The sequence below is a fragment of the Bradyrhizobium sp. SZCCHNS2022 genome (assembly GCF_032377575.1).
Classification (GTDB): domain Bacteria; phylum Pseudomonadota; class Alphaproteobacteria; order Rhizobiales; family Xanthobacteraceae; genus Bradyrhizobium; species Bradyrhizobium aeschynomenes.
On the sequence record NZ_JAUHHZ010000001.1, the window covers coordinates 3,221,351 to 3,335,144 of the forward strand.

A 113,794-nucleotide genomic window follows, 5' to 3' on the forward strand; every position below is an offset into this window, starting at 1 on the left:
GCGCGCTGCGCGGCAAGCGCCTCAGGATCGTCGGCGAAGCGGCCGGCCACCACCGCCGGGCCATCGACCACCGCGACGACGCCATCCACCGTGACGCGGGTTGCGATCTCCGGCCAGTTGAAGGCCTGCACCAGCGGCTTCGGCAGCGCGAGACCCGACGTCTCGATCACGATGTGCTCGGGCGGGTCCTTCTGGTCGAGCAGGCTCTTGAGCGCCGGCACGAAATCATCGGCGACGGTGCAGCATAGACAGCCATTCGACAGCTCGACGATGCGATCCTCCGGACAGTCCGGCACGCCGCAACCTTTCAGGATGTCGCCATCGATGCCGACATCGCCGAACTCGTTGACGATGATGGCGAGCCGGCGGCCGTTCGCCGTCTCGATCAGATTGCGCACCAGCGTGGTCTTCCCGGCCCCGAGAAAGCCGGTGACGATGGTGCAAGGCGTCTTGGCGAACGACTTCGTCATGGTGATACGATCTCTCGTCTTCAGCGCGGCTCTGCCAGAGCAGGCACGCGCGCAACGGTGTTCTTGCGGATGTATTCGGGACGCTCGCGCCACGCCGGCAGACCGGCTTCGTGGCGCTGATGCAGTTGCGCGAAGCTCAGCACGTCCTGCGCATGAACATCGGGATCGAGAGCCCCGAGCACATAGGTCCATTTGCCCGGCGCCGTCACGGCAACCGTGCAGGCCCGGTTGCAGTTGGACAGGCACTCGACGCCGACCACGGCAATGCCGGCACGTTGCTCGGCCGGCACGGTCTCGATCGCCGCGAGCAGGCGGGCCCCGGCCCGCGGCTGGTCAGGCGGCGCAGCTTCAGCCGCCTGCGTGCGACAGGTGACGCAGACGAACAGCGTCGTTGCGCCGATTTCAGATGTGGTCATCAATCAGCCGATCATTCCGGCTGCCGTGGCCGCGGCGACACCGCCGGCCAGCACGATCGCAGCGCCGGCCAGGCGCAGCGCCAGCGGCGCAATGGCATTGGCCTTGGCCGACAGCAGCCTGGTGCCGAGGAACGCACACGCCGCGATCACGGTCTGGATCACGAGAAGACCGGCGAGATAGGCGCCGAGCGGCGCAGTCTCCGCACCGACGATCGACTCGCCCAGCGCATAACCGTGCACGAGGCCCGTCAGAGCAAACAGACCGGCGACCGGTAGCACGCCGAAACGGCCGCGCATCACCACCACGAGGCCGACCACAACGGTCGTGAGGCCGACCAGCAGCTCAGCCGCCGGGATGTTGGCCTTCGCCACGTGAAGGCCGACACCGGCGATCATCGCCGTCGTGAACGCCAGCACCGGGGCGAAGCCGCGGCCGAGCAACGCCGCAACGATGCCGGCCCCCACGATGGCCGCCAGATGATCGATGCCGATGATGGGATGGGCAAGCCCGGACAGCATGCCCTGCGCGAAGGTCTGCGGCAGCTTGCCATCCATCATGTGATGCGCGAAAGCGGGCTGGGCGGCGAGCAGAAGCAGGCTCGCAATCGTGAAAGTCGTCGTGCGTGTGAACTTCATGGCCGTCTCCGTCGCTTGCCGGCTCCCCCAGAGGACCGGACGATGCGCTGCATCCGACGGCATCCCGCCCATCCCGGCGGGATCAGAACCAGCATCGCGACTCCCCGCGCGACGGGTCGGCCAACAGCAATGTCGACGGCAGGTCTCCTGGCTCTCGGGTCGCTGCGTGAAACCACCTTCCCGGTTTCCCAGTGGTGCTTTGGCCTCACACTCGCCGATTACAGTTGCGGGGGCAGCCACGGCCTTGGGTGTGATCCCGCACCGTGTTCCCTAAATCTCTCCTTTCGGAGAACCGTCATCTGTTAGATACGGGTCGCGCCAAAGCCCGTCAATCGGAATCGTCCCCATGGTCCCTGCCCCGCCGCCTCCCGCCCTGCCGCGCCTGACCCTGGTGCTCGGCGGAGCGCGCTCGGGCAAGAGCCGCCACGCGGAGGCGCTGGTCACGGCGAGCGCACCGCCCTGGACGTATGTTGCGACCGCGCAGGCGTTCGACGAGGAAATGACCGAACGAATCGCACAGCACAAGGCGCGGCGCGCAGACGGATGGCAGACGCGCGAGACCACGCACGACCTCGCCGCGCTCGTCCGCACGCACGATGCGTCGCCCACGCCGATGCTGATCGACTGCCTGACGCTCTGGCTCAGCAACGTGATGCTGGCCGACAGAGACGTTGCGGCCGCATGTGCCGATCTGATCGAGGCGCTCGCAGCCGCGCGCGGACCCATCGTTGCGGTTTCGAACGAGGTTGGACTGGGCATCGTGCCTGACAACGCGCTCGCGCGCGCCTTTCGCGATGCGCAAGGACGACTGAACCAAGACGTTGCGGCCCTTGCGGACCGTGTGATCCTGATGGCAGCCGGCCTGCCGCTGACGTTGAAATGACGAAGAGGATATGCCGATGACCGAGAACGCCGACGATTCGCGCCACAAGGCGAAGATGGAGAACCGCAAGGCCATTCAGGATGCCGAGGTCGCTTCGAAGACCGTCGAGAAGGGCCTGCTGATCGTCCACACCGGCAAGGGCAAGGGCAAATCGACGGCAGCGTGGGGCCTGATGCTGCGTGCGATCGGCCGCGGCTTTCGCATCGGCGTCGTGCAGTTCGGCAAGGGCGCATGGGAGACGGGCGAGCGCAAGGCGATCGCCGCGTTCGGTGATCAGGTCTCGTGGCACACGCTCGGCGAAGGCTTTACCTGGGAAACGCAGGATCGTGCGCGCGACGTGGCCGCGGCCGAGCGCGCCTGGGCCAAGGCCAAGGAACTGATGGCGGATCCCGCGATCCGGCTGCTGGTGCTCGACGAGCTCAACATCGCGCTACGCTATGATCACCTGCCGATCGGCGACGTCGTGGCGGCGCTCGCGGCGCGCCGTCCCGATCTCCACGTCGTGGTGACCGGCCGCAACGCGAAGCCGGAGCTGATCGAGGCGGCCGATCTCGTCACCGAGATGAACCTCGTCAAGCACCACTTCGCAGCCGGCGTGAAGGCGCAGGAAGGCATCGAGTACTAGGCTCATGAGCGCGCGCGCCATCATGTTCCAGGGCACCGGCTCCGACGTCGGCAAGTCCCTGATCGTCGCGGGCCTCGCGCGCGCGCTGACATTGCGCGGCCTGAAGGTGGCGCCGTTCAAGCCGCAGAACATGTCGAACAACGCCGCCGTCACCGCGGATGGCGGCGAGATCGGCCGGGCCCAGGCGCTGCAGGCGCGCGCAGCGCGGCGGCCGGTGACGGTGCACATGAATCCGGTGCTGCTCAAGCCGCAGAGCGAGATCGGCTCGCAGGTGGTGGTGCAGGGCCGCGTCGTCGGCAATGCCAAGGCATCCGCCTATCAGGCGATGAAGCCGCAATTGATGCATGCCGTGCTCGACAGCTTTCATCTCCTGGCGGTCGATACCGATATTGTGCTGGTGGAGGGCGCGGGCTCGGCGTCCGAGATCAACCTGCGCGCCGGTGACATTGCCAACATGGGCTTTGCGCAAGCGGCGCAGATTCCCGTGGTGCTGATCGGCGACATCGACCGCGGCGGCGTCATTGCAAGCCTGGTCGGCACCAAGGCCGTGATCGCGCCTGACGATGCGGCGCGCATCACGGGATTCCTGGTCAATCGATTTCGCGGCGATCCCGCCTTGTTCGCCTCGGGCATGAACGAGATCGCGACGCGAACCGGCTGGGCGGCGCTCGGGCTGGTTCCGCATTTTGCGGATGCACACCGTCTGCCGGCGGAGGATGCGCTCGGCCTTCCTGCTCTTGGAGATGCAGATGGACGAAAGCCGAAGGTCGTCGTGCTCGCCTACCCACGGCTCTCGAATTTCGACGAGTTCGATCCATTGCGGCTGGAGGATGGAATCGATCTGCAATTCCTGCAGCCGGGCACACCCGTTCCTGGCGACGCTTCGATGGTGATCCTGCCAGGCTCGAAGGCCACCATCGCCGATCTCGCCGCCCTGCGCGACGCCGGCTGGGACATCGACCTCGCCGCGCATCTGCGTCGCGGCGGGCGCGTGCTCGGCATCTGCGGCGGCTATCAGATGTTGGGGCGCATCATCAGCGATCCCGATGGACACGAAGGAGCACCGGGTTCCGTCGCAGGACTTGGCCTGCTCGAGGTTGAAACCACGCTGACCGATGACAAGGCGTTGCGGGAGGTCCATGGCAAGCTGATGGATGATCAGCGGCCCTTCCGCGGTTACGAGATGCACATTGGCCGCACCGACGGGCCGGCAACGCAGACCCCATTCCTCACCTTCTCCGACGGTCGCCGCGATGGCGCTGTCGCAGCCGACGGCCGGATCGCCGGCTGCTACGTGCACGGCCTGTTCGCAGATGACGGTCTGCGCAGTCATTGGCTGCGCGGCCTCGGCGCAACCGCAAGTGGGCTCGCTTACGAGAGCGACGTCGAGACAACCCTGGATGCGCTTGCAGCACATCTGGAGCGTCACGTCGACGTGGATCGTATCCTTGCGATGGCGACCGAGCCTTCGCGCGCAGCGGCTAGACCATCCTGACGACCACGAGTCCCGCAACGGCAAGAGCCTGAACCAGACAGGCCAACCGATAAAGCCGCAGCGCACGGCGAATATCCGAGGCGTCGAGATCAGTACGCCCGTCGCCCATCCAGGCATCGGTGACGAGATGGCCGTGATAGACGCGCGGCCCGGCCAGGCGTAGTCCCAACGCCCCCGCCATGGCGGCCTCCGGCCAGCCGGCATTCGGCGACCGATGCCTCGCGGCATCGCGTGCAACAGTTCGAAGGGCCGCTGACGCGGATTCTGCGGGGACGAAGCAGGCAGCGGCCGCAAGCCACAGCGCCGAGAGCCGCGAAGCAGGCAGGTTGACGAGATCGTCGAGCCGAGCTGCCGCCCAGCCAAACGCGCGGTGACGTTCCGAGAGATGGCCGATCATGCTGTCGGACGTGTTGAGAGCCTTGTAGATCAGGATGCCCGGCAGACCGCCCATCACGAGCCAGAACAGGGGCGCGACCACACCGTCGGAGAAGTTCTCGGCCAGACTTTCGATCGCTGCGCGCGACACGCCGGATTCATCGAGTCGCTCGGGATCGCGCCCGACGATCATCGCCACCGCCCGACGGCCGCCGTCGAGCCCCTCGTTCTCCAAGCCGTCCGCGACGGCAGCGACATGCGCGTCGAGACTCCGCTGAGCGAGCAGGCTGCTGGCGAACAGTCCTAGGATGATCGTTGCGGCCCACTCACCGACAACGGCTTGCACGACCCAGGTGAGCGCCAGACCGACGGTCATCATGCCCGCGACGAGCAGCACGACGAGGCCGACGCCGCGCGCCCGTCGCGCGGCGAAGCTGTCGCCGGCCCCGTTCCAGTAGCGGTCAGCCCATGCTATCAGCGCGCCGATCCACATCACGGGATGACCGATCCGCTGCACCAGCATCTGGGGATAACCGACCGCAGCTTCGATGAGGAGCGCTACGAGCGCGAGAGAGACGAACATCGATCTCCGCTGAAGGACAGGCATGAACGACGACAGAGCGACTAGCACGCGATCGGAAGCGCCGGAAGCCATCGTTCACGGCGGCGATCTCCACGCGGTCAGCCGTCGTTACCCGGATGCGCCGCAGCCGTGGATCGATCTGTCCACCGGCATCAATGCAGTGCCCTACCCGGTCCCGGAAATCCCGCCCTCCGCCTGGCAGCGATTGCCGGCCAAGTCCGAGGAACGCGCCCTGCTCACCGCGGCGGCGGCGCGCTATCGCGTGGCCTCGCAGGAAACGATCGTCGCCGCACCAGGCACGCAGGCGCTGCTGCAGGGTCTGCCGCGGCTGCGACCGCGATCGACCGTCGCGGTGCTCGCGCCGACCTATGAGGAGCACGCGCTGTGCTGGCGGCGCTGCGGCCATCAAGTGCGTCTGGTCGACGATGCCGACGCGCTCGCCGACGCCGACATCGCCGTCGTGGTGAACCCGAACAATCCGACCGGCCGCCTGCTGCCGCGCGACGTCCTGGTCCGGCTGGCCGCAGCCCAGCGCCGGCGCGACGGTCTGTTGATCGTCGATGAAGCGTTCGTCGATCTGTATCCCGCCCATGCGAGCCTTGCGGCCGATCTGCCGCCGGCGACGATCGTGCTGCGCTCATTCGGCAAGGTCTATGGGCTCGCCGGCGTGCGGCTGGGATTTGCGATCAGCTCCGAGGACATTGCAATGCGCCTCCGTGAGGAACTCGGACCGTGGGCCGTATCGGGGCCGGCGCTCGCGCTGGGAGCGGCCGCGTTGGCCGATGACGCCTGGCTCGCGCAGACGGGCGCGCGCCTCGCCCGGGATGGCCAGCGCATCGGGGCGCTGCTGGAGAACGCCGGCTGCGCCGTCATCGGCAGCACGCCACTGTTCCGCCTGATCACATCGCCGATCGCGGCCGAGATCGCCGACCGGCTCGCCCGCCACGGCATTCACGTCCGGCGCTTTCCGGCTCAGCCGACCTGGCTACGCTTCGGCCTGCCAGGCCGTGAGGACGACTGGGAGCGGCTGGCGCAGGCGCTCGGCAGTTGGTCCTAGCCCAGCACGCAGGCCGCAAGCAGCAGCGCCTCCGTGACCTCGATGCTGGCGCCATGACAATCGCCGGTGATGCCGCCGAGCCGCCATTGCCAATAGAAGGCGACCGCCGGAATGAGGATGATGGCGATCAGCGTCGGAGGCGCGCCGGCCAGTGCGCCGAGCGCGAGCACGCCGCCCCAGCCGACGATCACGTTCCAGCCGACACTGTTGGAGATGCTCGCGCCCAGACCCGGCTTCAGCGACAGCAGCGTCTTGTTGCAGACCAAGGTCCCCAGACGCGCCCAGGCCGGGATCAGCACGAGCGCCCAGGCGGTCGGTCCGGTCGCCAGCTCGGCGATCAGCACCAGCTTGGCTGCGATCTGCAGGGCGATGGCGACGACGGCGAAGCTGCCGGCATGGGGATCGCCGAGCACGGCAATGAAGCGCTCGGGCTTGCCATGCGCGGCACCGAAGGCATCGGCGACGTCGCCGAGACCATCGAGGTGAAGCGCGCCGGTGATCCAGATCCAGGCGACCAGAACGGCGAGCGCGACGATCCAAGGGTCGGCGCCGTGCAGAAGCCGGGCCACGACCGCCAGACATACGCCGATGACCAGTCCCGCGGCCGGGAACCAGACCGAGGCTCGCGCGAGATCATCCGCGCGCGCCTCCGCGACGCGCGGCGTCGGCAGCCGCGTCAGGAATTGCAGCGCGATCCAGAATTCACGTGTGCTCATGGCTGGATGATCTCGATGATTTCGCCCCAGGACGTGCCACTCTCCGCCCGTCCGGCTTCGACCGCGATGCGCGTCCCCGGACGAATGCGCAGGCTCCACAGCTGGCGCAGCGGCCAGCCGAGCAGATGCGACAGCGCGGCGCGAATGGCACCGCCATGGCTGACGACCAGAGCCGGCGCGGCCTCCGGGCTGGAGAGAATGCGATCCAATGCTCGCGCAATCCGGGCCTGAAGGTCGGCCCAGCTCTCGCCGTCGGGCGCCGCAACCGCAGCATCGGAGTAGAAGGCATCCAGCAAGGCAGCTCCGCCGGCCTCCGCTGCGATGTCGGCGCGCGTGCGTCCATCCCATCGGCCGAAGTCGAGTTCGCTCCAGTCGGGATCGATGACCAGCGCACAGCCGGTTTGCCGCGCGAACTCCGCCGCCGCCGCATGCGCGCGGATCAATGGCGAGCTCACGACGCGCCGCCAGATGCGGCTTTGCGTCTGACGCCGGAATTGATCCCAGCCGAGGTCGCTGAGCGGCGGATCGGTGCGGCCGTCGAGATGACCGTCGCGACCGGTCGTGCCGTGCCGCAGGAGATCGATCCGCATCAGGACCCGCGGCCGGAGACGGCAGCCTCCGCAAAGGTCGCCATGCCGTTGTGAAGCGCGCAGGCCAGCCGGATGATGGGGAGCGCCGTGGCGGCCCCCGAAGCTTCGCCCAGCCGCAGGTCCAGATCGATCAGAGGCCGCGCGCCGAGCGCTTCGAGCACCAGGGCATGGCCGCGCTCGGCCGAGCGGTGCGAGAACAGCAGCCAGGGACGGCAGGAGGGATTGAGCCTGACGGCCACGAGCGCCGCGACCGAGACGATGAAGCCGTCGACCAGCACCGGCCAGCGGCGCTGCGCGGCGGCGATGATCGCGGCGGCGATCGCGACAATCTCGAGACCACCGACCGCGGCGAGGATGTCGGCAACGGCCGCGCCTGATGCCAGTCCATGCCGCGTCAGGGCTGCGGCGATGATCGCGGCCTTTCGGGCCCGCCCGTCGGCATCGAGACCCGTGCCGCTGCCGACGATCTCGGCGGGCGCGCAGCGCAACAGCGCAGCGGCGATCGCGGCCGCAGATGTCGTATTGCCGATCCCCATTTCGCCGAAGATCACGAGCTGCGGCGCATGGTCCGCCTGCCGCGCCACGGCGCGCCGTCCAGCCTCGAGCGCGAACGCGACCTCCGCAGGTGCCAGGGCCGCCTCGACGCTGAAATCACGCGTGCCGCGGCGCGGTTTGTCGACCAGGACGCCAGGCACCGGCGCGCTCGCCAGCGTGCCGACATCGACCACCTCGAGCGGACAGCCGAGGCCGCGTGCCAGCACCGAAATCGCCGCGCCGCCGGCCGCGAAATTATGCAGCATCTGGACGGTGACTTCGGACGGATAGGCCGAGACACCCTGCGCCGCTATGCCGTGATCGCCTGCGAACAGCACCACCGGGACCCGGTCGGCCGAAGGCCGCTCAGAGGCCTGGAGCGCCGCGATCTCGACCGCCACCTGCTCCAGCCGGCCGAGGGCCCCGAGCGGCTTGGTCAACTGCGCCTGACGTTCGAGAGCCGCCTGCCGATGAGTCTCGGACGGGGGCGCACAATCGAGGCTGGTCCATTCAGGAAGCACGCAAGATCTTTCGTGAGGGGAACGACGGGCGCCACGATTGCCATCGCACCATGCCGATGACAAGCGCTGCCGGCGTGCTGCATCAGGACGGGAAGTCGGCCGCCTTGACCTGCATCCGGTCGGCATGCAGCGACCAGTCGCGCAGGTTCTGCGTCTTGCAGAATTCCTGCTTGGCGATCTCTGCCGCTTCGCCTTCGCTCTCGGCCTCAACCTCCAGCGTACTCTGGCAGATCTCGCACTGGCGGCCGTTCTCGCCCAGCACGTCCTTCATGAAATGGATGACATAGCGCGACATACGACCTCCCGCTCTCAAGCAGTGCTCAAGGGAGATGTTACCGCGCTTGCGGTCGGGCTGTTGACCGATATCAAGCGGCCGACGCAAATATTTGATGCAGCAGTGGAACCGTCGCTCAGGCGCCGACGGAGGGCAGGCTCGCGGCAGCGATCGCCACGAAGGTCGAGACGGCGCGTCGCACCCGACGAGGGGTCGACTTCAAGATCGCGTGCAAGTGGCGCATTGGATCCATTTCCCTTCAGCGCCGAGCGAAAGACCGAGCTCAAGCTCATGGCGCATCTCGGAAAATGATGGGGCACCGTCGGGCTGTCGAGACCGGCGGGAAAATAGCAATGTCTGCGTCGTCGAAGCCGCCCGGGAGAGAAGATTTGTTGCTGCATTGCAGCTTGCGACGCATGAAATCTTCCCCTCGCATGCGGCCCTCGCCCCCTCAGCCCGGGCTCACCCCGAACGCCTCGCGGAACCGGGCGCTGTAGCGCGGCCAAGCCTCCGGGTTGATCAGCCGCGGCGGCCGGCTGCCGTCGAGCGCAGCGAGCAGCTGCTCGGCGGCGATGCGGCCCATGTTCTGCCGCGCCTCCCGGGTCACGCCGGCCGTATGGGGGCTCGCCAGGACGTTGTCGAGCAGCAGCAGCGGATGCTCCGGCGGCGGCGGCTCCTTGGCCCAGACGTCGAGCCCGGCCCCGGCGATCCGCCTCTCGGTGAGCGCCGCGAGCAGCGCCTCCTCGTCATGGATGAAGCCGCGCGCGGTGGTGACGAAATAGGCATTCGGCTGCATCAGCGCGAACTCGGCCGCACCGATCATGCCCCGGCTGTCCCGCGTCAGCGGACAATTGACCGAGACGAAGTCGGAGCGCCGCATCAGATCGTGCAGCTCCACCTTCTCCGCGCCGCGTGCCGCGATCTCCTCGGCCGAGAGGTAGGGATCGTAGGCCAGCACCGTCATGCCGAGAATGCCCCGGCATAGCTCGGCGACGCGACGGCCGACATTGCCGAGCCCGACGATGCCGACCGCGCGGCCCTGCACCTCGTTGCCGATCAGGTCGTTGCGGTTGACGTCACGCTCCCGGCGCAGCCTTCGGTCGGACTGGATGATGCGCTTCGACAGCGTCAGCATCATGCCCAGCGTGTGCTCGGCGACCGAATGGGCGTTGCCGCCGGACTGGTTCACGACCAGAACGCCGGCCTGGGTGCAGGCTTCGACGTCGACGGGATCGTAGCCCGCGCCGTTGCTGGAGACGATCAGGAGATGTGGCGCGCGGCGCAGCAGGTCGGCATCGACATGGAAGCGCGGGGCAAGCTCGTCGCGGGCCGCACCGATCTGATAGGCGTGGGCAGCCGCGAGGATCGGCGCGGTCTCGGCCTCGGCGCCCTCGTTTTCCAGCCGGTCGAGCCGGACGTCGGGGCGGGCCGCGAGCAGCTCGCTGAAGATGGGGTGCGCGAGATATTTGACGTAGAAGACGCGCTTCGAGTTTGCGGCCATGAGCGGGCGACCTCCTGGTTCTCGTTTCTTGATTCGGACGCGCAAGGCGGATGCCTGACCGGCCGGGGCGGCATGTTGACAATCGTCCGGACCACGTCAAGCTCAACGCAATGCCTCGGGATGGAGGCGCGGGAGGACGAACAATGGCCGCCGATGCCGATGCGGCGCGATCACCGGGCATATCACCGGGCATATCACCGGACTTGGCGCACTGGCACGAAATCGTGCAGGCCACGCTCAAGCGCAACGAGGTGGACCTCGTCCCCTACGTTCCAGACCGCGTCCTGACCCCGCTGATCGCAGGCCTGCATGCCGACCCGTTCTTCACGACCTTCGCCACGGCGCGCGAGGAGGAAGCGGTCGGCATTCTCGCCGGCGCCTGGATGGGTGGCCGGCGCGGCGCGCTGCTGATGCAGACCTCGGGCTTCGCGACGTTGGCGAACGTGCTGGCCTCGCTGGTCGTGCCCAGCCAGATTCCGCTGATCATGTTCGTGTCGGAACGCGGCACGCTCGGCGAATTCAATGTCGGCCAGACACTGGTGTGCCGGACGATGCGGCCGGTGCTCGATGCGCTGGCGATGGAGCATCACACCATGACGCGCCTCGACGAGCTCGAATTCATCGTCGACCGCTCGATCAAGCAGGCGGTTGCGACGCAGGCGCCGGTGGCGCTGATCCTGTCGCCCTTGCTCACCGGCGGGAAGGTGTTCGCATGAGCGCGCCGCTGCGCAATACCAAGGTCATGAACCGCACCGATCTCACCCGCCGGCTGGTCGGCAGGCTGACGCATGGGGAAGCCGTCATCGGCGGCATCGGCAACACCAATTTCGACCTGTGGGCGGCGGGCCAGCGGCCGCAGAATTTCTACATGCTCGGCAGCATGGGCCTGGCCTGCCCGATCGCGCTCGGCGTCGCGCTGGCGCAGCCGCAACGCCGGGTGTTCGCGATCGAAGGCGACGGTTCGCTGCTGATGCAGCTCGGCTGCCTGACCACGATTGCGACGCTGGCGCCATCAAATTTGGCCATCATCGTCATGGACAACGGCATCTACCAGATCACCGGATGTCAGCCGACGCCGGCCCGGCAGGCCGACATCGTCGCGATCGCCGCCGGCTGCGGCATTGCGGCCAGCCATTGGGCCGTGGACGAGGAGGATTTCGAACGCCTGGTCGACGTGGCGCTCGCGACGCCAGGGCCGATGCTGATTGCGGCGCGGATCGACGACAGACCGGGCGCCGGGGCCACCAGACGCGATCCGGCGCAGATCCGCGAGCGGTTCATGCAGGGCCTCGGCGTGCGGCAGCCGATCTGACGGGCGGTCGAAGCCCGCGGTACAATCGGACGGCGCCGGCTTCCGCGCCATTAACTACACCAGCGGCTCGAGCAGCCGTGAGCCCGGCTTCTGGCCCGGATCATGCTAAGCAGGATGCATGAAACTCGTATTCCGACTCTCTGCCTGGCTGCTCGCCGCGGCCGTTGCCTTTGCCACGCTTGGCCCGCCGAACTACCGGCCGCACTCCCATCTCGGACAGGATGGCGAGCATGCGCTCGCTTTTGTCCTGATCGGCCTTGCTTTCGGCCTCGCCTATCGCAGCCACCGCTTGCTGACGACGGCGATCGCGGTGGCCCTGATCGGCGCGCTCGAGCTGGCGCAGTTCGTGGCGCCCGGGCGCCACGCACGGCTGGAGGATTTCATCGTCGACGCCGCTGCGGCCTGCGCCGGCTTCGGCCTGGCCGCCGCACTGGATTGGCTGGCGCGCCAGATCCGTCCGCAGACCACTTGATGCACGAAGGGCCCCGCTGATGCAGCGGGGCCCTCCGCGTTCCGGTGACGTCGGATCACTCGATGATCTTGATCACGCGACGGGTGCGCGGATCGACGATCACGCGGCGGTCGTTGACCACCGCATAGCGATACTCGGTGTAGCGCGGCACGGGGCGCAGCTCGACGGTGTCGGGCAGCGGCTCGCCGACCACGACGCGCTCACGCACCACCACGGACGGCGCACGCTCGGCATCGATCGAGGTGATCACGGCATTCGGGATCTCCACGGCGGCGCCGACGGCCGCACCGACCGTGCCGCCGACCATGGCACCGACCGGACCGGCGACCGCGCCGCCAGCCGCCGCGCCATTGGCGGCGCCTTCGACGGTGGTGGACTGGGCGAACGCGGCGGTCGAGGCCAGCAGCGAGGTGGCGATCAGCGAAACGGCAAGACGGGTCCTCATCATTCTCTCCTCCAGTGTGTTCAAGGTGCCCGCTCAACACCGAGAGAACGCCCGCGGTTCCGGTTCCAAATGGCCGAAACTTCATCATTCCCCCGGGAACGGAAACCGAAGCTCCGCACCTGGACATGACAAGGATCGCTCGAGGTCTATCCACGTTTCAAACAGCGGCGCAGGTTCGCGATCTCGCGGCGGATCACGCCCGAGTCCTGCGATCGATCGCCCTTCGATGACATCGAGAGGGCGCAGGGAATGCCGGGTGAAGGCCTCACCCATGGCCCGCCTGCTGAAAAAAATGCAGGCGGCAGGTACCACAGGCAAAGCCGATCAACCGGCATTCCCTGCGCGGCGGTCTTAACGCTTCCTTCGCGCTCTCCTCGGGGACCGGCTGATTGACCCCGTCGCTCGCACGAGAGCACAAGCTCTCGTCGCGCGCTTGACCTCGGCACCGGGAGGCCAGGACCACACGACTTCGCGTCCGTGATGTGTCGTTCGTCCGCATGCGCTGAGCACATGCTGCGACATCTCACGGCCACCGCATCCCTGCCCCACGTGTCGTGACGATCGCGCGCAACGTCCCTCTCATCGAGGCAGGATGCGCACATCATGCATGATTTCTGAAAAATGGAAAGCGATTTCTCGGCTGCGCGGCGATGTGCGCGAGATCGGCTTGATTTCGTGGACGAATTCGATTCGTCCGCTGCGGCGTGTCTTAGTCACGGCGGCGCGCATTTCAACCATTTGCGCGCAAAGTGCCCGGACTGATTTGCCCGACGAGCGCAGCCCTTGTCCTTCTGATCGCTTCTGCCCCGTCACGCGCCTTCCCGCTCGATGCCGGCGATATCCGCGCTGAAGGCCGCATCGAAGCAAATCGTGGAATGGTCGGCAGACAGCTCTTGACCAAAGCGGAACCGACAGCCGTTATGGTGCAAGGCGATGGAGTTCGGTCGATCGGATGATGGACAGATGAAGCTGGTGAAGGTGACGCTGGTCGCGGCGTTCATGCTTGGGAGCATGCAACCGAGTGATGCTGCCGTGCGCATCGTTTTTGATCCGGGCGGACGGATCGGAAACTATGTCGACAGGTTCAAACTTTTGCGCGACTTCGGCGCGTCCGTCATCATCGACGGCGTCTGCGCCGGCGCCTGCACGCTCGTGCTGGCGTACATTCCCCACGACAGCATCTGCGTGACCCCGAGAGCCGTCTTCGGCTTCAGGGTCGCCGACAATCCTGGGCCCGATGGGAAGGCTATCCCCAACCCTGAAGCCACGCAGATGCTCTATGATCGTTACCCACCCGCGGTCAGGCAATGGATTACGCGGCACGGCGGCATGACCGCGCGCTCGATCTACCTTCGCGGCCGGCAACTCCAGGCGCTATATCGGCCCTGCTCCACCGATGTCGAAGGTGGACGCGGCCAGCCACGGTAGCCAAGGCCAACGGATGGTGTTGCGCCGGGGTCGCCTTGACGAGGCGATCCCGCAGTGGCCGGGCTCGGGGCCACTCAAGTGTTGTTTGGTTCAAATACAGTCTCTGAAGCCGAGCCGCTCCTGAATTGCTAGAGCGCTGTAAACACGCAGGTGATCTTGACGGCTTTACGCCTCAACGGCAGCTTCCGCTTTATCGGCGATATTTCGGGCTCACCTCCTGAAGCTGCCGTATCTGCGTCGGACCCTAAGCGGACTTGCTCACCCGTGCTGGCGATTGCAGCCATCTGTCCAAGAAGAACAATGGCACCATTCCCAGACAGTGAATGGCTATTCCAACCAAAAGAGGAATGGTGCCATAGATCAAACCCAGCACAAACGTAATAGGAGCGAAGATTACGGTGATAAGGGAAACAATGATGAGAAGCGCGAAGTAGATGCAAACGGGAGCGCCAATAAAATAACGTACTAGCATGCCTACGTCGATGGCATTCCGCTTTCTTATCGCGCTCATTGCTTCGCCAAATGCGACTGGGGCGACGATGAACGGAGCAAATCCCGGAAGCGCATTCATCAGGTCGCGCTCGATGCGCACCACGGACGTAAAAAGCTCGGGATAGAGAGGCCGGATCATAAGAATGGCCAGCGAGGCCACAGCGGCGCTCCAGATCGTTAGATAAGTAACGATGACCGCCTGCGCTCGGACTTTCACGCTAGGAGCTCCACTCATATGCTCATCACCATAGCATGCGCTAGTTTCCCGTATTGCCCGCTTGCTCAGAACAGGTTTGCAGACCATTAACGAGTTCGTCTACCTGCACCTTCCGCTTCTGGCCCGGAACGCAAGTGCTGGGCCGCACGGGGCACTTCCGGAGCTGGGGGAAGTCCGGCTGTGCCGTCCGACTGCAGCTAACAGCCGCCCTTGACCCGTAGCGGATATCAGCGAACGAGCTACTGGGATGCACCTTCCACCAAAAGAAAGAAGAGATTCCATCCGCGTTGATATACGATCTCAAGTCCAGATGATGCTGCTATCTTCGTTTACGTTCGACACGTCGCTGAAGCTTTTTCTCTCCGAGCGGCACAGTTGCGGAGAAAGGCGGCGGTTGCGGGTCCGGAACGAGATTGTTGAAGTCGGCGAGGCAAGTAGCTTGCTGTGTCTTTGTGCCTGCGCGCATGAGCTTGCCATCAGCAGCGTAAACCAATCTGCCTCGCTGATCTCGGCCGGTCCACTCGGCTCCCGAAATTTCTTGGGTCGATCGATGTAAAGGTGCAAGATCGGTTTTTCTGGCAAAACTCGTGTCAGACGCAATAAAGCTGACATTGATCCCGACACCCGGATGATTTGGATGTGCTGCTACCGGGTAAAATCTGAGGACAACGCTTCGATTTTCTGTAAATCGTCCTCCACCGCCATACGTTGTTCCCTGTGGCCACAGGCCAAGAGCATGAAGCCACGGACTCCTGCTGATCGAGCTCCATGCATCGGTGTAGTCCGTTCTCAGGCCACGACCTTTGTGGATGAACGACAGCAGCAATTCGCCGTCAGGCGAAAGATCACATTTTTCTGGATAGATGCGGCCTTTCAGCCAGGCGCCCGGATAGAACTTATCGTTCTTGGTGTCCCAGCGAACGATATGAAACCAGTCCGACGGAAGATGACGGCTTCATGTGCTTCACGCGCAAATACCACAAAAAGACGAGGGGCGACTTTCTTCTGAACCACATTTGCACCCGCAGGCAGAGAACGAAGTCAAATCCCTATGGAGTTGCTCAATGCCGCGAGGAGTATCAAAGTGGCACTATCTTGTGAATACGCCCAATCGGCGCTGGTCCCCACGGGCTTAAGAGACTGTGAATGTCTGCTTGTGGCCCATAGACGAAGTGGCGAGCCGCCACTTTGATTGTCTGCTCTGGGGCGGTCAGCCGACTGGAATTGCGCAGGTCGAGTGTTTCGCATTTTGACCCGAAGCGGCACCGTGGCAAATTTCGTCTGAGCCGTGCTGGCTCTGGGCGGTCGGGTTTATTACGGTCAAGAATAAAGGGGGCGCTGGCCAAGCGCTAATGTCGTGGCTAGGATTGGCGTAACCTATGAACTCGGGCTGGATGATGCGCATCTCTTACTATGACATAGAAAGCAAGATAGCGGAGCTGCCGGCATGGTTTCATGATGGAGTTCCTCGCTATCTGCCTTTTGGGCCTCGCAAACTTTCAATCTATAACGATGTGTCCGTGCTCGCTCGCGTCGCCTGCCAAGCGTGCAACAGACCCTTTCTCGTCGGTATTATTCCCAAGTCTCAAGACGTCCAAGAGTTAGCGACCGACTTGGGCGTACTGAACAATCTCTCCGATGATCCGCCATTTCACGATCACCAGACCGGGCAGTGCGACGGTTTGGCTATGACGTGGATCCTGCAGGAGTTGGTGGAAGTGTGGGCGCGCAGTCCGGGAGGAGATTTCGTGCGTCGACACGAGTTCGAACGCATCCTACCTCCAGACTTTTTCGATAATTGATCCTGTCTGACGCTACGCCCCTTTCTTGTGAGCGAGTTGTGACCATTCTTGCGCATGTCGCCACATGTCAGCTTCTGACCCGAAGCAGACCAACCTAAAGCCTAAAGAATTGAAAAATGGCACCTGTAATCGCAAACAAGACAAAGTTGCCGATTAAGGCCCAACGCCCGGCACGCCATACATAGTTTGCGATGATAGTCGCTTCGGGTTCGTCGTACCCGAGCCGTTCCATCCAAAGAAGCCGCGCCCTTCCTAGGTCGCCCCCGAGTCCGTTCGAACGAACGAACCAGTAGGTCGAGCCTCTTCGCCAAACAGATACCCGCGTCTTCGCCGCCTCCATGCTTAGGTAGAACGCCGCGAAGGTGATGGCGCATACCAAGATCACGACCACCGAACCCGCCAAACTGCGCAACATAGGAAAGTCTTTCGTGATTTCGCACGCGGCAACCTACGCGACCGCAGGAAAGCCAACCGGCATATTATGCGATCCGATCGTAAACTCGAAGGCTACGCTATCTCCGCAGGTGGCCCCCACCGGACGTCGGCGATCAGAGAACCGACAAGCTGCTTATGACCCGAAGCGGCCATGGCGCGGAAAGCAGGACGTCCAGGCCCAACATCCCAGCCCTGTCTAAGGACAGGACCGATAAGGTACCTTTGACAGGGGGCCGGCTATGCATCGAGGCGATCACTGCATTGCGTCGCGCTGCCGAAAGAAAGTACCCACTCAGCGTCCTTCAGCGTTGAGATCAATCGTGTCGCGTGTGCCATTCTCAAGAGTCACAGTTGCGACGTCGCCTAAGACACTGTCGACCGCGACGATAGGCCCAACGGATGACGCCCGGCGGATTTGTACAGCCTTGCCGCCGCGGAAACTCACCGCGGCTAGCTCGCGACGATCAAGCGACGGCAGCACGACATCCGGCGTCCCATCCCGATCAACGTCATGGAGTCGCGCAAGATCGAGATTGCGGCTGCCAAGGATATGGTTGGTAAAGCCATCAATACGCGCGATCTCGACCAGACTGCCGGATTCGAGCCGGTAGAGCCGCATCGATCCGTCAAGATGCGGTGTCAACACCGCAGCGATGTTCATCTCGCCGGTCCCCGTGAAATTCCCGACGCCGACCAGATTGAGCCAACGGTGGCCATTGCCGATCGCCGGGCTTTCCGCCAAGGGCTCTATCCCGTTGCGAAGTGTAAAGACCGCAATGGCCGCACCGCGGCGCACGTATGATTTCACTAAGATTGCTTCGGGAACACCGTCGCCGTCGAGGTCGGCGAGCCGCACGCGTCGATCTTCGAACACGGCATCTTTCGGTAGGCGATAGGTAAGCCGCCGGCCATTGCGTTCGACCACAAAGCCGCCTGCCTCGATGGCGTCTCCGAGCACGCCGTGGTCGTAACGAGTCGTGGGATCGATAAGATAGGCGGTGAATTCGCCAACACGCGTCACCTCGGTATCAGGGAGGCGTTGCGCACCGGTTGCGCACGCCAGCGGAAGCCCCGCGAACATCAAGAAAGCCGGTATTGTACGACGCACAAGCATCAGCGTTTCCTCAAAATCCAGCCAGAATGTCGAGGCCCTCTCGCTCGGAACGTCGCGGATGTTGTCTCGCAAGACGACACAGCAAGATCGACGACTCTAAAGTGCAGTCGTGAGTTGGTGAGCCAGTATCGAGCGACGGGTTGGCATGATCTTCTCCCAAACTGACTCCAAAAATACGTCTGACTGAGTGCAGATGTTACGGGCCTGTTCGCATTCTTTCGCAACAAATTGAGAAAATACCGGTAGCTACCCGATCGCACGGCGGCCGAACCAACCGTCAATGGCTTGCGATTGGTCATTCGCCGACTGCCACTCAAGCGAGCGTTCACGACGTCAGCTATTGATCCAAAGTGACCCGGCCAAGGCTTGCCTTCATCAACTCTCGCCAGAAGCGGCGGAACATTCCGGGTTGACACCGGTTCGCCCAAGTTCCAGTGCGCTTGGAGCCAACACGCGCTTTCTCAGAGGGTCCGCTGATGTCGTCGTCCGATGTGGTCAGGAGTGCTCACGATCGCCGCCAACGTCGGCTGCTCATCGTGTTGGTCCTGGGATTCATCGCCTTTGGCGCCGCCGCGGCGGGCCTGGTCTACATCCTGCAGCCCGAGACGCTTCGGATCGCCGTCGGACCGGCGGGGAGTGACGACCAGAAGGTGGTCCAGGCGATGGCCGACGCGTTCAGCGAGGAAAGCAGGACCGTCCGACTCGCCCCGATCACGACCGCGGGAGCGGCTGAATCCCTCTCCCTGCTCGCCGCCGACAAGACCGATCTGGCGGTCGGCCGCGGCGACCTCGGCATGCCGCCGGACGCGCAAACGCTCGCGGTCCTGCGCAAGAACTATGTCGTGCTGTGGTCGCCCTCCGGACGACGCGGCAGCGAATCCAAGCCGAAGGGCAGCGGCAAGATCGCCGATATCGCCCATCTGGCGGGTCGCAAGGTCGGCATCATCGGGCGGACCGGAGCAAACGTCGCGGTGCTCCAGGCCATTCTGGAGGGGGCCGGCGTGCCACCCGATAAGGTTGCCACGGCTCAATTCGGCACAGACGAGATCGAGAAGCTTGCGCAAGACCCCACCCTCGATGCGTATCTCGCCGTCGGTCCGCTCGACAGCAAGATCACGGTGGACGCGATCGCCGCGACCTCCCGGGCCCGCGGAGCTCCGACGTTTCTTCCGATCGACGCATCGGAGGCCATCGCCCTGAAGCATCCGCGCTACGAGGCCGAGGAGATTCCAGCCAGCGTCTTCAACGCGAAGCCGGCCTGGCCGGAGGACAAGGTCGACACGATCAGCGTCAATCACCTGATCCTTGCCAAGAAGGGGCTTTCCGAAGCCAAGGCGGCGGCCTTCTACCGGCAGCTTTTCGCGGTCCGCGACACGATCACGCAAGGCCTCGCCGGCGCGTCGCACATCATGAAGCCCGACACCGAGAAGGAGACCGAGCCGTCCGTGCATCGCGGCGCCGCGGCGGTGATCAACGGCACCGAGCGAACCTTCCTGGACAAGTACAGCGACTACTTCTGGTTCGCGTTGCTCGTCCTGTCCGGCATCGGTTCGGCCGCGGAATGGCTGCGCCGCTATCTGAACCGGGATGAACCGGAGGACGACACCAGCGGCCGCAACCGCGTTCTGGCCGCGGTGTCGGAGGTGCGCAATGCCGGCTCGGAACAGGATCTGCTGACCTGGCAGCGCGAGGTCGACGGGATCATCGCCGAGACCCTCAAGGACTATGACGATGGCGCCATCGAACAGGAGGACCTGGCGGCATTCGGCCTGGTCCTCGAACTCTTCAACCATGCCGTCGCCGAACGGCGAGCGACGCTGGCGAGCGGCGCCCCCGATCAATCGTGGACGACGGGTCCGACCATCGCCTCTCGGCGATAGGCTCGGCTCATGAGGAGGAGAATTCGTGCGTCGACGCGCGTTCGAACGCCACTTGCCACCAGACTTTTTCGATGTTCTGGACGGCGGACGCCGGCGTGGCGAGCGCGTCGCAGCGTCCGCAATCAGCCATCGGGCGCAACGGTCGACGCCATTGCGATGCCGCCGCGCCGTTCAGTCGATGATGCCCGGCCCTTCGGTCATCGCGCGCGCAACGCCCTCCTTCATCTGCCTCACCACCTCCGGCGCGTGCGCCTGCCACAGGACGACCTCGGCAATGACGCGCAGCGGCGCGCGGGATCGATGAGACCGCGTCGGATTTCCCGGGAACTTCTTGTCCGTCAGGTTCGGGTCGTCGACGAACGGACCGGTGGGCTCGACGACGTAGATCCGTCCCCGTCCGTCACCGGCAGCCAACTCGGCGCCCCAGATTGCCGCGTCCAGCGTGGCCGTGAAGTAGACCCAGGACAGCGGCTCCGCGTCGGTGAAATTGGACGAATATCCAACGGCGATCAGATCGCCCGGCCGCAGGTCGGCGCGCGTGCCGTGGAAGAAGGATTGGGCAAACACGGTCGCGGCAGATGACATCGGGGACCTAGCGTGGCTTCCAGTGCTCTTCATCTGTCCGGGAACGGTGCCGAATGCAAATGACTGTTTCGTCAACCGAAAGTGCTCCCCCGCCATCATTCCGGGGCGCGCGCCAGCGCGAGCCCGGAATCCATAGCCACGCCTGTCTGCGATGACGCGCGCTGCGTGTGGCCTCAGCTCGTCCTGCATCTGCCGTTCGTGGCTATGGATTCCGGGCTCAGCCGCTGCGCGGCTGCCCCGGAATGACGAGGGAGCGCGGTTCGGGGGCGGCGCAATCGCCTGACGTGGTGTTGCGCGATCATCCGGCCGCATGGCCCCTTGTTCAGCTCAGCTCGCCGGGGCGAGCGTGCCGTCCATCAGCCAGCCCAGCCCATCCGCCGTCGCTGCCCGCGGCTTGTACTCGCAGCCGATCCAGCCGGCATAGCCGATGGCGTCGAGATGGCGGAACAGGAAGGCGTAGTTGATCTCGCCCGTGCCGGGCTCGTGGCGGCCGGGATTGTCGGCGAGCTGGATGTGGGCGATGCGGGCGAGGTGCTTCTGCATGGTGCGGGCGAGATCGCCCTCCATGATCTGCATGTGGTAGATGTCGTATTGCACGAACAGATTGTCGGACTCGACCTCGGAGATCAGCTGCAGCGCCTGGGCGGTGCGGCTCAAGAAGAAGCCGGGGATGTCGAGCGTGTTGATCGGCTCGATCAGCAGCTTGATCCCCTGCGCTTTCAGCGCGGTCGCAGCGAAGCGCAGATTGCGCACCAGAACCTGGTTGAGCTCGCGCGGATCGGCATCGTCGGGCGCGATGCCGACGAGGCAGTTGAGCTGGCGGCAGTCGAGCGCTCTCGCATACTCGATGGCGCGGCGGACGCCGTCGCGGAAGTCGTCGACACGGTCGGGCAGGATGGCGATGCCGCGCTCGCCGGCGGCCCAGTTGCCGGCGGGCAGATTGTGCAGCACCTGGGTCAGGCCGTGGCGTGCGAGCTGCTCGCGCAGCTCCGCCTTGTCGAAGCCGTAGGGAAACAGATACTCGACGCCGCTGAAGCCGGCCGCCTTGGCGGCGGCGAAGCGGTCGATGAACGGCAGCTCGTTGAAAAGCATCGTGAGGTTGGCGGCAAAGCGCGGCATGTCGTGGTCCTCGATGATCGGGGTGCGCTGAGATCAAGCCGGCAGCAATGTGCGTTGCGGCTCGGCCGGGGTCTCGTCCACCGGCAGATCGAGCACCTCCTCGAACTCCACGACGTTGTCGATCTCGGTCCCCATCGCGATGTTGGTGACGCGTTCGAGCACGAACTCGACCACGACCGGCACCTGATACTCCGCCATCCATTCGCGCGCGGTCGCGAACGCCGCCTGCGCGTCGCGCGGATCGGTGACGCGGATCGCCTTGCAGCCGAGGCCTTGCGCCACCGCGACGTGGTCGACGCCGTAGCCGCCGACCTCCGGCGCATTGATGTTCTCGAACGACAGCTGGACCTGATAGTCCATCGAGAAGCCGCGCTGCGCCTGACGGATGAGCCCGAGATAGGCGTTGTTCACGACGACATGGATGTAAGGCAGGTTGAACTGGGCGCCGACCGCGAGCTCCTCGATCAGGAACTGGAAGTCGTAGTCGCCGGAGAGCGCGACGATCTCGCGCCTGGGATCGGCGGCGCGGACGCCGAGCGCGGCCGGCAGGGTCCAGCCGAGCGGGCCGGCCTGCCCCGCATTGATCCAGTGGCGCGGATGGTTGACGCTGAGGAACTGGGCACCGCCGATCTGCGACAGGCCGATGACGCTGACATAGCAGGTGTCGCGGCCGAACGCCTTGTTCATCTCGTGATAGACGCGCTGCGGCTTGATCGGCACCTGGTCGAAATCGCTGCGCCGGAGCATCGTGCGCTTGCGGTCCTGGCAGGCCGCCGGCCACGCCTGCCGCTCGCGCAGTTTTCCGGCCTTGCGCCACTCGCGCGCCACCGTGATGAACAGCTCCAGCGCGGACTTGGCATCGGAGACGATGCCGAGATCTGGATTGAAGACGCGGCCGATCTGGGTCGGCTCGATGTCGACATGCACGAAGCTGCGGCCCTTGGTGTAGGTCTCGAGCGAACCCGTGTGGCGGTTGGCCCAGCGGTTGCCGATGCCGAGCACGAAATCGGACTCCAGGAAATTGGCGTTGCCGTAGCGGTGGCTGGTCTGCAGGCCGACCATGCCGGCCATCAGCACGTGATCATCGGGAATGGCGCCCCACCCCATCAGCGTCGGCACGACCGGCACGTTGACGAGCTCGGCGAAGCTGACGAGCAGATCGCTGGCATCGGCGTTGATGATGCCGCCGCCGGCGACGATCAGCGGACGCTCGGATGCGTTGAGCATCTCCAGCGCCTTCTCGACCTGCTTGCGGCTCGCGGCAGGCTTGTAGACCGGCAGCGGCGCGTAGGTCTCGTCGTCGAACTCGATCTCGGCGAGCTGCACGTCGAGCGGCAGGTCGATCAGCACCGGGCCCGGACGTCCCGAGCGCATGATGTGGAAGGCCTGGCTGAACACGCGCGGCACCAGGCCCGGCTCGCGCACCGTCACCGCCCATTTGGTCACGGGCTTGGCGATCTGCTCGATGTCGACGGCCTGGAAATCCTCCTTGTACAGGCGGGCGCGCGGCGCCTGGCCGGTGATGCAGAGAATCGGAATGGAATCCGCGATCGCCGAATAGAGCCCGGTGATCATGTCGGTGCCGGCCGGGCCCGAGGTGCCGATGCACACGCCGATATTGCCGGCCTTGGCGCGGGTGTAGCCCTCGGCCATGTGCGAGGCGCCCTCGACATGGCGGGCGAGAATGTGGCGGATCGAGCCGCGCCGTTGCAGCGCGGAATAGAGCGGGTTGATGGCCGCACCGGGAACGCCGAAGGCGCAGGTGACGCCCTCCTTCTCCAAGATCCGCACCGCAGCATCGATCGCCCGCATCTTCGCCATCTCGCGTCTCCCGCTTGTTTGATGCGCGAGGATCGCTGCTGATGGCGATGATCTCAATTCAGTCGTCGATTTTTCCCACGATGCGGTACGCTCGGCAAAACAGCGGATGGCTCAGTTAGTTAGGGCGACAAACAGCTGACATGTCCTAACAGCTTCGCAGCGCGATCCTCCTATTCGAACAGCGGGGCCAACTCCATCTGCGGCACCAGCACGAGGCCCTTGTCGGTGATACGAATTTCCGGAATGACCGATAGGGGAATCAGATTGAAGCCCATGTAGGGGATGGTGCAGCCCGCCTCGGCCCATTCGGTCTTGAGCAGCTTCACCTCCTCGGCGACCGCGGTGACGCGCTTGTCCGACAGCAGGCCGGCGATCGGCAAGGGAACCATCGCCCGCACCTGGCCGTCGGCCACGACGCAGACGCCGCCCTGCTGCGCGCCGATCGCGGCGACCGCTGTCTGCATGTCCGCCTCGTTGGTGCCGGCGACGATGATGTTGTGGCTGTCATGACCGACGCTGGAGGCGACGGCGCCGCGCTTCAGACCGAAATCCTTCAACAGGCCATGCGCGACGTTGCCGGCCGACTTGCCGTGACGCTCGATGACGGCGACGAAGCAGAGACCGTGGCGCGCGAACAGCGTGTCCCAGTCGTTGGCCGGCTCGATCGCGACCTTCTCATGGATCAGCGTGATGCCCGGCAGCGCGGTCTTGATCGCATTGACGGTGCAGGCCTTGGTCGGAAGCTCCGGCGTCAGCGTCATCCGCTTGGGCAGCTTCACCGTGGCATAGGCCGCCTTCGGATACTGATAGCGCTGCGACAGCGCCTGATCGAGAAGCGGCGTGATCCTGCCCTTGTCGACGACGAGCTCGCCGCCATACCAGGTCGATTGCGGCTTGAGGCCATCGTCGAGCAGCACCAGATCGGCGCGGCGGCCGCCGCCGAGGCCGCCGATCTCGCCGTCCATCGCAAAGCGCGTCGCGCCGTGCAGCGAGCCCATCGACCACGCCTGCTCCGGCGACATCCCGGCCTTCACCGCCTCGCGCACCACCCAGTCCAAGCCGAACAGCATCAGATCGTCGGCGTCGCGATCGTCGGTGCAGACGGCGGTGCGCTTGTGGGAGGCGCCGAGCTCGGTGATGGTGCGGATCGCCTGCGGCAGGCTGTGCCACGGCGTCGTCGGCGGCCCACCGCGCAGGAAGATCCAGACGCCGGCATCGAGCAGGTCGTCGGCGATGTCGCGGTCGATAGCCTCATGCGTGTCGGTGACGCCGCTAGCGGCATAGGCCGCGACGAACTCGCGGCCATAGACATGGCCCGATACCGGCCGGCCGCGCTGCAGGGCCGCGGCGAGAATCGCGTGGCTGCGCTCGTCGCCCATGCACACCGGCACGAAATCCATCTTCTCGCCGAGCGCCACCGCCTCCGGCCAGCGGTCGAACAGGCCGGCGATCTTGTCCGGCGTGAGATCGCCGCCGGCGGTCTCCAGCGCCGCCGACGTGGCCGGCACCGTCGACGGCACGGTCAGGAAGATCGACAGCGGCGCCTGCCGCGCATCCTCCAGCATCGCCTCGACGCCGGCGACATCCATCACGTTGCCGATCTCGTGGCTGTCGCAGAAGATCGTCGTGGTGCCGTTGAGCAGCGCGGCCTCCGCATAGGCGCAGGCGGTGACCATCGAGGATTCGATGTGGATGTGCGGATCGATGAGGCCGGGCGCGATGATGCCGCCTGCGGCGTCGTAGGTGGCAAAGCCGCTCGCAAGCGCCTTATGCGCGCCCGCCGGCTTTACCGCCGCAACGCGTCCGCCGGTGATCCACAGCTCGCGATTAGGAAGTATGCGCTCGGAATAGGTCGAGAGCACCCGCGCCCCGGTGATCACGAGATCCGGCGCGACGCGGCCCGAGGCGACATCCGCGAGCCGTCGCGTCATGCCGTGCAGGGGAGCGACGGAGAAGCGGGTGAGTTTGGTCATGGCAGACTCCCTTGGACGGGTTGCAGCGATCCGCGGAGGATCGTTGCGCGCGAAAGAGGCGACGGCAAGCCCAAATAGGTCGGCGGAGCTGATGACGGCTTGGGCAGCAGGACCATGGCGGCGGTCCCGATCCTGATGGTGTTGGCTATGCTCCCGCAAACGAGACATCACGACTGGTTGCCCCGGCTCTCATTCCACCCGCGGTCATTCCGGGGCGTTCGCGCGCAAAATGGCGAAGCGATTTTGAAGCAGCGCGCACGAGCCCGGAATCCATAGCCCCGAGCGGTCATGAGGCGCGAGATGGGCATGGCGCGTGTCTTCGCCACTCCGCCGCTCGGGGCTATGGATTCCGGGCTCATCGCTTTCGCGATGCCCCGGAATGACGGCGTGGAGAGCTCCTGGGCCGCATCTCACGGCGGATTCGCGGAGGCGACTACGTGTGGTTATCGTGCTTTCGCCAGGGTTGTCCCCGACCGCTCCGATCGGCCCAATCGCCCTTCGCTAGATCTGGTAGATCGTTGAGTGTCGGATCCCGAGACAAAAGGTGTCCAAGGCCAACCACGTGAACTTCGGCCGGGTCACGGAAATCATGATCGTCCCCGGAGCATGTTATCAGTATGTCGCCTTCGGCATCATAGTGGACGTAGTCCATACCACGCGACTTGTCGAAGACGTGCTGACAAACATAGATGGCTCGATTCGAGGGTAGATCTGCCAATCTCACTCCCTGGCTTCCTTTCTGCCATGTCCGGAGTTTGGTGATGCTGCGGAGCGACAGCGCGGATTGTCGGCACTACGTGTGCGGCGGTCAATCGGGCTGTCGGGCCTGACTGCCGCCGGGCGATGCCCCTCCCCCCAGCGCCGCCGTCAGCTCAGCCGCAATATCCCGCACCATTCCGCCGACCACGGGCACCCGCTCCTCCGTCAGGCGGCTCGCCAGGCCCGAGACCGAAATCGCGGCGAGCGGCTCGCGGCAGGAGTCGCGGACGACGGCGGCGATGCAGCGCAGGCCGAGCCGCGCCTCCTCGTCGTCGACGGCGTAGCCCTGGCGGCGGATGGTCTCGAGCTCGCGGAACAGGTCGCTGGCGCGGATGATGGATTTCTCGGTCAGGCGCGGCATGCCCTGGCGGTGGATGATGCCGTTGACGTCGTCGTCGGAATAGGTCGCGAGCACCGCCTTGCCCATGCCGGAGGTGACCATCGACAGGCGGCCGCCCACCTTGGTCAGCGAGCGCATGATCTCGCGGCTGTCGAGCCGCAGCAGCACCATCAGCGATTCATCGTCGACGACGGCGAGATTGGCGGTCTCGCGCGACTGGTCGCGCAGGCGGCGCAGATAGGGAATCGCCAGCGCGACGAAGTTGCGCCGGCGGGTGAAGGTGGCGCCGACGGCGAAGCTCTGCGCGCCGACGTGCCATTTCGATTCCATCCGGTCGAACTGGACGAAGCGGCGCTTCTCCAGCGTGGTCAGCAGGCGATGGACGGTGGACGTCGAGAGCCCGGCACGCACGGCGAGATCGCTCAGGCGATAGCCTTCGTCGTCCTCGGCGAGAATTTCCAGGATCTGCAGCGCGCGGCCGACGGATTGCACACCGCCGTCGCGGGGCTCGGCCGCGGCATCCGCGCGTGGCTCAATCGTCTTGCGACGGATCACGTGGCGCCTCTCTGCGCGGCCATCTTAAGGCGGCGTCGTTGCAGGACGGACGGATCTTGCTTCGTCACGCTATCAAATAAAGTGCCGCCCCGGCCAGGGCCGGAGCGGCATTCGCGTCACTATGACTTAGAGCAGGCCCGCGCCGCGCGCCCACTTGTACTTGGCGCCGAGCACCTCGACCGGCAGCTCGGTCGAATAGGCGTAGGCCGGGATGCCGTTCTGGTAGAGATATTCGGCGGCTTCCTCGACCTCGACGTCGCCGGCGAGCGAGGCGACCATCGGCTTGACGAAGCCCTTGGCCTCCATCTCCTTCTTCACCTCGACCATGTTGCGCGCGAACACCATCGGCGGGGTCACGATCGTGTGCCAGTAGCCGAGGATCAGCGCATGGATGCGCTCATCCGACAGGCCGAGCTTGACCGTGTTCACGTAAGTGATCGGCGGCTCGCCACCGGTGATGTCGACAGGGTTGCCGGCGGCACCGAACGGCGGGATGAACTTGCGGAACGCGGCATCGAGATCCGGCGGCATCGTCATCAGCGACAGGCCGTTGTCGACGACGGCGTCCGAGAGCAGCACGCCCGAACCGCCGGCGCCGGTGATGATGAGGACGTTCTCACCCTTCGGCGTCGGCAGCACCGGCACGCCGCGGGCGAACTCGAGCAGCTGGCGCAGCGAGCGGGCGCGAATGACGCCGGACTGCTTCAGCACGTCCTCATAGATCTTGTCGTTGCCGGCGAGCGCGCCGGTGTGCGACGAGGCCGCCTTGGCGCCGGCCGAGGTGCGGCCGGCCTTGAGCACGATGACCGGCTTCTTCTTGGAGACGCGCTTGGCGGCTTCCGCGAAGGCGCGGCCGTCCTTGAGGTCCTCGCAGTGCTGCGCGATCAAATTGGTGTTGGGGTCCTGCTCGAAGAAGGCGAGCAGATCGTCCTCGTCGATATCGGACTTGTTGCCGAGGCCGACGATCGCGGACACGCCCATCTTCGCCGAGCGCGAGAAGCCGATGATCGCCATGCCGATGCCGCCCGACTGCGACGACAGCGCCGCGTGGCCCTTGACGTCATAGGCGGTGCAGAACGTCGCGCAGAGATTGGCCGGCGTGTAGTAGAAGCCGTAGATATTCGGCCCCATCAGGCGGACATTGTACTTCTTGCCGATCTCGACGATCTCGGCCTGCAGCTCCGGCTCGTTGGCTTCGGCGAAGCCCGACGGAATCAGCACCGCGCCCGGGATCTGCTTCTCGCCGCATTCGGTCAGCGCGCCGGCGACGAACTTGGCGGGGATCGCGAACACCGCGGTGTCGATCACGCCCGGCACGTCCTTGACGCTCTTATAGGCCTTGTAGCCGAGAATCTCGGAGGCCTTCGGGTGGATCGGATAGATCTGGCCCTTGTAGCCGCCGTTGATCAGGTTCTTCATCACGGAGTTGCCGATCTTGCCGTCCTCGGCGGAGGCGCCGATCACGGCGACCGCCTGGGGCTTCATGATGCGGTTCATCGCGGTGACGATTTCCTCGTTCGAGCGCGGCGCCGGACGGGGCTTGTAGTCGAAATCGACGACGATGCGGACGTCGGCGGCAATGGCACCGTTCTTGGTCGCGAACACCGGGTTGAGGTCGAGCTCGACGATCTCAGGGAAATCGCTGACCAGCTTTGAGACCTTGACGATGACGTCCGCCAGCGCCTCGCGGCTGACGGCATCGCCGCCGCGCACGCCCTTCAACATTTCGTGGGCCTGGATGCCGTCGAGCATCGACAGGGCGTCGTCCTTGGTCGCGGGGGCGAGACGGAATGTCACATCCTTCAGCACCTCGACCAGCACACCGCCGAGGCCGAAGGCGACGAGCTTGCCGAACGAGCCGTCGGTGATCGAACCGACGATCACCTCGGTACCGCCGGTCAGCATCTGCTGCACCTGGATGCCTTCGATCTTGGCGTCGGCCTTGTACTTCTTCGCATTCGCGAGAATGGTCTCATATGCCTTCTGCGCGTCGTCGGCATTCTTGACGCCGACGATGACTCCGCCGGCCTCCGTCTTGTGCAGGATGTCGGGCGAGACGATCTTCATCACGACCGGAAAACCCATATCGCCCGCGAGCTTGGCCGCTTCGGCGGCGGACTTCGCCAGTCCCTCCTTCGGCACCGGAATGCCGTAGGCGTCGCACACGATCTTGCCCTCGGGCGCGGTGAGGCTGGTGCGTTTATCCGCCTTCACGCGATCGAGGACGTCTCGGATCGTGGCCTTGGCATTCGGGATGGCGTCAGACATTGGGGCTTCCTCCTGAGGGATTAGTCGTCTTTATGGCATTTGGTATGCCAGAAGCCAATTTTGTCAAGCGCCACGAAGATGTGGAAACGCTGAAAAAGCACGCAGCTTGACAGTCTGGCATCTGGTATGCCAAAAATCTTGGACGCAAAATGCTGTAAACAAGGATCTCCCAAGGAGAGGAGATCGGTCTTGTCGACAGAGAAAACAAACAAGGCATTGCCCATCATGGCCGAGGCCGACATCGCGATCGCTCGCATCGCCCCGGAGACGAGCTTCAAGAATAAGGCCTATGAGGCCTTGAAAGAAGCCATTCTGAAGATGGACATCTACGCCTCGCCCGAGCCCGTGATGCTCGACGAGCGCGCTCTTTCCGAGCGCCTCGGTGTCAGCCGCACGCCGATCCGCGAAGCCATCGCGATGCTCGAGCAGGACGGCTTCGTGAAGACCGTGCCGCGCCGTGGCATCGTCGTCGTCCGTCGAACGAAGAGCGAGATCGTCGACATGATCCGCGCCTGGGCGGCGCTGGAGAGCATGGCCGCGCGCATGATCACGACGATCGCGCGCAAGAAGGACATCTCGGCGCTGCGCGACTACTTCAAGGATTTCGGCAAGGACCGCCCGCCGCAGGAGCACATCGAGGAATATTCCAAGGCGAACATCGCGTTTCATCAGGCGCTGATCTCGCTGTCGGAATCGCCGGTGCTGGTCGACATGACCAACGACATCCTGCTCCACGTGCGCGGCTATCGCCAGCTCACGATCGGCCGCACCGACCGTATCGCAGCCTCCCTACCCGAGCACCTCGCGATCATCGAGGCGCTGGAGGAGCGCAACACCGAGCTCGCCGAGAAGCGCGCCCGTGATCATACGCTGGGCCTCGCGACCTATGTCGAGACGCACGGCCAGGAATTATTCAGCTGACAAGTTCAAACAGAAGAAGACGCGGAATGCGCCTTCGATGAAGACCAGGGAGAGAGGCGCATGCCGCAGACTGCCATGAAGACCGAGGCGGATACCCACGAGGAGCTCACCGACGGTTTCCATCTCGTCATCGACGCGATGAAGCTGAACGGGATCGATACGATCTACAACGTCCCGGGGATTCCGATCACCGACCTCGGCCGCATGGCGCAGGCTGAAGGCATCCGCGTGCTCTCCTTCCGCCACGAGCAGAACGCCGGCTACGCCGCCGCGATCGCCGGCTTCCTGACCAAGAAGCCGGGCGTCTGCCTCACCGTCTCGGCCCCGGGCTTCCTCAACGGCCTGACCGCGCTGGCGCATGCCACCACCAACTGCTTCCCGATGATCCTGGTCTCCGGCTCGTCGGAGCGCGAGATCGTCGACCTGCAGCAGGGCGACTATGAGGAGATGGATCAGCTCGCGATCGCCAAGCCGCTGTGCAAGGCGGCGTTCCGCGTGCTGCACGCCCAGGACATCGGCATCGGCTTCGCCCGCGCCATCCGCGCCGCGGTCTCCGGCCGTCCGGGCGGCGTCTACCTCGATCTGCCGGCCAAGCTGTTCGGCCAGGTGATGAACGCGCAGGCAGGCCACGCTTCGCTGGTCAAGGTGATCGATCCGGCCCCGGCGCAGATCCCCTCCCCCGACTCCGTCAAGCGCGCGCTGGACGTGCTCAAGAGCGCCAAGCGCCCGCTGATCATCCTCGGCAAGGGCGCGGCTTACGCGCAGGCCGATGAAGCCATCAAGACCTTTGTCGAGAAGAGCGGCGTGCCGTTCCTGCCGATGAGCATGGCCAAGGGCCTGCTGCCGGATCTGCATCCGCAATGCGCGGGCGCGGCGCGCTCGACGGTGCTGAAGGACTCCGACGTCGTCATGCTGATCGGCGCCCGCCTCAACTGGCTGCTGTCGCACGGCAAGGGCAAGAGCTGGGGCGATGCGCCCAAGAAGTTCATCCAGGTCGACATCGAGCCGAAGGAGATGGACTCCAACGTCGAGATCGCGGCCCCCGTGGTCGGCGACATCGGCTCGGTGGTCACCGCCTTCTCCGACGCGATGGGCAGCAGCTGGGCCAAGGCGCCGGCCGAGTGGCTGAGCGCGGTGCAGAAGAAGCGCGAGGACAACGTCGCCAAGATGGCGCCGCGGCTGATGAACAACAACTCGCCGATGGACTATCACGGCGCGCTCGGCGTGCTCCGCACCATCATCAAGGAGCGTCCGGACGCGATCCTGGTCAACGAGGGCGCCAACACGCTCGACCTCGCCCGCGGCGTGATCGACATGTACCAGCCGCGCAAGCGGCTCGACGTCGGCACCTGGGGCGTGATGGGCATCGGCATGGGCTCGGCGATCGCCGCGGCCGTCGAGACCGGCAAGCCGGTGCTGGCGATCGAGGGCGACTCGGCCTTCGGCTTCTCCGGCATGGAGGTCGAGACCATCTGCCGCTACAATCTGCCGATCTGCGTCGTCATATTCAACAATGACGGCATCTATCGCGGCACCGACCAGAACTCGGCAGGCGACGATCCGGCGACCACCGTGTTCGTCAAGGGCGCACGCTACGACAAGATGATGGAGGCTTTCGGCGGCGTCGGCGTCAACGCGACCTCGCCGGACGAGCTGAAGCGCGCCGTCAACGAGGCGATGGATTCCGGCAAGCCGACCCTGATCAATGCCGTGATCGATCCCGCAGCCGGATCGGAGAGCGGCCGTATCGGCAACCTCAATCCGCAGAGCGTGCTGACCAAGAAGAAGTAAGGCTGATCGGACTGTGCCACGACTGAGAGCCATCCCTCTCGTCATTCCGGGGCGATGCGAGCGACAAAACGGCGGAGCCGTTTTGCGCAGAGCATCGAACCCGGAATCTCGAGATTCCGGGTTCAGCCCTGTCGGGCTGCCCCGGAATGACGGGGGTGGACTGAGACATCACCTGCCCGCCGATGCGGGATGACCATTCGTTACGGAGAGGAACAACATGACCAAGGCGCTCGAGGGCGTTCGCATTCTCGACTTCACCCACGTCCAGTCCGGACCGACCTGCACCCAGTTGCTGGCCTGGTTCGGGGCCGACGTGATCAAGGTCGAGCGTCCGGGCGTGGGTGACATCACCCGCGGCCAGCTGCAGGACATTCCGAACGTGGACAGCCTCTATTTCACGATGCTGAACCACAACAAGCGGTCGATCACGCTCGACACCAAGAACCCGAAGGGCAAGGAAGTCCTGACCGAGCTGATCAAGAAGTGCGACGTGCTGGTCGAGAATTTCGGCCCCGGCGTGCTCGATCGCATGGGCTTCCCCTGGGAGAAGATCCAGGCGATCAATCCGAAGATGATCGTCGCCTCGATCAAGGGCTTTGGCCCCGGCCCCTACGAGGACTGCAAGGTCTACGAGAACGTCGCGCAGTGCACCGGCGGCGCCGCCTCGACCACCGGCTTCCGTGACGGCCTGCCGCTGGTCACCGGCGCGCAGATCGGCGATTCCGGCACCGGCCTGCATCTGGCGCTCGGCATCGTCACCGCGCTCTATCAGCGCACCCACACCGGCAAGGGCCAGCGCGTCACGGCTGCGATGCAGGACGGCGTGCTCAACCTCTGCCGCGTCAAGCTGCGCGACCAGCAGCGCCTCGACCACGGCCCGCTCAAGGAATACAGCCAGTTCGGCGAGGGCGTGCCGTTCGGCGACGCCGTGCCGCGTGCCGGCAACGATTCCGGCGGTGGCCAGCCCGGCCGCATCCTGAAGTGCAAGGGCTGGGAGACCGACCCGAACGCCTACATCTACTTCATCACCCAGGCCCCGGTCTGGGAGAAGATCTGCGACGTCATCGGCGAGCCGACCTGGAAGACCGATCCGAACTACGCCAAGCCCGCCGCCCGCCTGCCGCGCCTGAACGAGATCTTCGGCCGCATCGAGCAGTGGACCATGACCAAGACCAAGTTCGAGGCCATGGACATCCTGAACGAGTTCGACATCCCCTGCGGTCCCATTCTCTCAATGAAGGAGATCGCCGAGGACGAGTCGCTGCGCAAGACCGGCACCCTGGTCGAGGTCGACCACCCGACCCGCGGCAAGTACCTCTCGGTCGGCAACCCGATCAAGCTGTCGGACAGCCCGGCGGACGTCACGCGCTCGCCCCTGCTCGGCGAGCACACCGACGAAATCCTCCGCCAGGTCCTCGGCTTCAGCGACCACCAGGTCGCCGAAATCCACGACTCCGGCGCACTCGATCCGCCGCGCAAGGAAGCGGCGGAGTAAGGCTGGAGCCGGACAAGACAAGGCGCGGCACAAGCTTCGCCGCAACTGCCCTCTTGACATCAAGCCGCCGGACATCGTCCGGCGGCTTTTCGTATTGAGCCAGGTGCTTTGCTGGCAAGAATGACGTGCAAATGCAATCGGGCCGAACTCGAACATGCGGGTGGTGATTTGTCGGGATCTAGCACAGACGAACAACTGAGGATGAAGTTGGAAGCGGTGACAGACGCCAGCTCACTGCTGGCGTTCGTTCACGCTCTGGTGGCCGACCGCGAGTCTGCTATGAAGCGCGAGAAGGCGGAGCCGACTTCACCCTGGGGGCCCGATGCAGGTGGTTGGGAGAATATCAGAATCGAAACCTACCTCGAAGCTGCAGCCGCTTGGGCAGAAGCCACCGACTTCGGAGTCGAGCAGGGGCTCGCCGCAAACAATCTTTGGCGCCGCTTCGCTGACTTCCTGATCGCTGGAAAGAACTACGAGTAGTTGCATCTAACATTTGAACGGCTAAGGGCCCCGAGATCGGAGAGCACTCAGGATTCGGGGACAGTGCTGGACCGAATCCGCTATCGGTGCTGCTACGGACTGGCCTCCTGAGACCTCGCCGGGTGTGGAAAGCTGTCGTCTGCTCAGCGCCTTTACAAACCAAACGGGATAGCGCCAAATGGCTGGAGCTTTCGAGGTGAATGCGGACGGAGCGCGGATCGTGATCACACGGACAGCACGACACCTGATTTTACGCCTCATCGTAGCCGCGATGACCCCGATCGTTGGCCACGCCTTCGCGCAGGGCGCATTTGCAGCGCCGCTGCCCGGGCAGACCACCACCCCTCCGCAGGGCGACAGCGCGCCAGCGGCTGCTGACGGCGCTTCGGATGTCTGCAACGGATTTTTTCCCTTGCGCGCAGAGGCAGAGCGGCGCGGCCGGCTGATCAAGGCCGCCGCCGAGCGCCGCGCAACGCCGGAAGACGCCTGTGAACTCATTCGCAGTTTCTCTCAGGCCGAACTCAAGATGATCGAATATGTCGAAGCTCATTCGACCGATTGCAGAATTCCGCCTGACGTCGCGGATATGCTCAAGGCTGGCCACAAGAAAACCGAGACCTTGCAGACCAGAGTCTGCGCGATCGCGCAGCCAGGCAACCCAGGTCTGGGCGACGTGCTGGGGCCGCCCAAAAGAGAACCGGCTGGACCAGTTGGCGATTTCTGGATGTTTCGATAGGCAACCGCAGGGCCCCCACAAGCCTGGCGTGGCGCGAGGTATCGAGCGCCGAGTCCACCGAGCGTTTTCAGGCGAGATATTCCACCAGCGTGTGATCCTCCTCCTCGAGTTCGGCTTCGATGATCTGCGCGATCAGTGTCCAGTCGCCCTTGGCCAAGCCGGCACCGATCCTGGGATAGCCGATGCGGCGCTCGGCAAATCGGAGCTTCACTTGCTTCATGACCGTCCTGACGGCCGCGTAGTCGACGAGAACGCCGGCCCCGCGCCAGTGGAATTGCGTATAGCCGTTGACGATCGTGATTTGTTGGCCGGCGCGCGTGACGGTCGTGGCCGATATGGAGCCGAGCTTCTCGCGGCTGCCCTTCGGCGTCGACAGATCGGCCGCATAGGCCTCGGGGAAGATGTCCTTGATGCTCTTCGCAATGCCCGCCCCCATCGTGCACTGGCAATTGCAGCCATGCACGATCACGTCGAAATGCCCGTCGAGCGCGAGCTTGATCAGATCTCCCTTGATGATCTTCATCATGAACGCTTCAGCTCGGTGAAATCGGAAAGGTCGCTGCAGGACTCCGTCGCGAGAAGAATGCTGCGCATCTTGCCATCCCGGTAGGCGAAGGCGAGATTGTCTCTCACCACGATCCCGAATGGATTTGCCCGATAAAGGGCGACCCACACGGCCTTCCCCGCGCCGAAGCGGCTTCGGCCGCGCAGGCGGGACAAGGCCGGGCATGACGGAGTAGCAAGTGAGCAGGATCGTTCGCCAGTACAGCTCCGCATCGCCATATGCGATAGCCCTGCCTGGAATACGATGCCAGTGCACAAAACTCCGGGTTGAGCTTGAGCCGTCTCCACTGCGGTCATGCTCCGCGAAGGCGGAGCATCCAGTAAGCCGCGGCAGACGATATCGAACCGAGGTCGCCGCGTACTGGATCGTCCGCTTTCGCGGACGATGACAGCGGGTTGACATGATCGATCTGCCAGGACGCCGGACACGGCGTTCCAGGTTGCTCGGGGCGTCTTGCAACCGTTCGCGGTTGGACGAGCTACCTGCCGAAGATTCCGCCCACCACCCGATGCATCGCCCCGCCGATCGCGCCGATCGGACCTCCCGCACTTCGCGACTGCCGCGTACGGCTCCCCGCGCTGCGGCGGGCTTGGCGGTCGGATTTGGCAGCCTCCTTGGCCGCGGCCATCAGAACCTTGTATTGGGCGGCATCGAGAAAGCCGGTCGCGGGATAGCCGCGCTCCTGCTGCCAACGTGAGAGGGCGGCACGCGTCTGGTCATCGAACGTCCCGTTGGGCCTGGTGTCGAACCCGAGCCGAGTCAGTCCGCGCTGGACGGCACGTCGCTTCGTCTTGGTGAGGCCGATCTGCTTCTCGGTCTGCTGGTTGGCGTCCTGCTGATCGGCGTCCTGGGTGGCGGTCGCGGGATCGGCGGGTGCGGTCGCTGTACGGGGTGAGCTGCTCAGGCCGGCGTTCGCGACACCGGCGCTCGCGACGACCGTCAGGATGGACATTGCCAGGATCAAGGCGCGCATGGTCCCTCCTTCGCCCGCAAATCTGCCAATAATTTGTTCCATCCTGAAACGGCGCGACGGATCAATGATCATTCTTCTCGCCGTCCAGCTTTGGCGCATCAACGGCGTTCCATTGTGCAGGGTTCCCGCCCGTGTCGGCGATTGTTGGAGTGTACCTCCCGCGCTACATCCATCTCTCGGTCCCGTTTCAATCCTGCTTTGGGCGGCACTTTCAGTATGAGAATGCCGGTTTCAATAAGAAATCCCAATTGTAACATTCCTGCTGCATCGCAAAATGCTCATACCGCTATGCAATATCGATCGTTGCATCTGGCATCTGGTATACGTAAATTCTCCTCAGTCAGAACGTCATACCGCCTCACTGAAGGAGACAAACCATGGCCAAGACCGTTGCCCTCCCCCTCGTTCAGCCCGTGTCCCTGTTCGGCCGCTTCCTGGCCGCCCTCGACCGCGTGCTGATGACCAGTGCTCGCGCCGCTAACCGCAACGGCGACCTGCCTTATTTCGGCCTCTGAGGCCGGAGCGCGCTGCCGGCGTCCTCCCCACCTCGAAGACCAATCAAGAGCCCCGGACCGTCCGGGGCTTTTGCTTTTTGACGACCCCGCTGCTGCGACAAATTGGCCTCCCAGGCATCCCAGCCGATCTCCTCATTGCGGTCGGTCGCCTTCTCATACCAAAATCAGATCGATCGATATGCTGCGACGATGACTGCGTTGCCGGTTCGACGGCCACGCCTGCTGCGGTGCGGAAAGGGCCGAAGCGCGTTGTGGTTGAACAATGGCAAGGACTGGTATCAAGATAGAGTCGTGGTTTGAGCGGATAGAACGGCCGGAAGAAGCCGTCGCGATCCGGGAATGAAGGGGAGAAAGCGTCGATGAAGCGTTCCATACGCGTGGCCTTCGCGGCCGGCATTGCCCTGGTGGCGGGGCAGATCCCGGCCCTGGCGGGATGGGAGCCTGTCCGCCCGGTCGAGTTCATCGTTCCCGCCGGCACCGGCGGCGGTGCCGACCAGATGGCCCGGACGATCCAGGGCATCGTCACCAAGCACAATTTGATGAAGCAGCCGCTGGTGGTGATCAACAAGTCCGGCGGCGCCGGCGGCGAGGGCTTCCTCGACGTCAAGGCATCGGCCGGCAATCCGCACAAGATCATCATCACGCTGTCGAACCTGTTCACCACGCCGCTTGCCACCGGCATCCCCTTCAGCTGGAAGGATCTCACCCCGGTCGCGATGCTCGCGCTCGACGAGTTCGTGCTCTGGGTCAACGCCGAGAAGCCCTACGCGACCGCCAAGGACTACATCGACGCGGTCAAGCAGGCCGGCGGCACCCTCAAGATGGGCGGCACCGGATCGAAGCAGGAAGACCAGATCATCACCGTGGCCATGGAGAAGGCCACTGGCGCCAAGTTCACCTACATCCCCTACAAGGGCGGCGGCGAAGTCGCCGTCCAGCTGGTGGGCAACCACATCGATTCCACCGTCAACAATCCGATCGAGGCGGTGGCGCAATGGCGCGGCGGCAAGGTCAGGCCGCTCTGCGTGTTCGACGACAAGCCGATGGGCTATGACGAGCCGATCACCGACGGCAAGGCCTGGAAGGATATCCCGACCTGCAAGTCCCAGGGGCTCGACATCGAATATCTGATGCTGCGCGGCATCTTCATGTCGCCGCGGGCCACCAAGGACCAGATCGAATACTACGTCGACCTGTTCAAGAAGGTCCGGGAGACGCCGGAATGGCAAGACTTCATGAAGACCGGCGCCTTCAACACCACCTTCATGACGGGCGCGGACTACGCCAAATGGGTCGAGACCGAAGAGAAGCGGCACGAGCTCCTGATGAAGGAAGCCGGCTTCCTGGCCTCGAACTGAGCGGCTCGCATGAGTAGTCACGGAGGATCCGCCGGCCCCAGCCACAAGGCGGTCGAGGCCGGCGTCACGCTCGCCATCGCGTTGTTCGGGATCATCGTGATCATCGGCAGCGTGAAGGCGGGCATCAATTGGGGCGCCGAGGGGCCGCGCGCGGGGTTCTTTCCGTTCTATGTCGGCCTGCTCATCGTCGCTGCCAGCGCAATGAATTTCCGCAATACGCTGCGCGAGAATGACGGCGGAGTCTTTGCCGAATGGGGCCAGCTTCGCCAGGTCATGAGCGTCGTGGTGCCGACCGCGATCTATGTCGGCGCCCTGCCCTTCACCGGGATCTACCTCGCCTCCATGATCTTCATCGCCTGGTTCATGCGATGGCTCGGCAAGTATGGATGGCTCACCGTCACGGCGGTCGCGATCGGGATGCCGGTGGTGACCTATCTGATCTTCGAGCGCTGGTTCATGGTCCCCCTCCCCAAGGGGCCCGTCGAGGAATGGCTCGGACTCTAACAAGAAACTTCATTCGACTTACAGGTTGCAGGACCAGCTGGCATGGAAGAACTCGCCAACCTTTTTCACGGCTTCGCCGTCGCGCTGCAACCCTTCAACATCATGGTCATGATCCTCGGCATCGTGCTCGGGGTGATCATCGGCGTGCTGCCGGGCCTGGGCGGCGCCAACGGCGTCGCAATCCTGCTGCCGCTGACCTTCAGCATGCCGCCGACCTCGGCGATCATCATGCTGTCCTGCATCTATTGGGGCGCCCTGTTCGGCGGTGCCATCACGTCGATCTTATTCAACATACCCGGCGAGCCATGGTCGGTCGCGACCACCTTCGATGGCTACCCGATGGCGCAGCAGGGCAAGGCCGGCGAGGCGCTCACGGCCGCGTTCACCTCCTCCTTCGTCGGCGCGCTGTTTGCGGTCATCATGATCACGCTGGTCGCGCCCCTGGTCGCGAGCTTCGCGTTGCAATTCGGGCCGGCCGAGAAGTTCGCCGTGTACTTCCTCGCCTTCTGCAGCTTCGTGGGTCTGAGCAAGGAGCCGCCGTTCAAGACCGTCGCGGCGATGATGATCGGCTTCGCACTCGCAGCAGTGGGCCTCGACTCCATCACCGGCCAGCTGCGGCTGACCTTCGGCGTCACCGAGCTGCTCAACGGCTTCGACTTCCTGATCGCCGTGATCGGCCTGTTCGGCATCGGCGAGATCCTGCTGACGATGGAAGAAGGCCTGAGCTTCCGCGGCGGCAACGCCAAGATCAACCTGCGGGTCGTGCTGCACACCTGGAAGGAGATGCCGGCCTATTGGCTGACGTCGCTGCGCTCCTGCCTGATCGGCTGCTGGATGGGCATTACACCCGCGGGTGCAACTCCGGCGTCGTTCATGAGCTACGGCATCGCCAAGCGCGTGTCCAAGCGCGGCAAGAAGTTCGGCCATGGCGAGATCGAGGGCGTCGTTGCGCCGGAGACCGCGGCCCATGCCGCGGGCACCGCAGCATTGCTGCCGATGCTGTCGCTCGGCGTGCCGGGCTCGCCGACCGCGGCCGTGCTGCTCGGTGGCCTGCTGATCTGGGGCCTGCAGCCCGGCCCGATGCTGTTCGTCGAGCAGAAGGAATTCGTCTGGGGCCTGATCGCCTCGATGTATCTCGGCAATCTCGTCGGGCTGCTCGTCGTGCTGACCTGCGTCCCGATCTTCGCAGCGATCCTGCGCATTCCCTTCAGCATCATCGCACCGCTGATTCTGGTGCTCTGCGCCATCGGTGCCTATTCGGTGCATAGCAGCACGTTCGACGTCGTGCTGATGCTGGTGTTCGGCGTGCTCGGCTATTTGTTCAAGAAGTGCGGCTATCCGCTCGCGCCCCTGGTGCTGGCGATCGTGCTCGGCGACAAGGCCGAGGAGGCTTTCCGCCAGTCACTTCTGGGATCCCAGGGCTCGCTCGCCGTGTTCTTCTCGAATGGGCTGGTCGGCACCATCATGGTGCTCGGACTGATTGCGCTGTTCTGGTCGGCGATTCAGGAAGGCTATAGCCGGTTGCGGGCAGCTGCCGCCTAAACCCGCCTTACTCCGATAGTTGAGCTACAATTTTCCCCTGCTGCGTCGTATTGTCGCTGCAGCGATTTGCCTTGCTTCTGCGAGGTTTTTTGCACTGGCTGGCGTACCAGCCGAACCCGGCCGCAATGAATCCGCTTGTCTATTGGCATATCATATACCAAACTCCGCATAGCTGTTAGGACAAAATAGACAGCCTGGAGGAAACATGACGGACTTGGCTCACGCGGGGGCGCCCGCATCTGCAAGAGTAAGTGACGCCTATCGATGGACGCAGCTCGCGGTCGGCGTTCTGGCGATGGTGATGATCGCCAACTACCAGTATGGCTGGACCTTCTTCGTCCCCGATATCGCAAAGACCTTCGGTTGGGATCGGGCCTCGATCCAGTGGGCCTTCACGCTGTTCGTTCTGTTCGAGACCTGGCTGGTGCCGGTCGAGGGCTGGTTCGTCGACAAATACGGTCCGCGCATCGTCGTGCTCGTCGGCGGCGTTCTCTGCGCGATCGGCTGGATGATCAACGCCTACGCGACCTCGCTCAACGGCTACTATCTCGGCATGATCATCGCGGGCATCGGCGCCGGCGGCGTCTACGGCACCTGCGTCGGCAACGCGCTGAAGTGGTTCCCCGACAAGCGCGGCCTCGCAGCCGGCATCACAGCGGCCGGCTTCGGCGCCGGCTCGGCGCTGACCGTCGCGCCGATCCAGGCCATGATCCGCGACTCCGGCTTCCAGACCACCTTCCTGTATTTCGGCCTGGGACAGGGCATCATCATCGTCATCCTCGCCTTCTTCCTGTTCGCACCGAAGGAAGGCCAGGTGCCCGCGGTCGTTCAGAACGCGAACCTGGTGCAGAGCCGCCGCAACTACAATCCGACCGAAGTGCTGCGCCAGCCGATCTTCTGGCTGATGTACTTCATGTTCGTGATCGTCGGCGCCGGCGGCCTGATGGTCACCGCCAACCTCAAGCCGATCGCCGGCGACTGGAAGGTCGACAACGTTCCGGTGACGCTGATCGGCATGACCATGACGGCGGTGACCTTCGCGGCCACCATCGACCGCGTGCTCAACGGCCTGACCCGTCCGTTCTTCGGCTGGATCTCCGACAATATCGGCCGCGAGAATACGATGTTCATCGCCTTCGGCATGGAGGGCATCGGCATCTGGGCGCTGTACATGCTCGGTCATGATCCGGTCTGGTTCGTGATCCTCTCCGGCTTCGTGTTCTTCGCCTGGGGTGAGATCTACTCGCTCTTCCCGTCGACCTGCACCGACACGTTCGGCACCAAGTTCGCGACCACCAATGCCGGCCTGCTCTACACCGCGAAAGGCACGGCGGCACTGCTGGTGCCGATCGCGAACTACATGCAGCAGTCGTCGGGCGATTGGGACCGCGTCTTCATCATCGCGGCCGGCGCCAACATCCTGGCCTCGATCCTGTCGATCGCGGTGCTCAAGCCGTGGCGCAAGGTCGTGGTGGAGAAGTCGATGCTCTGAGGAGCACGCTTCGCACTGCAGCGAAAATAAAATAGAACGATTCTAGATTGAGGACGCTCGGCAGTTTGCCGAGCGTTTTCTTTTGCTTGGTGCACCGGCGCGGCTTGTGTGCAAAGCAACATGTCGCACCCCGTGTCGCAGGCCATATTGCCGTCTGGGATATCTTATACCAGTATACCAACACAGACGGACGACGGCCCCGCCGCCCGGCCCGACAGGCCGAAAGAAAGCGCCGTCTTGGGAGGACACATGGTTTCCAGCACTGAAGCAACACCGCCTGTTCAGGCACAGTCCAGCAGCTTCCGCTGGCTTCAGCTCGCAATGGGCATCGTCTGCATGGCGATGATCGCCAACCTGCAATACGGCTGGACACTGTTCGTCGACCCGATCGATGCGAAATATCATTGGGGCCGCACCGCCATCCAGCTGGCGTTCACGATCTTCGTGGTCACCGAAACCTGGCTGGTGCCGGTCGAAGCCTGGTTCGTCGACAAATACGGCCCGCGCGTTGTCATCATGTTCGGCGGCGTCATGATCTCGCTGGCCTGGGTGCTGAACTCCTACGCCGACTCCCTCACTCTGCTCTACGCCGGCGCCGTGATCGGCGGCATCGGTGCCGGTGCCGTGTACGGCACCTGCGTCGGCAATGCGCTGAAATGGTTTCCGGACCGCCGCGGCCTCGCCGCCGGCGCCACCGCCGCCGGCTTCGGCGCCGGTGCCGCGCTCACCGTGGTGCCGATCGCCAGCATGATCGCCTCCAGCGGCTATCAGAGCGCGTTCTTCACCTTCGGCATCGGCCAGGGCCTGATCGTGTTCGTGCTCGCGATCTTCCTGCGGCCGCCGAGCGTGGCGGCGCCCGCCCGCAAGAAGCAGCTCAACCTGCCGCAGAGCAAGATCGACTACACCCCGCCGCAGGTGCTGCGCACGCCGATCTTCTGGATCATGTATCTGGTGTTCGTCATGGTGGCCTCCGGCGGCCTGATGACCGCGGCCCAGATCGCCCCGATCGCGCACGACTTCAAGATCGCCAACGAGCCGGTGACGCTCGCCGGCTTCCAGATGGCGGCGCTGACCTTCGCGATCTCGCTCGACCGCATCTTCGACGGCTTCGGCCGCCCGGTGTTCGGCTGGATCTCGGATACGATCGGCCGCGAGCACACCATGTTCATCGCCTTCGGCACCGCCGCGCTGATGCTGCTGACGCTGGCGAATTACGGGCACAACCCGATCGTGTTCGTGCTCGCCACCGCCGTCTATTTCGGCGTGTTCGGCGAGATCTACAGCCTGTTTCCGGCAACCTCAGGCGACACCTTCGGCAGCAAATATGCCGCGACCAACAACGGCATGCTCTACACCGCGAAGGGCACCGCCTCGCTGCTGGTCCCGCTCGCGAGCCTCGTCTCGGCCAAATATGGCTGGCAGGCCGTGTTCGTCATCGGCGTCGCTCTGAACGCGACGGCGGCGTTGATGGCGCTGTTCGTGATCAAGCCGCTGCGCCGCGCCTTCATCCTGGGCAAGGAGGCTTCGGCCGCCGAGCCGGCCGCGCAGGATATCCGGACGGCATGAGCCCCTTCCTCCCGCGACTTCGAGAGGCGCACCCCGGTGCGCCTCTTTTTTTGTTTCTCCGCCGAAACGAAGCACCAGATGCCAGGGAGCACCGTCCTGGACAGCGTCGCTGACGTGTTTTTCCGGTGGCCGAGCGCACAAAAAGCCATCAAACGACATTGACTTCTGGCATAACGTATACCAGACTCGCTGACGTTGAAACCAAACGAACGGGAGGGTGCCATGAAAGTCGGAGACATCCTGCGCAATAAGACGGCGCGCGTGATCACGGTGCGAATGAACGAGACCGTCGGCGTCGCGGCACAGCTGATGCGCGCCAGCAATGTCAGCGCCCTCGTCGTCAAGGACGTCGTCCGCACCGAGGGCAACACCGCGGCCGGCATGTTCACCGAGCGCGACGTCGTTCGCGCCATTGCCGAGCATGGCGCCGCCGGCGTCAACCTGAAGGTCTCGCAGCTGATCTCGCCGCAACGGCTGATCTCCTGCAGCACCGAGGACACGCTCGAGCATGTGCGGCACCTGATGAACGTGCACCACATCCGCCACCTTCCCGTCATCGTCGACTTCGCGCTCGCCGGCGTCATCAGCATGCGCGACGTCTCCTCGGCCTTCGACGAAGCGGAAGCTCCGGTCGCCGCCTGACGCATTGCGCCGGTCAGCGGAACCGTCTGACCGCAAACCAGGTCTTGTCGGAGCCGCGCGCCGCCTGTTAGGCGGTGCGCAGTGAAGAGCGGCGGCTCGATCCCGCCGCTCGCTTTGGCCCGACAGGACTGCTTGCGATGAAAGCCTATGTGTATGGCGCCCAGGGCGCCGCGATCACCGACGTCGCCAAACCCGCGCCGAAGGGCACGCAAGTGCTGGTGCGCGTCCGCGCCTGCGGCCTCAACCGCGCCGATCTCGGCATGACCAAGGGACATGCGCACGGCGCCGCCGGTGGCGTCGGCACCGTGCTCGGCATGGAATGGGCCGGCGAGGTCGCCGAGCTCGGACCGGACGCCAAGGGCCTCAAGGTCGGCGACCGGGTCATGGGCTCGGGCGGCGCCGCGTTCGCAGAATACACCCTCGCCGATCACGGCCGCCTGTTCCACGCGCCGTCGAACATGAACTTCGACGAGGCCGCGACGCTGCCGATCGCGCTGACCACGATGCACAACGCCGTCGTCACCAACGGCGCGCTGCAGCCCGGCCAGAGCGTGCTGGTGCAAGGCGCGAGCTCCGGCGTCGGCCTGATGGCGATGCAGATCGCCAAGCTGAAGGGGGCATCGCTCGTGATCGGCTCCTCCACCGATGCCACGCGCCGCGAGCGACTGAAGGAGTTCGGCGCCGATCTCGCGATCGACTCCAGCGATCCCGGCTGGGTCGACCAGGTGCTGAAGGCGACGGGCGGCCAGGGCGTCGACCTCATCGTCGACCAGATCTCGGGCGCCGTCGCCAACCAGAACCTCGCAGCCACCAAGGTGCTCGGCCGGATCGTCAATGTCGGCCGGCTCGGCGGCACCCATGCCGATTTCAATTTCGACCTGCACGCGGCACGCCGCATCACCTATGTCGGCGTCACCTTCCGCACCCGCTCGATCGAGGAGATCCGCACGATCTTCGACGAGGTGAAGCAGGACATCTGGAGCTCCGTGGAAACGCGGGCCCTGCGCCTGCCGCTCGACCGCGTCTTCGCCTTCGACGACATCGGCGCGGCGTTCGCTCACATGGAGGCGAACAGGCATCTCGGCAAGATCGTGGTGACGTTGTGAGCCCAATGTTCTGACATTTAGACGCAATCGAAACAGTGCGCGGCAAAGACGAATTTGCCGCGCGATGCCGGCTTTCACGGCGCGGCATCGGCTGCTAAATCCGCGCCCATGAAGGACGCCGTCTCTCATGTCGATTCCGGCAAGGCCCGCGTCGCTGCGATTTCGATCGCGGCGAGCGCCAGCATGGCCGCGGCGAAGTTCGTCGTCGGCATCCTGATCGGCAGCCTCGCACTCGTCTCCGAGGCGCTGCACAGCGCCGTCGACGTCGTCGCCACCGTCATCACATGGATGGTGGTTCGGGTATCGGACCGGCCGGCCGACGACGAGCATCATTATGGCCATGGCAAGCTCGAGAGCCTGTCGGCGCTCGGCGTCATCGCCCTGCTCTACGTGCTGGCCGGCGGCGTCCTGGTCGAGTCCGTCAGCCGGCTGCGGGAAGCCGCGCCGCCGCCACAGCTCTCGGCGATTCCGTTCGTGGTGCTGCTGATCGACATCGCCGTCAATTTCTGGCGCGCCCGCGCCCTGCACCGGGCCGCGCACGAGACCCACAGCCAGGCGCTCGCCGCCGACGCGCTGCATTTCGCCTCCGACGTGCTCGGATCGATCGCGGTCATCGCGGGCCTCGTCCTGACAGCGCTCGGCTTCTGGTGGGGCGATTCCGCCGCCGCGGTCGCCGTCGCCGTGATGATCTCGGTGCTCGGCCTGCGGCTCGCACGCTCGACCGTAGAAACACTGCTCGACCGGGCGCCCGATGGCGCGGCGGAGAAAGCCGACGTCGCGATCCGTTCGGTCGCCGGCGTCGTCGGCGTCGAGCGGCTGCGGGTGCGACTCGTCGGCGCCACGCATTTCGTCGACGCCACCGTCACGGTGCCGCGCACCTATCCGATCGACCGCGTCCACGAGATCAAGCGCGATGCGCAGGCGGCGGTGGACGCCAGCCTCGGCGGCGCCGACGTCACCTTCACCACGGTGCCGGTCGCCCTCAGCAATGAGAGCGTCCGCGAGCGCATCATGGTGATCGCGCGCAATTCCGGGCTCGCGATCCACCACGTCACCGTCCACGATATCGGCGGCCGCCTGATCGTCGCCATCGACCTCGAGGTCGACGGCGACATGACACTGGTCGCCGCGCATGCGATCGCCCACGAACTGGAACGCAGCATCCGCGACGAGTTCGGCGCCGACGTCGAGGTCGACACCCATATCGAGCCGCTCGAGCCCGAGCTGCCGTTCGGCATCGATGCGCCCGAGCAGCGCGTCGCGCTGATCGCCGACGCCTTGCAGCGCTTCGCCGCCGAGACCGACATGTACGATGTGCACAACGTCCGTGTCCGCAACACCGAGGCCGGCGAGATCGTCAACTTCCACTGCCGGGCCGCGCCGTCGATGAGCGTGCTCAAGGTGCACGACAATGTCGACCATATCGAGCGCGGGATACGGCGCACCTTCCCGACCGTGAAGCGCGTCATCAGCCACGCCGAGCCGCCGCACGGCTGAAGCCCTCATGGCTGAAGCCCTAATGTCACGCCGCGTTCTCGCTTCGGACTCATCTCGCCGGCTTTTCGCCATGGCAAATCCGCATTGGATAAGATTTATTAGCTTTTGCCAAATCGTTGACTCTCGACAGCCCGAGAAATCTGGATTCAAATCGACTTGATTCGGAAGCGGCTGGGGCTCTTTCGAAATTCGGGTATCCAAGCAAAGTTTCGGGGGTCTACAGCATGGCGCGTGCGCATGCCGCGAACGCGTGCGTCCAATCTTCTGATTCCATCAAGGGGTTGGCGCAATCGATCGCGAAACCGGCCTATCAAAGGCTGCTGACTGCTGAGCCGGTATTGCGTCGTGCTGTCCCCACTTTGATCATTGCCTTTCTCGTCACCATCTGTCTCGGCGCCTTCGTCCAGGTGCTCGATCACAGCCGGCAGAAGCGCGGCGCGACCAAGCGCGACCTCGCCGCGATCTCGGATCTGCTGGCGGACCGCATCGGTCATCTGGCGATGCGCCCCGACCGCATGGCCAACATTGAGCATCTTCAGACCCTGCTGCCGGACTTGATCCCCGCCTGGGGCGTTGCGCCCGGCCGCCATGTGATCATCACCGGTGCCGACCACCGCATCCTCGCCCGCGTCCCGGTCGATGCCGCCCTCGGCGAGAACGACCGTATCCTCGACCTGATCTCGACCGCGCAACTGCTCGCCACCCCCGGCCTCCAGGGCGCCGTCACCGAGATCACGCTGCCGAACGGCCGTCCCGCCTTCGCCGTCTCGCAATTGATCAAGGCCCTGCCCGGCCGCGTCGTCGTGATCCAGGAGAAGATCGAGCCGATCTGGGGCTCGGACGCAGCGCTCTCGATCACGCTGTCGGCGACCACGGGCTTCGTCGTCCTGATCCTTGGCTTTGCCTTCCACTGGCAGTCGACCCGCGCCCGCGAAGGCGACCTGATCAACGACGCCGTGCGCGGCCGCATTGACACCGCGCTGAACCGCGGCCGCTGCGGACTGTGGGACTGGGACCTGTCGCGCGGCCGCATCTTCTGGTCGAACTCGATGTTCGCGATGCTCGGTCTCGACAACCGCACCGACCTGCTCACCTTCGGCGAGGTCAACGCGCTGGTGAACTCGGACGACATCGACCTGTTCGCGATCGCCGACCAGCTCGTCGCCGGCGAGCTGCGCCACATCGACCAGAGCTTCCGCATGCGCCACACCGAAGGCCATTGGATCTGGCTGCGGGTGCGCTGCGAGCTGAGCCAGGGCACCACCGATTCCGGCCTGCACCTGATCGGCATCGCCGTCGACGTCACCGAGCAGAAGAGCCTGGTCGAGAAGACCGCCGAGGCGGATCTGCGGCTGCGCGACGCGATCGAGACGATCTCGGAAGCCTTTGTGCTGTGGGACGCCAACAACCGCCTCGTGCTGTGCAACTCGCACTTCCAGAAGCTGCACAAGCTGCCGGACTCCGCCGTGACGCCGGGCACCTCCTACGAGACCGTCATCGAGGTCGGCAAGATGCCGGAGATCCGCACCCGCCTGCACGACAACAGCCAGCAGGCGCCGGGCGGCCGCACCTTCGAGGCGCAGCTCGACGACGGCAGCTGGCTGCACATCTCCGAGCGCCGCACCAAGGATGGCGGCTACGTCTCGGTCGGCACCGACATCACCCGCATCAAGGAGCACGAGCAGAAGCTGGTCGACAACGACCTGCGCCTGCGTGCCACCGTGATCGACCTGCAGCGCTCGCAGACCGCGCTGGAGCGCCAGGCGATCGAGCTCGCCGACCTCGCCGAGAAGTACTCGCAGGAGAAGACAAGGGCCGAGGAAGCCAACCAGACAAAGTCGAAGTTCCTCGCCAACATGAGCCACGAGCTGCGCACGCCGCTCAACGCCATCATCGGCTTCTCCGAGATCATGGGCTCGGGCATGTTCGGCTCGCTCGGCTCGGAGAAATACCAGGAATACTGCCACGACATCCTGACCTCCGGTCAGTATCTGCTCGAGGTGATCAACGACATTCTCGACATGTCGAAGATCGAGGCCGGCCGCATGAAGCTCGACATGGAGCCGCTCGACCTCGCCAAGACGCTCGCGGAATCGCTGCGCGTCGTCTCCGGCCGCGCCCAGGACAAGAGCCTGGTGCTCGACGCCGACATCGAAGGCAGCATCCCCGTCGTCGCCGACCGCCGCGCCACCAAGCAGATCATGGTCAACCTGTTGTCGAACGCGGTGAAGTTCACCCCCGAAGGCGGCCGCGTCACGATGCGCAGCCGCGTGTTCGACGACAAGGTCGTGCTGATCATCGCCGACACCGGCATCGGCATCCCCGCGCAATCGCTGGCGCGGCTCGGCCGGCCGTTCGAGCAGGTCGAGAGCCAGATGACCAAGACCTACCACGGCTCCGGCCTTGGCCTCGCGATCGCCCGCTCGCTGGCCCAGCTCCACGGCGGCTCGATGCGGTTGCGCTCCCGCATCGAATGCGGCACCGTCGTCCGCGTCACCCTCCCCCGCGACGCCTACAAGGCCACGGCGAGCATCTCGGTCGCCGCGTGAGGCCGCGCACGCTGCTGAACCACCTGGAGCCGACAGCCTGGGAGCCGACAGCTTGGCGCTTGGACTGCCGCCACAAGTGCGGTGCACATGACTGCGCCCTCGCCCCTTGTGGGAGAGGGCATGTAGGACAGGGCAGCGAATTCGGTTGGGTGAGGGGTCTCTCTCCACGAGCGTCGTTCGCCGAGAGAGACCCCTCACCCAACCGAGGCGTGGAGGGGCCGCACATGCCCTCTCCCACAAGGGGCGAGGGCACTGTATTGGACACCATCTTCGCGGCTACGACCCAACACATTGGATCTCCACCCCCACCACGGCCGCAGCGCTCGCATCCCGGGTTGACGCACGATCTCGCCCCCGCGTGCTCATGGCGCGCCTGGGACGACACCGTTCTGACCCGCCGGCATTCGCGCTTCACGTCTCAAACAGCACAGACAAACGTCCGCGGTCTCGCGGCCATTGACGCCCGAGGTTTTCAATCAGTCTGCCCCTCGACAATGCAAAGGGCGCAGGGAAGGCCAGGCGTCGGCTGACGCCTGCGGCCCGCCTGCGAAAAAAATGCAGGCGGCAGGTACCACAGGTGCAGCCGGACAAACCCGGCCCTCCCTGCGCGATGGTCTTCACGCTTATACGCAGTCGCCCTGGTGCGCCGGCTTGTTGGCCACCATCGCGCGACAATGCTCGCGCATTGCGCGGTAGACACCAGCTTCGGGGTGTCAGGCCGCTGCGATTTCACATCCGCGACAGCGCCGTCCGTCCGCGCCTCCTTCCGAAGACGCTACGTGCCCTCGCGGCCACCGCCTCCCCGCCTCGCGTGTCGTGACGATCGCGCGCAACGCCCCTTTGCTTGAGGCGGGATGGCGAGAGGAAACCATGATTTCCGAAAATTGGCAATAGATTTTTATTTTTCGGAACACTTCCAACTTCGTCCCGGTCGGGTTTGACGCAACATTCCCTCCTCGGTCATTCCGGGGCGTGCGCAGCACGAGCCCGGAATCCATCGTGCGGCAGACCGCGCGGCGACATGGATTCCGGACTCGCCGCGCTTCGCGCGCCGCCCCGGAATGACGGCGGAGGATCTGGCGGCAGTGATGCCCACATGTACCGGTCGGAGCAGGTCTGCACGCCGCGGCGTCAGCCCAACGGACTCTCCCCGAAGCGGCGCCAGAGTTTCGGATAGCGCGCGGCCAGATGCGCCTCGTCCTCTTCGAAGGGATCGCCGGCCGGTCCAGGTCCACCTAACCCGGCCTCCGGCTCGGAATGGTCGCGGACGTCACCCTCCCCGCCCTTGTCGCGAAAAACCCTGTTGCCGACATAGTAGATCTCTTCGAATTCCCATGTGTCGTCAGGTCCCGAAGCGCCATCGAACTGTGCCAGACTGTCGGGATCAGTCATGGCGCCCTCATAGACCTCCTGCCCGCGCGTCACGAGCCAGCGGCGAAAATACTCGAAGCCGTCATCCGAGCAGCCGCCATGGATGACATAGGCGGCGCCCCAGAGATCCCAGCTGTAGGCCTGATTGAGATAGCGGCGAAACGCGACCTCGAAGCCGATGATCTGATCCAGCGGCAACTCGCGGAGCGCCGCAGCGAGCGCCTCGCTCTGCGCGGCAGGGTCAGCAATTGATGCTGCACCTGTCCGTCCGATGATCGACCAGAACTGATCGGCTGGCATCGCTTGCGCGGTCACGGGCTCCCCCTCTCCACGACCCAGATAGGGTCGTGCCATCCGTTGTTCTAAGCCAACAAGCCTGGAGTTTCCAAGACGGCGGCCTGCTCCGTGCCCAGGTCACGCGAACAGCAACTTTCGCCAAGCGCGCGTTGCGGACGCATGCGATGGCCGATGCCTATCATCGCGGAGGACAATCAGATGCTGAAACGAATATGGCGCGGCTGGACCAGCCCGGCGAACGCCGATGCCTATGAGGCGTTGCTGCGCTCGACGATCTTCCCCGGGATCAAGGACCGCGCCATTCCCGGGTTCACCGGCATCGAGCTGCTGCGCCGGCCGCTGGAGACCGAGGTGGAGTTCATGACGATCATGACGTTCACCGACGAGGACGCCGTCAAGCGCTTCGCAGGAGCCGCACATGAGCAGGCCGTCGTGCCGGCAGCAGCGCAGGCGCTGCTCAGTCGTTATGACGCGCAGTCTGCACATTACGTCGTCCGGGTGCCATCGACGACGGCAGGCTGAGCCCGCAACGGCACGCAAAAGCGATGGCTAGGCAAAGCGGCGCCGCAGGCGGCGTGTGCTCACCCTATCTCGGCACAGACGAACGCCGATGGTGGGCGCGGCGCGTGCGAGAGCAAGATGCTGCGGCTGGCCGCGTGGCCGCGCCTTTGCCTACCCTAAAACGAAGTCAATTCCTACGCCTGCAGGCTCGGCGCGACCTCGCGGGCGATCTGCACCAGCGAGGCGATCAGCGGGGTCATCGGGTCGCGCTGCGGGATGACGAGGCCGATCTGGTAGTTGATCACGGGATCGACGATCGGGATCGAGCGCACCTTGTCGGCGAGCCCCAGCGTCTCGGCGAGCTTGGCCGGCATCACGCTGGCCCAGCGGCCGGTCTTCACGTGCGTGTACAGCACCAGCAGCGAGTTCGAGGTCAAGGTCGGCGTCACCTCGTTGCCGGCGGCCTTCAGCGCGCGGTCGATGATGCGGCGGTTCTGCATGTCCGGCGTCAGCAGGCACAGCGGCACCTGTCCGACCTCCTTCCACGTCACCTGCTCGCGATCGCCGAACATCGCGTCCGGCGCGGTCAGCAGCCGGTAGCTCTCGTTGTAGAGCGGGATGGTGCGGACACGTCCGATCGGCTCGTTCTCGATGTAGGTCAGCCCGGCATCGACCTCGAGGTTCTCCAGCAGGCCGAGCACGTCGGCCGACGTGCACGACATGATGCGGAACCGGACCTCCGGATGCTTGGCGCGGAACGGCGTCGTCAGCGACGCCACCATGCCGAGCACGGTCGGCACGGCCGCGATCCGGATCTCGCCCGAGAGCTTGTCCTTGAGGCCGTTGATCTCCTGCCGCATCGCGCGGAAGTCGCCGACGATGCGGCGGGCCCAGTCCAGCGTGCGCTCGCCCTCCGGCGTGAACCCCTGGAACCGCGAACCGCGCTGCACCAGCATGACGCCGAGGATCTCCTCGAGCTGCTTGATGCTGGTCGACATCGTCGGCTGGGTGACCCCGCAGGTCTCCGCCGCGCGGCCGAAATGACGCTCCTTGGCCAGCGCCAGCAGCAGTTCGAGCTTGTCGATCAAGAGGTCGGCCTTCCAGCGGTTGAAGAGCCTGGTTCCGCACGTTTTCGGCGCTACCAGCCAGGATGAAACCCTATCACGGCGAGGGGGTCCCGGACACGGTAAAACGCGGCCGCGAGCCGGTCGCGCGAGCGCCCGCTTTTCGTCAACTTCTAGCTATCTCACGATTGCGTTTCGCTATCGCAGCACGGGACTGCTTTATTGATATCTTGAGCAATTCCAATTTGGATGTGCGAAACGCTTGCAACGCAGAATCGGGATCAGGATGACGCCGGTGTACGAAAGTTGGGACGCGGCGCGCGGCGCCGAGATCATCGCCGAACATAGCCGGATGGAGGGAGCAACCTTGCCCATCCTCCACGCGTTGCAGGAGGCGTTCGGCTACGTGCCGGAGGATGCCATTCCGATGATTGCATCCGCCCTGAACCTGTCGCGCGCCGAGGTTTACGGCGTGTTCACGTTCTACCATGATTTCCGGGCCAAGAAGGCCGGCCGTCACGTGCTCAAGCTGTGCCGCGCCGAGGCCTGCCAGGCCGCCGGCGGCGATGCGCTCGCCGCGCGCGCCGAAGCCAAGCTCGGGATCGCCATGGGCAACACCACCGCCGATGAGCGCGTGACGCTGGAGCCGATCTACTGCCTCGGCCTGTGCGCCACCGCGCCGTCGGCGATGATCGACGGCCGGCTGGTCGGCCGGCTCGACGAAGCCCGGATCGATGCTCTCGTCTCGGAGGCCCAGCGATGAGCGTGCGTCTTTTTGTCCCGTGTGATGCCGGCGCGCTCGCCGTCGGCGCCGATGAGGTCGCCCACGCGCTGCACAAGGCGGCGCTGGAGCGGAAGGTCGATATTGAGATCGTGCGCAACGGCTCGCGTGGGTTGTACTGGCTGGAGCCGCTGGTCGAGCTGGAGACGGCGCAGGGCCGCTTCGGCTTCGGTCCCGTCACCGCCGACGACGTGCCGTCGCTGCTCGACGCCATCGTCGCCGACACCTCGCACAAGCTCTCGCTCGGCCTGACCGAGGAGATCCCGTGGCTGAAGCGGCAGACCCGCCTCACCTTCGCCCGCTGCGGCATCATCGATCCGCTGTCGCTCGAGGATTACCGCGCCCATGGCGGCTACAAGGGCCTCACGCGGGCGCTGACCTTGTCGCCGGACGCCGTCATTTCCGAGGTCACGACCTCGGGCCTGCGCGGCCGCGGTGGCGCAGGCTTCCCGACCGGCATCAAGTGGAAGACGGTGTCGCAGACCGCGGCCGACCGCAAATACGTCATCTGCAACGCCGACGAGGGCGACAGCGGCACCTTCGCCGACCGCATGCTGATGGAAGGCGATCCCTTCGTGCTGATCGAGGGCATGACCATCTGCGGCATCGCGGTGGGCGCCACCAAGGGCTACATCTACACGCGCTCGGAATATCCGCACGCGATCGCGACCATGACCAAGGCGATCGACATCGCGAAGAAGGCCGGCCTGCTCGGCGACAAGATCGCGGGCTCGAACTACACGTTCGACCTGGAAGTCCGCACCGGTGCCGGCGCTTATGTCTGCGGCGAAGAGACCGCGCTGATGGAGAGCTTGGAGGGCAAGCGCGGCATCGTCCGCGCCAAGCCGCCACTGCCCGCGCATCACGGCCTGTTCGGCAAGCCGACCGTCGTCAACAACCTGCTGTCGTTCGCCGCCATCCCCTTCATCCTCGATGAGGGCGCCAAGGCCTATGCCGATTTCGGCATGGGACGCTCCCGCGGCACGATGCCGATCCAGATCGCCGGCAACGTCAAGTTCGGCGGCCTGTTCGAGACCGCGTTCGGCATCACGCTCGGTGAGCTCGTCGACGACATCGGCGGCGGCACCTTCACCGGCCGGCCCGTCCGCGCGGTGCAGGTCGGCGGTCCGCTCGGGGCCTACTTCCCCCGCGCACTGTTCGATACGCCGTTCGACTACGAGGCGTTCACCGCCAAGGAGGGCCTGATCGGCCATGGCGGCATCGTCGTGTTCGACGACACCGTCGACATGTCGAAGCAGGCGCGCTTCGCGATGGAGTTCTGTGCCATCGAATCCTGCGGCAAGTGCACGCCCTGCCGCATCGGCTCGACGCGGGGCGCCGAGACCATCGACAAGATCCGCCGCGGCGAGCGCGTCGCCGAGAACATCGCCCTGGTCGAAGACCTCTGCGGCACTATGAAGCTCGGATCGCTCTGTGCACTCGGGGGCTTCACGCCCTACCCTGTGCTCTCGGCGCTGAAGCACTTCCGCGAAGACTTCGGACCTCAGCAGCCGCGCCTGCAGGCTGCGGAATAAGATATCGGGAACAAGGACACCGACCATGTCGCTCATCCACGAAACCGATTACGGCACGCCGCTCTCCAAGTCCGAGAAGATGGTCACCCTGACCATCGACGGCCAGAGCATCACCGTTCCCGAGGGCACCTCGATCATGCGCGCGGCCATGGAGGCCGGCACGCAGATTCCGAAGCTGTGCGCGACCGACATGGTCGACGCGTTCGGCTCCTGCCGGCTCTGCCTCGTCGAGGTCGAGGGCCGCGCCGGCACGCCGGCGTCCTGCACCACGCCGGTGGCCGCGGGCCTCGTCGTCCACACCCAGACCGAGCGGCTGAAGAAGCTGCGCAAGGGCGTGATGGAGCTCTACATCTCCGACCATCCGCTCGACTGCCTCACCTGCGCCGCCAATGGCGATTGCGAGCTGCAGGACATGGCGGGCGCGGTCGGCCTGCGCGACGTGCGCTACGGCAACCAGGGTGAGAACCACGTGTTCGCCGACGCTTGCGGCGAGGCCAATCCGGCCTGGCTGCCGAAGGACGAGTCGAACCCCTATTTCACCTACGATCCCTCGAAGTGCATCGTCTGCTCGCGCTGCGTCCGCGCCTGCGAGGAAGTGCAAGGCACGTTCGCGCTGACCATTTCCGGCCGCGGCTTCGACAGCCGGGTATCGCCGGGCATGAGCGAGAGCTTCCTCGGCTCGGAGTGCGTGTCCTGCGGCGCCTGCGTGCAGGCCTGCCCGACCGCGACCCTGACCGAGAAGAGCGTGATCGAGATCGGCCAGCCAGAGCATTCGGCGGTCACCACCTGCGCCTATTGCGGCGTCGGCTGCGCCTTCAAGGCGGAGATGCGTGGCGAGGAAGTCGTGCGCATGGTGCCCTACAAGGACGGCAAGGCCAATCGCGGCCATTCCTGCGTCAAGGGCCGCTTCGCCTATGGCTATGCGACCCACAAGGAGCGCATCCTCAAGCCGATGATCCGCGAGACCATCGACCAGCCCTGGCGCGAGGTCTCCTATGACGAGGCCTTCAAATTCGCCGCCGACAAGCTGCGCGGCATCCAGGCCAAGCATGGTCGCGACTCGATCGGCGGCATCACCTCCTCCCGCTGCACCAACGAAGAGACCTATCTGGTGCAGAAGCTGATCCGCGCCGGCTTCGGCAACAACAATGTCGACACCTGCGCCCGCGTCTGCCATTCGCCGACCGGCTATGGCCTCGCCACCACCTTCGGCACCTCGGCCGGCACGCAGGACTTCGACTCGGTCGAAGACAGCGACGTGATCATGGTGATCGGCGCCAACCCGACCGACGCGCATCCGGTGTTCGGCTCGCGCATGAAGAAGCGGCTGCGCCAGGGCGCCAAGCTGATCGTCGTCGATCCCCGCAAGATCGACCTCGTGAAGTCGGCGCACATCAAGGCGGACTATCATCTGCCGCTGCTGCCCGGCACCAACGTCGCGATCCTGACCGCGCTGGCGCATGTCATCGTCACCGAGGGTCTGGTCAACGAGACCTTCGTGCGCGAGCGCTGCGACTGGAGCGAGTTCCAGGACTGGGCGGAGTTCGTGGCGCTCGAGAAGAACAGCCCCGAGGCCGTCGCCCAGTTCACCGGCGTCGATGCGGAAGCGATCCGCGGCGCGGCCCGGCTCTACGCCAAGGGTGGCAATGGCGCCATCTATTACGGCCTTGGTGTCACCGAGCACAGCCAGGGCTCGACGACGGTGATCGCGATCGCCAACCTCGCGATGGCGACCGGCAACATTGGCCGCCGCGGCGTCGGCGTGAACCCGCTGCGCGGCCAGAACAACGTGCAGGGCTCCTGCGACATGGGCTCGTTCCCGCACGAGCTGCCGGGCTACCGGCACATCTCGGGCGACGCGGTGCGCGACCAGTTCGAAGCGATGTGGAACGTCAAGCTCAACCCCGAGCCGGGCCTGCGCATCCCCAACATGTTCGACTCCGCGATCGAAGGCACCTTCATGGGCCTCTACGTGCAGGGCGAAGACATCCTGCAGTCCGATCCGAACACCACGCATGTCGTGCAGGCGCTGTCGTCGATGGAATGCGTCATCGTCCAGGACCTGTTCCTGAACGAGACCGCCAATTACGCCCACGTCTTCCTGCCCGGCTCGACCTTCCTGGAGAAGGACGGCACCTTCACCAATGCCGAGCGCCGCATCCAGCGCGTCCGCAAGGTGATGAGCCCGCTCAACGGCATGGCCGACTGGGAGGTCACGATCGGTCTCGCCAAGGCGATGGGCTTCGAGATGACGTACAACCACCCGTCGGAGATCATGGACGAGATCGCGGCGCTGACGCCGACCTTCACCGGCGTCTCCTATCAGAAGCTCGAGGAGATGGGCTCGGTGCAGTGGCCCTGCAACGAGAAGTTCCCCGAGGGCTCGCCGATCATGCATGTCGACGGCTTCGTCCGCGGCAAGGGCAAGTTCGTGGTCACCGAGTACGTCGCGACCGACGAGCGCACCGGCCCGCGCTTCCCGCTGCTGCTCACGACGGGGCGGATCCTGTCGCAGTACAATGTCGGCGCGCAGACCCGGCGCACCGAGAACGTGGTGTGGCATGGCGAGGACGTGCTGGAGATCCATCCGCACGACGCCGAGCAGCGCGGCATCCGCGACGGCGACTGGGTGCGTCTGACCAGCCGCGCCGGCGAGACCACCTTGCATGCGCTGATCTCGGAGCGCGTGGCGCCGGGCGTGGTCTACACCACGTTCCACCACCCGCTCACGCAGGCCAACGTCATCACCACGGACTACTCCGACTGGGCGACCAATTGTCCGGAGTACAAGGTCACGGCGGTGCAGGTGTCGCAGTCCAACGGCCCGTCGGACTGGCAGAAGGCCTATGACGAGCAGGCCCGCAACTCGCGCCGCATCGCCCCGGTCGTGGAGGCGGCGGAGTAGCATGCGAGATGCAGTGCGCATCGCGGATCGTCTGGTCTGGCGCGACGGAGCCCTCACCGAGGGCCACCGCCGCGTGCCGGAGGAGACCGCGGTCGCGCTGACCTACAATGGCGGCACCCAGGCCGTCATGATGGCGACACCGCAGGACCTCAGCGACTTCGCCGTCGGCTTCAGCCTCAACGAGGGCCTGATCACTGGCCGAGACGACATCATCTCGCTCGACGTCGTCGAGCTGGATGACGGCATCGAGCTGCGCATGTGGCTGCCCGACGCCCTCGCTGAACGCCTCGCCGAGCGCCGCCGCAACATAGCCGGTCCCACCGGCTGCGGCCTGTGCGGCATCGACTCTCTTGCCGAGGCCGTCCGGCCGGCGGCGCATGTGCCCCAGGGCCGGCGCTTCACGCCGCGCGACGTCATGACGGCGCTGGCGGCGATCGAACCGCTGCAAAAGCTGAATCACGAGACCCGCGCCGTGCACGCCGCGGCGTTCTGGACACCCGCCCGCGGCATCGTCGCCCTTCGCGAGGACGTCGGCCGTCACAACGCGCTCGACAAGCTGGCCGGTCATCTCGCGCAGGCTCACAGCGCGGCGACCGAAGGCCTCGTCATCATGACGAGCCGCGTCTCGGTCGAGCTGGTGCAGAAGGCCGCCGCCATGGGCGCGCCGGTGCTGGTCGCGGTGTCAGCGCCGACCGCACTCGCCATCCGCATGGCCGAGGCCGCCGGCATCACCCTGATCGCGGTGGCCCGCAACGACGGCTTCGAAATCTTCACCCATCCCGAACGGATCGTCGCGAGCGCCGAGACCGGCACGCGATCAACACAGACGGACACGCCCCATGTCGCATAACCCTTCCGACCGCCTCGTCTACATGGCCAACCAGATCGGCAAGTTCTTTCAGAGCCAGGGGCAGGAGAAAGAGGTCGCCGGCGTCGCCGAGCACATCAAGAAGTTCTGGGACCCGCGCATGCTGAAGACGATCTATGCGCACCACGATGCCGGCGGCGCCGGTCTCGACCCGGCCGTGAAGGAAGCGATCGGCAAGCTGAAGGACGCTGCGGTCGCGAAGGAGAAGGCGTGAGGCAGGCATCGTTCTCGTAGATCTCGTAGCCCGCAAGAGCGCAGCGACATGCGGGGCCGGTCTCTCCGCGACACTCCGAGCAGACTTGACCCCGGATGTCGCTGAGCTCATCCGCGATCCAACTCATTACTTAACTTGAACCACCGTGTGGCTGCCCCTCACCCCGCCCCTCTCCCCGTAAGAACGGGGAGAGGGAGCGCACCACGATTGTGGCGGCGTCTGAATCTCACGCCTCCTCCTCGTGCTCGGCCTGCGACAGCTCGGCGATGGCGAGGTCGCCGGAATCGGCCATGCGGGCCTTCGCCGTGGTGGTGACATGGGCGGCGAGCGCCGGCATGCGGGCGATCAGGGCGTGGAAATCCTGCGCGTCGAGCACCAGCAGCCGGGTCTTGCGGGTGGCCTTGACGGTCCCCGAGCGCTTGGTCCGGTGCAGCAGCGCGATCTCGCCGAAGAAGGTGCCGTCGGCGAGCTTGACGCATTGCGTCGGCAGCTCGATCTCGACCTCGCCGGCGGTGATGAAATACATCGATGACGCGACGTCGCCGCGGCGGACGAGAATTTCGCCGGTCTCGATCGTGCGCGCGCGCAGCAGCCGCATGATGTCGGCGATCTCCGAGGCGGACAGATGTGAGAACAGCGGCACCCGCGCCAGCATGCCCCAGGTGACGACGAAGTCGCGCCGCTTCACCTCGTCGGCAAATGCATTGGAGATGATGGCGACCGGCAGCGCGATCATCGCGAGGCCGCCGACGATCGCGAACACCGAGATCGCCTTGCCGAGCGAGGTCACCGGCACGACGTCGCCATAGCCGACGGTGCCGAGCGTTACGATCGCCCACCACATCGCGTCGGGAATGGTGCCGAACTTGTCGGGCTGCACGTCGCGCTCGACCGCGTAGAGCAGCGAGGCGAACAGCAGCACGGCCCCGGCCAGGATCGCGATGCAGCCGACGAGCGTACGGCGCTCGGCCTGGATCGCCGCGAGCAGCGAGCGCATCGCCGGCGAATAGCGTACCAGCTTGAGGAACGGCAGCACCACCAGCACCGCGAGCGTGGCGTGATCGCCGAACGCGAGCACGACAGCGGCCGGCAGGAAAGCCAGGAGATCGATGACTCCGAGCGCGGAGAGTGCATATTGCAAGCGGTCGCGCAGCGGCGAGACGTGCTGCGGCGTATGGCCGGCGACGCTCCAGAGCCGGGCAACATACTCGAAGCCGAACACCAGCACGGCCATGACCTTCACCGCGGTGAAGGTCGGGCCGAAGCGGGCGTCGAGATGCGGCACCGAGGCCAGGATTGTCGCCAGCACGTCGGCGAAGATCACGATGACGACGGCCCGCACGATGCGCGAGCCGACCGACAGCGGCAGGTGATCGTGCTCGAGCAGCTCGTAGAGCCGGTCCCGCAGATCGGGATCGCGAATGCTCTCGCCCGGCCCGAGCGTCGGCACGATCAGCCGTCCCGGCCGATCGCGCTCTCGATCGCGGCCAGCGCAGCCTCCGCCTTGGATCCGTCGGGGCCGCCGGCCTGGGCCATGTCGGGGCGGCCACCGCCGCCCTTGCCGCCCAGCGCCTCGGACGCCGCCCGCACCAGCTCCACTGCGTTGAAGCGCGACGTGAGATCGGCGGTCACGCCGACCACGACGCCGGCCTTGCCGTCCTCGCTGCGGCCGACGATAGCGACCACACCGGAGCCGAGCTGCTTCTTGGCCTCGTCGACGAGCGATTTGAGATCCTTCACCTCGACGCCATCGACCGCACGGGCCATCAACTTGATGCCTGAGACCTCGCGGATGCCGGAGGCGGCTCCGCCCGCCGCCGCGCCGCCGCCCATCGCGAGCTTCTTGCGGGCGTCCGACAGCTCTCGCTCGAGCTTCTTGCGCTCCTCCATCAGCGCCGTGATGCGCGCCGGCACCTCGTCCACCGTGGTGCGCAGCTCGGCCGCGGCGGCCTTGGCGAGCGAGAGATTGTGATTGGCATGGGCGCGCGCGCCGCGCGCCGTCAGCGCCTCGATGCGGCGGACGCCGGACGCCACCGCGCTCTCGGACGTCACCGCGATCAGCCCGATGTCGCCGGTGCGCTTGACGTGGGTGCCGCCGCACAGCTCGACCGACCAGCCCATGGCGTTGGTGCCATGGTCGCGCGCGGCATTGCCCATCGAAACGACGCGGACCTCGTCGCCATATTTCTCGCCGAACAGCGCGCGGGCCCCGGCCTCGCGGGCGTCGTCGAGCCCCATCAGCCGGGTCGTGACCTCGGCATTCTCCAGCACGACGTCGTTGGCGATGTCCTCGACGCGGGCGAGCTCATCCGGCGTGATCGGCTTCGGATGCACGAAGTCGAAGCGCAGGCGGTCGGGCGAGACCAGCGAGCCGCGCTGGGCGATGTGGTCGCCGAGCACCTGGCGCAGCGCCTCGTGCAGGATGTGGGTCGCCGAATGATTGGCGCGGATCGCCGAGCGCCTGATGTGATCGACGTCGAGCTGCAGCGCGGTGCCGAGCTTGAGCGTGCCCTGCTCCACCGTGCCGATATGCGCGAACAGGTCGCCGGCCTTCTTCTGGGTGTCGGTGATGCGGACGCGGACGCCGTCGCCGGTCATCAACCCGGTGTCACCGACCTGGCCGCCGGATTCGCCGTAGAACGGCGTCTGGTTCAGCACGATCACGCCGCTCTCGCCGGCCTTGAGGCTGTCGACGGCGGCGCCGTCCTTGACCAGCGCGGTCACCGCGCCTTCGGCGGTCTCGGTGTCGTAGCCGAGGAACTCGGTGGCGCCGAGCTTCTCGCGCAGCGGGAACCAGACGGTCTCGGTGGCCGCCTCGCCCGAGCCGGCCCAGGCGGCGCGCGCCTTCGCCTTCTGCCGCTCCATCGCGTCGGTGAAGGAGGCCTGGTCGACGCTGATGCCGCGCGACTTCAGCGCATCCTGGGTCAGGTCGAGCGGGAAGCCGTAGGTGTCGTACAAGGTGAAGGCGACATCACCGTCGAACATGTCGCCCTTGGAGAGCGAGGCCGACTTCTCGTCGAGGATGGCGAGGCCGCGCTCCAGCGTCTTGCGGAAGCGGGTCTCCTCCAGCCGCAGCGTCTCCTTGATCAGCCCCTCGGCGCGGATCAGCTCCGGATAGGCCTGGCCCATCTCGCGGGTCAGCGCGCCGACCAGCTTGTGCATCAACGGCTCGCGCGCGCCGAGCAGCTGGGCGTGGCGCATGGCACGGCGCATGATCCGGCGCAGCACGTAGCCGCGGCCCTCGTTCGACGGCAGTACGCCGTCCGAGATCAGGAACGACGAGGCGCGGAGGTGGTCGGCGATGACGCGCAAGCTCGCCTTCTGCGGGCCCTGAGGGTCGGCGTTGGTGAGGTCGGCGATGGTGCGGATCAGCGCGACGAACAGATCGATGTCGTAATTGTCGTGCTTGCCTTGCAGCACCGCGGCGACGCGCTCGAGGCCGGCGCCGGTATCGATCGAGGGCTTCGGCAAGGGATTGCGGACCCCGCCCTCGAGCTGCTCGTACTGCATGAACACGAGGTTCCAGATCTCGATGAAGCGGTCGCCATCCGCCTCCGGTGAGCCCGGAGGGCCGCCCCAGATCTTGTCGCCGTGGTCGTAGAAGATCTCCGAGCACGGACCGCACGGGCCGGTGTCGCCCATCTGCCAGAAATTGTCCGAGCCGGCGATGCGGATGATGCGCGACTCAGGGAGCCCTGCAATCTTCTTCCACAGCCCGAACGCCTCGTCGTCGTCGATATAGACGGTCGCGGTCAGCTTGTCCTTGGGGAGGCCGAACTCCTTGGTGACCAGCTTCCAGGCGAGCTCGATGGCGTTCTCCTTGAAGTAGTCGCCGAAGGAGAAGTTGCCGAGCATCTCGAAGAAGGTGTGGTGCCGGGCGGTGTAGCCGACATTGTCGAGGTCGTTGTGCTTGCCCCCCGCGCGGACGCATTTCTGCGACGTGGTGGCGCGGTGGTACGGCCGTTTCTCGACACCGGTGAAGACGTTCTTGAACTGCACCATGCCGGCGTTCGTGAACATCAAAGTCGGGTCGTTGCGCGGCACCAGCGGCGAGGACGGCACGATCTCGTGGCCGTTCGCGGCGAAGAAATTGAGGAAGGTCGACCTGATCTCGTTGACGCCGCTCATAGCAATCCAATCGAAGAAGTCCGTGAATTCTGAGGGAATGCTTTTAGACAAGCCGACTTCGCGTGTCCAGAAACTGTGCAGAAACATCATGGGGTTGCTGCACGGCTCCTAAAGCTGGTTGAAAGCCATGGTGACGCGTTGACAGCTCGGTTGAGCTGGTGTTTTGTCCGAACCACTGACAATAGTCGCGTCGGGAGAGACCGTCTCTTGAGGTTCAGCTTGAACTTCAGGGGCCGGCGCCGAAGGAGCAACCGCCCCGGAAACTCTCAGGCAAAAGGACCCTCGCGACTTCAACTGCATCTGGAAAGAGGCGCTGGCCGGGCCTGAGCCCGGGAGGCGTCCGCCGACGGGATAATACTCTCAGGCACAGCGACAGATGGGGCTTCGGTAGCGTTTTTCGGGACTGGTCCCGAGGAACCGCGCGAGGACCCCTGATGGCTGAACCGGCTGCTACTCTCTCCTCTTCCCTGAAGCGAACGCCGCTGCACGCGCTGCATGTCAGCCTCGGCGGCAAGATGGTGCCGTTCGCGGGCTATGAGATGCCCGTGCAATACGCGCCCGGCGTGCTCAAGGAGCACCTCCATACCCGCGCCGCGGCGGGCCTTTTCGATGTCTCCCACATGGGCCAGGTCGCGCTGGTGCCGAAATCCGGTAACGTCGCCGACGCCGCGGCTGCGCTGGAGCGGCTGGTGCCGCAGGACATCATCGGCATTCCGGCCGGCCGGCAGCGCTATGCCCAGTTCACCAACGCGGACGGCGGCATTCTCGACGACCTGATGGTGGCGAATTTCGGCGAGCACCTGGTGCTGGTGGTCAACGCCGCGTGCAAGGAGGCCGACATCCAGCTGCTACGCGACGGCCTGTCCGACGCCTGCGAGGTCCAGCCGCTGACCGACCGCGCGCTGCTGGCGCTGCAGGGGCCGAAGGCGGCGAGCGTGCTGACGAAATTCTGTGCAGAGGCCGAAGGCATGCGGTTCATGGATTCGGGCCCGCGCATGGTCGACGGTCTCGCCTGCTACGTCTCGCGCTCCGGCTACACCGGCGAGGACGGCTACGAGATCTCGGTGCCGGCCGACAAGGCCGAGCAGCTCGCCGAGGCGCTGCTGTCCGACAAGGACGTGCTGCCGATCGGGCTCGGCGCGCGCGACAGCCTGCGGCTCGAGGCCGGGCTTTGTCTGTACGGCCATGACATCGACACCACGACGACCCCGGTGGAGGCCACGCTGGAATGGTCGGTGCAGAAGGTCCGCCGTAGCGGCGGCGCGCGCGGAGGCGGCTTCCCGGGCGCCGCGAAGATCCTGGCGCAGTTCGACGGCGGCGCGGCGCGTCGTCGTGTGGGGCTCCGGCCCGAGGGACGCGCGCCGGTTCGTGAGGGCGCAACGCTGTTCGCGACCGCCGACTCGACTGAGCCGGTCGGCAAGGTGACCTCCGGCGGCTTCGGCCCGACGCTGAATGCGCCGGTCGCGATGGGCTATGTCCCGACCGCCCTCGCCGCGCTGGACACCCCGCTGTTCGCGGATGTGCGCGGACAACGCCTGCCGCTGCGCGTCGCCGCCACGCCTTTCGTTCCCAACACCTACAAACGTTGACCCTGCAAGCGCTGAAGGACGTCCATGACCACGCTCTACACCTCCGACCATGAATGGCTCAGCATCGAGGGCGATGTCGCCACCATCGGCATCACCGACTATGCGCAGGCGCAGCTCGGCGACGTCGTGTTCGTGGAGCTGCCGCAGGTCGGCCGCGCCCTGAAGAAGACCGAGGCCGCCGCCGTGGTCGAATCGGTCAAGGCCGCCTCCGACGTCTACGCGCCGATCACCGGCGAGGTGGTCGAGGTCAACCAGGCCATCGTCGACGAGCCCGCGCTGGTCAACACCGATGCCGACGGCAAGGCCTGGTTCTTCAAGCTCAAGATCGCCGACAAGGCCGAGCTCGGCGACCTGATGGATGAGGCGGCGTACAAGGCGCACACGGCGTGAGACAAGGCGGTGCGGCAACACCCACCACTGTCATCGCCCGGCTCGACCGGGCGATCCAGTACGCCGCGCCCCCTCCGCTTGATCTCGACAGCAACGTTTACTGGATGCCCCGCCTTCGCGGGGCATGACGAGGCATAGAGGATTGCTCATGACCACGCCGCTCAAGCCGCTCGATGATGCCGCCGCCAGCTTCGCCCGCCGCCATATCGGTCCCTCGCCGCGTGACGTCGCGGCGATGCTGGAGACCGTGAACGCAAAGAGCGTCGCGGAGCTGATGGCGCAGACCCTGCCCGGAACGATCCGGCAGTCCGCCCCGCTCGACATCGGCCCCGCCCTGAGCGAGACCGAGGCGCTGTCGCACATGCGCGCGCTGGCGGCGCGGAACCAGGTCTTCACCTCGCTGATCGGCCAGGGCTATTCCGGCACGATCATGCCGGCGGTGATCCAGCGCAACATCCTGGAGAACCCGGCCTGGTACACGGCCTACACGCCCTATCAGCCCGAGATCAGCCAGGGCCGGCTGGAGGCGCTGTTCAACTTCCAGACCATGATCTGCGACCTCACCGGGCTCGACGTCGCCAACGCCTCGCTGCTCGACGAGGGCACCGCGGCGGCCGAGGCGATGGCGCTGGCCGAGCGGTCGGCGCGCGCCAAGACCAAGGCCTTCTTCGTCGACCACAACGTGCACCCGCAGACCCTTGCGGTGCTGCGTACCCGCGCCGAGCCGCTCGGCTGGCAGCTGATCGTCGGCGATCCCGCCAAGGATCTCGACAGCGCCGAGGTGTTCGGCGGCCTGCTGCAATATCCCGACACGACCGGCGCGTTGCGCGATCCGCGCACCGCCATTGCCAGGCTGCACGACAAGGGGGCGCTGGCGATCCTCGCCGCCGACCTGCTGGCACTGACGCTTATTGCCTCGCCGGGCGAGCTCGGAGCCGACATCGCGATCGGCTCGGCGCAGCGCTTCGGCGTGCCGATGGGCTATGGCGGTCCGCATGCCGCCTACATGGCGGTGCGCGATGCGCTGAAGCGCTCGCTGCCCGGTCGCATCGTCGGCCTGTCCGTGGATTCGCGCGGCGCCCCCGCCTATCGGCTGGCGCTGCAGACCCGCGAGCAGCACATTCGCCGCGAGAAGGCGACGTCGAACATCTGCACCGCGCAGGTGCTGCTGGCGGTGATCGCCGCGATGTACGCGGTCTATCACGGCCCTGAAGGGTTGAAGGCGATCGCCCGCAATGTGCATCGCCGCGCCGCGGTGCTGGCGGCGGGTCTGCGCAAGCTCGGCTTTGCTCCGGCAAGTGACAGCTTCTTCGATACGATCACCGCCGAGGCTGGCGCCAAGTCCGATTCGATCATCGCCCGCGCTGAGGGCGAGCGGATCAATCTCGGCCGCGACGGCAGCCGGCTGCGGATCGCGCTCGACGAGACCACGACGCCCGATGTCGTCGAAGCCGTGTGGCGCGCCTTCGGTGGCGAGCTGTCCTACGCCGTGATCGAGGCCGAGGCGCGCGACGCCGTCCCGGCCGAGCTGAAGCGGCAACGGCCGTACCTGACGCATCCGGTGTTCCACGCGCATCGCTCCGAGACCGAGATGCTGCGCTATCTGCGCAAGCTTGCCGACCGCGACCTCGCACTCGACCGCGCGATGATCCCGCTCGGCTCCTGCACGATGAAGCTGAACGCGACCACCGAGATGGTCCCGCTGACCTGGCCGGAATTTTCCAGCCTGCATCCGTTCGTGCCGCGCGCCCAGGCCGCCGGCTATCACACCATGTTCGCCGAGCTGGAGGACTGGCTGTGCCGGATCTCCGGCTATGACGCGGTGTCGCTGCAGCCGAACTCCGGTGCGCAGGGCGAATATGCCGGCCTCTTGGCGATCCGCGGCTATCATGCCGCGCGTGGCGAGAGCCATCGCACGATCTGCCTGATCCCCTCCTCCGCCCACGGCACCAACCCGGCCTCGGCGCACATGGTCGGCATGGAGGTGGTCGTCGTCGGCTGCGACGCGGGCGGCAATGTCGACCTCGCCGATCTCAAGGCCAAGGCGGAGGCGCATAGCAAGAAGCTCGCGGCGATCATGATCACCTACCCCTCGACGCACGGCGTGTTCGAGGAGCACATCCGGGACATCTGCGACATCGTCCATGCCCATGGCGGCCAGGTCTATCTCGACGGCGCCAACCTCAACGCCCAGGTCGGCCTCGCCCGTCCCGGCGATTACGGCGCCGATGTCAGCCATTTCAATCTGCACAAGACGTTCTGCATTCCGCATGGCGGCGGCGGCCCGGGCATGGGCCCGATCGGCGTCAAGGCGCATCTGGCGCCGTTCCTGCCCGGTCATCCCAACACCGATGGCGCCACCGCGCACCCCGTGGGCCCGGTGTCGGCGGCGCCCTACGGCTCGGCCTCGATCCTGACCATCTCCTACATCTATATGCTGCTGATGGGTGGCGATGGCCTGACCCGCGCCACCGAGATCGCGATCCTCAACGCCAACTACGTGGCGGCACGCCTCGATCCGCATTTCCCGGTGCTGTACCGCAACGAGCGCGGCCGCGTCGCGCATGAATGCATCATCGATCCGCGCCCGCTGAAGCCAACCAGCGGCGTGACCGTCGACGACATCGCCAAGCGCCTGATCGACTACGGCTTCCACGCGCCGACGATGAGCTTCCCGGTCGCCGGCACCTTGATGATCGAGCCGACCGAGTCGGAGTCCAAGGCCGAGCTCGACCGCTTCTGCGACGCCATGATCGCGATCCGCAAGGAGATCGCCGAGGTCGAGCAGGGCCGCTTCAAGATCGAGGCCTCGCCACTGCGTCACGCGCCGCACACGGTGCACGACATCGCCGACGACGATTGGACCAGGGCCTATCGGCGCAGCGAAGGCTGCTTCCCGGAGGGCACCTCGCGCACCGACAAGTATTGGTGCCCGGTCGGCCGCGTCGACAACGTCTATGGCGATCGCAACCTGGTGTGCTCGTGCCCGCCGGTCGACGACTACGCGCAGGCAGCGGAGTAAGCTGCCTCGCGCCCGCTCCAATCGGTCACCTGCCACGGCTCACGACAGTCGATGACGTGAGCCGTGTCGGGGTCCGGCGCGATCAGCACGCCATGCCAGCGCCAGAGATTGGCGTTGGTCAATTCGGTGCCGCCCCACCAGCGCCGGATGGGATTGAGGGCCGTAAAGTCCTCCTCGCCGGCAAGGATGGCCTTACCGAGCGGCGTGAGCGAAAGCGTGCTCGCCTTGTAGCGGTCGAGACGTTCACGGCCGTGGTGCATCTCGATCGAGAATGGCCACTCGGCCAGGCCCGAAATCGCGGGCACCGGCGCCAGCGCCAGACCGTCGAGCAGCGCGCCGGCTTCCCAATAGTCGAACACGCGTCGTTGAAAGCGCTCCCGAAAGGGCGGCAGCACGTCGAGCGGGCGCTCGTAGCCGGCGGACAGCAATTCCAGGATTCTCAGCTCCGACGCGCCGAGGCCCGTCGCGGCCCCCGGAAGCTCATCGAGCATCTCCAGCACGCAGCGCCGAAGCTGCGGCAACGCACTCAGATCCTGCTTCAACAGATCGCACCAGGCCTGCGGCGTCGACGCTCGAAAAGCCCGCCATGCGAGATGACCGAGCTCCATATGCTCGCGTGAAACTGCAATGCCCATCGTCTGCTCGGCGATTTGCCAAGCTGGCGCATGAAGCGGTGTATCGACATGCCGCAACACGATCTTGGTCGCGATCTCCGCGTCATGGCGGAGATAATCCAAGAGCCAGATGAGCACCAGCTGGTCGTTCGGTCGGGTGTCCATCCAGAGCTCGACACGATCACAACGATCGACAACTTCGAGAAGACCCTGGCTGCGCACACCGGCGGCCATCAGTTCGCGCCGCGAGGCGAAATCCAACCAGTGCGCCATCTTCTGTCGCGGCGGGCGTCCGGCGAGAAAGGCCGACAGATCCGCATCGGACGGCAAAGGCCCCCACACGAAACGATGCAGAATCGGCACCACCAGATCGGCAAAGCCGCCTCTTCGTAGCGCACCGGCGCCGGGGTCGTCGGCCGTGAGAATGAGGCTTGTCATCCGCTTGGCTCCGTCATGGCACGACCGGCGCACGGCGCATTGGGCCGCCCGCAATCGATTTCGGCGAAAACCGGCGCCAGAAGGCCTGCGCCCTCTCATCGACTGCGCAGATCCGGCGATCCGGAAACACGGATTCTCCTGTTTGCCCCCGGAGACAAGTCATCCCTCAAGGGACGCGCGCTGCGTCAAGGATTGCACCCGCAGAAACCAGGCCAATCCACCGGAGCGCGACGTATGGGCAAACGACGGGCGCCGGAACGTCGTCAAACCGACGTCCCCGGCGCCCGCGATGCTCGCTCTACTCCTCCGCCGGCTCCTCGCCGTCGCCGTCGGCATCGCGCTCGGCGTTGCCGGCCAGGATCTGCTCGGCGATCAGACCGGAGTTCTGGCGGATCGCAGCCTCGATCTTCGCGGTCATGTCGGGGTTGGCCTTGAGGAAGGTCTTCGAGTTCTCGCGCCCCTGCCCGAGCCGCTGGCTGTCATAGGAGAACCAGGCGCCGGATTTCTCGACGATGCCCGCCTTGACGCCGAGATCCAGGATCTCGCCCATCTTGGACACGCCCTCGCCATACATGATGTCGAACTCGACCTGCTTGAACGGCGGTGCCAGCTTGTTCTTCACCACCTTCACGCGGGTGGAGTTGCCGATCACTTCGTCGCGCTCCTTGATCGCGCCGATGCGGCGGATATCGAGGCGTACCGAAGCATAGAATTTCAGCGCATTGCCGCCGGTGGTGGTCTCCGGCGAGCCATACATCACACCGATCTTCATGCGGATCTGGTTGATGAAGATCACCATGGTGTTGGACTTGTTGATCGACGCCGTCAGCTTGCGCAGCGCCTGGCTCATCAGGCGGGCCTGCAGGCCCGGCAGCGACTCGCCCATCTCGCCCTCGAGCTCGGCCTTGGGCACCAGCGCCGCCACGGAGTCGACGACCAGAACATCGACCGCGCCGGAACGCACCAGGGTGTCGCAGATCTCCAGCGCCTGCTCTCCCGTGTCCGGCTGCGAGATCAGGAGCTCGTCGATGTTGACGCCCAGCTTGCGCGCATAGACCGGATCGAGCGCATGCTCTGCGTCGATGAACGCGCAGATGCCGCCCTTCTTCTGCGCTTCCGCAACGGTATGCAGCGCCAGCGTGGTCTTGCCCGAGGATTCCGGCCCGTAGATCTCGACGATACGCCCCTTGGGCAGGCCGCCGATGCCGAGCGCGATGTCGAGCCCGAGCGAGCCGGTCGACACCGTCTCGACGTCCATCGAGCGGTCGTTCTTGCCCAGCTTCATCACCGAGCCCTTGCCGAACTGACGCTCGATCTGGGACAGCGCTGCGGAGAGCGCCTTACTCTTATCCATGGAGGAACCTTCGACGATACGCAGGGCGGTGGCGGACATTGGCGCTCCTTATGGCGGGGATTCGCGGGATGGACAAACGGTTAACGAGGTCGGGCAGCAATCTTGAGGTGAATGTACCCCATCTGTTCTTTGTTCGCAATATGTTCTTGCGCGTTTTCCCGATCGTTCGCAGAGGCCACAAGTGGCTCGGTCGCATGGACGGCCGATCACACAGCCCCAGCGGCGACTGCGCACAGGATCCGGGGTGCGCGATCGAGCCAAGTCGCGACAGGCTGGCCGAACCGCGACCCGCGACACCGGTTGCGACCCGACCATCCCCACGATCGAGCCTCGCTTCCCTCGACTGCGACGAACCGAAATTCAACCAAGAATTGTATTTGCCATCAAGCTTGCCATGCGGCTCGTGGTTTGCTTCCTCTCGAACTCGCAGCAACTCGCATCGCCCGGGCACCGCATGTCGAACAGCAATTCCCACCGTGACGCTGTGGCGGCCGGTCGGCCCGAAGGAACTCGCGCTGATCGAAGCGTCCGGCATGCGCGCATTTCCGCCGCGCCTTCCCGAGCAGCCCATCTTCTATCCCGTGCTGACCGAGGACTACGCGGTGAAGATCGCGCGCGACTGGAACGTGCCGGCCAGCGGCAGTGGTCATGTGCTGCGCTTCGAGGTGCGGCGAGATTTTCTCGATCGCTACGACGTGCACGAGGCCGGCGGGCGCGACCACCTGGAGTACTGGATTCCGAGCGAGCATCTCGCGGACTTCAATGCCGCCATCGTCGGCCCGATCACGCTCGTCAAAACTTTTCCTTGAAGCAGACGACAAACAAACAGACTTCTGCACGCGTGCGTAGACCGCACGCTCCGTGGTTCTCCTGACGAGAACGAAGTTCCCGCAACCCTTCTACTTTTGTTCGGCTCATGACATGAGCACGCGCACTGATTTCGTGCAGCGACCTGCTCTCGCCGATCCCTAGATCTCGCGCGACCTCACTCGGTCGCAGCGAGTTCCACAGCAGGATGGCCGCGACTGGCCTCGCGCGCACCACGAAGACGATGATTGATTGCGGGCCTGCCGACCTCGGCAAGGAGAACACGATCCTGCATTCTTTATCTGTTGACCATCATACCGCGGGGCCTTGAGTTGCCGGTGCATGCGGTCATGACAGGCAACAGGAACCTCCATCGGCGAGCAGCTCGTCCAGGATGAAATGGCGCTGCTGTTCCCCGCATGCGTGACACAATCAGAAGGCGACAAGTCCTGCCACCTGGACGGGACGTGATGGAGATCACGCGATATGCGGCCGGGTCACCGTCAAACCACGGCCATTGTCATAAACTTTTGGTTGTGGTAACAAATTCAGGTCATCGGGCGTCGCAACGAATTGATCAGCCCCGAATTTGTTTGTTCGTTTTCGATGACGGTTGGCGAATGTCACCGGCTGATACTGGCGCGTGATGTGCCGTCACCCTCGAATGCCATCTGCCAGCAATGGCTGCAGGCTCTGTCACCCGTAGGCGCACGGCCCTGAAACCATCCGCGCCGAAAGAAGGCCCCGGACCGCGTCCGGGGCTTTTGACGTTGCGCGCCCCCGCATGGGGACTGATCAGCAGCGCAGCTGCCGTTTTGTCGCAGCCGACCTGGAACGGATCGCGTCGGTTACGCATCATCATGTCGATGACACGCGATGATCTCACCTGCCGCTGCTGCAGAGCCGGCCTCCAGCGCATCGAGCTTCATTCGCAGCGCGGGGCTGCAGGAGACCGCCGCTGCCCGGCCTGCGACGCGCTGCTCGAAACCGTCGATGGCGCGACGGAGGTCGTCTACCGGCTCACGGTCGTGCCTGAGCGGGTCTTCGACGCGCGACATGCGCGCCCTCAAAAGACCGCACGTTCGCCCTGCAACCTTGATGTGACGCAAGGTGAGCATGCGCGTAACGAAGTAGATTGAAATTGTCATTGCCGAACTGCCCTGCCGGGAAGCTCCGACGTTGACCCGAGCCTCGGATCGCGGCGATCCGAGGCTCATTCGTCGCGGGTGGCTCGGGAATCGCGACGCCATGCGCTTTCGCAGCCACGACACCTGGCGGCCATCGCGAGCGGCGCCACTGGCGACCGTATTTTACCGGAATTGATCCAAGGGGCGTTTCCGCATCCATTTACGCTGCGTTCATCAAACCCAGCGGCCTGGGGCGGTCAGGGCTCACCGGTTTTGGCAATGCCGCTCTATTTCTTTCGTATCCGTAACGGCCACTTCTCAGGCGCGTCCGAGTACGGCACCGAGTGTGCCGATCGCAATGCAGCCTGGAAAGAGATGACGACTGTGTGCGCCGACATGGCCAGCAGCATCTCGCGCAAGCTCGCCGAAAATTCCGAGTGGCAGATGGAGCTGCTCGACGAAACGCGGCAGCCGGTCTTTCGCATCCGCATCGTGGCCGAGTCGCTCGACCAGGCGTGACGGCGGCTTGCGGTCCGCGCGTCGCGCCGACCCTGAATGGCGAGCGCGACAATCAACAACCAAAGGCTGCGTAAGTTGTTGCAAATGCCTGCCATTTCGGCAGGCGCCCTTGATCCAGATCAAGTAGCCAGTTGCCCTCCTGGCAGACACTTAAACTTGTATGGGTAATCTGATCTTCAAATGTCCGCGGACCGGGATGAACGTGCAGCATTGGCTGGAAGAGCCGAAGCCAGGCGACCCCGCATGCGCTTACGAAACCGTGGTTTGCAAGGCCTGCACCCGGCTTCACTTCATCAACCGCGACACCCGCAAGCTGCTCGGCGAGCGCGAGTGAGCAGCGTTGCTTTAGTCTGCGCTCGGCAATCGCCGCATCGTGAATTCGATGGCGCCATCGGGAAGCTCGCGCCAGCTTTCGACGGCGCTCATATAGCCGGCCTTGGGATAGCGGCTCAGATAGTCGCGCGCCTTGGCACGCGCTTCCTCGCGCGGCAGGGTGAACGTGTCGCGCACGTAACCATCGCTTACGTAGCCCTCGCGGCCGTCGCCCTTCCGGCGCCGGGCCGCCATCCGGCTGGCGATGTCCCGCGGGCGCAACCCCATCAATGAACTCCCGACACGCTGCAACCCCGTCAATATAGACGAGACTGCGCGGAATCCGAGTCCGGAGGATGGGGGTCTGGCCCGCCGAATCGCTTCAGTTGGTGCTGGCGCCGGATTTCGGCTTCTTAGCCGCCGTGGTCTTCACCGGAGGGGTCGTCTTCGGCTGTTCCGCAGCGCGCACATTGCCCCAGGGGTCGGAGCTTGTCTTGGCATCCGGGATCTTGCGCATGGTGTCCTTGTAGGCCTTGTCGCGCGCGGCCTCCGCCTCCTTCTCCTCGGGGGTCTTGGACGGACCATCCGCGAGAAGATTGATGTTCGGCATCTGCGCCATCGCCGGAACGGCCCAGCCGGTCAGCAAGGCGACCGTCATCGTCACGATCAGCTTCTTCATTGGTTACTCCCCGGTATAAGCCGCCTTATACCATTGCATGGCCCTGCGCCAAGTCTGCGGGATGCGAAGTCCGCGGGATGCCACGTCTGCAGGATGCCCCGTCTGAGGGAACCAGGTTCAGGCGCAAACCCGGGGTATCGCAGCCGTCTCGCCGGACCTGTCGCCTCCCCGGCATTCATCATAGGATTTCAACTCCGGCCTTTTCAAGCCGGCGGCCATCGGCCGGCCGCTCCGGCCTGCGCTGGAGCCTGTCGGCGACAACAATCTCGGAGGACCACCGCCAGTGCCGAACGACACCCCGGAATTCACCCTCGACGAGGCGCGGCGCATCCTGGATGAGGTGTTCGCACCCTGGATCAAGGATCTCGCTCTGGCGGTCGAGGCCATCGCCCCATCGGCGCAGGGCGAGCCCGGGGCCATCCTGCGGATGCCGTTCTCCTCACGCCTATGTCGTGACAATGGCGTGGTCTGCGGCCAGGCCTTGATGGCCTTTGCCGACACCGCGATGGTGATCGCCATGGTGACGGCAAGCGGCGGCTATCGGCCCATGACCACCGTCGACCAGACCACGCATTTCATGCGCGCCATAGCCTCCGCCGACGTGATCGCGGATGCACGTGTCGTTCGGATGGGGCGGACCATGAGCTTCGGCCGGGTCACGCTGACGAGCGCATCCGACGGCAAGCCGGTGGCGATGGTGTCGAGCGCCTTTGCGATGCTCTGATAAGGGTGGCTCCGGAGACTTAACGAAACGTAAAGACGACGGTCCGGCCTTCGCGGGCCGGATTTATCTCAATGAAACCCGGGCCTGATTTATTTTACGCGCTTTTGACACGAAAGGCGGCGTCAGCCGGCATCGGGTTACGGCCATGAGCGAGACAGATGAGAAGCGGATCGCACCCCGGCATCGGGTGCTCAAGCAGGGCAGGCTGGCGTTCGACGGCGGCGGCGCGGTCGATTGCATGGTCCGCAACATGTCCGATACGGGTGCGCGGGTCGAGGTGGTGAGCCCGGTCGGCCTGCCCGAGGCGTTCACGCTGGTGATCCCGTCGGACAAGTTCACGCGGCGTTGTCACGCGGTGTGGAGCCACGACAAGCGGATCGGCGTGGCCTTCGATTGAGCGGATCCGGCGGCTAGAGCCGCCGCCTCCGCAGCCGCCATCGCCAGCCGGCCGAGACAAGCACCGCAATCACCAGGCTCGCCGTGAGGCCACCGCCGGCGAACCGTCCGCCAGGCCTGTCGATCGTTCGCGACCACCAAGACGGCGCCTCGCCCGCCCGCGCCAGCCGGAATGCCACGACACTGTCGCCCAGCGATGTGCCGGCCTCGGAATGGCCGCCGGCTGCGATCACCAGATATTGCTCGCCCTTCCACTCATAGGTCATGGGATTGGCGACGCCCGGCGCCGGCAGCCGGCCCTGCCACAACTCCCGCCCCGTGCCGGCGTCGAAGGCGCGCAGATAGGCATCCATCGCGCCGGTGAAGACCAGTCCGCCCGCCGTCACGGCGACACCGTTGACGAGCGGCGTCCCCCATTTGAACGCAAGCCCGAGCGGCGCACGATCCTCCGTGGTGCCGACCGTCGCGCGCCACAGGATTTTCCCGGCCTTGAGATCGACCGCGACCATCTCGCCCCAGGGCGGCCGATTGCACAACAAACCGAGCTTGGACATCGCAACCGCGCGCGTCACCGCGAACGGCGCGCCGCGTTGCAGGCCGAAATCGACGCCGCGCGGCGGTGTCATGCGGTCGGCCTCGGCGCGCGGGATCAGCCTGACGACGTGAACGGCGCGACTGACATTGGCATAGAGGATCTGGTGGACGGGATCGAACGCCGCTCCGCCCCAGTTCACGCCGCCGCCGGTCATCGGATAGAGCAGCGTGCCTTGCGTCGTCGGCGGCGTGTAGAGGCCGTCGTTGCGCAGACGTGCGAGCTGATCGTCACAGGATGAATCGACGACGCGCGGCATCACCCGGAAGATGTCCGCCGGTGCGAAACGCTGCTCCAGCAGCGGCGGCACGTGCGTCGGAAATGGCTGCGTCGGAGAGAGATGCTCGCCCTCGACCGCGCCTTGCGGCACGTCACGCTCCTCGACCGGCCAGATCGGCAGACCGGTGTCGCGATCGAGCACGAACACGAAACCCTGCTTGGTCGGCTGCATCACGACGTCACGCATGCCCTGCCCGGTCTCGATCCGCGCCAGCGTCGGCTGCGCCGGCAGGTCATAGTCCCAGACGTCGTGATGCGTGGTCTGGAACGACCAGGCGGGCGCGCCGGTCTCGAGCCGCAACGCGACGACGGAATCGGAATGGCGATTGTCGCCAGGGCGCGCGCCGCCGAAGAAATCCGGACTGGGCGAGGACGTCGGAAGGAAGACCAGGCCGCGCTCCTCGTCGACTGACATCGGCGCCCAGACATTGGCATGGCCGGCAACGATGCCGTCATGGATCAGCGGATCGAAGCTCCAGCGCAGCTCGCCGCTGCGCGCATCGAAGCCGCGCACGGTGCCTCGGGGCGCATCGACCCGTACATTGTCGCCGATCGATGAGCCGACCACCACGACACCACGACCAATCACCGGTGCCGACGTGATCTGGAATTCTCCCGGCCACAGCAGGTCCCTGGCGATGTCGATCCGCACTTCGCCATCGGCTCCGAAGCCGGCGCAGGGACGTCCGGTCCGCGCGTCCAGCGCGATCAATCGGGCATCGACCGTGCCCATGAACAGCCGGCTGCGGCATGCCGCATCGGCCGGCGCCTGCGCGTCGATCCAATGCGCGACGCCACGGCAGGCATAGCGATTGGCCGGACGCCGTCCGTCGCCGACCTTGGGATCGAAGCGCCAGCGCGGCACGCCGGTGCCGGGGTCGAGCGCGACGACCTCGTTGAACGGGGTGCAGAACACAAGGCTGTCCTCGACCAGGATCGGCGTCGCCTCGAACTTGGTACGAAGCGCTGCCGCCGGCGGCCGGCTCTGGAGATCACCGGTGTGATAGTCCCAGGCGGGCACCAGCCGATCGACGTTCGCCGGCGTGATCTGCGCCAGCGGCGAGAATCGCGTCCCCCCGGCGTCGCCACCCCAATGCTCCCAGCCATGGGCCGGCCCCCCCATCAGCTGGCTCCAGATGACCGCCGCCCAAACGCCACCTTGACGCAACCACATCCTCCTCTTCCTCCCGCAAGCTGCCTCCGAAGCGACGCGTGAGCCATGAGAGCATCTCCCATGGGCAAATCCAGTCGAATGGGACGGTTGGCAGCCGATGCGGGACGAGTGGTTGAACGCAATGACGGATGGCGGACGCCAGGGACGACCGGACGGAGCTTTCTCCAAATGGAAGCGGCCGCCCTTGCGGACGGCCACTTCGTTGACGTGGGAGACGATGAGCTTCAGTAACCGTAGCCGCGCCGCGTCGGATAGCTCTGAGGAGCCCGACCATAGCCGCCTCCACCATAGCCCCCGCCGACGCCGATCCCGACGCTGACCGGCGGCGCCACGCGTACCGGAGGGCCATAATAGTCGCGTGTCGGAGGCGGCGGCGCATAGACCACGACGTCATCGCCAGGGTCGCGGCGAGGCGTCCGGCTGGCGCGCCTGGGCGGATCCTCGTCGCGCTTCCGGGCCGGCTTCTCCTCGACCCGCTTCGGCGTCTCCGATTTGCGGGCCGGCGGCGGTGTCTGCGAGCACGGGCAGGTGGGACCCGCGGTGGCGGCCACCGGCACGACCGGCGGGCTGGCCGGAGCCGCGGCAGGGATCGCCGCATTGGCGGCCGCCACGACGGGCGCCACCACCGGCCGATTGCGCAGCCGCTCGATCAGCTTGCGTGCGGTCGGGGTCAGATCGCTGTCCGGATAGCTCGCGAGAAACCCTTGATAGGCGGCGACCGTGTTGATCAAAACCGCCTCGTTCCAGGCCGCCATCCTGTTGTGGAGGTCGAGCCATTCCCGCGCCTGCGGACCGTAGGGCGGCGCGGTGTAGAGCGCCACGAACGCCTCATAAGCTTCGACGCTGCCGTCGCCGACGATGATCTCGTTGGCGGCTTCGATCGGCTTGCCCTGCAGGCTGCGCTTCCATTCGTCGACGCTGCGCTTGGCAACCACCGGCCGCGGGCCGGCATTGGCAGCGCTCGCATCGGCGGAGACGACGAAGCGAAAATCCTCCGTCAGCGACGACGAATCCCAGGGCGTCTGGCGGCCTTCAGTGACCTTGTTCACTGCCACGCGCACCCGCTTGAACGCCTGCTCGATCGGCAGGCCCGGCTCCCGCGCGGCCTGTAGCAGGGCCGTGGTGTATGGGCTGTTGGCGCCGGTGCCGTCCTCGGCTTCCGCCCCTGGCGAGGTCGAGTACGACAGGAAGGTGCCCGGCGCGCCGGTCTTGGTGTCGACCAGCGCGAGACCGCGGCCGGCGTTCTGATTGATCGCGGGAAACGGATTGTTGCGGCAGGCGTCGAGCAGCAGGATGCGCATCCGGCTGGGCACAGAGTTGAGCGTATTCAGAAGATCGTTGAGACGCACCGCCTGCAGCGGAATGTCGGCCTCACGTCGTGGATCGACGTCGACCGGAACCAGATAGTTCTCGCCATCGATCTGCAGGCCGTGGCCGGCATAGAACACCAGCGCCACCGTATCCGGTCCCTTGCTCGCAATCTTTGCGGCAAAATCCCCGACCTCGCGGTTCAAGTCGCGCTGCGACAGATCGGCGGCCCGGGTCACATCGAAGCCGGCCTCTGCCAGCATCTTGGCCATCGCATTGGCGTCATTCGCCGGATTGGGCAGCGGGGTCACCGCACGATAGGCCGACTGCCCGATCACCAGCGCCAGCCTGCTGCTCTCGGCCAATGCGGGCGACAATCCGGCTAGCAGGCCGCCGGCCAGCACGGCGGCCCTGAGAGCGTGGCGGAACATGGCAATCTCCAATCTGCACGTGACTTGCCCGTTGGTCGGGCCGGTTCGCGGCCCGGTTCATTGCCGGGAGCAAATGCCGCACGGTCGGCTCCACTCGGCAGGTCCTGCCGAGGCGTGGCGTCCTGGTCGACATCTTTGCAGCACGAGATTCCCGCAGCATTGCCGCGATCGCGACCTAGCGTCCGCGCCGCATGGCGTGTAGCTCGAAAATGCGACTGATGGCGTCAGTTGCGGGAATGCTCGCGGCCCTGCCGCTTGCAGGCTGCGCCGCAGACAGTCAATCCCGCCTCCCCGCCTTCATGCGCGCCAGGGCCCCCGAGCCGCCGCCGGAAGCTCCGCCCGACGTGGCGGTTCTCGTCCGCAAGTCTCTCGACATGATCTTCGTCGCCACGGCGCAGCCGCGCGATCTGGAGGCCACACCCGCCATGCGCACGGAGCGTGGCGACGCATGGACCGCCTGCGTGCGCGCCCAGATCATCTCCGTCGCCGGCGCTCCGCTCCGGCGCCAGACCTACCGGCTGACGATCAGGCAAGACGAGATCATCGACCGGCGGCGCGCCGTCCAGGCCGCGACTGCGTGTCTGATGACTACAAACCGATCCTGCCCACGAAATGATTCAACCACAGGGCGATTGTATTAAATCCGGACGACCGGAGCTGATGACGAGCCGCTCCATGCAAGAACCTGCTACCACCTCGGGAACGTAGTGTTAGTTATTAGCTAACGCAAACCAGCGACCGCCCAGCGAACGAATGGCTCAAATTTAACGATTCCTGGGGAACATCATCTCCGACACACGCGCGGAATGACCCTTGGAATCTGGTTCTCCATGAACGTTCATATCGTCGGCGATGACACAGCCAAGCTCGCCCTGCTTCGTGGCATGCTGGCCGAGCGCTGCTCGCTCACATCGGAGCTGATCGGTGACGCCGACATCAAAGGCGGCGACATCGACGCCATCGTCGTCGCCGCGGATCTGCGCGACGTCGACAACATCACGGCATTGAAGGAGATCTCCGACCGGCTGGCGCGGATTCCACGCCGAATCTTCCTGACCAACCACAAGTCCCGTCTGTCGACGGTTCAGGCCTATGCGCTCGGTGCTACGAGCGTGTTGTCGAGCACACCGAGCCGCAATCAGTTGCTGGGAAAGCTGCTGGATGCGCGGCCGAGCTCGGCGGTCAAGAGCGTTGCGGTCGACGATCGCCAAGCCGCATTCACGGGCGCGGCCTGCATCGCCTCGATGTTCGCTGCGGTGCTCGGCGGCGCCGAGATCGACATCGAGGAGACGCGTCGCGCCGGCAAGCGGATTGCGGAATGTATCGCTGAAAACGGCCTGTCTGACTGGCTCGCGACCGTTCGGCGCCACCATGAAGGCACCTATCAGCATTGTCTGCTGGTTACCGGCATCACCGTCGACTTTGGCCTGAGCCTCGGCGTCCACAGCTCCGATCTGGAGCGGCTCTACATGGCCGCGATGTTCCACGACATCGGCAAGGCCAAGATCCCGCTGACCATCCTCGACAAGCCGGGCCGGCTCGACGTCAAGGAGCGCGCGCTGGTCGAAACACACCCCGCGGCGGGATACGATGCGCTGAAGGACAACGCGGCGATCACGACCGAGGTGCTCAACGCGGTCCGCCACCATCATGAATTTCTCGACGGCAGCGGCTATCCGGACGGGCTGATGGCCAACAACATCCCGGATCTGACGCGCATCCTCACCATCTCCGACATCTTCTCGGCCTTGATCGAATATCGCAGCTACAAGCCGGTGATGGCGCGCGAGAAGGCATACGAGATTCTGCAGGGGATGGAAGGCAAGCTCGAGAAGCCGCTGATCGGCGCCTTCCGCGATGTCGCGCTGATGCGCTGAGGCTCAATCGAGCCGTGGTGAATGCGCCGTTAAGGCCGGCACGCAAATCCTAATCGAGCGGCAAGGCCTATCTTGTCAGCTTTGCGATACCGTTCGGCGGGGCGGCGCGGTTCGCGCAGCAAGGGGACGATGGGACGTGGCCGAGATCATCGATCATTCGATTGCACATGCTTCAGCGGGCGCACCGGGGCGCCGCACCCCCGCCGGCACCGTTGCGACGGCAGCGCCCTTGCTTGCGCTCGGAGAGGTCGCTGTTCCGGCCTGGCAGGCTCTCGCCCAGCGGGCGCTGGAGCCGAACGGCTACTACCTGCCGGGTTGGGAGCTCGCCGTCGACGCCTCTGCCCAGGGCCGCACCGGCACCTCGGCGCTGTGCGCGTGGAATGACGACCCGTCTCCTCACCTCGTCGGCCTCATGCCCGTCACCTCGCTGTGGCGCGCCTGCAAGCTGCCGCTGCCTGTGCTCGCCAGCGGCCACCCCTACGGCACGCTGTGCACGCCGCTGCTCGATGCCGGCAGCGCGGAGCCGGCCGCGGCGCGACTTCTCGACGAGGCCAGGCGAACGGGTGCACGCGCGGTGCTGCTGCGCGACATGTCGGTCAAGGGACCCGTGATGCAGGCGTTCGCCGCCATCCTCGGCAGCGCGGGGCTGCGTCCACGCATCGTGCACTCCTACGAGCGAGCATGCCTCGACGCGACCGGCGACGGCGAGACGATGCTCCACGACGCGCTCGGCACCAAGAAGCTGAAGGAGCTGCGCCGCCAGCGCCATCGTCTGGCCGAGCATGGCGAGATCCGCTTCGAGGTCGCGCGCGCCCCCGGCGATGTCGCAGCTGCGCTCGAGACCTTCCTGCGGCTCGAGGCGAGCGGCTGGAAGGGACGCCGGGGCACCGCGCTGATCCAGCATGATGGCGATGCAACCTTCATCCGGCGCGCAGTACCGGCGCTCGCGCAGGACCACGCCTGCGAGGTCATCAGCCTCCTGGCCGGAGACATTGCCGTGGCTGCGGGCATCGTGCTGCGCCACCGCGGCCGCGCCTTCTTCTTCAAGCTCGGCGTCGACGAGCGGTTCGCGAAATATTCGCCGGGCGTGCAATTGACGCTCGATCTGACGCGGCACCTCTGCAGCGATCCGGCCATCAGCTCCGCCGATTCCACCGCGGGTCCCGACCATCCCATGATCAATCCGATCTGGCGCGGGCGCCTTGCGATCGGTGACGTGCTGATCCCGCTCTATGCGCGCGATCCCGCCGTCGAGATCATTCACGCCGCGCTGATCGCCCGCCGCCAGGGCCTCGGCCTTGCCCGGCGCGCGGTTCACGCGATCCGCGACTGGCGGAGACACCGGACGACTACTCAGCGGCCTCCGCATTGACCTCTGCCGAGACCTGGCGAATGGCGCGCGCCAGCATTTGCGGATCCTGCGCGCCGGACACGGCGTATTTTTGCGCAAAGACGTAGGTCGGCACGCCGGAGATGCCCTTCTCCGCGGCTTCCTGGGCCTGCCCCGAGACCAGCGCGACGTCCTCGTCGGTTGCCAGCATCTTGCGGACGACGGCGGCATCGAGCCCGCAATCCGCGGCGGCCTGCACCAGCACCTCGGTCTCGGTGAGATCGCCGCCGTCGCGGAAATACAGCTCCATCAGCCGCTGCTTCATCTCGGCCGCCTTGCCGATCTGGCCGGCCCAGTGAATGAGGCGATGGCAATCGGTCGTGTTGGGCTGGCGCGCCACCTTGTCGGGCCGGTAGGTCAGTCCCTCCTGCTCGGCGGCCGCGACCACGCGACCCGCGATGCCCTTATAGGCTTCGACCGAGCCGAACTTGGTCGTCAGATACTGCTCGCGGCTGATACCCTCGCGCGGCACCCTGGGATTGAGGAAGAACGGCCGGAAGTTCACCTCGACCGGTACGTCGGGCACCAGCTTCAGGGCCTCCTCGATGCGATGCTTGCCGATATAGCACCAGGGACAGACGACGTCGGAGACGACGTCGATGATCAGCGGCTTCAAGGTGCTCATGCGCGTGCCTCCAGGTTCCGACGGGCTGCGTCCAAGATAGAGTGGTGAACGGCCAACACAAGCTCAGGTCACAGCGAGGTAACCATCTCCTTCAGCCTCGCGGCCGTGAGCTCGTCAGCCGGGAAGAAGGTCTCCAGCGCCAGCTCCGACAGCGTGATGTCGACCGGCGTGCCGAACACCATCGTCGTCGAGAAGAAGCTCAGCACGTCGGCGCCGACCCGCAGCCGCAGCGGAATCGCGACGCTGTCGGTTGCGACGGGCCCCGATCGCGCCGGGATCGGATAGGATTTCAGCTCCTGATAGAGCGTCAGCAGGTCGGCATCCGCGGTGGCCTCGCATTGCCGGTGCAGCCGCTCCAGCAGATGCCCGCACCATTCGGCGAGGTTCACCGTCCGCGCGGCGAGCCCCTCGGGATGGAGCGCGACGCGCAGCACGTTGAGCGGTGGCGCCAGCAGCCGTTCGGGGATGCCCGCCAGCAGCGGCGCGATCATCCGATTGGCTGCGACCAGGTTCCAGTGCCGATCCACCGCGAGCGCCGGATTGGGCTCATGCGCCTTGAGCACCAGATGCATCGCCTCGCGCGCAGCCTTGAGCGCTGGATCATCCAGCGGGCGCTGCTGAAACGCCGGCGCGTAGCCCGCGGCCACCAGCAGCACGTTGCGCTCACGCAGCGGCACGTCCAGCCGCTCCGCCAGTTTGAGGACCATGTCGCGCGACGGCGCGGCGCGGCCGGTCTCCACGAAGCTCAGATGGCGCGCCGAGATCTCGGCATCGAGCGCGAGGTCGAGCTGTGACAGATGCCGGCGCTGCCGCCACTGCCGCAGATGCTCTCCGACATGAACGGGTTTGGCGCGGTCGGCGCGCGCCGAGGCGAGCTGGGTCATCATGAGCGGAAGACCTATCACGCAGACGTCAGCGCCACCATGACGTGCGAGGTAATCGAAATGCCTCGCATTGCCGATCATCGTCCTCACCACAGGAGATGACCGATGAGCAGGCCGCACACGCCGACAACGAGTCCAGTCGCAGCCGTCAGCCGCTGGATGGCCGGGCTTGCAACCTCGCTGCTGGCGCGCTCGCTCAACCTGCCGGAGCCGCTGCTGCACGCCACGGGCAGCCTCGTCTTCGCGCAGGTCTATGAAATGGAGCTCCGGGCCGCACGCTCGCTGCGCCCGGCGCGCCTGCGACGTCAACTCCTCGCCTGGTTCCGCTGAAGCCAACCTCACCCCAACCGAAGGAGACCCGACATGATCACCTCGTCCGCCCTGCTCCGCCGCGCCTTGATCGCCGATGCCGTGTTCAGCGGCGTCGCGGGCCTTGCGCTCACCTTCGCCGCATCGCCGCTCGCGGCACGGCTGCAACTCCCGGACGCCCTGCTTCTTGAGACCGGCCTGTTCCTGATCGTCTATGCTGCGTTCGTCGGCTGGCTGGGCTCGCGGCCGCTGGCACCGAAGCCGCTGGTCCTGCTCGTCATCGCCGGCAATGCCGCCTGGACGATTGGCAGCATCGCACTGCTGTTCTCCGGCCTCGTGACGCCCAACCTGCTCGGCGAGATCTTCGTCGCGGCCCAGGCGGTCGGCACCGGCGTGTTCGCCGAGCTGCAATATATGGGGTTGCGCCGAAGCGCCGGCGCGGTCGCCGCCTGAACGGCCAGACGTCGAGCGATCGGTCGCCGCGTGCCGCGCGGCGGCCGGCTTCGCTCAGGCTGCCTTGGCGCGACCCGCGGCCGCTTTCGCCGAGCCGGATTTCGTCTTGGCGCGCTTCAGACCGGCAGCATCGCGGCGCGTCTGGCCGCGAGTCTTGGCCGCCTTGTCCATGCTCGCCTTCGTCATGGCCCGCTGCTTGTCCCTGCCCTTGACGAGCGTCTCGGCCTTCTTCTTCGCCTTCTTCTCGGCCTTGCGCGCGTCTTTCGCTTTCTCCTTGGCCTTCACCCGCGCCCGCTCGTCGCGCGCCTCGGCCTGCTTCTTCGCCCGCTTCTTCTCGCAGGCATCGCATTTGCAGCCAATCGGCTTCAGATAGGCCTTGAAGTAGTCGGTGCCGTAGTCGTAGTTGATCTCGTCGCCGGGCGCGATGTTCTTGATCGCGCGGATGACGATCTTCTTCTTGCGCGGCTTGACGTCGGATTCGGCGTTCGGCTTGCAGGAATGATTGATGTAGCGGGCGACGTTCTCGCGGATCGAGCCGTCGATGGTCCAGCGCTTGTCGAGCTCGAACAGATATTTGTTCTCGATCGCGTCGTCCTCCGCCTTCTTCGAATCCAGCAGCGGTCCGAAATAGCGGATGATCTTGGTGCCCTTCTTGATCGGCTGCGTGGCAAACAGGCCGAGCCCCGTCTTGGAGCGGCCGACGCGATAGGGTTTGGTCTTTGGGATGACAGGCATGAGCGATGAGAAGAGATGGACCTCGCGAGGCCGCCGTTCTAGGATAATTTCGCGACGCTGTCAGGTGTTTCCCGCTGCCGTTTCGCGCCGTCCCCAGCTTGCAGCGTCCTGCGCGGGACGAGTTCCGGACATCAGGCGCACGCGCATGCCCAGATCCTTCATCAATGGTGCTGCCCCGCGAATCAGTGTCGCGCTCGTGCTCTTGATCCCGTGGATCGGCCGGGCACCTGCCGAGACCATCGCCAGCGCCTACACTTCGGCGGCCGCCAAGGACTGCCGGACCATCGGCAAACCGGAGGGCGACAGCTCCACGCAAACCTGTCCCGGCAGAGACGGCCTGATCCTGCTCGTGAATGAAGGCGATCTTCGCCAGACGGTGTCGGTGGGCCGCAACATCCGCACCGCCGCGAAGGAGCCCGCAGCCCAGACCTGGTTCGGTCCGTTCAACTCCGCCGGCCCCATCGTGGAGTGGCGCATGGCCGACGGCAAACCGTTCGCGATCATCCAGCGCTGGCAGATCGCCGACAATGACGACCAGGGCAGGAAGGGGCCGAAGGACAAGCCGATGCTGGTGGTAACGCGGCTGCCGCCGGGGCCGGTGTGCCACGTCGCTTATGTCGATGCCGCCGGCACCAACGCCAACGAGCTCGCGCGCCAAGCGGCCGACGAGGCGGCGCGGGGCTTTGCCTGCGGCAAGGACAAGGTGAGGATCATGGGCCCGCGCGGCCGCGTGATCGATCTGGCGTTGCCGCAGCCCTAGCCTCTTCTGCCTCCGGCATCCCGGTCCTTGATGCGATGGTAGCGTGCGAGCAGCCGCTCGCCCTTTGCTGCAATCCGGCGCGCAGCTGCCACGGTGCGCGGCACCGGCTCGCCCCAGGCATGCGCTGAGAGCGCCAGCCGCGTGGGACGCCCTTTCGCGTCGACGAGCGGCGGCAACCGCTTGCGTCCGTAGAACCGCACCGCCCAGCTGCCCTTGCGGCGCATCTCCAGCGGCGTCATCTCCGACACCTTCTTGGTGACGCCCGGCTTCAGATGCGCGCCGTCGCGTTCGGCAAACGCCCGGCGCCCCGCCGCGGTGAGGCCGCCGCGCGGATCCTTCTCCGGCGCTTGGGTTGTCGTCTTCCGAGAGCGAGCCGCGCCGCGCTTGGCCGGTCGCTTCTTTGCAGAGGGGGCCGCGCGCGGCTTGGTCTTGGACTTCGCCGTCCGCTTGCGACCGCTGGTCTTGGTCTTGGCGGCCTTCTTGGCCGCAACACGCATGTTGTCGACGAGGTTGGGATAGCGCCGTCCCGCCCGGCGGGCGCGCGCCTTGGCCGTCGCCTTTTGTGCCGGGGTGAGAGGCTTGGAGGCCTTGCCGGCGCGCTTGCGCGGATTGGTCTTGCTCCAGGGAGCGCGTGGTGATCGTGCCATGCGTCATCAACGCATGATCCCCGACCAGGTTTCCGCTGCGTCGAACTACGCCCCCGGCGGCAGCCTCGGCACGGTCGCGCGCAGCATCGCATCCAGCAGCGATTCGGCCGTGGTGCCCGCGGGAGAGCGGCGCAGAATGTCGGCGAGCCTGCCGTCGAGCAGCAGCATCGTATAGCCATGCACCAGCGACCACGCGCGCGCGATCGCCGCGGCCTGATCCAGCGACAGCTCCTCGTCGCCGACAAGGCCTTCGCGTCCCGCCACCGAGCCCGCCAGACCGGCAAAAGAGGCCTCGGCGGCGGAGTGCAGCGACGGGCGCGAATAGTCGAGGCGCTCGGTGCGGAACATCAGCCCGTACATGCCGGGATTGGCCTGCGCATAAGCGACATAGGCATGCGCCCGGGCCATCGCGCGCTCGATCGGCGTGCCCGGCGATTCTCCCGCGGCCTTCATCGCCGCGTTGAATCGCGTGAAGCCGATCGCGGCGAGCTCGCTGACGAGCCCGGTGAGATCCTTGAAATGATGCGTCGGCGCTGCATGGGAGACGCCCGCCTCGCGCGCCACCGCGCGCAAGGTGAGGCCGGCGAGGCCGTCCCGCTCCAGCACGCGCTCGGCGGCTTGCAGCAGCGCATCGCGTAGCGCGCCATGGTGATAGGGCGCCGCCTCCGCTGCGCCGGTACGTCGCCGCGCCAGGCGTGCCGCTGGCGCAGGCGTGCGGCCGGGCCGGACCCGAACCTGTTCCGTCTTGCTCGTCATGAGCCTCCTTATACAACCAATTTTGACACCGTAAAGATTTGGCTTGACCATCGCCCGCGCGACCGATAGCTTTATCTTTACAACGTAAAGATAAAGTGGAGGAACGGTCGTGAGCGAAACTCTCCAGACGAGTGACCAGCACAACTGGACCAGGCGCAACAATCTCGCGCCGATCCCATTCGAATGTGATGCCCCGTTCCTGAAGGTCACCGGCGAGCTGCCGCGCGAGCTCAACGGCACGCTCTATCGCAACGGTCCCAATCCGCAGTTCGACTCGCCCGGCTCGCACTGGTTCGTCGGCGACGGCATGCTGCACGCCTTCCATCTCGAAAACGGCCGCGCCTCCTATCGCAACCGCTGGATCCGCACGCCGAAATTCGAGGCCGAGCGCCGCGCGGGACGCGCGCTGTTCGGCGGCTTCGGCCGCAAGCTGCCGGACGCGCCGAGCGACGTCAGCGATGGCGGCGTTGCCAACACCAACATCATCGCCCATGCGGGGAAGCTGCTCGCGCTGGAGGAGGCGCATCTGCCGACCGAGATCGAGCCCGGCACGCTGGCGACGACAGGCTATCAGGATTTCGGCGGCCGCCTGCGCGGGGCCTTCACCGCGCATCCAAAGACCGATCCGGTCACCGGCGAGTTGCTGTTCTTCGGCTATAACGCGGCCGGACCGCTGACGCCCGCGCTCACCTACGGCACCATCGACGCCGCCGGCCAATTGACGCGCTTCAATCGGTTCGAGGCGCCCTATGCCAGCATGGTGCATGACTTCATCGTCACCGCCAACCACGTCCTGTTTCCGATCCTCCCGCTCACCGGCAGCATGGAACGCGCAATGTCGGGCAAGCCGCCTTATGCGTGGGAGCCCGACAAGGGCGCCTTCGTCGGTGTGATGAAGCGGAGCGGCGACATCAAGGACATCGTCTGGTTTCGCGGTGACGCCTGCTACGTCTTCCACATCATGAACGCCTGGGACGACGGCAGCCGCATCATTGCCGACGTCATGCAGTTCGACGAGCCGCCGTTGTTTCCGCACCCCGACGATCGGCCGACCGATCCGCGGAAGTCGCGAGCGCGGCTGTGCCGCTGGAGCTTCGACCTCGCCGGCAACAGCGACCGCTTCACGCAGATGTATCTCGACGACCTCACCGGCGAATTCCCCCGCGTCGATGACCGCCGCGCCGGCCTTGCCAGCCATCATGGCTGGTACGCCTGCGCCAATCCGGACGGCCTGCTGTTCGGCGCACTCTCCGGCCTCGCTCATGTCGATGGCGCCGGCACGCGCCGCGCGACCCATCTGCTGCCGGACGGCGACAGCCTGTCCGAGCCGGTGTTCGTGCCGCGCAGCGCGGGCGCGGCCGAAGGCGACGGCTGGCTGCTGACCGTGGTCTGGCGCGCCGCGACCAACACGTCCGACCTCGCCGTGTTCAACGCCACCGATATCGGCAGCGGACCGGTGGCGCTGGTTCATCTCGGCCACCGCGTGCCGGACGGCTTCCACGGCAACTGGGTCGGCGCCTGAAATCCGAGCCTCTGAATAGCAAGCCATTGAAAGACGACACGAACCTCTCGCCTCACGATATGTTTATACTGTCAAGTTCAACTTGACCCGCGCTGCAGCGGGCCGTATTTATCTTTCCAATGTAAAGATGAGTGCGACGGGACCTCGCCATGACGATCTTCCTCATCCTCGCGCCCTACGGCGTCTATGCTGCGCTGATGATGGTGGCCTCGGCCACGCTCAGCCTGGCGGTGGCGGCTGCGCTGTGCCTGGCGGTGGTTGGGCTGGACGTCGTGCGCGGCCGATCGGTCAAGATCCTGGGCCTCGGCTCGGCGATCATATTCGCGGGCGTAGCCGCCTACCTGCAGCTCTTCGATCCCACATTGAGCGCGTCCGGAGTGCGGATCGCGGTCGACTGCGGCATTTTCGCACTGTCGCTGGGCTCGATGCTGCTCCGCACCCCCTTCACCCTGCAATATGCGCTCGAGGACGTGCCGCCGGAAACGGCGGCGATTCCCGGCTTTCTGCGCGCCAATTACGTCATCACCGGCGCCTGGACGCTGTCGGCGCTGCTGATGATCGTCGGTAACCTCATGACGCTCTACGTTCCCGGCCTGCCCTACTGGACCGGTCTCGCCATTGCCTTCGCTGCACGCAACAGTGCACTTTATTTCACGCGCTGGTATCCTGAGTATCGTAAGACGAAGGACATCGCCGCGCAGACTGCCGCCGCAATGTCCGGTCAGGATTCGTGACGGGTTGGCTCCAGGGAGACGTGCGTGAAAGACGTGTTTGCGAAACTGACTGCCGATTTCCTCTCTGCTGCCGTCTTCTTCATCCTGTACATCGCCACCGATGACGTCGTGCTGGCCACCTCCGCCGCGGTAGGCGTCGCCATCGTCCAGGTGGTCTGGGCCCGCATCAAGGGCGTCAGCCTCAGCTTCATGGCCTATGCCAGCGTCGCCCTCGTCATCGTGCTCGGCGGCGTCACGCTGCTGACCAACGATCCGCGCTTCATGTTCGCAAAACCCGCGATCGGCCATTTCGCCATCGGCCTGATCATGCTCAGGCGCGGCTGGATGCTGCGCTACGTGCCGCCGATCGTTTCCGAGACGATTCCGGAATACGTCACGGTCGCCGGCTACGCCTGGGCGGCGCTGATGTTCGCACTCGGCCTCGGCACGGTGGCCGTCGCCATGACCGGCGACATCAAGCTGTGGGTGCTCTACATCACCGTGGTCGCCGGCGGCGCCAAGGTCGCGGCCTTCGCCCTGCAGTTCATCGCGTTCCGCTTCGCGGTCGCCAACCGCCTCCGGGCCGCACGAGCCTGACCGGGGCCGTCCATCGCCCAATGGGCTTACGATCAAAGATACGCTATAGGAGCGCGCGAACGCATCCATGCGGGGCCGCTTCGGCATCCGGGATGTGCAACGCCAGGGAGAACGATCGATGGCTGTGGACGGCAACTGGAATCTGACCTTGAACACGCCGATGGGCGAGCGCAGCGCGACCTTGAGCGTGAAGAGCTCCGGCTCGACGCTGACCGGCACCCAGGCCGCCGAGGGCGATTCCGCCGAGATCTTCGACGGCACCGTCAATGGCGACGACGTCTCCTGGAAGGTCTCGATCACCAGCCCGATGCCGCTGACGCTCGACTTCAAGGGCAAGGTCGCCGGCGACACCATCTCCGGCGAGATGGGCATCGGCTTCATGGGCAGCTTCCCCTTCACCGGCGCCCGCGGCTGATCCTTATTCTTTAGAGTAGTGAGCACGTCGCCTCGACACCCTCCGCTGTCGTCCCCGCGAAAGCGGGGACCCATACCCCCAGGGAGCGGTTCGAGGCACGCTGGCGATTGGCATTTTGCCCCTCACATCCGCCGCAGCGTATGGGTCCCGGCTCAAGGCCGGGACGACGCCTATTTTTCCGCCAGCATTCCGCTTCACATCTCCCAGGCAAGCATTCGCATTCTCGCGGCTGATAACGCCCGAGTGATGCACCGGCAGGTCCCTCTTCGAAAGCAGAGGGCGCAGGGAAGGCCAGGCGTCGGCTGACGCCTGCGGCCCGCCTGCTAAAAAAATGCAGGCGGCAGGTACCACAGGTGCAGCCGAGAACACCCGGCCTTCCCTGCGCGACGGTCTCACGCTTATACGCAGTCGCCCTGGTGCGCCGGCTTGTTGGCCACCATGCCGCGACAATGCTTGCGCATTGCGCTGTTGACACCAGCTTCGGGGTGTCAGGCCGCTGCGACTTCACGTCCGCGCCGAGCCGTTCGTCCGCGCATCCGCTGAGGACACGCTGCGGCTCCATCGCGGCCATCGCTCCCCGCCCCGCGTGTCGTGACGATCGCGCGCTACGCCCCTTCGCAGTGGGACGGGATGCGGGGAGATAATCATGATTTCCGGAAAATGGCAATGAATTTTTATTTTTCGGAACACGCGTTCTCGCCTGACCGCTGGATCTCGCGAGAGGCGACACTCTCTCCTCCGTCATTCCGGGGCGTGCGAAGCACGAGCCCGGAATCCATCGGGCGGCAGCACACGCAGCCCGATGGATTCCGGGCTCGACGCGCTGCGCGCGCCGCCCCGGAATGACGGCGGAGTTCGTGGCCGCAGGAGTGCTCACGCGCTCTCAAAACCAGATCTGCATTGCCAGGCCATGCGCATCGCGTGGCGGATCGCCGTCGGGCACGCAGCCGGCGCAGTCGCGGGCGGCCAGCGCGACGGCGCAGGCGTCGAGCACATCGTCGGACTTGGCGGCGGTGCCGATGCGGGCGCGGGTCAGCCAGTCGTCGATGGCGGCAAAGCCCGCGGCAACTAACAGGTCGCGCCGCAGCCTGGTCCCCTGCGCCGTCTTCTTCGACGGCAGCGGCGCGCCGTTGAGGCGCAGGAACACCAGCTCCGGATGGGCCTCGCGGATGTCGCGCTCGCGATGCGCGCGGACGAAGGCATCGACCTCCATGATCTTGCGGCCGAGATGCCAGAGCTGGCGCGAGGCACGGGGCTGGCCGCGGCGGGTGGCTTCGGTGTTTGCCTCGTCGGGATCGGTGTAGGTCTCCCAAAGCCAACGCCGCGCACCGGTGAACACGCGGGAGCGATGCGGCGCGAGCTTGTCACGCGCGAGCAGGTCGCACGCGCGGGTGCCGTCGTCGGTCATACCGATGGGGATGTCGATGAAGGCGCGAGTGAAGGGAGATGCGAGTGCGGTGGTGACGTCGGCGAGGAAGGCGATGTCACGGTCGTCGCCTTCGATCGACACGGCGACCCATCCGCACGAGAAGCCATCGAGGCCGAGGAAGCGTTGGGGATGCATTGCGCTCACCTACCAAATGCGTCCGACCCGCCTTGCCTAACTGTCGGGGGGCAGTGAACACAGCCCATTCGAAATCGAAGCCGAGATGGTCACCACACCGACGGTGAGCTCCCCTCCCCCTTGCGGGGAGGGGTTGGGGGTGGGGGTCTCCGGGCGATGAATCCAGGGTGGGCTCATTCGCGCACACTCACCGGATCATCGAGAGAGCCAGTGCGCTGCGCACGCAGCGGTCTGTTACTCATCGACAGAGCGGGACTCGTGGACCCCCACCCCCGACCCCTCCCCGCAAGGGGGAGGGGGGCGCACCGTTCGCGGAGCAACTTCAAAGGCTCGTATGCACAGTTGGAGCTCGGAGAACGGTCCTCGACGCCCCACCCTGCCCCTACACAAGCTAACGGCCGGGATGACTCCCGGCCGCTGCAACGAAAAGCACCCTCGCCGCACCTCAGCCGAGGTTCAGCTCCTTGAAGAAGTCGTTGCCCTTGTCGTCGATGATGATGAAGGCCGGGAAGTCGACGACCTCGATGCGCCAGATGGCTTCCATGCCGAGCTCGGGATATTCGACGACCTCGACCTTCTTGATGCAGTGCTCGGCGAGGTTCGCGGCGGCGCCGCCGATCGAGCCGAGATAGAAGCCGCCGTGCTTCTTGCAGGCCTCGCGCACCGCCGGCGCGCGGTTGCCCTTGGCGACCATCACCATCGAGCCGCCGGCCGCCTGGAACTGGTCGACGAAGGAATCCATGCGGCCCGCGGTGGTCGGACCGAACGCGCCGGAGGCGTAGCCGTCCGGGGTCTTGGCCGGACCGGCGTAGTAGACCGGGTGGTTCTTGAAGTAGTCCGGCAGCGGCTCGCCGCGGTCGAGGCGCTCGCGCAGCTTGGCATGCGCGGCATCGCGGGCGACGATCATGGTGCCGGTCAGCGACAGCCGGGTCTTGATCGGGTTCTTCGACAGCGTGGCGAGGATGTCCTTCATCGGCTGGTTCAGTTCGATCTTCACGACCTCGCCGCCGAGCGCCTGCTCGACCTCCGGCAGATATTGCGCCGGGTGATGCTCGAGCTCCTCGAGATAGACGCCGTCCTTGGTGATCTTGCCGAGCACCTGGCGGTCCGCCGAGCACGATACGCCCAGCCCGATCGGGAGCGAAGCGCCATGGCGCGGCATGCGGATGACGCGGACATCGTGGCAGAAATACTTGCCGCCGAACTGCGCGCCGACGCCGAGCGACTGCGTCATTTTATGGATTTCCTGCTCCATCTCGACGTCGCGGAAGGCGTTGCCGTCGGCGGAGCCGTGCGTCGGCAGCGCGTCGAGATAGCGCGCGGAGGCAAGTTTCACGGTCTTCATGCACAGCTCTGCCGAGGTGCCGCCGATCACGATGGCGAGGTGATAAGGCGGGCACGCCGCGGTGCCGAGCGTCAGGATCTTCTCCTTCAGGAATGCCAGCAGCCGGTCCTTGGTGAGCACCGAGGGCGTCGCCTGGAACAGGAAACTCTTGTTGGCCGAGCCGCCGCCCTTGGCCATGAACATGAACTTGTAGGCGTCCTCGCCTTCGGCGTAGATCTCGGTCTGCGCCGGCATGTTGTTGGCGGTGTTCTTCTCCTCGTACATCGAGAGCGGCGCGACCTGCGAGTAGCGCAGGTTACGGCGCAGATAGGCATCGCGCGCGCCTTCGCTGAGCGCCGCCTCGTCGTCACCGTCGGTGATGACGTTGCAGCCCTTCTTGCCCATGATGATCGCGGTGCCGGTATCCTGGCACATCGGCAGCACGCCGCCGGCGGAGATGTTGGCATTCTTCAGGAAGTCGAGCGCGACGAACTTGTCGTTCGGGCTGGCCTCCGCGTCGTCCAGGATGCTGCGCAGCTGCTTCAGATGGCCGGGGCGCAGGAAGTGGTTGATCTCGCCGAACGCGGCCTCCGACAGCGTCCGCAGCGCCGCGCGCGACACCACCAGCATGTCGCGTCCGAGCACCTTCTCGACCCGCACGCCCTCGGTGGTGATCTTCTTGTAAGGCGTGGTGTCCGGCCCGAGCGGAAACAGCGGCGTGTGCTTGTAGGGCGGAACGGGCTTGGACTGGTCGGGGAAGGCGGTGGGCGCGTTCATGGCGAGCTCGTGGGGTTCTAAAATGGGCCGCCCAAAGCGGTCTTGACAGGTCTGATATCACCCTGGTGTTGGGGCGCAACATATGGTTCGGCATGGCCGTTCCAGGGCGGGACCATGCCTACTTTGGTCTGAATGGCGGGAGGTTGGCGGGGCAGTATGGGCGGACAGAACCGGTCGTGAACCCGTCAGACGCCGGAGGCGTTCAGCACCCGAGCTTGCTGATGTGATCTCGCGCTTCTGTCTGCGAGACAATCTTCCGCTCTGGATCGAGCCTCCTCCGGAGAACTTCCTCCAGCTGGTCGTCTGTCAGGTCAACGTCCCGCATGTGCTTGACGTAATCGAGGAGAGCGCCGGCCGCAGCGTTCTGATCGTCGGCCGACAAGCGCAGGACCTCTTGCAAAGCCTGCTCAAGCAATCTGGTCGTCGGTTGAACGTAATAGCTCCGGTGGGCGACGAAAAGAACCGCGCGAGGGACCGACGGACTCCGGTTTGCCACACCCGGCGGCCTGCTGCCCTGCCCGGTCCATCGGCGCTTGCATGACCCGCGCGTGCACGCTTCAATGGAATTGGGGGTAATTGGAATGCAGTCATTTCTCTATTCGTTTGGCCGCTCGGCTGGATTTGCCATCATCATTGCGCTCGGCGCGATGCTCGCGCCGCAGGCGGCGCGGGCCGATCGGTGCGACGACGTCGCCAAGGAACTCAAGAACGGCATCGACGGTCTCAAGATCGGCCAGACCGCGGCAGGCACCGTGTATCTCGCTCATCCCAAGGCGCGCGAGATCACGCTCGGCTGCTCGTCGAAGAACTTCTCGAACCAGCTGTTCGGGAAAACCGACCGCAAGCCGCCGCCGGCCTTCGTCGAGCTGATGGCGAGCGCAGCGGCGATCGTGTTCACCCTGCCGAAGGACGACATGGTGCGCGGCGTCAACCGCTGCTACCGCCGGCTCGGCATCTTCCGCGGCGACGACGTTCCCAGCCGCTACCGCCGGCTCGACATGCGCTGCGCCCGAACCAAGACCGAATCGTCGATCACGATCAGCCGCAGCAAGGATCAATAGCCTGGCGTGACCAGGGTGCCGCCGGTTTCTGCAAGGGAATCAGCGACCCGTTCACTATTCCGGGCCGCCACTCACAGTTGCAGACAATTCGACCGATCCGGTTGACGAAACGTTCGCTGGACATGGCCACGCTTAGCCGAACACCAAGCGAGGAGCCGGACCATGTCCGTTTCGAGCGTTTCGACGTCATCACCGCCGCCTTCACCGCCGCCGGTCTCGATCGAGACGAACACGCCGCAGACGCAGCAGACTCAGAGCCAACAGACGCAGTCGTTCAAGCCGGAGAAGACCGGGGACGAAAACGCTGCCGAGAACAAGGCTTCGCGTCCGCCGCTGCCGCCCGGCCAGGGCACGCGCGTCGACATCATCGCCTGACGACCCCACACCCTCAGGCCAACTTCGTATGGCGGCGGCGCCTTTGGGCGTCTGCCGTCATACGTGTGCGTTGAGCCGCCGCATCAGGCATCCAGCGCCTTGTAGCGGCGGAAGATGCCGTCCTCGTTGAAGGGGATGCGGCGGTCGCTGGCGAGGTAGGCGGCGACGTTCGGCCTGATGGCGACACGGTCGTGCAGTGCGACGAGGCCGGGGATGTTGCGCTCGAAGGCTGCCATCCGGCGGGGAAACGCGTAGCGCAGCCCGGCGACGATCTGGAACAGCGACAGGTCGACGTAAGTGAGCCGCCGCCCGGTGACATAGGCGCCGCCGCTCTTGGCCAGGATCTGCTCGAAATAGCCGAGGAATTTCGGCACCCGCTCGCTCCAGAACTCGGCGGTGCGCTTCTTCGCGGCGGCGCGCTGGTCCTCGTAATACAGCGTCGGCCCGAGCGGATGATGGGTGTCGTGGATCTCGACGACGAAGTCGGTGACCGTGAGCTGCAGCTGATGCACCCACGACTGGCCCGCCTCGGCCTTCGGCGCGAGCCCGTGGCGGCTGCCGAGGAAGAGCAGGATATTGGCGGTCTGGCCGATGATGCGGCGGCCAGCTTTGAGGAACGGCGGCGCGAAGGGCGGCGTGTCGCTCGCCGCCTCCAGCACCGCGGTCATCGCGCCGATGCCCTCCTCGCGCGCGACGTCGCGATAGCTGGCACCCGCCTCCTCCAGCGCCAGCCGGACATATTCGCCGCGGCCCTGGATCATCGGCCAGTAATACAGCTCGTAACGCATCGGCCATCCTCGATGTGATGCGCCCATACGCGATGCGGCGGAGACGGACGCGGGTTGTTAGTTCGCCGCGAAGCAGTATAGCAGCCCGTCGCCGCCGGTGCTCTTCAGATCGGCCTGGGAGCAGCCGCCGTCGGGACCGCGCGAGGGATGCGAGGTATTCCACGACTTCGACGGCTCGTCGTCGCGAAGCCCGATGCGATCCGAATGGCCGACCATCGCAGCGCCTTGCGTGGAGCTCGTCCAGTTGCGGCAGGTGCGGTCCTCGCCGGCGGCGAATGCGGTTCCGTCGGCCTGCGAGCCGGTCAGCACGTCGTGGCGATTCGGCGTGTCGCCGCGGCCGTTGATGACCTCGCCCTTTTCGCTCAGTGCGGTCTGCTTGGTGAGGTTGTTGGATGCGCCGTGCAGGTCCGCGACGTCCTTGGCGACGACGACGCCCTTGGCGTTCTGCCACGGCCCCTTGCCGATGCGGTCGCGCGCGTTCACCGCGGGCTGGCCATCGGCAGCCTGCGTCGACAGATAGGCGCGCCAGGTCTTGGCGCCGGCGCCCGCTGCCTGGGCGAGCGACTGGCAGTGCTTGTCGGCGCCGGCGAGGCCGCCGAGATTGCCGCCATTGCCGGGGCCGTTGCTGGTCAGGAAGAAGCTCATGTCGGCGCCCTGGGCCGTCGCGGTCGCGATCAGGCCGGGTGCCGCGGCGAGCAGCGCGCTCGCGATCAGGATGCTGCGGAGCGGTGTCATGGTGTCCTCCCTCTTGGACGACGTTCTTGGACGAGTTCTTCGACGAGTTCTTGGACGATATTGGCGCATCGCTTGGACGCGATGTCGTTCGTGAGCATGGAACCCGTTGAGGGCCGGATTATTCCGCACCCGCCGGCGCAAAACAAAGACGCCGCGGATGGCTCCGCGGCGCCTGAAGTTCGTTCCTATCAATCGGCTCAGCCGACCTGCTGGATCGCCGACAGCTGCCAGTCGGCTCCGGGGTGACGCAGGAAGGTCCAGATCTCCGTGACCTCCTGCGGCTGGTCGGAGCCGTCGACCACGCGGCCCGAGGCGCGCTCGATGGTCTTGTCGGCCAAGGTGAACCGCATCGCCACCGTGGCGTAGTCGGCGCCGTTCTCGCGCCAGGATTCGGCCAGGTCGCCCTGCAGCAGCTTGACGCCGGTGACCTTGTTGACGACGCCGCGAGCCTGGTTCTGCTCGAGATCGCGCTCGAAATACGAGGCCATCTCGGGCGTCGACAGCAGCCGCAGGCGGCCCACGTCCTCGCTCGACCACGCCGACTGGATGTCGCCGAGCAGCCGCTCGAACGCCTCATAGTCGGCCGGCTGGATCTGCAGCGGCGGCTGGCTGCCACCGCCGAAGCCGCCGAAACCACCACCCAGACCGCTCAGGCCCGAACGGAAGCTCGGCTGCCCGTCGGTCGGCGACGGCGTGGGACCGGCGGCATAGGCCGGCTGGTTTCGGCGCTGCCACCAGGCCATCGCGAACCGCACCACCAGCACCACCAGCAGGACCTGGAGGATCAGGCCGATGATCGAGGCGAAGCCGCCGAGGCCGGAGAACAGACCGCCGCCGAACAGCATGCCGAACAGGCCGGCGCCGAGGAAACCCGCGGCGAGGCCGCCGAGCAGGCCGCCAGCGCGTCCGCCGAACAGGCCGCCGCGCGCGGGCGCAGCCGTGTTCATGCCGGGCTGGCCCGGCTGGGTCATGGTGCGATTGAACTGCGACGCCGACCCCGGCGCGGTCGATGTCGGAGGCGGCGCGGAGAAGGTCCGCGTGCCGCGGGAGCCCGAGCTGGAGCCGCCGCCGATCCGGGCGTCGGCCGCCGAGACGGCGAGCACCGTCGGCAGCGCCAATGAAAGGGCCACGGCCATCGCCTTGAGGAGGCCGCTTTTGCGCTGCATGAAGCTCATCTTCGTTTCCCATAACTCCCCGGAATGGGGATGCCCCTAAGATGGGCACATCGGGCGAAAAAGGAAGGCGGCACGAGGCCGCGCGGCTGCGGCGCTGGGTCGCGGGATGAACGCGCTCGGCCGCCGTGCCAGGGTACCCTGGTAACCTATTGCGGCGCCATGGTTTCCTTCACCGCCGCGACCAGCTGGCTGAGCGTGAAGGGCTTCGGCAGGAACGCGAACTGCTGATTCTCCGGCAGGCTCTTCTCGAACGCGTCCTCGGCATAGCCCGAGACGAAGATGATCTTGATCTCCGGATTCTTCTCTCGCATCACCTTCAGCAGCGTCGGCCCGTCCATCTCCGGCATCACGACGTCGGAGACCACGAGATCGAGCTCGCCATTGCACTCCTCCAGCGCCTCCAGCGCCTCGATGCCGTTGGAGGCCTCGATGACGCTGTAGCCGCGCGAGCGCAGGCCCCGCGCATTCAGTGCCCGCAGGCCCTCCTCGTCCTCCACCAGCAGGATCGTGCCCTGCCCGGTCAGATCGGCGCGCGGCTTCGGCGGCTCGACGGCGGCCGAATCCCTGGCTGCGCCGTTGACCGCCTGCGGCTCGGCCTGGGCCTCCGGCACGACGACATGGCGCGGCAGGAAGATCTGGAACGAAGTCCCCTTGCCGACCTCGCTGTCGACATAGATGAACCCACCGGTCTGCTTGATGATGCCGTAGACCGTGGACAGGCCGAGGCCGGTGCCCTTGCCGACCTCCTTGGTCGAGAAGAACGGCTCGAAGATCTTCTCGCGAATCTCGGGCGGAATGCCGGTGCCGGTGTCGCTGATCTCGATGCGCACATAGTCGGCGACGGGCATGCCCTTGTAGGCCGCCTGCGCGACCTCGTCGGCCGAGACGTTGGCGGTGCGCACCGAGAGCTTGCCGCCGTCGGGCATGGCGTCGCGGGCATTGACGGCGAGGTTCACCACCACCTGCTCGAACTGCGAGACGTCGACCTTGACCGGCCAGAGGTCGCGGCCATGGGCGAGATCGAGCTTGACCTTCTCGCCGATCAGCCGGCGCAGCAGCATCGTCAGGTCCGACAGCGCGTCGCCGAGATCGAGCACCTGCGGCCGCAGGGTCTGACGGCGCGAGAACGCGAGCAGCTGCCGCACCAGCGTCGCGGCGCGCGTCGCGTTCTGCTTGATCTGCATGATGTCCTGGAACGACGGATCGGTCGGCTTGTGCGCGTTCAGCAGGAAGTCGTTGGCCATCATGATGGCAGAGAGCACGTTGTTGAAGTCGTGGGCGATGCCGCCGGCGAGCTGGCCGACCATCTCCATCTTCTGCGACTGGTTGATCTGGTTCTCCAGCGCGCGCCGCTCGGTGGTCTCGAGCATGTAGACGATCGCAGCCTCGGTCTCGCGCTCGTCCTCGTCGACCGCCGTGACGAAGAACTGGCCGAAGCGCTCCTTGGCGCCGTCCAGCATCACCTCGACCGGCGGAATGTCCGCCTGCCCTTCGCCCGCCTGGTTGATCGCGGCGATCAGCAGATGCCGGTCGCGCTGGCTGACGGCACGGAAGATCGATTTGGCAGCCGCCGCATCGCCGCTGACGCTCTGCGCCAGCTTGGCGAAGCGCGCATTGGCGCGCACCACCGCGCCGCCGCGATCGACGGTCGCGATCGCCATCGGCGTGTGGTCGAAGAAGCGCATGAAGCGCACCTCGGCCGCGCGGTCCGGATCGGAGCGCTCGTCGCGGGCGCGGCTGATGACCAGGGTGCGCGAGGCGCCCGGCTTGCCGTCGGCGCCGAAGGCGAGCTTGTGATAGAGCCGCGCCGGCATGGTCTTGCCGCCGCGCATCTTCAGGTCGATGTCGAACACCTCGGTGCGGACCTCGCCGGGCACCGCGACGATCGAGGTCAGCAGCGAGGCGCCGTCGCCGGAGACGACGTCGGCGAGCTTCAGCCCGCCCGAGCCGATCTCGGCGAGATCATAGTCGAGCCAGTTGGCGAGCGTCGCATTGACGTAGACGAGGCTGCCTTCGGGATTGACCGAGAAGAAGCCGCACGGCGCATGGTCGAGATATTCGATCGCGTGCTGCAGCTCCTGGAACACGTCCTCCTGGCGCTCGCGGTCCCTGGTGATGTCGGCGATCGACCACACGGCATAGCGGGCGTGGCGCTTGGTCTGGCCGAGCGGGCGCACCCGCATGCGCAGCCAGCGGCCCTGGCCGCCCTCGGCCGCGGTGATGCGCACCTCCTCCTGCTGCCGCTTGCCCTCGCGTGCCGCCTTGAGCAGGCGGAACACCGCCTCGGAGACATCCGGATTGCCGATGAAGACGCGCTCGACGGGCCGCGCCTCCTGCGGACCCGCCGCACCGGTCATGCTGAGATAGGCGGCGTTGGCGTAGACGACGTGGCCGCGCGGATCGGTCACCGCCAGGCCATCGAAGGCGTGGTCGGCGATCGCGCCCATGACGGGATCGTCGGTCGCCTTGTCGGCAAAGCGGACGATGCCGGCAGCAAAGGCGAACAGGTTGAACAGGCCGACGGTAGCGAGCAGCGACAACAGGCCGAGAATATAAGGCTGCGCCTGGGCACGGCCGATCGTCATCAACGCGATCGCGACTGCGACGAGGCCGAACGCCACCAGCAGAATCAGCAGAATGCTGCCGCTGCGGCGCGGCCGCTCCGGCAGGTTCACCTGGTCAGGTGACGCTTCGTTGTCGGGTTCGGCGCTCATGGCAAAGGGACGCGACCTGTCGGCTGGGAGCCTCAGCCCATTCGTGCGGCCCCCGCTTCCACCTGCCTGAATCGACGGGTCAAGCGCAAGCCCGTCAAGCCGATATTCCATGATTTATCCGTATTTTGCGGCCCGATCCTGGAGCGAATCGGTTGTCATCGCGGGCGCCCCGACAGGTTGCGCCGCAGCCCCATCACGTAGCCGATGATCTCCGCGACCGCGTGATAATGTTCCACCGGGATTTCCTCGTCGATCTCGACCGTGGCGTAGAGCGCGCGGGCCAGCGGCACGTTCTCGACGATCGGGATGTCGTGCGCCTTGGCGACTTCCCGGATCTTGAAGGCGATGTTGTCGACGCCCTTGGCGACGCAGACCGGCGCGGACATGCCGCGCTCATAGGACAGCGCGACCGAGTAGTGGGTCGGGTTGGTGATGATCACGGAGGCCTTGGGAACCGCAGCCATCATGCGCTTCTTCATGCGCTGCTGGCGGATCTGCCGGATGCGGCCCTTGACGTGCGGGTCGCCTTCGGACTGCTTGAACTCCTCCTTCATCTCCTGCAGCGACATCTTCTGCCGCTCGTACCATTGCCGGTACTGGAACAGGTAGTCGCCGATGGCGACGAGGGCGAGCAGCGCCACCACCGAGCCCATCAGATGCGTGGTCAGCGAGATCGTGACGCCGAGCAGCTCGCTGACATCCATGTGCAGCAGCGATTCCAGGCGCAGCCGCTCCGGCCACAGGATCATCACCATGACGGTGCCGAGCAGCACCAGCTTGAAGATGCCCTTGGCGAAGTTGGCCGCGGCCTGCTTGCCGAACAACCGCTTGGCTCCGGCCAGCGGCGAGATCTTGCTCAGGCTCGGCTTCATCGGCTCGCCCGACCAGACCAGGCGATGCTGCATCATGTTGCCGGCGATCGCCGCCAGCATCACCATCAGGATCGGCACGCCGATGGCGGCGATCACCGTGAACGACAGGCTGCGCGCCAGCGCCATCAGGCCCGCGCCGTCGGTGTGGATCATCCAGGAATTGGCGATCAGGTTGCGCATCGGCACCAGCACGGCGACACCGATCGAGCCGGAGAAGGTCGTCATCACCAACGTCGCGGCGGCGATCACGAACCAGGTGTTGAGCTCCTGGCTCTTGACGACGTCGCCGCGCTCGAGCGCCTGGTCGAGGCGTTTTTGCGTCGGGTCTTCTGTTTTGTCTTCGGAATCGGCTTCATCGGCCATCGGTCAGGCTCCCCTCACCGCGGCATCAGCTCGCGCATGACGCCTTCGAAATAGCCGATGAACGATCCCATCATCGCGGCGAGAACCAGCGCGAAGATCATGAATCCGATCAGGATCGAGAGCGGCGCACCGACGAAATACACCTGCATCTGCGGCATCAGCCGCGCCAGCACGCCAAGCCCGATGTTGAAGACCAGGCCGAACACCAGGAACGGCGCCGACAATTGCAGCCCGATCTTGAAGGCCGCGGCAAACGCCTTGGTGGCCAGCGAGGCGACGTCGCCGCTCGGGATCAGTTCGCCGGGCGCGAAGATCTTGTAGCTGTCGCTCAGCGCTGCGATGACCAGATGATGGCTGTCGGTCGAGAACAGCAGGGTCACGCCGAGCATGGTCAGGAAGTTGCCGATCAGGACGCCCTGCTGGCCCTGCGTCGGATCGACCGCGGTGACGAAGCCGAGCCCCATCTGCTGCGCGATCACCGAGCCCGCGACCTGCAGCGCCGACAGCGTCACCCGCGCGGTCGCACCGAGCACGATGCCGATCACGATCTCGTGCACCATCATCACCAGCAGCGGCGCCATCGCCTGCAGGTCGATCTGATAGGCCTGACGGTGCAGCGGCAGCACGACCATCGTGAGCAGCAGCGCGGTCGCGAGCTTGATGCGAACGGGAATGTTGACCTCGCCGAGGCCCGGCAACAGCATCACCATCGCGCCGATGCGCGCGAAGGCCAGCATGAACACCGCCGCCAGGGTCGGAAGAAACGAGATGTCGATGCGCATCGTCCGCGGTCCCGGCGCCGGCAACCGCAAGCTGCTGCGGCACGCCGGTTTGCGAAGAAAAGACCGGACAGGACACAGCCTGACAACCGGCCTGCAGAGCGCCGAGCCGAAAGGCCGCTTGCGCCCGATCGACAACGGCAGTGCCCCCCGGACTGCCCTTCACGACCGGTCGCAACGCCTCCAAGCAGGACAGCTCTGCCGTGCCGGACATTGCCTCATCCGCCGATGATTCGCGACGAGATCCGCATCATGTGCGAATGCAGCGCATCGGCCATGAACGGCAGCGCCAGCAGCAGCGTCACGAAGATCGCGATGATCTTCGGCACGAACACCAGCGTCTGCTCCTGGATCTGCGTCAGCGCCTGGAACAGCGAGACCACCACGCCGACCACGAGGCCGACCACCATCAGCGGCGACGACACCAGCACGATCGTCCAGATCGCATCGCGCGCCACGTCGAGCGTTTCAGCTCCGGTCATGTCCTGTCGCCCCTCGTCGTCGGTCGGCGCCTGATCGGGCGACCTTGCATTGCGCACGGCTCCGGCACATCCGGCCCCGCAGATCATGCGACGTGACACGCCCTGTGCGCATCACGTCGTTCAAGCGCCCGCAAGCGGGCTCAGATCGTCATCTTCATGACGTCCTCATAGGCCTGGATCACGCGGTCGCGCACCGAGACCAGCGTCGACACCGCGACGTCGGTCTCGGCGACCGCGGTGACGACGTCCATCACATTTGCCTTGCCCGAGGCCATCGCGACCGTCTGGCTGTCGGACTTGCGCCCAGCCTCCACGACGCTGCCGAGCGCATCCTTCAGCACCGCGCTGAACGACGGGCCACCCTTGTCGGCGCCGGCGCCACTGCCGAGCACGTCACGCACGCGCGCAAGACCGCCGAAGGCATTGCCCGAACCGCTGGTGTCGAGCACGCGGGCGGAGTTCGCATAGGCATTTGCTGCGGAGATTGGGGAGGCCATGACTTTCGTTCCTGTCCTAGGTCTTCAGAATGTCGAGTGTGCGTTGGATCATGCGGCGCGTGGCGCCGATGATGTTCAAGTTCGCCTCGTAGGACCGCTGTGCATCACGCATGTCGGTCATTTCGATGAGCGGATTGACATTGGGGTACTTGACATTGCCGGACGCGTCCGCGGCCGGGTTACTGGGGTCGTATTTGACGCGGAACGAAGATTGATCGGGCACCACCTTGCCGAGCGTCACCACCTTGGCGTCCAGCGCGCGGTCGAGCGCCGAGCTGAAGGTCGGGACCTTGCGGCGATACGGATCGCCACCCGCTTTCGCCGCGGTCGAGTCGGCATTGGCGATGTTCTCGGAAATGACGCGCATGCGCCCGGCCTGCGCACGCAGGCCTGACGTCGCGATGCTCATCGAGCGCAGGAAATCGCTGGAGTCGTTTGCCATGCTTGTCGGTCTCCATCCTTAGCTCCGGCTCAGGCCTTGCCGATCGCCGTCTTCAACAAACGCAGGCTCTTGCCGTAGAGCGAGGTCGCGGCTGCATAATCCATCTGGTTGGCGGAGACCTTGAGCATCTCCTCCTCGAGGCTGACGGCATTGCCGGCCGGCCGCGTCAGAAATCCCACCTTCCGATTCTGGTCGAAGCTCGCATTGTCGCCCGACGACGGCGCAATGTGCGCCGTGCTGGTGCGCGTCAGCGTCAATGCGGCGAAGCCGCCCACCGGCTGGCCGGTTGAATTGAACTTCGGCTCAACCAGATCCTTGGGCTTGAAGTTCGGCGTGTCCGAGTTGGACACGTTTTCGGACAGCACGCGCTGGCGCTCCTGATGCCATTGCATCTTCGTCCGCAACGCCGACAAGACGGGGAGATCGTTGATGGACATCGCGCTGCTCGGTTGTGTCCGGCTACCGGACGGTTTGGGTAGGTAGAAATTGCCGTGCATATGGTTAACGGAGGGTTAAGAAACGGTATGTCGAACACCGGGACTATCCCGGGGTTTTGACACTTTCTTAGGAAAATGCGGGTCGGCCGGCTGATCGATGCATCAATTCGGGACGGGGGACCTCGCCAAGAAGTCGTTTTGGCCCGGCCGATTCATGGGTTATTAAGATACCGAGCGGCAGATCCTGCCGTTTTGCGTTAACGGGTTGGTTCCGGTTCTGAAGGCCTCGTTCACTGACGCGACTGCGTTGGACACAGGAGAGACTTCGAAAGGACGCGGTATTTGCCGGGGACAGAGATGCAGGCGCTGACGTTCTTTTTTGCTTTCGTAGCCGTGCTGGCGTTGATCGGCCTTGCCGCATGGCTGGTTCGTCGATTCGCCGGCAATCGCCTCGGCACGAACCCGAATCGCGGCCGCATGCCCCGGCTCGCCGTGATCGATGCCGCCGCCGTCGACGGCCGCCGCCGGCTCGTGCTGGTGCGCCGTGATAACATAGAGCATCTCCTGATGATCGGCGGGCCGACCGACATCGTCGTCGAATCCAACATCGTGCGTGCGATGCCGGCACGCGAGCAGTTGCCGCAACGGCCGGGCCTCAATGCTGCCGAACAGCCGGCGGCGCGCATCGCGCCGGCGCAGGACTCGCCGTCCTGGACCGACAACGAGCCGAAGCCCGAGGCCGCCGAGCTTGCGGAGGTGCCGGTTCCGGAACTGCCGCTCCGTCCGCAGCGCCCCTCGTTCATCGACGAGGTTCGCCGCACCGCGCCGGCCGCGGCCGAGCGGCGCGAGCCGCCGCCGGCCTTCCCGCCCGAGCCGCCGCTGCCGCCGCGCCGGCCTGCCCCCCGCCCCGAGATGCGCGCAGAGCCGCGCGGGGGCGACGAGACCCGCCTGGAGCCGCGCCCCGAGCGGGCTGCCGGCCGCGGCGAGCAGGTCATGCCGCGACCGCTGCGGCCGGCCGAGCCGCAGCGCCAGGCCGAAGCACAGCGCCCGCCCGAGGGCCCTCGGCTGCCGCCGGTTCGCGCCGAGCGAGTCGAACGGGCAGAACGCGCCGAGCAGGCCGAGCGCGTGGCCGCGCCGCCGCTTCCACCGGTCGCCCAGGTGCCTGCACCGCCCCCGGCGGCGCCGCCGCCACCACCTGTGGATCAGAGCGCCGAGGCCAATCTGGCCGAGATGGCGCAGCGTCTGGAGGCGGCGTTGCGGCGCCCGACGTCCGAGCCGCAAGCGGCGTCGGGCGGCCCCGCAGCGCTCCGCCCGGCGCGCAGCGAGCCGGCAGCGGCGCCTGCTGCGCCCAAGACGAGCTTCGAGAATCTGGAGGACGAGATGGCCTCGCTGCTCGGACGTCCGAAGTCCTCTCAGTGAGATCGCGCAGCTTCCCGCGTAGAGTTGTCTTCATCGCTGTCCTGATTGCCGCCGGCTCGTTCGCGGGGAGCGCGGCTGCGCAGGACATCAGCATCAATCTCGGCGGCGCCGGCGGTGGCGGTGTCACCGAGCGTGCGGTCCAGCTGATCGCCCTGCTCACGGTGCTGTCGATCGCGCCGTCGATCCTGATCATGATGACATCGTTCACGCGCATCGTGGTCGTGCTGTCGCTGCTGCGCACGGCGATGGGCACGGCGACCGCGCCGCCCAACTCCGTCATCATCGCGCTCGCGATGTTCCTGACCGCGTTCGTCATGGGCCCGGTGCTGCAGAAATCCTATGACGACGGCATCCGGCCGCTGGTCGAGAACCAGATCGGCGTCGAGGACGCCCTGCAGCGCGCCTCGGTGCCGTTGCGCGGCTTCATGCAGAAGAACGTACGTGAGAAGGACCTCAAGCTGTTCATGGACCTCTCGGGCGAGGCGCCGCCGGCGACGCCCGACGACCTGTCGCTGCGCATCCTGGTGCCGGCCTTCATGATCTCCGAGCTCAAGCGCGCCTTCGAGATCGGCTTCCTGCTGTTCCTGCCGTTCCTGATCATCGACCTCGTGGTCGCCTCGGTGCTGATGTCGATGGGCATGATGATGCTGCCGCCGGTGGTGGTGTCGCTGCCGTTCAAGCTGATCTTCTTCGTCCTCGTCGACGGTTGGTCGCTGGTCGCCGGCAGCCTGGTGCAGAGCTACGGCGGGTAGCGGCGCAACGACGATCGTCGCGGCACGCCTTCCCCCGGGGCAAGCTCGTTCCCCTCCCGAGGCAAGCTCTTTCTCCTCTCCATGAACGCGCCGATTGGCGCGTTCATGGTCGGTGTGCAGCCCCCCACCCTTGAGTGCCAAGACCTCATGGTGAGGAGCGCCGCAGGCGCGTCTCGAACCATGAGGCCACAGTTCGAGGCTCGCCCTTCGAGATGCTCGCCTGCCGCCGGCTCCTCAGCGAGCGGATCGTCACCGAGATTGACCGACGAGGAATCGTCGCAGCGAGCCGGGTCGCGCCGGCGAGAGGCTGATCCGCTCGCCGCAAGCGCGGCACTGCGCCCCTGTCAAAAGAAAGTCTCCGGCCCTTGGGAAGCCGGAGACGAAGGTGGATCCTGGAAAGATGATGAATGCACGAAGCGTAGTTCGCGACGCGTGGTGTGTGAACCCTGAAATGTGTGACGGCGCTTCGGGACAGAACTCGCGGTCAGATCGGGAAATTGTCCACGGCGCTGCAGGAAGAATTGGACGGGACAACTATCAAACGAGGACAATTAGTTGTTGTGGTCGCTGCAGCGGCGACTTTGTCGGTTCCGTTTCTTGACGCTCACTTTCATCCGCCCCTACGATGCAAGAAGGATCCGACAGAGATCCAGGGAGGAACGATATGGAAGTCAGACAAGGTGTACATCGAGCAAGAGTTCGGTCCGCTGTTCGCGCGGCTGCCATTCTTTGCGTGGCGCTCGCAATGAGCGCGGGCGGTACGACAGCCGAGGAATTGACGCCGGATCGCATCAAGGCGACGATGTCCGCCGTCGACAGCGCGATGATCAAGGCCAATGCCGCGACGTCAAAGGATTGGCCGACCATCGGCCTCGACTATGGCGAGACGCGCTTCAGCAAGCTCGACAAGATCAACACCGACAACGTCAAGGATCTCGGACTCGCCTGGAGCTATAATCTCGAATCCGAGCGCGGCATCGAGGCGACGCCAGTCGTGGTCGACGGCATCATGTATCAGACGGCATCGTGGAGCGTCGTGCATGCGATCGATGCCCGCACTGGCAAGAAGATCTGGACCTTCGATCCCGGAGTCAAGCGCGAGATCGGCTACAAGGGCTGCTGCGACGTCGTCAATCGCGGCGTCGCCGTCTACAAGGGCAAGGTGTTCATCGGTGCCTATGACGGGCGGCTGATCGCGCTCGATGCCGCGACCGGCCAGAAGGTCTGGGAAAAGGACACGCTGATCGATCACGAGCACTCCTACACCATCACCGGTGCGCCGCGCGCGTTCAACGGCAAGGTGGTGATCGGCCAGGGCGGCGCGGAGTATGGCGCGCGCGGCTACATCACCGCCTATGACACCGAGACCGGCAACCAGCTGTGGCGCTGGTTCACCATCCCCGGCGATCCGTCGAAGCCGTTCGAGGACGAGTCGATGGCCGCGGCGGCGAAGACCTGGGATCCCTCGACCAAATACTGGATCAATGGCGGTGGCGGCACGCCATGGGATACGATCACCTACGACCCCGACCTCAACATGGTCTATCTCGGCACCGGCAACGGCGCGCCGTGGAATCGCAAGATCCGCAGCCCGTCCGGCGGCGACAACCTCTATCTCGCCTCCATCGTGGCGCTGAACGCCGAGACCGGCAAATACATCTGGCACTATCAGGAGACGCCCGGCGATCACTGGGACTACACCTCGACCCAGCCGATGATCCTGGCCGACATCACCATCGACGGCGCGCCGCGCAAGGTGATCCTGCATGCGCCGAAGAACGGCTTCTTCTTCGTGATCGACCGCACCAACGGCAAGTTCATCTCGGCCAAGAACTTCGTCGATGTGAACTGGGCAACCGGCTATGATGCCAATGGCCGTCCGATTGAGGTGCCCGCCGCGCGCGGCGATGATCCCTACGACTCCATTCCGGGCCCCTATGGTGCGCATAACTGGCACCCGATGTCGTTCAATCCGCAGACCGGCCTCGTCTATCTGCCGGCGCAGAACATCCCGGTGAATCTCACGCCGGAGAAAAACTTCGTCAACAACGCGCCCACGCCGGGCAAGTTCGGCGGCGTCACGGCCTGGAATCTCGGCTTCATGCTGAACGCGACGCCGCCGAAGGCGCCGGCGTTCGGGCGCCTGCTCGCGTGGGATCCGGTGCAGCAGAAGGAAGTCTGGCGGATCGAGCACGCCTCCCCGTGGAACGGCGGCACGCTGACGACGGCCGGCAATCTCGTGTTCCAGGGCACCGCGGACGGCCGCTTCGTCGCCTATGACGCGCGCAACGGCAAGATGCTGTGGGAGACGCCGACGGGCACCGGCGTCGTGGCCGCGCCGTCGACCTACATGATCGACGGCGTGCAATATGTCTCGATCGCGGTCGGCTGGGGCGGCGTCTACGGCCTTGCCGCCCGCGCCACCGAGCTGCGCACGCCCGGCACCGTCTACACCTTCGCGGTCGGCGCCAAGGCGAAACTGCCGGAGTTCGTGAAGTACCAGACCGAGGGCCTGCTGCAGGGCGTGAAGTACGACCCGAAGGATGTGCCCGAGGGCACCGCGCTCTACATTGCCGCCTGCGCCACCTGCCATGGCGTGCCCGGCGTCGATCGTGGCGGCAACATCCGTAATCTCGGCTACGTGCCGGCCGAGGAGATCACCAAGCTGAAGGACATCGTCTTCAACGGACCGTTCCGCGACCGCGGCATGCCTGATTTCACCGGCAAGCTGAAGGAGGAGGATGTCGTGAAGATCCAGGCCTTCATCCAGGCGACGGCCGACGCGATCAGGCCGAAGAAGTAGCCGGGAGTCTTCCTCAGGCTGACATCCAGGCCTGAATCGCCGAAGTGACCAATGCCGACGTGACCGGGGCCCGGATCGGGCTCCGGTCATGCCGGCCGGCGTTCTCCGGCTGTGCGGCGCTGTATCAGCGGCCCGCGATCGCCTGCTTGACGCCCTGGATGCGCGGCAGGGAGCCGGTGGATTCGAGGCCGGGCTTGGCGGCATCCTTGCCGGCATCCGGGCCCTTGCCGGTGGCGTCGGGGAACCGCGCCTTCATGTCGCGCAGGAAGCCGTCGAGCGTATCGACACCCGCCGCCATCTTGGCGATCTGGGCGAACTCCGCGCTCGATCCGCTGGCCGGCTTGCTGGCGACGTCGAAGGCGAGCTTGTCGGCCTCGCCGGTCATCAGCGGTGCGTATTTCTCGCGGAAGCGGGCGAGGCCGATCGCATCGTCCGCCAGCGCATAGCCGACAACGGCACGCAGGATGTCGCCGCGCTCGGACGGATTGAGCGGACGGAAATCGCGCCAGCGGTCGCCGTAATACAGTTCGATCTGCTCCGAGGCCTCACGCCAGCGCCGTGACGCCCAGTAGATGTCGGAGCGCAGCCGGATCGCCTCGCGCCCCGCCACATTGGTGATGATGTCGAGGCCGAGATCGTGGCGTCCGATATCGCTGTTGGCACGCGCCTCCAGCAGCAGCCGCTGCTGGCGCAATTCGCCGGAGAGATCGGCGATGCGGGTGGTGCGCAGCGCCTCGATGGCACGGTCCGGCTTGCGGTTGGTGAGGTACACCATGGCGAGGCGGGCTGCGACCTGGGCGCGCGCGGCGCCTTCGAGGCGATGGTCGACCTGGTACTGCAAGAGCTCGGCGGCCTGGTCGAGCAGGTCGATGCCGACCAGGCGGTCGGCGAGCTTGCGGATCATCTCGTCGCCGCGCCGCCCGATCGGGGTCAGCTCGCGAAAGCCGTAGAAGATGCTGAGCGCGTCGACCGGCGGCAGCTCGTCGGCCTTGCCGCCGAGGAACAGCTGCGAGAACAGCCGCTGCGCGGCATCCTGCGCCTGCCGCGCCACGTCCGAATTCGGCATCAGACGGGTCGCCATCCGCGCGGCTTCGAGCGAGTCGGCGTAACGGCCCGCCTCCTCGTAGAGCTGCGACATCATCTGCAGGGTTTGCACCTCGATGGCGTCGCCGCGCCAGGTCGCCTGCAAGGTCTCCAGCTCCTTCAACGCATCGGCCGGCTTGATCTCGCCGCGCTTCTGCAGGAGCTTGATCTCGAACAGCTTGGCTTCCGCGGCGGCCGGGCGATCGTTCGAGTCGATCGCGAATCTATAATCGTCCAGCGCATCCTTCTCCTGCGCCATGGCCTCGGCGAGCCGGCCGCGCAGCACGGCGACATCGGGCTTCATGTCCGCGGGCACGCCGATCACCTCGAGCTCGGCGCGGCGCTTGGCGGCGCCGGCGAAATCCTTGATCTCGAGCGAGGACTTCATCGCATCCAATGTCACGATCCGCTGCAGGTCGAGCGGCAGCGAGGCGATGGCGAATTCGACGTTCTTCAGCTTCTCGCGTGCGTCGGCAAACTTGCCCTGCCGTGCAAACGCGAGTCCCTTCCACATCTGCGAGTCGAAATTGTTGCCGATCGAGGAGTTGGCGAGATCCTTCAGCCCCTGGTCCGGACGTCCCATCAGGATGCTGGCGACGGCGTGGATCATCAGCATCGCCGTCTCGTCGGTGCGCGGATCGTCGTCCGAGATCATCAGATTGGTGATGCCGCGCGCCTCGGGATACATGCCGCGCGCCATGTAGAAGCGCGCCAGCGCAAGGCGCGCCTGGGCACGCCGCTCCGGCTCGGCATTGGCCGCCGTCCTGATCAGCAGGTCCTCGCGCGGCACGAAAGGCTGCGTCTGGTTCTGCTGCCATTCGTCGATGTCGAACATCGGCCTGACCGCGGTCGGCGCACGTTCCGGCGAGAAGCCGATCGAGGACAGCGTCAGCCCGCCCGGCCGACCCAGGATCACCTTGTCGGGCGCGATCTCGACGGCAACGTCGTCGGAGTTCGGACGCACCGCGATGCCGTGAATGGAATCCAGCAGCGACAAATCGACGAAATCCTGCCGCTTGATGAAGCCGCGGATCGGCGGCGGCGCCGTCACCACCAGCAGCGTATCGCCGGCGTCGGGATCGGTCAGGCGATGCAGCATCCCGGCTCCGGGGTTGGCGAGCGGCACCATGACGTTGGCGAGCGCGGGATCGGTGACGTTGCGCATCACCATCAGCGGCTGCTGATTGGTCTGGCCCTTGTCGGCGAAGGACAAGGTCCAGCTGCGGCCGCCATCGTCGCTACCGAGCGAATGCATCTGCGGCCGGTTGAGGCGGATGCGGATCGCCTGGCCCTTGTCGAGCGCGACCCGGTTGACCTCGCCGATGATCGCGCCGCCCTTGGCCCTGATCGGCTCGACGTCGACGGGCTTGGTCGAATCGAACACCATCCACACCGTGTCGCCTCGGCGGAACAGCGCGGCGGGCGTGACCTGGCCGAAGCCGAAGGTCAGCCGCAGGCCCTCGCTGTCGCGCAGCGCCTCGAGCGTCGCGGCACCGGTCGCAGGCTTCTCCGCCGGCTTCTCCATCGCCTTGGGTGCATCGGCCATGTCGGGCTTGGCCACTTCCATCTTCGGAGCTTCGGCCTTGGCGGCCTCCGACTTCACAACGTCGGATTTGGCCGGCTCAGACTTGGTCGGCTCGGACTTGGCAGGCTCAGACTTGGCAGGCTCAGGCCTCGCCGCCTCAAGCTTGGCTGCCTCGGGCTTGGCAGCCTCGAGCTTGGCAGGCTCGGGAGCGGCTTCCGCCTTGCTCGCAACCGCGGGTGCCGGCTCGGCTGCGGGCTCGGTCGCTGGAGCAGCGACCGCGGGCTTGGCCTCCGCCTTCATCTCCTTGGCGATGGTCTCGGAGGTCGGCGGCACGATCTCGGGCTGCGCAGCCTGCTTTGGCTTCTCGCCATTGGGCTTGTCGCCGCTGGACTTGTCGGCGGCGGCCGCCTTGGCGCCCGGCAGCGTGTCCGAGGAGACCGCGGCGACCTTCTTGTCGGGCTGCACATAGGCGATGTCGACGTTGTAGTTCTTCTCCTCGCGGAAGGCGCGGACGTCAACCTCGCCGATCATGCCGATCTCGACCACGGTCTTGCTGCCGTCGATGCGCTGGTTGATCGCGGCAACGTTCGGCGGCGACACGATCTTGGCGTCGGCGAGATCGAAGTTGAGCGGCGCGTTGAAGAACAGCGACATCTTCTGGTCGTTCATCACCGAAGAGATGCCGACGCCGTCGGGAATCTCGAACACGAACCGCACGAAGGTCGGCTGCACCAGCGCGCGCACGCGAATCGGCGGCCGCTTCTTCGACTCCGCCTCGGCGCGCTGCAGCCGCAGCGCCTTCTCGGCGGCGCGGGCGCGCTCGGCGAGCTCGCGCACGACCTCGGCCGGCAGCGGCGGCGGCGCTCCGGTCCAGCTGTCCGGCAGCAGGTCGATGAAGACGCGCTCGCCGGCCGTCATGGTGTTGACTCGCACCTTGCGCGACAACGACAGCCGGAGCGCCGAGCCGTCGGGATCGCCGCGCGCCGAGGAGATGTAGTCGGGCGCCGCGTCGACCCAGCGGTCGATCGGCACGTTGGCGGGACGATCGAACCTGATCAGCAGGATCGAGCCGGCGGTGGTCACGTCGGCCCCGACATCCTCGGAGAATTTCAGCACCAGACGGGCATAGCCGTTCTGGGCGGACAGGCTGGCCTCGCCCGGCACCGGCGCGGCGCCGGCGGCGACCGTCGACAGCATCAGCCCGATCACGATGGCCGACAGCAGGGCCAGGCCGGCGCGGATGCGCGCGCGGGCCTGCGACCGCAATCCTATGGGAGACGTGCGCGCCATGGTCACAAGC

106 protein-coding genes and 2 riboswitches (1 of these 108 only partly in view) are annotated in these 113,794 nt (G+C 65.7%); of the genes, 55 read left to right on the forward strand and 51 right to left on the reverse strand.

The features are described from left to right. The 3 genes in view from cobW to QXZ94_RS14340 are tightly spaced (at most 20 nt apart) and all read right to left on the reverse strand, a layout consistent with a single transcriptional unit that may run on beyond the window. Positions 1–470, reverse strand: partial view of a cobalamin biosynthesis protein CobW gene (cobW, locus tag QXZ94_RS14330; protein WP_315720946.1) — the start only. Its footprint begins 568 nt before the window's first position; the window shows 470 of its 1,038 coding nt (coding positions 1–470); its start codon is at positions 468–470; the stop codon falls past the left edge of the window. 20 nt (positions 471–490) lie between these two features. Then, positions 491–886, reverse strand: a complete 396-nt coding sequence (locus QXZ94_RS14335) for a DUF1636 domain-containing protein (RefSeq protein WP_315720947.1) — start codon at positions 884–886, stop codon at positions 491–493. 3 nt (positions 887–889) lie between these two features. Further along, a complete protein-coding gene (locus tag QXZ94_RS14340; RefSeq protein ID WP_172114836.1) occupies positions 890–1,522 on the reverse strand; it encodes a HupE/UreJ family protein in 633 nt (210 codons plus the stop codon). Between the two features lie 119 nt (positions 1,523–1,641). After that, a riboswitch (cobalamin riboswitch) is annotated at positions 1,642–1,834 on the reverse strand. A 34-nt stretch (positions 1,835–1,868) separates the two neighbouring features. Between QXZ94_RS14340 and cobU the strand changes: the two genes are divergently transcribed. From cobU to QXZ94_RS14355, 3 genes are read left to right on the forward strand one after another with little or no spacing between them, the layout of a single operon-like run. Next, a complete protein-coding gene (cobU, locus tag QXZ94_RS14345) occupies positions 1,869–2,405 on the forward strand; it encodes a bifunctional adenosylcobinamide kinase/adenosylcobinamide-phosphate guanylyltransferase (protein WP_315720948.1) in 537 nt (178 codons plus the stop codon). A gap of 16 nt (positions 2,406–2,421) precedes the next feature. Beyond that, positions 2,422–3,030 carry a cob(I)yrinic acid a,c-diamide adenosyltransferase gene (gene cobO / locus QXZ94_RS14350; RefSeq protein ID WP_315720949.1) on the forward strand — a complete coding sequence of 203 codons (609 nt, stop codon included), beginning with the start codon at positions 2,422–2,424 and terminating at the stop codon, positions 3,028–3,030. A gap of 4 nt (positions 3,031–3,034) precedes the next feature. Then, positions 3,035–4,525, forward strand: coding sequence for a cobyric acid synthase (locus QXZ94_RS14355; RefSeq protein ID WP_315720950.1), 1,491 nt, complete (start codon positions 3,035–3,037; stop codon positions 4,523–4,525). On the opposite strand, the gene cbiB is transcribed toward QXZ94_RS14355, so the two are convergent. Further along, positions 4,512–5,483, reverse strand: coding sequence for an adenosylcobinamide-phosphate synthase CbiB (gene cbiB / locus QXZ94_RS14360; protein ID WP_315720951.1), 972 nt, complete (start codon positions 5,481–5,483; stop codon positions 4,512–4,514). The genes QXZ94_RS14355 and cbiB overlap by 14 nt on opposite strands. Positions 5,484–5,505: 22 nt before the next feature. On the opposite strand from cbiB, the gene cobD reads away from it, so the two are divergent. After that, positions 5,506–6,540 (forward strand): threonine-phosphate decarboxylase CobD, encoded by a 1,035-nt coding sequence (gene cobD, locus QXZ94_RS14365; RefSeq protein WP_315720952.1) that lies wholly within the window; start codon positions 5,506–5,508, stop codon positions 6,538–6,540. Here cobD and cobS read toward each other — a convergent pair. The 5 genes from cobS to QXZ94_RS14390 form a co-directional block, all read right to left on the reverse strand. After that, positions 6,537–7,256, reverse strand: a complete 720-nt coding sequence (gene cobS, locus QXZ94_RS14370; protein WP_315720953.1) for an adenosylcobinamide-GDP ribazoletransferase — start codon at positions 7,254–7,256, stop codon at positions 6,537–6,539. The two genes, cobD and cobS, sit on opposite strands and share 4 nt — an antisense overlap. Further along, a complete protein-coding gene (locus QXZ94_RS14375; protein ID WP_315720954.1) occupies positions 7,253–7,846 on the reverse strand; it encodes a histidine phosphatase family protein in 594 nt (197 codons plus the stop codon). The genes cobS and QXZ94_RS14375 overlap by 4 nt, the downstream gene beginning before the upstream one ends. Then, positions 7,846–8,901, reverse strand: a complete 1,056-nt coding sequence (cobT, locus tag QXZ94_RS14380) for a nicotinate-nucleotide--dimethylbenzimidazole phosphoribosyltransferase (RefSeq protein ID WP_315720955.1) — start codon at positions 8,899–8,901, stop codon at positions 7,846–7,848. Before cobT ends, QXZ94_RS14375 begins: the two co-directional genes overlap by 1 nt. An 82-nt stretch (positions 8,902–8,983) precedes the next feature. Next, positions 8,984–9,196 carry a hypothetical protein gene (locus QXZ94_RS14385; RefSeq protein ID WP_006610655.1) on the reverse strand — a complete coding sequence of 71 codons (213 nt, stop codon included), beginning with the start codon at positions 9,194–9,196 and terminating at the stop codon, positions 8,984–8,986. 430 nt (positions 9,197–9,626) lie between these two features. After that, complete coding sequence (locus QXZ94_RS14390; protein WP_315720956.1) at positions 9,627–10,676, reverse strand: hydroxyacid dehydrogenase; 1,050 nt, start codon at positions 10,674–10,676, stop codon at positions 9,627–9,629. A gap of 143 nt (positions 10,677–10,819) precedes the next feature. Here QXZ94_RS14390 and QXZ94_RS14395 point away from each other — a divergent pair, with 143 nt between their 5' ends. The 3 genes from QXZ94_RS14395 to QXZ94_RS14405 all read left to right on the forward strand — a co-directional run bounded on the left by QXZ94_RS14395 (position 10,820) and on the right by QXZ94_RS14405 (position 12,460). Continuing rightward, complete coding sequence (locus QXZ94_RS14395) at positions 10,820–11,392, forward strand: thiamine pyrophosphate-binding protein (protein ID WP_315720957.1); 573 nt, start codon at positions 10,820–10,822, stop codon at positions 11,390–11,392. Beyond that, positions 11,389–11,988, forward strand: a complete 600-nt coding sequence (locus tag QXZ94_RS14400; protein ID WP_315720958.1) for a thiamine pyrophosphate-dependent enzyme — start codon at positions 11,389–11,391, stop codon at positions 11,986–11,988. Before QXZ94_RS14395 ends, QXZ94_RS14400 begins: the two co-directional genes overlap by 4 nt. A 118-nt stretch (positions 11,989–12,106) precedes the next feature. Further along, positions 12,107–12,460: a VanZ family protein gene (locus QXZ94_RS14405; RefSeq protein ID WP_315720959.1), complete on the forward strand. Its 354-nt coding sequence runs from the start codon at positions 12,107–12,109 to the stop codon at positions 12,458–12,460. A gap of 55 nt (positions 12,461–12,515) precedes the next feature. Here QXZ94_RS14405 and QXZ94_RS14410 read toward each other — a convergent pair whose 3' ends face one another. Beyond that, the gene (locus QXZ94_RS14410; protein WP_015665892.1) at positions 12,516–12,905 is read right to left on the reverse strand and encodes a DUF1236 domain-containing protein; all 390 of its coding nucleotides are present in this window, start codon (positions 12,903–12,905) and stop codon (positions 12,516–12,518) included. A gap of 579 nt (positions 12,906–13,484) precedes the next feature. Beyond that, complete coding sequence (locus tag QXZ94_RS14415) at positions 13,485–13,718, reverse strand: hypothetical protein (protein WP_315720960.1); 234 nt, start codon at positions 13,716–13,718, stop codon at positions 13,485–13,487. 150 nt (positions 13,719–13,868) lie between these two features. Here QXZ94_RS14415 and QXZ94_RS14420 point away from each other — a divergent pair, with 150 nt between their 5' ends. After that, entirely contained in the window at positions 13,869–14,333 is a 465-nt protein-coding gene (locus QXZ94_RS14420; protein ID WP_315720961.1) for a hypothetical protein, read from the forward strand. A 244-nt stretch (positions 14,334–14,577) separates the two neighbouring features. Here the strand turns inward: QXZ94_RS14420 and QXZ94_RS14425 are convergent, their stop codons facing one another. Further along, positions 14,578–15,042, reverse strand: a complete 465-nt coding sequence (locus QXZ94_RS14425) for a hypothetical protein (RefSeq protein WP_315720962.1) — start codon at positions 15,040–15,042, stop codon at positions 14,578–14,580. 300 nt (positions 15,043–15,342) lie between these two features. Further along, entirely contained in the window at positions 15,343–15,654 is a 312-nt protein-coding gene (locus tag QXZ94_RS14430) for a hypothetical protein (protein ID WP_315720963.1), read from the reverse strand. A gap of 767 nt (positions 15,655–16,421) precedes the next feature. Between QXZ94_RS14430 and QXZ94_RS14435 the strand changes: the two genes are divergently transcribed. Beyond that, the gene (locus QXZ94_RS14435) at positions 16,422–16,844 is read left to right on the forward strand and encodes a hypothetical protein (RefSeq protein ID WP_315720964.1); all 423 of its coding nucleotides are present in this window, start codon (positions 16,422–16,424) and stop codon (positions 16,842–16,844) included. Positions 16,845–17,571: 727 nt separating this feature from the next. Here QXZ94_RS14435 and QXZ94_RS14440 read toward each other — a convergent pair. After that, positions 17,572–18,465 (reverse strand): hypothetical protein, encoded by an 894-nt coding sequence (locus QXZ94_RS14440; RefSeq protein ID WP_315720965.1) that lies wholly within the window; start codon positions 18,463–18,465, stop codon positions 17,572–17,574. A gap of 404 nt (positions 18,466–18,869) precedes the next feature. Here QXZ94_RS14440 and QXZ94_RS14445 point away from each other — a divergent pair, with 404 nt between their 5' ends. Further along, the gene (locus QXZ94_RS14445) at positions 18,870–20,273 is read left to right on the forward strand and encodes an ABC transporter substrate-binding protein (RefSeq protein ID WP_315720966.1); all 1,404 of its coding nucleotides are present in this window, start codon (positions 18,870–18,872) and stop codon (positions 20,271–20,273) included. A 171-nt stretch (positions 20,274–20,444) separates the two neighbouring features. On the opposite strand, the gene arr is transcribed toward QXZ94_RS14445, so the two are convergent. The 6 genes from arr to QXZ94_RS14475 all read right to left on the reverse strand — a co-directional run bounded on the left by arr (position 20,445) and on the right by QXZ94_RS14475 (position 29,693). Continuing rightward, a complete protein-coding gene (arr, locus tag QXZ94_RS14450) occupies positions 20,445–20,858 on the reverse strand; it encodes an NAD(+)--rifampin ADP-ribosyltransferase (protein ID WP_315726273.1) in 414 nt (137 codons plus the stop codon). Positions 20,859–21,185: 327 nt separating this feature from the next. After that, a complete protein-coding gene (gene hyi / locus QXZ94_RS14455) occupies positions 21,186–21,977 on the reverse strand; it encodes a hydroxypyruvate isomerase (RefSeq protein WP_315720967.1) in 792 nt (263 codons plus the stop codon). Between the two features lie 33 nt (positions 21,978–22,010). Beyond that, positions 22,011–23,798 (reverse strand): glyoxylate carboligase, encoded by a 1,788-nt coding sequence (gene gcl, locus QXZ94_RS14460; protein ID WP_315720968.1) that lies wholly within the window; start codon positions 23,796–23,798, stop codon positions 22,011–22,013. Positions 23,799–23,968: 170 nt separating this feature from the next. Then, positions 23,969–25,771 carry an adenine deaminase gene (locus QXZ94_RS14465; protein WP_315720969.1) on the reverse strand — a complete coding sequence of 601 codons (1,803 nt, stop codon included), beginning with the start codon at positions 25,769–25,771 and terminating at the stop codon, positions 23,969–23,971. An 808-nt stretch (positions 25,772–26,579) separates the two neighbouring features. Further along, positions 26,580–27,425: an IclR family transcriptional regulator gene (locus QXZ94_RS14470; protein WP_315720970.1), complete on the reverse strand. Its 846-nt coding sequence runs from the start codon at positions 27,423–27,425 to the stop codon at positions 26,580–26,582. A 126-nt stretch (positions 27,426–27,551) separates the two neighbouring features. Further along, complete coding sequence (locus tag QXZ94_RS14475; RefSeq protein WP_315720971.1) at positions 27,552–29,693, reverse strand: acetate--CoA ligase family protein; 2,142 nt, start codon at positions 29,691–29,693, stop codon at positions 27,552–27,554. A 189-nt stretch (positions 29,694–29,882) separates the two neighbouring features. On the opposite strand from QXZ94_RS14475, the gene QXZ94_RS14480 reads away from it, so the two are divergent. The 5 genes from QXZ94_RS14480 to QXZ94_RS14500 all read left to right on the forward strand — a co-directional run bounded on the left by QXZ94_RS14480 (position 29,883) and on the right by QXZ94_RS14500 (position 35,116). After that, entirely contained in the window at positions 29,883–30,614 is a 732-nt protein-coding gene (locus tag QXZ94_RS14480; protein ID WP_172114337.1) for a GntR family transcriptional regulator, read from the forward strand. Between the two features lie 60 nt (positions 30,615–30,674). Next, the gene (oxc, locus tag QXZ94_RS14485) at positions 30,675–32,405 is read left to right on the forward strand and encodes an oxalyl-CoA decarboxylase (protein ID WP_315720972.1); all 1,731 of its coding nucleotides are present in this window, start codon (positions 30,675–30,677) and stop codon (positions 32,403–32,405) included. 217 nt (positions 32,406–32,622) lie between these two features. Further along, complete coding sequence (frc, locus tag QXZ94_RS14490; RefSeq protein ID WP_006610672.1) at positions 32,623–33,900, forward strand: formyl-CoA transferase; 1,278 nt, start codon at positions 32,623–32,625, stop codon at positions 33,898–33,900. Between the two features lie 201 nt (positions 33,901–34,101). Then, entirely contained in the window at positions 34,102–34,380 is a 279-nt protein-coding gene (locus tag QXZ94_RS14495; protein ID WP_172182690.1) for a hypothetical protein, read from the forward strand. A 178-nt stretch (positions 34,381–34,558) separates the two neighbouring features. Beyond that, positions 34,559–35,116, forward strand: coding sequence for a hypothetical protein (locus QXZ94_RS14500; protein WP_315720973.1), 558 nt, complete (start codon positions 34,559–34,561; stop codon positions 35,114–35,116). 67 nt (positions 35,117–35,183) lie between these two features. Here the strand turns inward: QXZ94_RS14500 and QXZ94_RS14505 are convergent, their stop codons facing one another. From QXZ94_RS14505 to QXZ94_RS14515, 3 genes are all read right to left on the reverse strand, one after another. After that, positions 35,184–35,642 carry a macro domain-containing protein gene (locus QXZ94_RS14505; RefSeq protein WP_315720974.1) on the reverse strand — a complete coding sequence of 153 codons (459 nt, stop codon included), beginning with the start codon at positions 35,640–35,642 and terminating at the stop codon, positions 35,184–35,186. Beyond that, on the reverse strand, positions 35,639–35,836 hold the full coding sequence (locus QXZ94_RS14510; protein WP_315720975.1) for a hypothetical protein: 198 nt from the start codon (positions 35,834–35,836) through the stop codon (positions 35,639–35,641). The genes QXZ94_RS14505 and QXZ94_RS14510 overlap by 4 nt, the downstream gene beginning before the upstream one ends. 323 nt (positions 35,837–36,159) lie before the next feature. Further along, positions 36,160–36,654, reverse strand: a complete 495-nt coding sequence (locus tag QXZ94_RS14515; RefSeq protein ID WP_172182826.1) for a peptidoglycan-binding domain-containing protein — start codon at positions 36,652–36,654, stop codon at positions 36,160–36,162. Positions 36,655–37,031: 377 nt separating this feature from the next. Here QXZ94_RS14515 and QXZ94_RS14520 point away from each other — a divergent pair, with 377 nt between their 5' ends. From QXZ94_RS14520 to QXZ94_RS14565, 10 genes are all read left to right on the forward strand, one after another. Next, the gene (locus QXZ94_RS14520) at positions 37,032–37,169 is read left to right on the forward strand and encodes a hypothetical protein (RefSeq protein ID WP_172114341.1); all 138 of its coding nucleotides are present in this window, start codon (positions 37,032–37,034) and stop codon (positions 37,167–37,169) included. Between the two features lie 359 nt (positions 37,170–37,528). Next, a complete protein-coding gene (locus tag QXZ94_RS14525) occupies positions 37,529–38,527 on the forward strand; it encodes a tripartite tricarboxylate transporter substrate binding protein (protein WP_315720976.1) in 999 nt (332 codons plus the stop codon). A 9-nt stretch (positions 38,528–38,536) separates the two neighbouring features. Next, positions 38,537–39,031 carry a tripartite tricarboxylate transporter TctB family protein gene (locus QXZ94_RS14530; protein ID WP_315720977.1) on the forward strand — a complete coding sequence of 165 codons (495 nt, stop codon included), beginning with the start codon at positions 38,537–38,539 and terminating at the stop codon, positions 39,029–39,031. 42 nt (positions 39,032–39,073) lie between these two features. Next, positions 39,074–40,573 carry a tripartite tricarboxylate transporter permease gene (locus QXZ94_RS14535; RefSeq protein ID WP_315720978.1) on the forward strand — a complete coding sequence of 500 codons (1,500 nt, stop codon included), beginning with the start codon at positions 39,074–39,076 and terminating at the stop codon, positions 40,571–40,573. Between the two features lie 205 nt (positions 40,574–40,778). Further along, positions 40,779–42,065: an oxalate/formate MFS antiporter gene (gene oxlT, locus QXZ94_RS14540; protein ID WP_172134553.1), complete on the forward strand. Its 1,287-nt coding sequence runs from the start codon at positions 40,779–40,781 to the stop codon at positions 42,063–42,065. 249 nt (positions 42,066–42,314) lie between these two features. Next, positions 42,315–43,631: an oxalate/formate MFS antiporter gene (gene oxlT / locus QXZ94_RS14545; protein ID WP_315720979.1), complete on the forward strand. Its 1,317-nt coding sequence runs from the start codon at positions 42,315–42,317 to the stop codon at positions 43,629–43,631. A gap of 222 nt (positions 43,632–43,853) precedes the next feature. Continuing rightward, positions 43,854–44,273: a CBS domain-containing protein gene (locus tag QXZ94_RS14550; protein ID WP_172114347.1), complete on the forward strand. Its 420-nt coding sequence runs from the start codon at positions 43,854–43,856 to the stop codon at positions 44,271–44,273. A gap of 137 nt (positions 44,274–44,410) precedes the next feature. Next, complete coding sequence (locus tag QXZ94_RS14555; RefSeq protein WP_315720980.1) at positions 44,411–45,379, forward strand: zinc-binding dehydrogenase; 969 nt, start codon at positions 44,411–44,413, stop codon at positions 45,377–45,379. Positions 45,380–45,487: 108 nt separating this feature from the next. Beyond that, complete coding sequence (locus QXZ94_RS14560) at positions 45,488–46,876, forward strand: cation diffusion facilitator family transporter (RefSeq protein ID WP_315720981.1); 1,389 nt, start codon at positions 45,488–45,490, stop codon at positions 46,874–46,876. 224 nt (positions 46,877–47,100) lie between these two features. Continuing rightward, entirely contained in the window at positions 47,101–49,425 is a 2,325-nt protein-coding gene (locus QXZ94_RS14565; protein WP_172182684.1) for a PAS domain-containing sensor histidine kinase, read from the forward strand. A gap of 1,131 nt (positions 49,426–50,556) precedes the next feature. Here the strand turns inward: QXZ94_RS14565 and QXZ94_RS14570 are convergent. After that, positions 50,557–51,111: a DUF4240 domain-containing protein gene (locus QXZ94_RS14570; protein ID WP_315720982.1), complete on the reverse strand. Its 555-nt coding sequence runs from the start codon at positions 51,109–51,111 to the stop codon at positions 50,557–50,559. Positions 51,112–51,291: 180 nt separating this feature from the next. Between QXZ94_RS14570 and QXZ94_RS14575 the strand changes: the two genes are divergently transcribed. Beyond that, a complete protein-coding gene (locus QXZ94_RS14575) occupies positions 51,292–51,615 on the forward strand; it encodes an antibiotic biosynthesis monooxygenase (RefSeq protein WP_315720983.1) in 324 nt (107 codons plus the stop codon). Between the two features lie 173 nt (positions 51,616–51,788). Here QXZ94_RS14575 and QXZ94_RS14580 read toward each other — a convergent pair whose 3' ends face one another. Next, entirely contained in the window at positions 51,789–52,682 is an 894-nt protein-coding gene (locus QXZ94_RS14580) for a LysR family transcriptional regulator (RefSeq protein ID WP_315720984.1), read from the reverse strand. Positions 52,683–52,944: 262 nt separating this feature from the next. Here QXZ94_RS14580 and QXZ94_RS14585 point away from each other — a divergent pair, with 262 nt between their 5' ends. From QXZ94_RS14585 to QXZ94_RS14605, 5 genes are read left to right on the forward strand one after another with little or no spacing between them, the layout of a single operon-like run. Beyond that, complete coding sequence (locus QXZ94_RS14585; RefSeq protein WP_315726276.1) at positions 52,945–53,421, forward strand: formate dehydrogenase subunit gamma; 477 nt, start codon at positions 52,945–52,947, stop codon at positions 53,419–53,421. Continuing rightward, entirely contained in the window at positions 53,418–54,974 is a 1,557-nt protein-coding gene (locus QXZ94_RS14590) for an NADH-quinone oxidoreductase subunit NuoF (RefSeq protein ID WP_315720985.1), read from the forward strand. The genes QXZ94_RS14585 and QXZ94_RS14590 overlap by 4 nt, the downstream gene beginning before the upstream one ends. A gap of 25 nt (positions 54,975–54,999) precedes the next feature. After that, positions 55,000–57,879 carry a formate dehydrogenase subunit alpha gene (gene fdhF / locus QXZ94_RS14595; protein WP_315720986.1) on the forward strand — a complete coding sequence of 960 codons (2,880 nt, stop codon included), beginning with the start codon at positions 55,000–55,002 and terminating at the stop codon, positions 57,877–57,879. Position 57,880: 1 nt separating this feature from the next. Next, positions 57,881–58,729 (forward strand): formate dehydrogenase accessory sulfurtransferase FdhD, encoded by an 849-nt coding sequence (fdhD, locus tag QXZ94_RS14600; protein WP_315720987.1) that lies wholly within the window; start codon positions 57,881–57,883, stop codon positions 58,727–58,729. Continuing rightward, complete coding sequence (locus QXZ94_RS14605; RefSeq protein ID WP_315720988.1) at positions 58,719–58,961, forward strand: formate dehydrogenase subunit delta; 243 nt, start codon at positions 58,719–58,721, stop codon at positions 58,959–58,961. The genes fdhD and QXZ94_RS14605 overlap by 11 nt, the downstream gene beginning before the upstream one ends. Positions 58,962–59,187: 226 nt before the next feature. Here the strand turns inward: QXZ94_RS14605 and QXZ94_RS14610 are convergent, their stop codons facing one another. Beyond that, on the reverse strand, positions 59,188–60,411 hold the full coding sequence (locus QXZ94_RS14610; RefSeq protein ID WP_315720989.1) for a cyclic nucleotide-gated ion channel: 1,224 nt from the start codon (positions 60,409–60,411) through the stop codon (positions 59,188–59,190). A 2-nt stretch (positions 60,412–60,413) separates the two neighbouring features. Beyond that, a complete protein-coding gene (alaS, locus tag QXZ94_RS14615; protein WP_315720990.1) occupies positions 60,414–63,089 on the reverse strand; it encodes an alanine--tRNA ligase in 2,676 nt (891 codons plus the stop codon). A 181-nt stretch (positions 63,090–63,270) separates the two neighbouring features. Then, a riboswitch (glycine riboswitch) is annotated at positions 63,271–63,381 on the forward strand. Positions 63,382–63,523: 142 nt separating this feature from the next. On the opposite strand from alaS, the gene gcvT reads away from it, so the two are divergent. From gcvT to gcvP, 3 genes are all read left to right on the forward strand, one after another. Then, positions 63,524–64,678 (forward strand): glycine cleavage system aminomethyltransferase GcvT, encoded by a 1,155-nt coding sequence (gene gcvT, locus QXZ94_RS14620; RefSeq protein WP_315720991.1) that lies wholly within the window; start codon positions 63,524–63,526, stop codon positions 64,676–64,678. Positions 64,679–64,702: 24 nt separating this feature from the next. Further along, positions 64,703–65,068: a glycine cleavage system protein GcvH gene (gene gcvH / locus QXZ94_RS14625; RefSeq protein ID WP_315720992.1), complete on the forward strand. Its 366-nt coding sequence runs from the start codon at positions 64,703–64,705 to the stop codon at positions 65,066–65,068. 148 nt (positions 65,069–65,216) lie between these two features. Next, the gene (gene gcvP, locus QXZ94_RS14630) at positions 65,217–68,090 is read left to right on the forward strand and encodes an aminomethyl-transferring glycine dehydrogenase (RefSeq protein WP_315720993.1); all 2,874 of its coding nucleotides are present in this window, start codon (positions 65,217–65,219) and stop codon (positions 68,088–68,090) included. Here gcvP and QXZ94_RS14635 read toward each other — a convergent pair. Both QXZ94_RS14635 and recA read right to left on the reverse strand, forming a co-directional pair. Next, complete coding sequence (locus QXZ94_RS14635) at positions 68,069–69,196, reverse strand: DUF1835 domain-containing protein (RefSeq protein WP_315720994.1); 1,128 nt, start codon at positions 69,194–69,196, stop codon at positions 68,069–68,071. The genes gcvP and QXZ94_RS14635 overlap by 22 nt on opposite strands. 244 nt (positions 69,197–69,440) lie before the next feature. Next, a complete protein-coding gene (recA, locus tag QXZ94_RS14640) occupies positions 69,441–70,535 on the reverse strand; it encodes a recombinase RecA (protein WP_315720995.1) in 1,095 nt (364 codons plus the stop codon). A 476-nt stretch (positions 70,536–71,011) separates the two neighbouring features. Between recA and QXZ94_RS14645 the strand changes: the two genes are divergently transcribed. The 4 genes from QXZ94_RS14645 (at position 71,012) to QXZ94_RS14660 (ending at position 73,283) form a co-directional block, all read left to right on the forward strand. Further along, on the forward strand, positions 71,012–71,305 hold the full coding sequence (locus QXZ94_RS14645) for a hypothetical protein (RefSeq protein WP_315726278.1): 294 nt from the start codon (positions 71,012–71,014) through the stop codon (positions 71,303–71,305). Positions 71,306–72,163: 858 nt separating this feature from the next. After that, positions 72,164–72,442 (forward strand): hypothetical protein, encoded by a 279-nt coding sequence (locus tag QXZ94_RS14650; protein WP_315720996.1) that lies wholly within the window; start codon positions 72,164–72,166, stop codon positions 72,440–72,442. Positions 72,443–72,709: 267 nt separating this feature from the next. Next, complete coding sequence (locus QXZ94_RS14655) at positions 72,710–72,949, forward strand: DUF6894 family protein (RefSeq protein WP_015665825.1); 240 nt, start codon at positions 72,710–72,712, stop codon at positions 72,947–72,949. 196 nt (positions 72,950–73,145) lie between these two features. Then, on the forward strand, positions 73,146–73,283 hold the full coding sequence (locus QXZ94_RS14660; RefSeq protein ID WP_172114324.1) for a hypothetical protein: 138 nt from the start codon (positions 73,146–73,148) through the stop codon (positions 73,281–73,283). A gap of 11 nt (positions 73,284–73,294) precedes the next feature. Here the strand turns inward: QXZ94_RS14660 and QXZ94_RS14665 are convergent, their stop codons facing one another. Next, positions 73,295–73,549: a hypothetical protein gene (locus QXZ94_RS14665; RefSeq protein WP_315720997.1), complete on the reverse strand. Its 255-nt coding sequence runs from the start codon at positions 73,547–73,549 to the stop codon at positions 73,295–73,297. Between the two features lie 94 nt (positions 73,550–73,643). Beyond that, the gene (locus QXZ94_RS14670; protein WP_172114366.1) at positions 73,644–73,940 is read right to left on the reverse strand and encodes a hypothetical protein; all 297 of its coding nucleotides are present in this window, start codon (positions 73,938–73,940) and stop codon (positions 73,644–73,646) included. A 283-nt stretch (positions 73,941–74,223) separates the two neighbouring features. Between QXZ94_RS14670 and QXZ94_RS14675 the strand changes: the two genes are divergently transcribed. Beyond that, complete coding sequence (locus tag QXZ94_RS14675) at positions 74,224–74,664, forward strand: PaaI family thioesterase (protein WP_315720998.1); 441 nt, start codon at positions 74,224–74,226, stop codon at positions 74,662–74,664. A 145-nt stretch (positions 74,665–74,809) separates the two neighbouring features. Further along, positions 74,810–75,061: a PilZ domain-containing protein gene (locus QXZ94_RS14680; protein ID WP_172114368.1), complete on the forward strand. Its 252-nt coding sequence runs from the start codon at positions 74,810–74,812 to the stop codon at positions 75,059–75,061. Positions 75,062–75,074: 13 nt separating this feature from the next. Here QXZ94_RS14680 and QXZ94_RS14685 read toward each other — a convergent pair whose 3' ends face one another. Both QXZ94_RS14685 and QXZ94_RS14690 read right to left on the reverse strand, forming a co-directional pair. Beyond that, positions 75,075–77,054: a pyrroloquinoline quinone-dependent dehydrogenase gene (locus tag QXZ94_RS14685; protein WP_315720999.1), complete on the reverse strand. Its 1,980-nt coding sequence runs from the start codon at positions 77,052–77,054 to the stop codon at positions 75,075–75,077. 275 nt (positions 77,055–77,329) lie between these two features. After that, a complete protein-coding gene (locus QXZ94_RS14690; RefSeq protein ID WP_315721000.1) occupies positions 77,330–78,844 on the reverse strand; it encodes a caspase family protein in 1,515 nt (504 codons plus the stop codon). Between the two features lie 236 nt (positions 78,845–79,080). Here QXZ94_RS14690 and QXZ94_RS14695 point away from each other — a divergent pair, with 236 nt between their 5' ends. The 3 genes from QXZ94_RS14695 (at position 79,081) to QXZ94_RS14705 (ending at position 82,093) form a co-directional block, all read left to right on the forward strand. Next, entirely contained in the window at positions 79,081–79,485 is a 405-nt protein-coding gene (locus QXZ94_RS14695; protein ID WP_315721001.1) for a hypothetical protein, read from the forward strand. 189 nt (positions 79,486–79,674) lie between these two features. Next, positions 79,675–80,721 carry an HD-GYP domain-containing protein gene (locus QXZ94_RS14700; protein ID WP_315721002.1) on the forward strand — a complete coding sequence of 349 codons (1,047 nt, stop codon included), beginning with the start codon at positions 79,675–79,677 and terminating at the stop codon, positions 80,719–80,721. A 136-nt stretch (positions 80,722–80,857) separates the two neighbouring features. Beyond that, entirely contained in the window at positions 80,858–82,093 is a 1,236-nt protein-coding gene (locus tag QXZ94_RS14705; RefSeq protein ID WP_409998751.1) for a GNAT family N-acetyltransferase, read from the forward strand. Here QXZ94_RS14705 and QXZ94_RS14710 read toward each other — a convergent pair. Then, entirely contained in the window at positions 82,071–82,736 is a 666-nt protein-coding gene (locus tag QXZ94_RS14710) for a DsbA family oxidoreductase (RefSeq protein WP_315721003.1), read from the reverse strand. The genes QXZ94_RS14705 and QXZ94_RS14710 overlap by 23 nt on opposite strands. A gap of 68 nt (positions 82,737–82,804) precedes the next feature. Further along, on the reverse strand, positions 82,805–83,620 hold the full coding sequence (locus QXZ94_RS14715; RefSeq protein ID WP_315726282.1) for a helix-turn-helix transcriptional regulator: 816 nt from the start codon (positions 83,618–83,620) through the stop codon (positions 82,805–82,807). Positions 83,621–83,725: 105 nt separating this feature from the next. Between QXZ94_RS14715 and QXZ94_RS14720 the strand changes: the two genes are divergently transcribed. Further along, positions 83,726–83,950 (forward strand): hypothetical protein, encoded by a 225-nt coding sequence (locus QXZ94_RS14720; RefSeq protein ID WP_315721004.1) that lies wholly within the window; start codon positions 83,726–83,728, stop codon positions 83,948–83,950. A 33-nt stretch (positions 83,951–83,983) separates the two neighbouring features. Next, complete coding sequence (locus QXZ94_RS14725) at positions 83,984–84,382, forward strand: hypothetical protein (RefSeq protein WP_315721005.1); 399 nt, start codon at positions 83,984–83,986, stop codon at positions 84,380–84,382. A gap of 54 nt (positions 84,383–84,436) precedes the next feature. Here QXZ94_RS14725 and QXZ94_RS14730 read toward each other — a convergent pair whose 3' ends face one another. Next, positions 84,437–85,117: an SET domain-containing protein gene (locus QXZ94_RS14730; RefSeq protein WP_315721006.1), complete on the reverse strand. Its 681-nt coding sequence runs from the start codon at positions 85,115–85,117 to the stop codon at positions 84,437–84,439. 145 nt (positions 85,118–85,262) lie between these two features. Between QXZ94_RS14730 and QXZ94_RS14735 the strand changes: the two genes are divergently transcribed. Continuing rightward, entirely contained in the window at positions 85,263–85,877 is a 615-nt protein-coding gene (locus tag QXZ94_RS14735; RefSeq protein ID WP_315721007.1) for a hypothetical protein, read from the forward strand. Here QXZ94_RS14735 and QXZ94_RS14740 read toward each other — a convergent pair. Together QXZ94_RS14740 and QXZ94_RS14745 are read right to left on the reverse strand one after the other, a co-directional pair. After that, positions 85,874–86,524, reverse strand: coding sequence for a DUF6321 domain-containing protein (locus tag QXZ94_RS14740; protein WP_315721008.1), 651 nt, complete (start codon positions 86,522–86,524; stop codon positions 85,874–85,876). The genes QXZ94_RS14735 and QXZ94_RS14740 overlap by 4 nt on opposite strands. 45 nt (positions 86,525–86,569) lie before the next feature. After that, positions 86,570–87,280 carry a TetR/AcrR family transcriptional regulator gene (locus QXZ94_RS14745; RefSeq protein ID WP_315721009.1) on the reverse strand — a complete coding sequence of 237 codons (711 nt, stop codon included), beginning with the start codon at positions 87,278–87,280 and terminating at the stop codon, positions 86,570–86,572. A 109-nt stretch (positions 87,281–87,389) separates the two neighbouring features. Between QXZ94_RS14745 and QXZ94_RS14750 the strand changes: the two genes are divergently transcribed. The 4 genes from QXZ94_RS14750 to QXZ94_RS14765 all read left to right on the forward strand — a co-directional run bounded on the left by QXZ94_RS14750 (position 87,390) and on the right by QXZ94_RS14765 (position 90,527). Next, positions 87,390–88,802, forward strand: a complete 1,413-nt coding sequence (locus tag QXZ94_RS14750) for a carotenoid oxygenase family protein (protein WP_315721010.1) — start codon at positions 87,390–87,392, stop codon at positions 88,800–88,802. Positions 88,803–88,951: 149 nt separating this feature from the next. After that, a complete protein-coding gene (locus QXZ94_RS14755; protein WP_315721011.1) occupies positions 88,952–89,536 on the forward strand; it encodes a hypothetical protein in 585 nt (194 codons plus the stop codon). Positions 89,537–89,560: 24 nt separating this feature from the next. Further along, on the forward strand, positions 89,561–90,112 hold the full coding sequence (locus QXZ94_RS14760) for an inner membrane-spanning protein YciB (RefSeq protein ID WP_315721012.1): 552 nt from the start codon (positions 89,561–89,563) through the stop codon (positions 90,110–90,112). Between the two features lie 118 nt (positions 90,113–90,230). After that, a complete protein-coding gene (locus QXZ94_RS14765; protein WP_315721013.1) occupies positions 90,231–90,527 on the forward strand; it encodes a hypothetical protein in 297 nt (98 codons plus the stop codon). A gap of 883 nt (positions 90,528–91,410) precedes the next feature. On the opposite strand, the gene QXZ94_RS14770 is transcribed toward QXZ94_RS14765, so the two are convergent. Both QXZ94_RS14770 and QXZ94_RS14775 read right to left on the reverse strand, forming a co-directional pair. Beyond that, on the reverse strand, positions 91,411–92,091 hold the full coding sequence (locus tag QXZ94_RS14770; RefSeq protein WP_315721014.1) for a DUF429 domain-containing protein: 681 nt from the start codon (positions 92,089–92,091) through the stop codon (positions 91,411–91,413). A gap of 445 nt (positions 92,092–92,536) precedes the next feature. Further along, positions 92,537–94,192 (reverse strand): fumarate hydratase, encoded by a 1,656-nt coding sequence (locus QXZ94_RS14775; protein ID WP_315721015.1) that lies wholly within the window; start codon positions 94,190–94,192, stop codon positions 92,537–92,539. A 647-nt stretch (positions 94,193–94,839) separates the two neighbouring features. Here QXZ94_RS14775 and QXZ94_RS14780 point away from each other — a divergent pair. Further along, the gene (locus tag QXZ94_RS14780; RefSeq protein ID WP_172134567.1) at positions 94,840–95,253 is read left to right on the forward strand and encodes a hypothetical protein; all 414 of its coding nucleotides are present in this window, start codon (positions 94,840–94,842) and stop codon (positions 95,251–95,253) included. A 162-nt stretch (positions 95,254–95,415) separates the two neighbouring features. Continuing rightward, positions 95,416–95,628 carry a hypothetical protein gene (locus QXZ94_RS14785; protein ID WP_315721016.1) on the forward strand — a complete coding sequence of 71 codons (213 nt, stop codon included), beginning with the start codon at positions 95,416–95,418 and terminating at the stop codon, positions 95,626–95,628. An 83-nt stretch (positions 95,629–95,711) separates the two neighbouring features. Here the strand turns inward: QXZ94_RS14785 and QXZ94_RS14790 are convergent, their stop codons facing one another. The 10 genes from QXZ94_RS14790 to flgB form a co-directional block, all read right to left on the reverse strand. Continuing rightward, positions 95,712–96,416 carry a glutathione S-transferase gene (locus tag QXZ94_RS14790; RefSeq protein WP_315721017.1) on the reverse strand — a complete coding sequence of 235 codons (705 nt, stop codon included), beginning with the start codon at positions 96,414–96,416 and terminating at the stop codon, positions 95,712–95,714. A 57-nt stretch (positions 96,417–96,473) separates the two neighbouring features. After that, positions 96,474–97,151: a lectin gene (locus QXZ94_RS14795; RefSeq protein ID WP_315721018.1), complete on the reverse strand. Its 678-nt coding sequence runs from the start codon at positions 97,149–97,151 to the stop codon at positions 96,474–96,476. Between the two features lie 197 nt (positions 97,152–97,348). Continuing rightward, on the reverse strand, positions 97,349–98,317 hold the full coding sequence (locus tag QXZ94_RS14800; RefSeq protein WP_315721019.1) for a Tim44 domain-containing protein: 969 nt from the start codon (positions 98,315–98,317) through the stop codon (positions 97,349–97,351). Positions 98,318–98,472: 155 nt separating this feature from the next. Beyond that, positions 98,473–101,040, reverse strand: coding sequence for a cell cycle histidine kinase CckA (cckA, locus tag QXZ94_RS14805; RefSeq protein WP_315721020.1), 2,568 nt, complete (start codon positions 101,038–101,040; stop codon positions 98,473–98,475). A gap of 155 nt (positions 101,041–101,195) precedes the next feature. Then, positions 101,196–102,275, reverse strand: a complete 1,080-nt coding sequence (flhB, locus tag QXZ94_RS14810; RefSeq protein ID WP_315721021.1) for a flagellar biosynthesis protein FlhB — start codon at positions 102,273–102,275, stop codon at positions 101,196–101,198. A 14-nt stretch (positions 102,276–102,289) separates the two neighbouring features. Beyond that, the gene (gene fliR, locus QXZ94_RS14815) at positions 102,290–103,057 is read right to left on the reverse strand and encodes a flagellar biosynthetic protein FliR (RefSeq protein ID WP_315721022.1); all 768 of its coding nucleotides are present in this window, start codon (positions 103,055–103,057) and stop codon (positions 102,290–102,292) included. 215 nt (positions 103,058–103,272) lie between these two features. Further along, positions 103,273–103,536 (reverse strand): flagellar biosynthesis protein FliQ, encoded by a 264-nt coding sequence (fliQ, locus tag QXZ94_RS14820; protein ID WP_008965881.1) that lies wholly within the window; start codon positions 103,534–103,536, stop codon positions 103,273–103,275. Between the two features lie 140 nt (positions 103,537–103,676). Continuing rightward, positions 103,677–104,033, reverse strand: coding sequence for a flagellar hook-basal body complex protein FliE (gene fliE, locus QXZ94_RS14825; RefSeq protein WP_315721023.1), 357 nt, complete (start codon positions 104,031–104,033; stop codon positions 103,677–103,679). Between the two features lie 16 nt (positions 104,034–104,049). Beyond that, positions 104,050–104,475 carry a flagellar basal body rod protein FlgC gene (flgC, locus tag QXZ94_RS14830; protein ID WP_172114395.1) on the reverse strand — a complete coding sequence of 142 codons (426 nt, stop codon included), beginning with the start codon at positions 104,473–104,475 and terminating at the stop codon, positions 104,050–104,052. Between the two features lie 29 nt (positions 104,476–104,504). Further along, entirely contained in the window at positions 104,505–104,912 is a 408-nt protein-coding gene (gene flgB / locus QXZ94_RS14835; protein WP_315721024.1) for a flagellar basal body rod protein FlgB, read from the reverse strand. A gap of 357 nt (positions 104,913–105,269) precedes the next feature. Here flgB and QXZ94_RS14840 point away from each other — a divergent pair, with 357 nt between their 5' ends. The 3 genes from QXZ94_RS14840 to QXZ94_RS14850 all read left to right on the forward strand — a co-directional run bounded on the left by QXZ94_RS14840 (position 105,270) and on the right by QXZ94_RS14850 (position 109,886). Then, positions 105,270–106,331 carry a flagellar biosynthetic protein FliO gene (locus tag QXZ94_RS14840; protein WP_315721025.1) on the forward strand — a complete coding sequence of 354 codons (1,062 nt, stop codon included), beginning with the start codon at positions 105,270–105,272 and terminating at the stop codon, positions 106,329–106,331. Further along, positions 106,328–107,083: a flagellar type III secretion system pore protein FliP gene (fliP, locus tag QXZ94_RS14845; RefSeq protein ID WP_315721026.1), complete on the forward strand. Its 756-nt coding sequence runs from the start codon at positions 106,328–106,330 to the stop codon at positions 107,081–107,083. Before QXZ94_RS14840 ends, fliP begins: the two co-directional genes overlap by 4 nt. Positions 107,084–107,828: 745 nt before the next feature. After that, positions 107,829–109,886: a PQQ-dependent dehydrogenase, methanol/ethanol family gene (locus tag QXZ94_RS14850; protein WP_315721027.1), complete on the forward strand. Its 2,058-nt coding sequence runs from the start codon at positions 107,829–107,831 to the stop codon at positions 109,884–109,886. Between the two features lie 124 nt (positions 109,887–110,010). Here the strand turns inward: QXZ94_RS14850 and QXZ94_RS14855 are convergent, their stop codons facing one another. Next, positions 110,011–113,784: a tetratricopeptide repeat protein gene (locus tag QXZ94_RS14855; protein WP_315721028.1), complete on the reverse strand. Its 3,774-nt coding sequence runs from the start codon at positions 113,782–113,784 to the stop codon at positions 110,011–110,013. Positions 113,785–113,794 lie beyond the last annotated feature (10 nt).

Coding starts and splice junctions, on each gene's coding strand:
- QXZ94_RS14400 (WP_315720958.1), top strand. CDS start 11,389: ATGAGCGCGCCGCTGCGCAATACCAAGGTCATGAACCGCACCGATCTC.
- hyi (WP_315720967.1), bottom strand. CDS start 21,977: ATGCCGCGCTTTGCCGCCAACCTCACGATGCTTTTCAACGAGCTGCCG.
- QXZ94_RS14575 (WP_315720983.1), top strand. CDS start 51,292: ATGCTGAAACGAATATGGCGCGGCTGGACCAGCCCGGCGAACGCCGAT.
- QXZ94_RS14410 (WP_015665892.1), bottom strand. CDS start 12,905: ATGAGGACCCGTCTTGCCGTTTCGCTGATCGCCACCTCGCTGCTGGCC.
- cobO (WP_315720949.1), top strand. CDS start 2,422: ATGACCGAGAACGCCGACGATTCGCGCCACAAGGCGAAGATGGAGAAC.
- gcvP (WP_315720993.1), top strand. CDS start 65,217: ATGACCACGCCGCTCAAGCCGCTCGATGATGCCGCCGCCAGCTTCGCC.
- QXZ94_RS14680 (WP_172114368.1), top strand. CDS start 74,810: ATGAGCGAGACAGATGAGAAGCGGATCGCACCCCGGCATCGGGTGCTC.
- QXZ94_RS14535 (WP_315720978.1), top strand. CDS start 39,074: ATGGAAGAACTCGCCAACCTTTTTCACGGCTTCGCCGTCGCGCTGCAA.
- QXZ94_RS14355 (WP_315720950.1), top strand. CDS start 3,035: ATGAGCGCGCGCGCCATCATGTTCCAGGGCACCGGCTCCGACGTCGGC.
- oxc (WP_315720972.1), top strand. CDS start 30,675: ATGCCGCAGACTGCCATGAAGACCGAGGCGGATACCCACGAGGAGCTC.
- QXZ94_RS14605 (WP_315720988.1), top strand. CDS start 58,719: ATGTCGCATAACCCTTCCGACCGCCTCGTCTACATGGCCAACCAGATC.
- fdhD (WP_315720987.1), top strand. CDS start 57,881: ATGCGAGATGCAGTGCGCATCGCGGATCGTCTGGTCTGGCGCGACGGA.
- QXZ94_RS14465 (WP_315720969.1), bottom strand. CDS start 25,771: ATGACCAAACTCACCCGCTTCTCCGTCGCTCCCCTGCACGGCATGACG.
- QXZ94_RS14650 (WP_315720996.1), top strand. CDS start 72,164: ATGTCGATGACACGCGATGATCTCACCTGCCGCTGCTGCAGAGCCGGC.
- QXZ94_RS14420 (WP_315720961.1), top strand. CDS start 13,869: ATGAAGCTGGTGAAGGTGACGCTGGTCGCGGCGTTCATGCTTGGGAGC.
- QXZ94_RS14335 (WP_315720947.1), bottom strand. CDS start 886: ATGACCACATCTGAAATCGGCGCAACGACGCTGTTCGTCTGCGTCACC.
- QXZ94_RS14565 (WP_172182684.1), top strand. CDS start 47,101: ATGGCGCGTGCGCATGCCGCGAACGCGTGCGTCCAATCTTCTGATTCC.
- fliQ (WP_008965881.1), bottom strand. CDS start 103,536: ATGACCGGAGCTGAAACGCTCGACGTGGCGCGCGATGCGATCTGGACG.
- fliR (WP_315721022.1), bottom strand. CDS start 103,057: ATGCGCATCGACATCTCGTTTCTTCCGACCCTGGCGGCGGTGTTCATG.
- QXZ94_RS14555 (WP_315720980.1), top strand. CDS start 44,411: ATGAAAGCCTATGTGTATGGCGCCCAGGGCGCCGCGATCACCGACGTC.
- alaS (WP_315720990.1), bottom strand. CDS start 63,089: ATGAGCGGCGTCAACGAGATCAGGTCGACCTTCCTCAATTTCTTCGCC.
- fdhF (WP_315720986.1), top strand. CDS start 55,000: ATGTCGCTCATCCACGAAACCGATTACGGCACGCCGCTCTCCAAGTCC.
- QXZ94_RS14515 (WP_172182826.1), bottom strand. CDS start 36,654: ATGCGCGCCTTGATCCTGGCAATGTCCATCCTGACGGTCGTCGCGAGC.
- QXZ94_RS14505 (WP_315720974.1), bottom strand. CDS start 35,642: ATGATGAAGATCATCAAGGGAGATCTGATCAAGCTCGCGCTCGACGGG.
- QXZ94_RS14840 (WP_315721025.1), top strand. CDS start 105,270: ATGCAGGCGCTGACGTTCTTTTTTGCTTTCGTAGCCGTGCTGGCGTTG.
- QXZ94_RS14340 (WP_172114836.1), bottom strand. CDS start 1,522: ATGAAGTTCACACGCACGACGACTTTCACGATTGCGAGCCTGCTTCTG.
- gcvH (WP_315720992.1), top strand. CDS start 64,703: ATGACCACGCTCTACACCTCCGACCATGAATGGCTCAGCATCGAGGGC.
- QXZ94_RS14700 (WP_315721002.1), top strand. CDS start 79,675: ATGAACGTTCATATCGTCGGCGATGACACAGCCAAGCTCGCCCTGCTT.
- QXZ94_RS14790 (WP_315721017.1), bottom strand. CDS start 96,416: ATGCGTTACGAGCTGTATTACTGGCCGATGATCCAGGGCCGCGGCGAA.
- QXZ94_RS14800 (WP_315721019.1), bottom strand. CDS start 98,317: ATGCAGCGCAAAAGCGGCCTCCTCAAGGCGATGGCCGTGGCCCTTTCA.
- QXZ94_RS14520 (WP_172114341.1), top strand. CDS start 37,032: ATGGCCAAGACCGTTGCCCTCCCCCTCGTTCAGCCCGTGTCCCTGTTC.
- QXZ94_RS14765 (WP_315721013.1), top strand. CDS start 90,231: ATGGCTGTGGACGGCAACTGGAATCTGACCTTGAACACGCCGATGGGC.
- QXZ94_RS14525 (WP_315720976.1), top strand. CDS start 37,529: ATGAAGCGTTCCATACGCGTGGCCTTCGCGGCCGGCATTGCCCTGGTG.
- cckA (WP_315721020.1), bottom strand. CDS start 101,040: ATGAGCGCCGAACCCGACAACGAAGCGTCACCTGACCAGGTGAACCTG.
- QXZ94_RS14755 (WP_315721011.1), top strand. CDS start 88,952: ATGACGATCTTCCTCATCCTCGCGCCCTACGGCGTCTATGCTGCGCTG.
- QXZ94_RS14785 (WP_315721016.1), top strand. CDS start 95,416: ATGTCCGTTTCGAGCGTTTCGACGTCATCACCGCCGCCTTCACCGCCG.
- arr (WP_315726273.1), bottom strand. CDS start 20,858: ATGTCATCTGCCGCGACCGTGTTTGCCCAATCCTTCTTCCACGGCACG.
- QXZ94_RS14715 (WP_315726282.1), bottom strand. CDS start 83,620: ATGACCCAGCTCGCCTCGGCGCGCGCCGACCGCGCCAAACCCGTTCAT.
- QXZ94_RS14695 (WP_315721001.1), top strand. CDS start 79,081: ATGCTCGCGGCCCTGCCGCTTGCAGGCTGCGCCGCAGACAGTCAATCC.
- frc (WP_006610672.1), top strand. CDS start 32,623: ATGACCAAGGCGCTCGAGGGCGTTCGCATTCTCGACTTCACCCACGTC.
- QXZ94_RS14690 (WP_315721000.1), bottom strand. CDS start 78,844: ATGTTCCGCCACGCTCTCAGGGCCGCCGTGCTGGCCGGCGGCCTGCTA.
- fliE (WP_315721023.1), bottom strand. CDS start 104,033: ATGGCCTCCCCAATCTCCGCAGCAAATGCCTATGCGAACTCCGCCCGC.
- QXZ94_RS14740 (WP_315721008.1), bottom strand. CDS start 86,524: ATGGCACGATCACCACGCGCTCCCTGGAGCAAGACCAATCCGCGCAAG.
- QXZ94_RS14655 (WP_015665825.1), top strand. CDS start 72,710: ATGCCGCTCTATTTCTTTCGTATCCGTAACGGCCACTTCTCAGGCGCG.
- cbiB (WP_315720951.1), bottom strand. CDS start 5,483: ATGTTCGTCTCTCTCGCGCTCGTAGCGCTCCTCATCGAAGCTGCGGTC.
- QXZ94_RS14500 (WP_315720973.1), top strand. CDS start 34,559: ATGGCTGGAGCTTTCGAGGTGAATGCGGACGGAGCGCGGATCGTGATC.
- QXZ94_RS14660 (WP_172114324.1), top strand. CDS start 73,146: ATGAACGTGCAGCATTGGCTGGAAGAGCCGAAGCCAGGCGACCCCGCA.
- QXZ94_RS14590 (WP_315720985.1), top strand. CDS start 53,418: ATGAGCGTGCGTCTTTTTGTCCCGTGTGATGCCGGCGCGCTCGCCGTC.
- QXZ94_RS14560 (WP_315720981.1), top strand. CDS start 45,488: ATGAAGGACGCCGTCTCTCATGTCGATTCCGGCAAGGCCCGCGTCGCT.
- QXZ94_RS14795 (WP_315721018.1), bottom strand. CDS start 97,151: ATGACACCGCTCCGCAGCATCCTGATCGCGAGCGCGCTGCTCGCCGCG.
- QXZ94_RS14720 (WP_315721004.1), top strand. CDS start 83,726: ATGAGCAGGCCGCACACGCCGACAACGAGTCCAGTCGCAGCCGTCAGC.
- recA (WP_315720995.1), bottom strand. CDS start 70,535: ATGTCCGCCACCGCCCTGCGTATCGTCGAAGGTTCCTCCATGGATAAG.
- QXZ94_RS14435 (WP_315720964.1), top strand. CDS start 16,422: ATGAACTCGGGCTGGATGATGCGCATCTCTTACTATGACATAGAAAGC.
- QXZ94_RS14685 (WP_315720999.1), bottom strand. CDS start 77,054: ATGGGGGGGCCGGCCCATGGCTGGGAGCATTGGGGTGGCGACGCCGGG.
- QXZ94_RS14710 (WP_315721003.1), bottom strand. CDS start 82,736: ATGAGCACCTTGAAGCCGCTGATCATCGACGTCGTCTCCGACGTCGTC.
- QXZ94_RS14730 (WP_315721006.1), bottom strand. CDS start 85,117: ATGCCTGTCATCCCAAAGACCAAACCCTATCGCGTCGGCCGCTCCAAG.
- flhB (WP_315721021.1), bottom strand. CDS start 102,275: ATGGCCGATGAAGCCGATTCCGAAGACAAAACAGAAGACCCGACGCAA.
- QXZ94_RS14855 (WP_315721028.1), bottom strand. CDS start 113,784: ATGGCGCGCACGTCTCCCATAGGATTGCGGTCGCAGGCCCGCGCGCGC.
- QXZ94_RS14665 (WP_315720997.1), bottom strand. CDS start 73,549: ATGGGGTTGCGCCCGCGGGACATCGCCAGCCGGATGGCGGCCCGGCGC.
- QXZ94_RS14385 (WP_006610655.1), bottom strand. CDS start 9,196: ATGTCGCGCTATGTCATCCATTTCATGAAGGACGTGCTGGGCGAGAAC.
- gcvT (WP_315720991.1), top strand. CDS start 63,524: ATGGCTGAACCGGCTGCTACTCTCTCCTCTTCCCTGAAGCGAACGCCG.
- QXZ94_RS14550 (WP_172114347.1), top strand. CDS start 43,854: ATGAAAGTCGGAGACATCCTGCGCAATAAGACGGCGCGCGTGATCACG.
- flgC (WP_172114395.1), bottom strand. CDS start 104,475: ATGGCAAACGACTCCAGCGATTTCCTGCGCTCGATGAGCATCGCGACG.
- QXZ94_RS14780 (WP_172134567.1), top strand. CDS start 94,840: ATGCTCGCGCCGCAGGCGGCGCGGGCCGATCGGTGCGACGACGTCGCC.
- QXZ94_RS14745 (WP_315721009.1), bottom strand. CDS start 87,280: ATGACGAGCAAGACGGAACAGGTTCGGGTCCGGCCCGGCCGCACGCCT.
- cobU (WP_315720948.1), top strand. CDS start 1,869: ATGGTCCCTGCCCCGCCGCCTCCCGCCCTGCCGCGCCTGACCCTGGTG.
- QXZ94_RS14375 (WP_315720954.1), bottom strand. CDS start 7,846: ATGCGGATCGATCTCCTGCGGCACGGCACGACCGGTCGCGACGGTCAT.
- QXZ94_RS14770 (WP_315721014.1), bottom strand. CDS start 92,091: ATGCATCCCCAACGCTTCCTCGGCCTCGATGGCTTCTCGTGCGGATGG.
- QXZ94_RS14390 (WP_315720956.1), bottom strand. CDS start 10,676: ATGGCCGCAAACTCGAAGCGCGTCTTCTACGTCAAATATCTCGCGCAC.
- gcl (WP_315720968.1), bottom strand. CDS start 23,798: ATGGCGAAGATGCGGGCGATCGATGCTGCGGTGCGGATCTTGGAGAAG.
- QXZ94_RS14670 (WP_172114366.1), bottom strand. CDS start 73,940: ATGAAGAAGCTGATCGTGACGATGACGGTCGCCTTGCTGACCGGCTGG.
- cobD (WP_315720952.1), top strand. CDS start 5,506: ATGAACGACGACAGAGCGACTAGCACGCGATCGGAAGCGCCGGAAGCC.
- QXZ94_RS14850 (WP_315721027.1), top strand. CDS start 107,829: ATGAGCGCGGGCGGTACGACAGCCGAGGAATTGACGCCGGATCGCATC.
- QXZ94_RS14775 (WP_315721015.1), bottom strand. CDS start 94,192: ATGAACGCGCCCACCGCCTTCCCCGACCAGTCCAAGCCCGTTCCGCCC.
- QXZ94_RS14475 (WP_315720971.1), bottom strand. CDS start 29,693: ATGTCTGACGCCATCCCGAATGCCAAGGCCACGATCCGAGACGTCCTC.
- flgB (WP_315721024.1), bottom strand. CDS start 104,912: ATGTCCATCAACGATCTCCCCGTCTTGTCGGCGTTGCGGACGAAGATG.
- cobS (WP_315720953.1), bottom strand. CDS start 7,256: ATGAGCACACGTGAATTCTGGATCGCGCTGCAATTCCTGACGCGGCTG.
- QXZ94_RS14430 (WP_315720963.1), bottom strand. CDS start 15,654: ATGTCAGCTTTATTGCGTCTGACACGAGTTTTGCCAGAAAAACCGATC.
- QXZ94_RS14395 (WP_315720957.1), top strand. CDS start 10,820: ATGGCCGCCGATGCCGATGCGGCGCGATCACCGGGCATATCACCGGGC.
- oxlT (WP_172134553.1), top strand. CDS start 40,779: ATGACGGACTTGGCTCACGCGGGGGCGCCCGCATCTGCAAGAGTAAGT.
- QXZ94_RS14445 (WP_315720966.1), top strand. CDS start 18,870: ATGTCGTCGTCCGATGTGGTCAGGAGTGCTCACGATCGCCGCCAACGT.
- QXZ94_RS14585 (WP_315726276.1), top strand. CDS start 52,945: ATGACGCCGGTGTACGAAAGTTGGGACGCGGCGCGCGGCGCCGAGATC.
- QXZ94_RS14725 (WP_315721005.1), top strand. CDS start 83,984: ATGATCACCTCGTCCGCCCTGCTCCGCCGCGCCTTGATCGCCGATGCC.
- QXZ94_RS14735 (WP_315721007.1), top strand. CDS start 85,263: ATGCCCAGATCCTTCATCAATGGTGCTGCCCCGCGAATCAGTGTCGCG.
- QXZ94_RS14530 (WP_315720977.1), top strand. CDS start 38,537: ATGAGTAGTCACGGAGGATCCGCCGGCCCCAGCCACAAGGCGGTCGAG.
- QXZ94_RS14405 (WP_315720959.1), top strand. CDS start 12,107: ATGAAACTCGTATTCCGACTCTCTGCCTGGCTGCTCGCCGCGGCCGTT.
- QXZ94_RS14495 (WP_172182690.1), top strand. CDS start 34,102: ATGAAGTTGGAAGCGGTGACAGACGCCAGCTCACTGCTGGCGTTCGTT.
- oxlT (WP_315720979.1), top strand. CDS start 42,315: ATGGTTTCCAGCACTGAAGCAACACCGCCTGTTCAGGCACAGTCCAGC.